Source organism: Rhizobium sp. SG2393 (assembly GCF_042610495.1).
GTDB lineage: Bacteria > Pseudomonadota > Alphaproteobacteria > Rhizobiales > Rhizobiaceae > RU20A.
Map to the genome: position 1 here is coordinate 1 of NZ_JBHGAP010000007.1, position 115,343 is coordinate 115,343.

Annotated in this window: 91 protein-coding genes, 2 pseudogenes and 2 riboswitches (1 of these 95 running past the window's edge); of the genes and pseudogenes, 39 read left to right on the forward strand and 54 right to left on the reverse strand. The window is 64.3% G+C overall.

Translation table 11 applies throughout. The features are described from left to right. Together ACED18_RS14675 and ACED18_RS14680 are read left to right on the forward strand one after the other, a co-directional pair. Nucleotides 1-280: pseudogene (locus ACED18_RS14675) on the forward strand (carbohydrate ABC transporter substrate-binding protein); the annotation flags it as partial. A 173-nt stretch (nt 281-453) separates the two neighbouring features. Continuing rightward, nucleotides 454-1,680, forward strand: a complete 1,227-nt coding sequence (locus tag ACED18_RS14680; RefSeq protein WP_377293507.1) for an NAD(P)/FAD-dependent oxidoreductase — start codon at nt 454-456, stop codon at nt 1,678-1,680. A 9-nt stretch (nt 1,681-1,689) separates the two neighbouring features. Here ACED18_RS14680 and ACED18_RS14685 read toward each other — a convergent pair whose 3' ends face one another. From ACED18_RS14685 to ACED18_RS14695, 3 genes are read right to left on the reverse strand one after another with little or no spacing between them, the layout of a single operon-like run. Continuing rightward, complete coding sequence (locus tag ACED18_RS14685) at nt 1,690-2,814, reverse strand: mandelate racemase/muconate lactonizing enzyme family protein (RefSeq protein WP_377293509.1); 1,125 nt, start codon at nt 2,812-2,814, stop codon at nt 1,690-1,692. An 11-nt stretch (nt 2,815-2,825) separates the two neighbouring features. Beyond that, nucleotides 2,826-4,322: an aldehyde dehydrogenase gene (locus ACED18_RS14690; RefSeq protein ID WP_377293511.1), complete on the reverse strand. Its 1,497-nt coding sequence runs from the start codon at nt 4,320-4,322 to the stop codon at nt 2,826-2,828. A gap of 54 nt (nt 4,323-4,376) precedes the next feature. Continuing rightward, nucleotides 4,377-5,519 carry an iron-containing alcohol dehydrogenase gene (locus tag ACED18_RS14695; protein WP_377293513.1) on the reverse strand — a complete coding sequence of 381 codons (1,143 nt, stop codon included), beginning with the start codon at nt 5,517-5,519 and terminating at the stop codon, nt 4,377-4,379. A gap of 105 nt (nt 5,520-5,624) precedes the next feature. Between ACED18_RS14695 and ACED18_RS14700 the strand changes: the two genes are divergently transcribed. The 4 genes from ACED18_RS14700 (at nt 5,625) to ACED18_RS14715 (ending at nt 8,967) form a co-directional block, all read left to right on the forward strand. After that, nucleotides 5,625-6,554, forward strand: a complete 930-nt coding sequence (locus tag ACED18_RS14700) for a LysR substrate-binding domain-containing protein (RefSeq protein WP_377293515.1) — start codon at nt 5,625-5,627, stop codon at nt 6,552-6,554. A 103-nt stretch (nt 6,555-6,657) separates the two neighbouring features. Beyond that, complete coding sequence (locus ACED18_RS14705; RefSeq protein ID WP_377293517.1) at nt 6,658-6,870, forward strand: hypothetical protein; 213 nt, start codon at nt 6,658-6,660, stop codon at nt 6,868-6,870. 163 nt (nt 6,871-7,033) lie between these two features. Continuing rightward, the gene (locus tag ACED18_RS14710) at nt 7,034-7,897 is read left to right on the forward strand and encodes a DUF6030 family protein (protein WP_377293519.1); all 864 of its coding nucleotides are present in this window, start codon (nt 7,034-7,036) and stop codon (nt 7,895-7,897) included. A gap of 440 nt (nt 7,898-8,337) precedes the next feature. Further along, nucleotides 8,338-8,967, forward strand: a complete 630-nt coding sequence (locus tag ACED18_RS14715; RefSeq protein WP_377293836.1) for a sugar transferase — start codon at nt 8,338-8,340, stop codon at nt 8,965-8,967. A gap of 190 nt (nt 8,968-9,157) precedes the next feature. Here ACED18_RS14715 and ACED18_RS14720 read toward each other — a convergent pair whose 3' ends face one another. Beyond that, the gene (locus ACED18_RS14720) at nt 9,158-9,589 is read right to left on the reverse strand and encodes an Lrp/AsnC family transcriptional regulator (RefSeq protein ID WP_377293521.1); all 432 of its coding nucleotides are present in this window, start codon (nt 9,587-9,589) and stop codon (nt 9,158-9,160) included. 115 nt (nt 9,590-9,704) lie between these two features. Here ACED18_RS14720 and ACED18_RS14725 point away from each other — a divergent pair, with 115 nt between their 5' ends. Continuing rightward, the gene (locus ACED18_RS14725) at nt 9,705-10,808 is read left to right on the forward strand and encodes a saccharopine dehydrogenase C-terminal domain-containing protein (RefSeq protein WP_377293523.1); all 1,104 of its coding nucleotides are present in this window, start codon (nt 9,705-9,707) and stop codon (nt 10,806-10,808) included. Between the two features lie 75 nt (nt 10,809-10,883). Here ACED18_RS14725 and ACED18_RS14730 read toward each other — a convergent pair whose 3' ends face one another. From ACED18_RS14730 to ACED18_RS14750, 5 genes are all read right to left on the reverse strand, one after another. After that, entirely contained in the window at nt 10,884-11,360 is a 477-nt protein-coding gene (locus ACED18_RS14730) for a chemotaxis protein CheW (protein ID WP_149740361.1), read from the reverse strand. A 169-nt stretch (nt 11,361-11,529) separates the two neighbouring features. After that, complete coding sequence (gene rocF / locus ACED18_RS14735) at nt 11,530-12,453, reverse strand: arginase (protein WP_377293526.1); 924 nt, start codon at nt 12,451-12,453, stop codon at nt 11,530-11,532. 148 nt (nt 12,454-12,601) lie between these two features. After that, complete coding sequence (locus ACED18_RS14740) at nt 12,602-16,789, reverse strand: translocation/assembly module TamB domain-containing protein (RefSeq protein WP_377293528.1); 4,188 nt, start codon at nt 16,787-16,789, stop codon at nt 12,602-12,604. Between the two features lie 183 nt (nt 16,790-16,972). Beyond that, on the reverse strand, nt 16,973-18,889 hold the full coding sequence (locus ACED18_RS14745) for an autotransporter assembly complex family protein (protein WP_377293530.1): 1,917 nt from the start codon (nt 18,887-18,889) through the stop codon (nt 16,973-16,975). Nucleotides 18,890-19,148: 259 nt separating this feature from the next. Beyond that, a complete protein-coding gene (locus tag ACED18_RS14750) occupies nt 19,149-19,412 on the reverse strand; it encodes a YMGG-like glycine zipper-containing protein (RefSeq protein WP_149740365.1) in 264 nt (87 codons plus the stop codon). A gap of 436 nt (nt 19,413-19,848) precedes the next feature. Between ACED18_RS14750 and hemA the strand changes: the two genes are divergently transcribed. Next, nucleotides 19,849-21,063 carry a 5-aminolevulinate synthase gene (hemA, locus tag ACED18_RS14755; protein WP_377293533.1) on the forward strand — a complete coding sequence of 405 codons (1,215 nt, stop codon included), beginning with the start codon at nt 19,849-19,851 and terminating at the stop codon, nt 21,061-21,063. 245 nt (nt 21,064-21,308) lie between these two features. Here the strand turns inward: hemA and ACED18_RS14760 are convergent, their stop codons facing one another. Then, a complete protein-coding gene (locus ACED18_RS14760; protein WP_377293535.1) occupies nt 21,309-22,013 on the reverse strand; it encodes an SDR family oxidoreductase in 705 nt (234 codons plus the stop codon). Nucleotides 22,014-22,048: 35 nt separating this feature from the next. Next, nucleotides 22,049-23,209 (reverse strand): 1-deoxy-D-xylulose-5-phosphate reductoisomerase, encoded by a 1,161-nt coding sequence (dxr, locus tag ACED18_RS14765; protein WP_377293838.1) that lies wholly within the window; start codon nt 23,207-23,209, stop codon nt 22,049-22,051. Nucleotides 23,210-23,405: 196 nt separating this feature from the next. Between dxr and ACED18_RS14770 the strand changes: the two genes are divergently transcribed. Together ACED18_RS14770 and ACED18_RS14775 are read left to right on the forward strand one after the other, a co-directional pair. Then, the gene (locus ACED18_RS14770) at nt 23,406-23,714 is read left to right on the forward strand and encodes a 4a-hydroxytetrahydrobiopterin dehydratase (protein WP_377293537.1); all 309 of its coding nucleotides are present in this window, start codon (nt 23,406-23,408) and stop codon (nt 23,712-23,714) included. A gap of 52 nt (nt 23,715-23,766) precedes the next feature. After that, complete coding sequence (locus ACED18_RS14775) at nt 23,767-24,153, forward strand: YkvA family protein (RefSeq protein WP_377293539.1); 387 nt, start codon at nt 23,767-23,769, stop codon at nt 24,151-24,153. Between the two features lie 14 nt (nt 24,154-24,167). Here the strand turns inward: ACED18_RS14775 and ACED18_RS14780 are convergent, their stop codons facing one another. Further along, nucleotides 24,168-24,737 carry a sigma-70 family RNA polymerase sigma factor gene (locus tag ACED18_RS14780; protein ID WP_377293541.1) on the reverse strand — a complete coding sequence of 190 codons (570 nt, stop codon included), beginning with the start codon at nt 24,735-24,737 and terminating at the stop codon, nt 24,168-24,170. Nucleotides 24,738-25,180: 443 nt separating this feature from the next. On the opposite strand from ACED18_RS14780, the gene ACED18_RS14785 reads away from it, so the two are divergent. Together ACED18_RS14785 and rlmN are read left to right on the forward strand one after the other, a co-directional pair. Beyond that, nucleotides 25,181-25,684, forward strand: coding sequence for an invasion associated locus B family protein (locus tag ACED18_RS14785; RefSeq protein WP_377293543.1), 504 nt, complete (start codon nt 25,181-25,183; stop codon nt 25,682-25,684). Nucleotides 25,685-25,872: 188 nt separating this feature from the next. Then, nucleotides 25,873-27,114, forward strand: a complete 1,242-nt coding sequence (rlmN, locus tag ACED18_RS14790) for a 23S rRNA (adenine(2503)-C(2))-methyltransferase RlmN (protein ID WP_377293545.1) — start codon at nt 25,873-25,875, stop codon at nt 27,112-27,114. 1 nt (nt 27,115) lies between these two features. Here the strand turns inward: rlmN and ACED18_RS14795 are convergent, their stop codons facing one another. Next, the gene (locus tag ACED18_RS14795) at nt 27,116-27,757 is read right to left on the reverse strand and encodes a LysE family translocator (RefSeq protein WP_377293547.1); all 642 of its coding nucleotides are present in this window, start codon (nt 27,755-27,757) and stop codon (nt 27,116-27,118) included. A 275-nt stretch (nt 27,758-28,032) separates the two neighbouring features. Between ACED18_RS14795 and ACED18_RS14800 the strand changes: the two genes are divergently transcribed. Continuing rightward, a complete protein-coding gene (locus ACED18_RS14800) occupies nt 28,033-29,256 on the forward strand; it encodes an argininosuccinate synthase (protein WP_377293549.1) in 1,224 nt (407 codons plus the stop codon). A 54-nt stretch (nt 29,257-29,310) separates the two neighbouring features. Here ACED18_RS14800 and ACED18_RS14805 read toward each other — a convergent pair whose 3' ends face one another. From ACED18_RS14805 to ACED18_RS14820, 4 genes are all read right to left on the reverse strand, one after another. Next, nucleotides 29,311-30,723 (reverse strand): ATP-binding protein, encoded by a 1,413-nt coding sequence (locus ACED18_RS14805; protein ID WP_377293551.1) that lies wholly within the window; start codon nt 30,721-30,723, stop codon nt 29,311-29,313. A gap of 169 nt (nt 30,724-30,892) precedes the next feature. Further along, nucleotides 30,893-32,083 (reverse strand): multidrug effflux MFS transporter, encoded by a 1,191-nt coding sequence (locus tag ACED18_RS14810; protein WP_377293553.1) that lies wholly within the window; start codon nt 32,081-32,083, stop codon nt 30,893-30,895. Nucleotides 32,084-32,645: 562 nt separating this feature from the next. Beyond that, a complete protein-coding gene (locus ACED18_RS14815; protein WP_377293555.1) occupies nt 32,646-34,469 on the reverse strand; it encodes an ABC-F family ATP-binding cassette domain-containing protein in 1,824 nt (607 codons plus the stop codon). A gap of 3 nt (nt 34,470-34,472) precedes the next feature. Then, entirely contained in the window at nt 34,473-35,132 is a 660-nt protein-coding gene (locus tag ACED18_RS14820) for a thiamine diphosphokinase (protein ID WP_377293557.1), read from the reverse strand. A gap of 116 nt (nt 35,133-35,248) precedes the next feature. Continuing rightward, nucleotides 35,249-35,370, forward strand: a riboswitch (TPP riboswitch). 45 nt (nt 35,371-35,415) lie between these two features. On the opposite strand from ACED18_RS14820, the gene thiB reads away from it, so the two are divergent. The 5 genes and pseudogenes from thiB to ACED18_RS14845 all read left to right on the forward strand — a co-directional run bounded on the left by thiB (nt 35,416) and on the right by ACED18_RS14845 (nt 39,450). Then, complete coding sequence (gene thiB, locus ACED18_RS14825) at nt 35,416-36,432, forward strand: thiamine ABC transporter substrate binding subunit (RefSeq protein WP_377293559.1); 1,017 nt, start codon at nt 35,416-35,418, stop codon at nt 36,430-36,432. A 7-nt stretch (nt 36,433-36,439) separates the two neighbouring features. Then, entirely contained in the window at nt 36,440-38,068 is a 1,629-nt protein-coding gene (gene thiP / locus ACED18_RS14830) for a thiamine/thiamine pyrophosphate ABC transporter permease (RefSeq protein ID WP_377293561.1), read from the forward strand. A 2-nt stretch (nt 38,069-38,070) separates the two neighbouring features. Next, nucleotides 38,071-38,730: an ATP-binding cassette domain-containing protein gene (locus tag ACED18_RS14835; RefSeq protein ID WP_377293563.1), complete on the forward strand. Its 660-nt coding sequence runs from the start codon at nt 38,071-38,073 to the stop codon at nt 38,728-38,730. 79 nt (nt 38,731-38,809) lie between these two features. Then, nucleotides 38,810-38,995, forward strand: a pseudogene (locus ACED18_RS14840) (plasmid stabilization protein); the annotation flags it as partial. A 95-nt stretch (nt 38,996-39,090) separates the two neighbouring features. After that, complete coding sequence (locus tag ACED18_RS14845; protein WP_377293565.1) at nt 39,091-39,450, forward strand: hypothetical protein; 360 nt, start codon at nt 39,091-39,093, stop codon at nt 39,448-39,450. 78 nt (nt 39,451-39,528) lie between these two features. Here the strand turns inward: ACED18_RS14845 and ACED18_RS14850 are convergent, their stop codons facing one another. Continuing rightward, nucleotides 39,529-39,744, reverse strand: a complete 216-nt coding sequence (locus ACED18_RS14850) for a hypothetical protein (protein ID WP_377293567.1) — start codon at nt 39,742-39,744, stop codon at nt 39,529-39,531. 84 nt (nt 39,745-39,828) lie between these two features. Beyond that, the gene (locus tag ACED18_RS14855; RefSeq protein WP_377293569.1) at nt 39,829-40,152 is read right to left on the reverse strand and encodes a DUF2934 domain-containing protein; all 324 of its coding nucleotides are present in this window, start codon (nt 40,150-40,152) and stop codon (nt 39,829-39,831) included. Between the two features lie 441 nt (nt 40,153-40,593). Between ACED18_RS14855 and ACED18_RS14860 the strand changes: the two genes are divergently transcribed. The 5 genes from ACED18_RS14860 to ACED18_RS14880 all read left to right on the forward strand — a co-directional run bounded on the left by ACED18_RS14860 (nt 40,594) and on the right by ACED18_RS14880 (nt 46,397). Continuing rightward, nucleotides 40,594-42,114: a M48 family metalloprotease gene (locus ACED18_RS14860; protein ID WP_377293571.1), complete on the forward strand. Its 1,521-nt coding sequence runs from the start codon at nt 40,594-40,596 to the stop codon at nt 42,112-42,114. 29 nt (nt 42,115-42,143) lie between these two features. After that, the gene (locus ACED18_RS14865; RefSeq protein WP_377293573.1) at nt 42,144-42,983 is read left to right on the forward strand and encodes an AAA family ATPase; all 840 of its coding nucleotides are present in this window, start codon (nt 42,144-42,146) and stop codon (nt 42,981-42,983) included. Nucleotides 42,984-43,024: 41 nt separating this feature from the next. Beyond that, nucleotides 43,025-43,101: riboswitch (SAM riboswitch) on the forward strand. Nucleotides 43,102-43,158: 57 nt separating this feature from the next. Further along, the gene (gene metA / locus ACED18_RS14870; RefSeq protein ID WP_377293575.1) at nt 43,159-44,079 is read left to right on the forward strand and encodes a homoserine O-succinyltransferase; all 921 of its coding nucleotides are present in this window, start codon (nt 43,159-43,161) and stop codon (nt 44,077-44,079) included. A gap of 24 nt (nt 44,080-44,103) precedes the next feature. Further along, the gene (locus ACED18_RS14875) at nt 44,104-45,288 is read left to right on the forward strand and encodes a VWA domain-containing protein (RefSeq protein ID WP_377293577.1); all 1,185 of its coding nucleotides are present in this window, start codon (nt 44,104-44,106) and stop codon (nt 45,286-45,288) included. 95 nt (nt 45,289-45,383) lie between these two features. Continuing rightward, nucleotides 45,384-46,397: an aldose epimerase family protein gene (locus tag ACED18_RS14880; protein ID WP_377293579.1), complete on the forward strand. Its 1,014-nt coding sequence runs from the start codon at nt 45,384-45,386 to the stop codon at nt 46,395-46,397. A 73-nt stretch (nt 46,398-46,470) separates the two neighbouring features. Here ACED18_RS14880 and ACED18_RS14885 read toward each other — a convergent pair whose 3' ends face one another. The 7 genes from ACED18_RS14885 to ACED18_RS14915 all read right to left on the reverse strand — a co-directional run bounded on the left by ACED18_RS14885 (nt 46,471) and on the right by ACED18_RS14915 (nt 55,631). Then, nucleotides 46,471-47,337: an RNA polymerase factor sigma-32 gene (locus ACED18_RS14885; RefSeq protein ID WP_377293581.1), complete on the reverse strand. Its 867-nt coding sequence runs from the start codon at nt 47,335-47,337 to the stop codon at nt 46,471-46,473. Between the two features lie 523 nt (nt 47,338-47,860). Then, entirely contained in the window at nt 47,861-48,430 is a 570-nt protein-coding gene (locus ACED18_RS14890) for a CarD family transcriptional regulator (RefSeq protein WP_377293583.1), read from the reverse strand. 386 nt (nt 48,431-48,816) lie between these two features. Further along, a complete protein-coding gene (gene fdxA, locus ACED18_RS14895; RefSeq protein ID WP_377293586.1) occupies nt 48,817-49,155 on the reverse strand; it encodes a ferredoxin FdxA in 339 nt (112 codons plus the stop codon). A 248-nt stretch (nt 49,156-49,403) separates the two neighbouring features. Further along, complete coding sequence (locus tag ACED18_RS14900) at nt 49,404-49,802, reverse strand: RNA-binding S4 domain-containing protein (RefSeq protein ID WP_377293588.1); 399 nt, start codon at nt 49,800-49,802, stop codon at nt 49,404-49,406. A gap of 3 nt (nt 49,803-49,805) precedes the next feature. Continuing rightward, the gene (locus ACED18_RS14905; RefSeq protein ID WP_377293840.1) at nt 49,806-52,973 is read right to left on the reverse strand and encodes a helicase-related protein; all 3,168 of its coding nucleotides are present in this window, start codon (nt 52,971-52,973) and stop codon (nt 49,806-49,808) included. A 622-nt stretch (nt 52,974-53,595) separates the two neighbouring features. Beyond that, complete coding sequence (locus ACED18_RS14910) at nt 53,596-54,321, reverse strand: beta-ketoacyl-ACP reductase (protein WP_377293590.1); 726 nt, start codon at nt 54,319-54,321, stop codon at nt 53,596-53,598. Nucleotides 54,322-54,449: 128 nt separating this feature from the next. Continuing rightward, on the reverse strand, nt 54,450-55,631 hold the full coding sequence (locus ACED18_RS14915; RefSeq protein WP_377293592.1) for an acetyl-CoA C-acetyltransferase: 1,182 nt from the start codon (nt 55,629-55,631) through the stop codon (nt 54,450-54,452). A gap of 212 nt (nt 55,632-55,843) precedes the next feature. On the opposite strand from ACED18_RS14915, the gene phaR reads away from it, so the two are divergent. Next, a complete protein-coding gene (phaR, locus tag ACED18_RS14920) occupies nt 55,844-56,425 on the forward strand; it encodes a polyhydroxyalkanoate synthesis repressor PhaR (protein ID WP_377293594.1) in 582 nt (193 codons plus the stop codon). Nucleotides 56,426-56,471: 46 nt separating this feature from the next. Here phaR and ACED18_RS14925 read toward each other — a convergent pair whose 3' ends face one another. The 4 genes from ACED18_RS14925 to mtgA all read right to left on the reverse strand — a co-directional run bounded on the left by ACED18_RS14925 (nt 56,472) and on the right by mtgA (nt 58,790). Continuing rightward, a complete protein-coding gene (locus ACED18_RS14925) occupies nt 56,472-56,876 on the reverse strand; it encodes a hypothetical protein (protein ID WP_377293596.1) in 405 nt (134 codons plus the stop codon). 166 nt (nt 56,877-57,042) lie between these two features. Continuing rightward, entirely contained in the window at nt 57,043-57,228 is a 186-nt protein-coding gene (rpmF, locus tag ACED18_RS14930) for a 50S ribosomal protein L32 (protein WP_012067326.1), read from the reverse strand. Nucleotides 57,229-57,387: 159 nt separating this feature from the next. Continuing rightward, the gene (locus ACED18_RS14935) at nt 57,388-58,035 is read right to left on the reverse strand and encodes a glutathione S-transferase family protein (protein ID WP_377293600.1); all 648 of its coding nucleotides are present in this window, start codon (nt 58,033-58,035) and stop codon (nt 57,388-57,390) included. 74 nt (nt 58,036-58,109) lie between these two features. Next, nucleotides 58,110-58,790: a monofunctional biosynthetic peptidoglycan transglycosylase gene (mtgA, locus tag ACED18_RS14940; protein ID WP_377293842.1), complete on the reverse strand. Its 681-nt coding sequence runs from the start codon at nt 58,788-58,790 to the stop codon at nt 58,110-58,112. A gap of 328 nt (nt 58,791-59,118) precedes the next feature. On the opposite strand from mtgA, the gene ACED18_RS14945 reads away from it, so the two are divergent. Beyond that, nucleotides 59,119-60,033 (forward strand): polyprenyl synthetase family protein, encoded by a 915-nt coding sequence (locus ACED18_RS14945; protein WP_377293602.1) that lies wholly within the window; start codon nt 59,119-59,121, stop codon nt 60,031-60,033. A 178-nt stretch (nt 60,034-60,211) separates the two neighbouring features. Here ACED18_RS14945 and ispG read toward each other — a convergent pair whose 3' ends face one another. From ispG to pyc, 4 genes are all read right to left on the reverse strand, one after another. Then, nucleotides 60,212-61,468: a flavodoxin-dependent (E)-4-hydroxy-3-methylbut-2-enyl-diphosphate synthase gene (ispG, locus tag ACED18_RS14950; protein ID WP_377293844.1), complete on the reverse strand. Its 1,257-nt coding sequence runs from the start codon at nt 61,466-61,468 to the stop codon at nt 60,212-60,214. Nucleotides 61,469-61,580: 112 nt separating this feature from the next. Beyond that, nucleotides 61,581-62,765 (reverse strand): MFS transporter, encoded by a 1,185-nt coding sequence (locus ACED18_RS14955; protein WP_377293604.1) that lies wholly within the window; start codon nt 62,763-62,765, stop codon nt 61,581-61,583. A gap of 4 nt (nt 62,766-62,769) precedes the next feature. Next, the gene (locus ACED18_RS14960; RefSeq protein ID WP_377293606.1) at nt 62,770-63,582 is read right to left on the reverse strand and encodes a DeoR/GlpR family DNA-binding transcription regulator; all 813 of its coding nucleotides are present in this window, start codon (nt 63,580-63,582) and stop codon (nt 62,770-62,772) included. Between the two features lie 134 nt (nt 63,583-63,716). After that, the gene (gene pyc / locus ACED18_RS14965) at nt 63,717-67,172 is read right to left on the reverse strand and encodes a pyruvate carboxylase (RefSeq protein WP_377293608.1); all 3,456 of its coding nucleotides are present in this window, start codon (nt 67,170-67,172) and stop codon (nt 63,717-63,719) included. On the opposite strand from pyc, the gene ACED18_RS14970 reads away from it, so the two are divergent. Further along, complete coding sequence (locus ACED18_RS14970; protein ID WP_377293611.1) at nt 67,165-67,326, forward strand: hypothetical protein; 162 nt, start codon at nt 67,165-67,167, stop codon at nt 67,324-67,326. The genes pyc and ACED18_RS14970 overlap by 8 nt on opposite strands. Here the strand turns inward: ACED18_RS14970 and ACED18_RS14975 are convergent. Beyond that, a complete protein-coding gene (locus ACED18_RS14975; RefSeq protein ID WP_377293613.1) occupies nt 67,323-68,213 on the reverse strand; it encodes an autoinducer binding domain-containing protein in 891 nt (296 codons plus the stop codon). The genes ACED18_RS14970 and ACED18_RS14975 overlap by 4 nt on opposite strands. 95 nt (nt 68,214-68,308) lie before the next feature. Here ACED18_RS14975 and ACED18_RS14980 point away from each other — a divergent pair, with 95 nt between their 5' ends. After that, on the forward strand, nt 68,309-70,066 hold the full coding sequence (locus tag ACED18_RS14980) for a glucan ABC transporter ATP-binding protein/ permease (protein WP_377293615.1): 1,758 nt from the start codon (nt 68,309-68,311) through the stop codon (nt 70,064-70,066). Nucleotides 70,067-70,214: 148 nt separating this feature from the next. Next, a complete protein-coding gene (locus ACED18_RS14985; protein ID WP_377293617.1) occupies nt 70,215-70,412 on the forward strand; it encodes a hypothetical protein in 198 nt (65 codons plus the stop codon). 120 nt (nt 70,413-70,532) lie between these two features. Here the strand turns inward: ACED18_RS14985 and katG are convergent, their stop codons facing one another. After that, nucleotides 70,533-72,710 (reverse strand): catalase/peroxidase HPI, encoded by a 2,178-nt coding sequence (katG, locus tag ACED18_RS14990; protein ID WP_377293619.1) that lies wholly within the window; start codon nt 72,708-72,710, stop codon nt 70,533-70,535. Nucleotides 72,711-72,883: 173 nt separating this feature from the next. Between katG and ACED18_RS14995 the strand changes: the two genes are divergently transcribed. Further along, nucleotides 72,884-73,804, forward strand: a complete 921-nt coding sequence (locus ACED18_RS14995) for a hydrogen peroxide-inducible genes activator (RefSeq protein WP_377293621.1) — start codon at nt 72,884-72,886, stop codon at nt 73,802-73,804. Nucleotides 73,805-73,810: 6 nt separating this feature from the next. Here the strand turns inward: ACED18_RS14995 and ACED18_RS15000 are convergent, their stop codons facing one another. The 3 genes from ACED18_RS15000 to ACED18_RS15010 form a co-directional block, all read right to left on the reverse strand. Next, nucleotides 73,811-75,010 (reverse strand): OpgC family protein, encoded by a 1,200-nt coding sequence (locus ACED18_RS15000; protein ID WP_377293623.1) that lies wholly within the window; start codon nt 75,008-75,010, stop codon nt 73,811-73,813. A gap of 266 nt (nt 75,011-75,276) precedes the next feature. Further along, nucleotides 75,277-83,769, reverse strand: coding sequence for a GH36-type glycosyl hydrolase domain-containing protein (locus ACED18_RS15005; RefSeq protein ID WP_377293625.1), 8,493 nt, complete (start codon nt 83,767-83,769; stop codon nt 75,277-75,279). Between the two features lie 228 nt (nt 83,770-83,997). Further along, a complete protein-coding gene (locus ACED18_RS15010; RefSeq protein WP_377293627.1) occupies nt 83,998-84,927 on the reverse strand; it encodes a LysR family transcriptional regulator in 930 nt (309 codons plus the stop codon). A 212-nt stretch (nt 84,928-85,139) separates the two neighbouring features. Between ACED18_RS15010 and ACED18_RS15015 the strand changes: the two genes are divergently transcribed. The 3 genes from ACED18_RS15015 to ACED18_RS15025 all read left to right on the forward strand — a co-directional run bounded on the left by ACED18_RS15015 (nt 85,140) and on the right by ACED18_RS15025 (nt 89,250). After that, nucleotides 85,140-86,675 carry an aldehyde dehydrogenase family protein gene (locus tag ACED18_RS15015; protein ID WP_377293629.1) on the forward strand — a complete coding sequence of 512 codons (1,536 nt, stop codon included), beginning with the start codon at nt 85,140-85,142 and terminating at the stop codon, nt 86,673-86,675. 147 nt (nt 86,676-86,822) lie between these two features. Further along, the gene (locus ACED18_RS15020) at nt 86,823-88,256 is read left to right on the forward strand and encodes a cytochrome P450 (protein WP_377293631.1); all 1,434 of its coding nucleotides are present in this window, start codon (nt 86,823-86,825) and stop codon (nt 88,254-88,256) included. Nucleotides 88,257-88,275: 19 nt separating this feature from the next. Continuing rightward, nucleotides 88,276-89,250, forward strand: coding sequence for a lysophospholipid acyltransferase family protein (locus tag ACED18_RS15025; protein WP_377293633.1), 975 nt, complete (start codon nt 88,276-88,278; stop codon nt 89,248-89,250). A gap of 15 nt (nt 89,251-89,265) precedes the next feature. Here the strand turns inward: ACED18_RS15025 and ACED18_RS15030 are convergent, their stop codons facing one another. The 9 genes from ACED18_RS15030 to ACED18_RS15070 all read right to left on the reverse strand — a co-directional run bounded on the left by ACED18_RS15030 (nt 89,266) and on the right by ACED18_RS15070 (nt 102,141). Next, nucleotides 89,266-90,378, reverse strand: coding sequence for a glycerol dehydrogenase (locus tag ACED18_RS15030; protein WP_377293635.1), 1,113 nt, complete (start codon nt 90,376-90,378; stop codon nt 89,266-89,268). A gap of 196 nt (nt 90,379-90,574) precedes the next feature. Then, entirely contained in the window at nt 90,575-91,369 is a 795-nt protein-coding gene (locus ACED18_RS15035) for an ABC transporter permease (RefSeq protein WP_377293637.1), read from the reverse strand. Beyond that, entirely contained in the window at nt 91,366-92,223 is an 858-nt protein-coding gene (locus tag ACED18_RS15040) for an ABC transporter permease (RefSeq protein WP_377293639.1), read from the reverse strand. The genes ACED18_RS15035 and ACED18_RS15040 overlap by 4 nt, the downstream gene beginning before the upstream one ends. Before the next feature lie 63 nt (nt 92,224-92,286). Beyond that, nucleotides 92,287-93,456 (reverse strand): PotD/PotF family extracellular solute-binding protein, encoded by a 1,170-nt coding sequence (locus tag ACED18_RS15045; RefSeq protein WP_377293641.1) that lies wholly within the window; start codon nt 93,454-93,456, stop codon nt 92,287-92,289. Nucleotides 93,457-93,485: 29 nt separating this feature from the next. After that, nucleotides 93,486-94,574, reverse strand: coding sequence for an ABC transporter ATP-binding protein (locus tag ACED18_RS15050; protein WP_377293643.1), 1,089 nt, complete (start codon nt 94,572-94,574; stop codon nt 93,486-93,488). Between the two features lies 1 nt (nt 94,575). Beyond that, the gene (locus ACED18_RS15055; protein WP_377293645.1) at nt 94,576-96,651 is read right to left on the reverse strand and encodes a hydantoinase/oxoprolinase family protein; all 2,076 of its coding nucleotides are present in this window, start codon (nt 96,649-96,651) and stop codon (nt 94,576-94,578) included. Further along, entirely contained in the window at nt 96,648-98,336 is a 1,689-nt protein-coding gene (locus ACED18_RS15060; RefSeq protein WP_377293647.1) for a hydantoinase B/oxoprolinase family protein, read from the reverse strand. The genes ACED18_RS15055 and ACED18_RS15060 overlap by 4 nt, the downstream gene beginning before the upstream one ends. A 120-nt stretch (nt 98,337-98,456) precedes the next feature. Then, nucleotides 98,457-101,144 carry a LuxR C-terminal-related transcriptional regulator gene (locus ACED18_RS15065; protein ID WP_377293649.1) on the reverse strand — a complete coding sequence of 896 codons (2,688 nt, stop codon included), beginning with the start codon at nt 101,142-101,144 and terminating at the stop codon, nt 98,457-98,459. Between the two features lie 142 nt (nt 101,145-101,286). Further along, nucleotides 101,287-102,141 (reverse strand): MurR/RpiR family transcriptional regulator, encoded by an 855-nt coding sequence (locus tag ACED18_RS15070; RefSeq protein ID WP_377293651.1) that lies wholly within the window; start codon nt 102,139-102,141, stop codon nt 101,287-101,289. 283 nt (nt 102,142-102,424) lie between these two features. On the opposite strand from ACED18_RS15070, the gene ACED18_RS15075 reads away from it, so the two are divergent. From ACED18_RS15075 to ACED18_RS15105, 7 genes are all read left to right on the forward strand, one after another. Continuing rightward, a complete protein-coding gene (locus tag ACED18_RS15075; RefSeq protein WP_377293653.1) occupies nt 102,425-103,996 on the forward strand; it encodes an ABC transporter substrate-binding protein in 1,572 nt (523 codons plus the stop codon). Nucleotides 103,997-104,118: 122 nt separating this feature from the next. Further along, nucleotides 104,119-105,135, forward strand: a complete 1,017-nt coding sequence (locus ACED18_RS15080; RefSeq protein WP_377293655.1) for an ABC transporter permease — start codon at nt 104,119-104,121, stop codon at nt 105,133-105,135. Further along, complete coding sequence (gene ddpC, locus ACED18_RS15085) at nt 105,135-106,034, forward strand: D,D-dipeptide ABC transporter permease (RefSeq protein WP_377293657.1); 900 nt, start codon at nt 105,135-105,137, stop codon at nt 106,032-106,034. Before ACED18_RS15080 ends, ddpC begins: the two co-directional genes overlap by 1 nt. Nucleotides 106,035-106,036: 2 nt before the next feature. Continuing rightward, complete coding sequence (locus ACED18_RS15090; protein WP_377293659.1) at nt 106,037-107,017, forward strand: ABC transporter ATP-binding protein; 981 nt, start codon at nt 106,037-106,039, stop codon at nt 107,015-107,017. Further along, the gene (locus ACED18_RS15095; protein ID WP_377293661.1) at nt 107,014-107,964 is read left to right on the forward strand and encodes an oligopeptide/dipeptide ABC transporter ATP-binding protein; all 951 of its coding nucleotides are present in this window, start codon (nt 107,014-107,016) and stop codon (nt 107,962-107,964) included. Before ACED18_RS15090 ends, ACED18_RS15095 begins: the two co-directional genes overlap by 4 nt. 29 nt (nt 107,965-107,993) lie before the next feature. After that, the gene (gene ddpX, locus ACED18_RS15100; RefSeq protein WP_377293846.1) at nt 107,994-108,542 is read left to right on the forward strand and encodes a D-alanyl-D-alanine dipeptidase; all 549 of its coding nucleotides are present in this window, start codon (nt 107,994-107,996) and stop codon (nt 108,540-108,542) included. A 79-nt stretch (nt 108,543-108,621) separates the two neighbouring features. Beyond that, nucleotides 108,622-109,872: a D-amino acid dehydrogenase gene (locus tag ACED18_RS15105; protein ID WP_377293663.1), complete on the forward strand. Its 1,251-nt coding sequence runs from the start codon at nt 108,622-108,624 to the stop codon at nt 109,870-109,872. A 153-nt stretch (nt 109,873-110,025) separates the two neighbouring features. Here ACED18_RS15105 and ACED18_RS15110 read toward each other — a convergent pair whose 3' ends face one another. The 6 genes in view from ACED18_RS15110 to ACED18_RS15135 are tightly spaced (at most 8 nt apart) and all read right to left on the reverse strand, a layout consistent with a single transcriptional unit that may run on beyond the window. Beyond that, the gene (locus ACED18_RS15110) at nt 110,026-110,907 is read right to left on the reverse strand and encodes a phosphocholine cytidylyltransferase family protein (RefSeq protein WP_377293665.1); all 882 of its coding nucleotides are present in this window, start codon (nt 110,905-110,907) and stop codon (nt 110,026-110,028) included. Beyond that, entirely contained in the window at nt 110,828-111,457 is a 630-nt protein-coding gene (locus ACED18_RS15115; protein WP_377293667.1) for a gamma-glutamyl-gamma-aminobutyrate hydrolase family protein, read from the reverse strand. Before ACED18_RS15115 ends, ACED18_RS15110 begins: the two co-directional genes overlap by 80 nt. After that, complete coding sequence (locus ACED18_RS15120; RefSeq protein ID WP_377293669.1) at nt 111,454-113,772, reverse strand: PEP-utilizing enzyme; 2,319 nt, start codon at nt 113,770-113,772, stop codon at nt 111,454-111,456. The genes ACED18_RS15115 and ACED18_RS15120 overlap by 4 nt, the downstream gene beginning before the upstream one ends. 8 nt (nt 113,773-113,780) lie before the next feature. Continuing rightward, entirely contained in the window at nt 113,781-114,533 is a 753-nt protein-coding gene (locus ACED18_RS15125; RefSeq protein ID WP_377293671.1) for a class I SAM-dependent methyltransferase, read from the reverse strand. Beyond that, a complete protein-coding gene (locus ACED18_RS15130) occupies nt 114,530-115,069 on the reverse strand; it encodes an adenylyl-sulfate kinase (RefSeq protein ID WP_377293673.1) in 540 nt (179 codons plus the stop codon). The genes ACED18_RS15125 and ACED18_RS15130 overlap by 4 nt, the downstream gene beginning before the upstream one ends. Next, nucleotides 115,066-115,343 carry the 3' end of a hypothetical protein gene (locus tag ACED18_RS15135; protein WP_377293675.1) on the reverse strand. The gene runs 958 nt beyond the window's last position, so only the last 278 of its 1,236 coding nucleotides appear in the window; its start codon lies beyond the right edge, outside the window; its stop codon occupies nt 115,066-115,068. Before ACED18_RS15135 ends, ACED18_RS15130 begins: the two co-directional genes overlap by 4 nt.

Consider the following 115,343-nt stretch of genomic DNA (forward strand, 5'->3'; position numbering starts at 1 on the left):
CTGGTGGCAGGCGATCGGCGACGCGGCGTCGGGCGAAAAGACCGCCCAGGAAGCGATGGATAGCCTCTGCGCCGAACAGGAAAAGGTCCTCGGCCGCCTCGAACGCGCCGGCATCCTCGGCGACATCGGACCCAAGCTCGCCGAAGAGCACGACCTCGAATACTGGAACAAGGACGCCGTCTCCAAGGGCAACCTCGCACCCCAGCTCAAGGTCGAAAACGAAAAGGAAAAGCCCATCACCGTCAACTACGACGAACTCGTCAAGTCCTGGAAGAAGTAAGCCACGCGACAACAACGACGACAACGATGAGCAACACAGGGCCGGCGCCAAAAGCGCCGGCCTTGGCCGTTTAGAGGGTGTGTTTTTCTTTCTGACGATATTCAGGAACTGCTGCGTCGCCGCTGCGTTTCCCATTGTCCGTGCGCGTGCGCGGGACGGATCGAGGGGCAAAGATGGACGAGATTACCAAACACCGGACGCTCAGGGCGCAACAGCCGCTTTGGGCGGAGACGCCGCGCATCACGCTGCGCAGCCGGGCCAAGCCCTCGGCTTCCACCTATCACACGATCGTCGTCGGTGCGGGGATCAGCGGTGCGCTGGTTGCGCAGGCGCTGGCGAGCCCGGAGCGGCCTGTGCTTGTGATCGATCGGCGCAAGCCGCTCGCCGGATCGACCATGGCGAGTACCGCGATGATCCAGCACGAGATCGACATTCCCCTGACGGAGCTTTCCGGGATGATCGGTGCCCAGAAGGCCGCGCGGGCGTGGCAGCGCTCGGCCGGGGCAGTGATGCGGCTCGAACGGCTGGTGCGCGACCTCGATATCGCCTGCAGCTTCGAGCGCCGCGACACCTTGCTGCTGGCGGGAACGGAGATGGATGGCGCGGCTCTTCGCAAGGAAGCCATGGCGCGGGAGAAGGCGGGGCTTGCGGCCGACCATCTCGATGCCGAGAGCCTTCAGGCGCGCTTCGGGCTTCAGCGCGACGGCGGTATCGTCAGCCATGTCTCGGCGGCTGCCAATCCCGCACAACTGGCGGCCGGCCTGTTGCGATCGGCGGCGCGACAAGGGGCGGAGATCGTTTCGGACGTCGAGATTACGGATGTGCGGTCGCTGGATGACCGGGTGGTTGTCGCGACATCGGCGGGCGTTCTTCTCGAGGCTTCGCATGTGGTGTTCTGCACGGGCTACGAATTCCTCAAGCCGCTGGAGAGCCGGCGGCATGCCATCGTCTCGACCTGGGCCTTTGCAAGCCGGCCGAAACTCTCCCTGCCGGAGTGGCTCAAGGACACGATCGTGTGGGAAGCCTCCGACCCCTATCTCTACTTCCGGACGGGACCGGAGGGACGGCTGATCATCGGGGGCGAGGATGAAGAGAGTGCGGACGCCTATCTCGACCAGACCCGCATGGCCAAGAAGGCTGTCCGAATCCGCGAGAAGTTCGCGGCGCTGACGGGCATCGACATGGGGCAGCCGGACCATGCCTGGTCGGCGGCTTTCGGCACGACCGATACGGGCCTGCCCTTCATCGATACGCTGTCGGGCACCACGAATGTGCATGCGGTGATGGGCTTCGGCGGCAACGGCATCACCTTCAGCCAGATCGCCTCGGAGATCATTGCGGCCCGCATCGACGGGCATGAAGACCCCGATGCGGACCTGTTTCGTTTTCCCGTCCGATGACCCCGGCGTTCAGCCGATCCGCGTGGCAGCCAGCCGATCCTCGTCGAGCACGATGCCGAGGCCGGGGGCTTCGCCAAGGTCGAGCCAGCCCTTCTCGTGCTTCAGCGGGCTTGCCATCGGATAGTCGCGGCGCGCCTCGCTCCACTCCGGATTGTCGTAGGGATATTCGAGGAAGGGCGCGTCGCCGATGCCGGCCGTCAGATGGGCGTTGGCGAGAACGCCGATGCCATTCGTCCAGGAATGCGGCGTGAAGAGGATACCCGCCTCGCGGGCCTGACAGACGAGGCGGCGGCAGCCGGTGATGCCGCCGACGAGTGCCACGTCGGGCTGGATGACATCGAAGGCGCGGCGTTCGATGATGTCGCGGAATTCGTAGAGTTCGCGGGTCATCTCGCCACCGGCGATGCGGATGCCGGTCGCATCTGCAAGGCGGCGCATGCCTTCGCGGTCGGAGCGGAAGAGCGGCTCCTCCATCCAGTAGACGCCGAGCGGCTCCAGCGCCCGGGCCACGGCGAGTGCATCCTTGTAGGTCCAGGGGTGGCTCGTATCCCAGGGCATGCGCCAGCCCTGATTGCAGTCCACCATCAGTTCGAGCCGATCGCCGACGCGGGCGCGGATCGCTTCCAGCGCCTTGACGTCGTCCTTCCAGCTGCCCCGGCCGCCGGCCGAGGAGGTGAAGCGCACCTTCATGGCCGGAAAGCCCTCGGCCACATAGCGCTCCGCCTGTTCGGCCATGGCGGCGGGTTCGCGCAGCACGCCGGAGGAGGCGTAGAGGCGCACCTTCGAGGCGCGGCCGCCCAGCATGCGCCAGACGGGTTCGCCGGTGACCTTTCCGGCGAGATCCCAGAGCGCGAGATCCATCGGCCAGCAGCGGCCATAGTGGAAGTTGATGTGGGAGAGCACTTCGTAGTGGCGTTCCAGATGGCGCGGATCCTCGCCGATGAAGAGATCTTCATGGCCTTCGAAACCCTTCATCAGGTCGCCGGAGCCGATGCCCACCCGCCCCTCGTCATCGGTGACGCGCACGATGGTGGCATCGAAATGCCGCCGCGCCCGTCCGTCCCAGCTCGCCTTGAAGGGCGGATCAAGGGGCAGGCGATGGTGGCTGATGGCGACCGAGACGATACGGCTCATGGACGGTCTCCTCAGAACTGCTGCCAGATGGTCTTGTAGTCGCAATATTTGTCGATGGCGTGGACAGAGCGATCGCGGCCGAAGCCGGACTGCTTGAAGCCGCCGAAGGGCGTCGAGAAATTCGACATGTCGTAGGTGTTGATCCAGACCGTGCCGGCGTGGATGGCCTCCGACATGCGGTGCGCGCGGCCCATGTCGCGGGTGAAGACGGCGCCGGCCAGGCCGTAGATCGTGTCGTTGGCCAGGGCGAGGGCTTCCTCTTCCGTGTCGAAGGGGATGGCGGCGAGCACGGGGCCGAAGATTTCCTGGCGGGCCAGCGACATATCGTTGGTGGTATCGACGAAGACGCCGGGCGAGACGTAGAAGCCGCCGGTTTCGCTCAGTACGCGCTCGGCACCGAAGGCGCGGCGGGCGCCTTCCTTCTCGCCGGCGGCGATCATGGACAGCACCTTCTCCATGTGGGCCTCCTCGATCAGCGCGCCGATCTGGGCGCCCGGCTCGAAGGGATGGGCGAGCGTGATGTCGCTTGCGGTGACGGCGCGGATCTTTTCGATCAGGGCATCCTGCACGGAGCGGTGCACGAGGAGGCGGGTCGAGGCGTGGCAGGTCTCGCCGGAGTTGTAGAAGCAGCCCCAGGCGGCGGCCGACGCTGCGGCATCGAGATCGGCATCCTCGAAGACGACCAGCGGCGACTTGCCGCCGAGCTCCAGTGCCACGCGCTTGATGTTGGACTGGGCGGCATAACCCATGATCAGCTTGCCGACCTCGGTCGAGCCGGTAAAGGCGATCATATCGACGTCCATGTGGAGCGCCAGCGGCTTGCCGGTCTCCTCGCCATAGCCGGTCACGACATTGAAGACGCCGGTCGGGATACCCGCTTCGACGGCGAGTTCGGCAAGGCGGATCGCGGTGAGGGAGGACTGTTCGGCGGGCTTCAGGACGACGGAGTTGCCGGCCGCGATCGCTGGCCCGAGCTTCCAGGCGTCGATGATCATCGGATAGTTCCAGGGCGTGATGGCGCCGATGACGCCGAGCGGCACCTTGCGGACCAGCGCGCGGGCGTTGGGGCCGGTCGGCGCGATCTCGTCATAGAGCTTGTCGATCATCTCCGCATAGAACTGGATGCCATCGGCGCAAAGCCGGACATCGACGGTGAGCGAGGCCATGACCGGCTTGCCGACGTCGAGGGTTTCGAGCAGGGCCAGTTCCTCGCCGTGGGCGCGGATCAGCTCTGCCCATTTCAGCATGATCTTCTTCTTTTCGAGCGGCTCCCGATGCCGCCAGATGCCGGATTCGAAAGCCTTCCGCGCGCTTTTCACGGCGCGGTCGATGTCGGCGGCGTTGCCACGCGCCAGGACGGCACCCGGCTTGCCATCCATGGGGCGGATGCGGGTGAAGGTTTCGCCGCTTGCGGCATCCTCAGCCTTGCCGTCGATGAAGAGGCGGCCGTTCGGGACAAGCGTCGACAGGCGGTCTTCCCAGTGGGCGCGGGTGTAGTGGGTCGTCATGGTCGGCAATCCCTTGCGTTGGAGCGGGGCGTTGGAACTGGGCGCTGGAGGCGATCAGGCCGCAGGGGCGAGGCTGATCATCCGCGCGGCGAAATGGTCGATGTCGGCGTCGGTGACGTCGCGGATGGTGGAGCGGCGCATGGGCTGGTTTTCAGGTGCGCGCATCTCGGTGGCAAGCCGTGCCGCATCGAAGGCGGCGAAAGCCGGTGGCAGGGCGCGAACGAGGCCGCTTGCGTCCATCAGGCGGGTGACGAAGGCCGGCAGTTCGGCTGCGCTCCCGAGGCCGAGTGCCCGGGCGACGGCGGCAAGATGCGGCGTGTCGGCCTCGACCAGCCAGCCGAGCGTCGCTTCGAAGGCAAGGGCGGTGGCAAGGCCGTGGTGAACGGGGGCGAGGCCTGCCAGCGCATGGCTGATATTGTGGGCGATCGCCGTACCGCAATTGTCGATGGCGATGCCGGCATAGCAGGAGCCGAGCAGCAGGCGGCCGCGCGCATCGAGATCGCCGGGATTGGCGATGGCGGCGGGTAGCGCATCGGCAATAAGGCGCATGGCCTCATGGGCGTAGAGGAAAACGCCCGGATGTGCATTGCGGTTCGTGGCCGCTTCGAAGGCATGCACGAAGGCATCGAGGCCGCACCAGGCGGTGAGATCGGCAGGCAGGCTGACGGTGAGTGCGGGATCGAGCAGCACGAGGTCGGCCTTGGTTTCGGCCCCCCAGATCCAGAGCTTCTTGCCTTCCGGGCCGGCGAAGATGTTGGTGGCCGAGGTTTCCGAGCCCGTGCCGGCGGTGGTCGGGATCATGATCTTCTTCAGCGGCCGCGAAGGAAGCGGATTGGCGGCCAGCGCGTAATGCATGGGGTCTTCGCCCGATGCCGCCGTGCAGGCGACGATCTTGGCGATATCGAGCGCCGAGCCGCCGCCGATGCCGATGACGAGGTCGCACGCCGCGGCCGCTGCGGCGGCGGCGCGCAGGTGGGCGATCTTCGGCTCGCCGGAAAAATCCGAGAAGAGGGCTGCCGTGATTCCCGCTTCCGCCAGCGCATCGGCGAGGCGTACGCCAAGGCCGGAGCCGGCGAGAAAGCCGTCCATGACAACAAGCGCCCGGGTTGCCCCGAGACTGCGCGCAGCCTCCGGAAGGCTATCGACAAGGCCTTCGCCGAAGCGGATTTCAGGGATGGCGGAAAGGGTGAAGGACACGACGCAGGCTCCCGGCATTCAAGGTGTGCTGTACCCTGCATCACAATCTGATATTTTCAAATCCATCGAGTTTTCGGGATTTTTGATGATCTGAGGTTATGAACGATGCTGGAGCGCATTCCTCTCGAAGCTTTCCGCGTGTTTGACGCGGCCTGTCGCCACATGAACTTCTCCCGCGCCGGCCGCGAGCTGGCGATCACCCAGGCCGCCGTCAGCCGTCGCATCAAGACGCTGGAGGATCATCTGGGGGCACCCCTCTTCACGCGGAGGGGAAAGAACCTCGAACTGACGGCGGCGGGCGAGAGGCTGTTTCGGCGTGTGCGGGCCTCGCTCGACTATCTCGAAGAGAGCCTGGAGCCGTTTCGCGCCACGGGCACGCAGACGGTGTCGATCGCCGCGAGCGGGGCCGTCTCGCATCTGTGGCTCGGCCGCAGGCTCAGGGATTTCGGCAAGGCGCATCCCGGCATTTCGCTTCGGCTTCTGACCTCCGATGCGCCCGCCGATCTCGCGGCCGAGAGCAATGATCTCGTCATCCTTTACGCTGCAGGCGAGCATCCGCGCTGGAACCTGACACCATTGATGCCGGAGGTGCTGGTTCCCGTGGCCGCGCCGGAATACATCGCGGCGAGGGGCATCAATGTCGATACCGTGGGTATCGACGAGATCGCAGGGCTCGATCTCATCGACTACGATCGATTCAACGCGCATTGGGTGTCGTTTCGCCAATGGTTCCAGCAGGTGGCGGATGATCGCCGCCGGCCGCGTTTCGCGCCGCGCTACACGTTCTCCACCTATGTGATGGCGATGGATGCCGCGCTCAAAGGGGACGGGGTCACGCTGGGAAGCCTTGGCCTGATCGAGGAGGATCTGGCGGAGGGGCGGCTGGTTCCCGTGGGGCCCAGACGCCTGACGACCGGCTACGGCTACTACCTCGGCACGCCACGCCACCGCACCCTCAGCAACGAGGCAACGAGCCTCTATCTCGCGCTGTCCGGCGACCGCATGCCGCAGACCTACGGTCCTCTTCCAGCCTGAAACAAGATTGCTGGCCTAAACAGGCCCATCGCTGCAATCCACCCCTGCTTTGGTCCGGCTTCGAATCGTGACATGGTGCGGGTCTCGGGGACCTTTGGGGAACATGGTGACCTTCACGACGGTGGGGCTTCTCGCCTACGGCATCATCGCGCTGTTGTTTCTGGAAAACACCTTCCAGGAAGGCCATGTACGCACGCGCACCTGGGACGTCGGTCGCGTGCTGGGACTTCTTCTGTGCCTCGTCTGGCCTTTGACCCTTGTCGGCGTCGTGCTTGTGGCCTTCTGGCAGAGACAACGGTTGCGCATTTCGAGATAGCACCGGCAGCCGGACATTTGATACTCAGGGCTGTGATCTCGGGGAAGCAAATGTCCAAATCGTGCCATGCAGGGCAGGCTGACAGAACGTATGCCGTCATCGGTGCCCGGGCGAACGGCGCCCACGCCTTGCGCTTGCCGCAAAAGCGCGCGACATCGCGCTGATGAGCCTGAAGTCGCCACAGTTCTTCTTCTTTGCCTTGCTGACGGTGATCAGCATAGCGATCGGGGCTACGTTTCTTCTCGCCAACGACATGCGCAACCTGCGGCAATTGCTGCTGCGTTTCGACCTCGAACTGCCGCGAACGGAGACGCCCGTGCCCGTCGTGAAGGAGCAGGCCGAGGCGCCCCGGGAGGTGGCAAACCGGCCCGACGGTATCAAGGTGCCGGAAAGGCTGTTTGCCGACTTCGGCGTTCCAGAGCAGACATTTGCGCGAACGATCCTCACCCGTCCCGAAGCGATCTGCGACCGCCTGCGCGATGCAGGCTTTTCGGGCATGGAGCGACGGCAGGCGCTGAGCCGCGAGGGGTGGGAGTGCTCCGTGCTGAAGACCGTGGGCGGCGGCGATGCGGCCGAGGGCACGGCTTCCTCCATTTTCGTTTTCATCCGGGTGGACGGGCGAGAGGACCGGGTCGAATCCTTCCGCGTCAAGATCAACATCGAGCGACCTGACGAGCGCAACGAAACGCTCGCCCTTGCCGTGCGCGCCGCCGATGTCTTCCTCCGCTTCGTGCGCTGGGATGCCAGTGGCGAAATCACCCAGCGCATCGCCGCACTCGATACGTTCGACGTGACCCGCTTTGGCAGCCGCATTCGCCTCATGCGGGAGATGGGGGACGTGCCGCGCTACAACTTCTTCGCGGCCGAACTGCCGAAGCCAAAACCCAAACGTCCATTCGATGCCTTCTTCGATCGCGATCGCTGGTTGCCGGTATCGGACGACGCGATCCGGCTGCCGGCGGGCTTCAGTGCGGGCGTGCCGACCAGCATGCCGCTGCCGCGCGCCGCCCTGCCCGGCCAGCCCTGATGGGCAATCCGCTGTATTGCCCCAAAAATGGCACGATCAAACTTGATGCCGATTAACTATGCAGGTCTGATATGCGTCGATGACACTTGTCAAAGATTGGTATCTTTAATAAAGCATTAAACAGAGTTTGTGAGGGGAAGACCGCTACGTTGTGGCTCAAGAATTCCCTTCGATTACCTTAATTCTTGTGAATGATTTTTAGGGCTTCGGCCTAGAGACAAAAAAGCGATTTCGGAATTCATTTCTGCGGCGCTGACGCCGCTCTTCAAGATGTTAAAGCAGCCCGCGTAGGGAGTTTCTGTCACATGAGCGATAATTTGGTGCTTCAGAACACGGCAGTGCTCTCCGCTGACGGCGCTAAGATGAACACAGCTGTTCAGTCCGGTGCGCTGCGTCTTCCCGACCTGGATGCCCGTCCGCCGGTTCGCAGCTTCCGGATCATGCCCGTCGCGGCGCCGCAAAAGCCTTTGCAACTGGCCTTGAAGCGGATGATCGACATTTGCGGCGCGTTCTTCGGTCTGCTGGTGCTGTCGCCGATCCTTCTCACCATCTGCGCACTCATCAAGCTTGAGAGCCGTGGCCCGATCTTCTTCCGCCAGCTGCGCACAGGCCGCAACGAGGCGCCGTTCGAGATCTTCAAGTTCCGGTCGATGTATACCGATCTGTGCGACAACAGTGGCGTTCGCCAGACCGTCAGCAACGATCCCCGCATTACCCGTGTCGGTCGCGTTCTGCGCAAGACCAATCTCGACGAGCTGCCGCAGCTGTGGAACGTGCTCATCGGCGATATGTCGCTCGTCGGCCCTCGTCCGCATGTTCCGGACATGCTGGCTGCCGGCGTGAACTATGCCGAGCTGGTCGAGGGCTACGAGTACCGTCACCTGATGCGTCCGGGCCTGACTGGCCTCGCTCAGGCGCGCGGCCTGCGCGGCCCGACCGATCATCGCCTGACGGCCGTGCGCCGTGTGTTCTGCGACGTCGAATATGTCCGCAACTTCTCGGTCCTGCTCGACATCAAGATCATGTTCCGCACGCTGATCAACGAGCTGCGTGGCGGTACGGGCTTCTGACACTGTCAGATCTGTTAGATGCTTTCGAACGGCCGGGCTTGTCCCGGCCGTTTTGCATTCGAGGTGATCGTGCTGCAGCAGGGCGCGCGGGGAGGTTCGCGTTCCCATTGGCCTTGTCGGCCTTGCCAAAGGGGGCGGGCTTTGCGAGCGCTGCCCGGTCGCCTGAGGCTGACCGCAATGAGCTCGCTGGTTACCGGTCGATGCGGGTCGAGAGGATGATGGAGGACTGGGTTTTCTCGACGCCGTCAAGGGCGCCGATCGTGTCGATGATGCCGTCGAGCTCCTGCACGGACGGCGCCTCGACAATGGCGATCAGGTCGTAATGGCCGCTGACGGAATGCAGCGTGCGCACCTCATGAAAGGCCGAGAGGGCCTTGACGGCAAGGCTGAGTGCCCGCGGCGCGATGGTGATAAGCACATGGGCGCGGACCATGCCGGCGCTATAGGCGTCGGAAAGGCGTACGCCGTAGCCGGTGATGATGCCTTCGCGCTCCAGTCGCTCCAGCCGCGTCTGAACCGTCGTACGCGACAGGCCGAGCCGGCGGGCAAGCGTGGCCGTCGGCATGCGCGCATTGTCCTGCAGCAAGGCCAGAAGCTCGCGGTCTTTATCCGTCACGGGCATTTTGTCCAAATCCTACGGCGAAAGTTCAAAAGGGCATATCCATAATGAACATTCCGGCGCTGTGAATCAACGGCGGGCGTCGCCATCATGCGCCTCCAACCATGGGGGATCGCATATGAAGACCATCGTCGTCATCGGGGCCGGGAAGATCGGCTATACCATCGCACGCATTCTGGCCGGTTCGGGAGATTACCGTGTCGTGGTTCTGGATCGCAGCGCTGACCAGATCGCCGCCTTCGCCGCCCATCCCGCCATCGAGGCACGCGTGGTCGATATCGCCGATGCCGGCAAGCTGGTGGCAGCACTCTCGGGGGCCTTTGCGGTGCTGAGCGCCGCGCCCTTCCATCTGACGGTGGCGATTGCCGAGGCGGCTGCGCGCGCCGGTGTTCACTATCTCGACCTCACCGAAGATGTCGCTGCCACGCGGCGCATTCGCGAGATCGCCGAGGGCGCCAAGACCAGCTTCATTCCGCAGTGCGGGCTTGCGCCAGGCTTCATCTCGATCGTCGCGCATGATCTCGCCAGGCGTTTCGACCGGGTGGACAGTCTGCGCCTGCGCGTCGGTGCCCTGCCGCAATATCCGTCCAATGCGCTCAACTACAATCTGACCTGGAGCACGGATGGCGTCATCAACGAGTATATCGAGCCCTGCGAGGCGATCGTCGATGGCCATCTGACCGAGGTGGCAGCGCTCGAAGGGCGCGAGGAATTCGCCCTCGACGGTGTCACCTACGAGGCGTTCAACACGTCCGGCGGTCTCGGCACGCTGTGCGAAACGCTGGCCGGCAAGGTGCGCACGCTCAATTATCGCACGATCCGCTACCCCGGCCACGCGGCCATCATGCATGCGCTGCTGCATGATCTCGGGCTCAAGAACCGTCGTGAGGTTCTGAAGGACATTCTCGAGAATGCGCTGCCGGCAACCATCCAGGATGTGGTGATTATCTTCGTGACGGCGTCGGGCTTCCGCGACGGCCGCCTGATGCAGGAGACCTACGCGCACAAGATCTATGGTGATGTGCTCGGCGGCGAGATGACCAGCGCCATCCAGATCACCACCGCCTCCAGCATTGCAGCGGTGCTGGACATGCTGGCCAAGGGCGAGATCAGCCATACCGGCTTCGTGCGCCAAGAGGAAATCAGCCTCGACCATTTCCTCGCCAACCGCTTCGGCCGCTGCTATGCGCGCCCGGCGGATAGGCTGCGGCTTGCCGGCTGAGCATCTCCAGTCATCGAAAGCAGAAAGGCCCCGGCGGTTGCGCCGGGGCCTTTCTGTTTGGAATGGATGGAAGGATCAGGCGGCGAGATCGTCGATCTCGCGTTCCTTGAACATGCGCGACAGGTTCAGGAAGCAGATCATGCCGTGCTCGTTGGCGATGATGCCTTCGGCGAAGCTCTTGTCGAAGGAGGCCGTGACTTCCGGTACCGGCTGCACTTCAGAGGCGCGGACAGTCAGGATGTCGGAGACGCGATCGACCACGAGGCCGATGACCATGTTGTGCACTTCGGCGACGACGATGGCGCTGCGCTCGTTGGCGACCGTGCTCGTCATGCCGAGTTTGTGGGCGAGATCGATGATCGGGATGACCGTGCCGCGCAGATTCATCACGCCGATCACTTCCGGCGGAGAATGGGGGATCGGCGTCGAGGGTGCCCAGCCGCGGATTTCGCGGATGGTGGTCGTCTTCACGCAGAATTCCTGATCGTGCAGGCGGAAGGCGATGATTTCCAGCGTCTCCCGATCGAAACCAGCGGTCTTGTTCGTCGTCATCTGTTCCCTTCCCGTGTCTCTGCCGTGGGTTTTGCGCTCACTGGCTGGCCCACCGACGGTCATGTGATGAAGAGGATGACTCCATTTCGTTAATTTCCTTCAAACGCCGCCCTCCATAAGCTTGGCATCATGAAAGAAAAACGCTGGTCACGTGGAGGTTGGATGTCTCTCAGGCGCCGCGGGTCGGGCGATCGAGAATGCGGCGACCGAAAAGGCTTGCCGTCAGCTCCACCATGATGCGTGCGCTCTTGCCGCGATCATCAAGAAAAGGGTTCAGTTCCACCACATCCACCGAGGAAACGAGACCGCTGTCGCAGAGCATCTCCATGGCCAGATGCGCCTCGCGGAAGGTCGCGCCGCCGGGAACGGTGGTGCCGACGCCGGGGGCGACATCCGGGTCGAGGAAGTCGACGTCGAGGCTGACATGCAGGAGACCGCCGGCAGCCTGCACTTCTTCGATGATGCCGCGCATGATGAATGCCATGCCGTTCTCATCGATGGCGCGCATGTCGAAGACGCGCACGCCGTGTTCGGCGATCAGCTTGCGCTCGACCGCATCGACGGAGCGGATACCGATCTGGAAGACGCGGGTCGGGTCGACCAGAGGACGATCGGCCGGGAGAACCGGGCCGAGGTCCGCCTTGCCGCAGTAAAAGGCGACAGGCATGCCGTGCACATTGCCGGAGGGTGAGGTTTCCGGCGTGTTGAAATCGGCATGGGCATCGAGCCAGAGTACGAAAAGCGGCTTGCCGACGGCGGCCGCATAGCGGGCCATGCCGCTGACACTGCCCATGGCAAGGCTATGGTCGCCGCCCAGCAGGATCGGAATGCTGCCGGAGGAGGCTGCTACATAGGTTGCCGTCTCCAGCGCGCGGGTGAAGCCGGCGATGACGTCAAGGCGCTTGGCCGTGTCCGTGGCCGCGATATCGGTCGCAGCCTCGCGCGGCAGGTCGCCGGCGTCATGGACGCTGAAGCCCAGCTCTTCCAGCACCACATCCATGCCGGCAATGCGCAGGGCGGCCGGGCCCATCGCGCAGCCACGCCGACCGGAGCCTTCCTCTATCGGAACGCCAATCAGGGTAATGTCTGCCACGCTTGCCTCCATGAAATGCGGTGTTGCGCCCATTATCGCGAGGCGATCCGCTTGAAAAAAGATGAAACTCTGCCGATTCCGGCAGAAAATCAGGCAAGTGTGACAGTCGTTTTGCGCAGATTGTAGAACGGGCCTGATCTGGCCTCCGTCAATATTCCTTTTCGTAGAAGATACCGGCCGCACCAGAACCATCACTGCCGGCTTCGCCTCGCAGCTTCACGCCGCGGCCGACATCGAGGTTGATGGTGGCCTTGCTGGATTTGGCGCCGGAGCCTTGTTGCAGCTCGATGTAGGTGCGGTCGTTGAGGTACTTTCCGGCGCGCACGGAGGCGCCGCCGCTCTCATCCGTGGTGACGTCGAGATCATCGACGCCAAGCTTGTTGCGCAAGCCGTCGAGAAGGGAGGTCGATCCGCCGCCGGCAAGCTGGCTGACGGCTGCGGCGAGCTGGGCGATCTGCAGGGCGGAGAGGTTCGAAAGCGAGCGGTTGAAAATCAACTGTGCCAGCACCTCGTCCTGGGGCAGGGCCGGGGAGGAGGCAAAGGTGACCGTCGGATTGTTGGCCATGCCGGCGACATTGACGGTGACGGTCGTGGCGCCGGCCGTCGAGGTCGCCTTGAGGTCGATGGTCGGCACCAGGTCGCCGCCGAAGCCGATGCGGCCCTCGCTGAAGGTCAGGCGTTTGCCGAGGATTTCCAGGCGCCCACGGCGCAGGTCGAAGCCGCCGGACACATTGGGCGCCAGCGCCGTGCCGCGAATGGTCAAGGATCCGCCAAGCTCCGCATCGATGCCGCGACCGCGCACGAAGAACTGGCCGGGTGCGTTGACGGTGAGATCGAAGGCAATCGTACCCGTGCTACCGGCGCCGGCGCCGTCGCGATCCCTGTTGAGATCGTTCGCCATCTGGCGCACCTCTGCGGGCGCGTTCTTGTGCTTGATGTCGATCTGGGACAGGGAGGCAGGCAGCTTTTCGGGAACGCTGATCGCGGCCTTGCGGATGGTCACCGCGCCGCCGAGCGTCGGGGTTGCTGTCAGTGGGCCTTTCAGCGTCATGTCGCCGTCGAGCGTCGCGTTGAAGAGCGTGCCATCGACATATTTGGCATTCTGCAGGCGAATGGCGATATCGGCCGGCAGACCGGAGCCGCCGGCAATGCCGATCGTGCCGGTCACCGTCACGCTGCCGCCACTGCCCAGCGACCCCGTCAGGCGCTCGATGCGTGCCTGCGTTCCGTCCAGCGCCACGCGGCCGGCGATGTCGTTGAGGGCGAGGTTGCGGCGCACATCCACGAGCCTTGCGCCCGAGGTTTCGATCGACCCGGTGATCTGAGGCGATGCCGTGGTGCCGGCGATGCGGATGTCGGCACGGCCGGAGCCGGAAATGTCGAAGCCGCGGGCAGCCAGCATGTCGTTCAGAAGGGAAAAGGGAATATCGCCCTGGAAGGAGAGGGCGAGCGGCCTGTTGCCGGTGGTGGTGACGCTGCCGCCGCCGTTCAGCGTCAGGCCATTGCCGGAGATGGCCGTTTTCAGGTCCACCTTCCCGCCGGCAAAGGTGCCGTCCGCCTTGATGCCGAGCGCGCCGAGGCCGGCGTCGCGCGTGGCCGCCACCCGGGCGCCGTCCCAGGTCAGGCCATAGCCGACACGCGGATCGGCCGGGCTTCCCTTAACGGTAACGGTGCCGCTGATCGTGCCTTCGGCGCCCAGGCCTGCCGCGAAGACATCGGCAAGGTTGGCGGGTACCGAGCGGAGGGCCAGCGCCAGATCCAGCGATGTGCCGGCGCGGCCATTGACGGTGACGGTGCCGCCCGAGGCGGAAATTGTCGCGTCATCGAAGATCGCGGTGCCGTTGACGATCCGGATGGTCGTCGGCGCTGCGAGCTTGAGCGGGATGCGACGCGGGCTGGCCGTCAGGCTGTCGAGGGCGATGGACAGACCATCGGCGCCGGGGACGATGCGGGCCTTCGTCGCCAGCGGTGCACCGTCATAGGTTCCGGTCAGATCCAGGCCGGTGCCGCCGTCTTGCTGCGTGAAGGCGAGCTTGAGGTTGGCAAGACGGTTTTCGCCCTGCGTCAGCCGTTCGGCCGTAACGGTGCCGGAGGCCTGGAGCGCTGCGAGATCGGTTGCCGTCACATTGATCTGCGGTCGCTCGATGACGAGATCATCGCGTGCGATGCGCGTGCCGGCCGCCTTCAGGTCAAGCCCGATACGGCCACCACTGCTCGCGATCCGTGCGGAGCCAGCGAGATCGCCGCTGGCCTTCTGGCCGGCGAGGGCGGCGATAAGGCCGATGTCCGGCAGGTTGAAGGTCACGTCGCCGCTTGGCAGGAAGTCGGGCGTGAAGGTGAAGCTGCCGGTCGCCTTGTTGTCGCCGATGGTGAGGTCCAGCTTCGGGATGCGCGGCGTGCCATTGTCGGAGACGAGGGTTGCGGCGATATCGATCGCCTGCCCATCGATGGCGCCGGTCATGGTCACGTCGGCAGCCGGATTGCTGGTGCTGAGCGTGGTCTTTGCCTTGGCGTTGAAGTCGCTCAGCGTGCGGCCGGCGAGGGTGACGCCGCTGGCCGTCACATTGGCGTCCACGGTGAGGCCGCTGACGGGGCCGGACGCGGAGGCCGTGAAATTGGCCGCACCAGTCGCGTCGGCGATAAAGGCCTTCAACTCCTTCACGGTGCCGGAGATCGTGGCATCAAGCGCGTTGTCCACCAGGCTCGCGCTGCCGCTTGCCTCGATCGGGCCGGAGGCGAGCGCGATATCCTTCAGGTCGATCCGGCCATCGCTGGTGCTGACGCCGGCGGCCAGCGCGATGGTCGTATCGAATTTCGACGCCAGTGCCGGCGGCAGCACGGAGGGAACGGCGAAAAGGCTGACGGTGGAGGTGACGTTGCCTGTGGCGCGATCGAGCGCGCCATTGATCGTGCCGCCGATGGAAGCGCTTTCGATGGTGAGCGGTTCGGCCGTGATCGTGTCCGCGGTGATCGCAAGTTTCGCCGTTGCCTTCAGGGGCGCCTGCACCAGCCGCGCGACGTTCGGATCGGCAAAGGCGGCGCCGCCAATCTGCAGCGTCAGCTGTGCCGGGCCCGACTGGCTGGCGAGGTTGAAGCCGTCACTGAAGGCCTGCAGCTTGACCTCGGCGAGGTTGGCCTGCGGGTGGTTGAGGGCGGCGAGATCGGCGGCGATATCGAGGATCGCGGCGTCGGCATCGCCGGTGAGCGAGAGGTTGGCGGAACGGGCCAACAGCCGCAGTTCGCCGGAAGAAAGCGGCAGGCGCAGATCGACGGGCGCGCCCTTGCCGGCGAGCGAAAGGCGCAGGTCGTTGCTGCCGCTGGTTGACGCGCTGCCACCGGCGGTCAGCGTCAGCGCGTCGTTGTCTATGGTGCCGGTGGTGATATCGATGCTGCCGGCGGGATCGATGGTCGCGGCCAGGTCGATGGCCGTCTGGCCGGCAAAGAGCGGCCGCAGGCTCGGTGGCATCAGGCGGTCGAGCGCGCCATTGCCCTTCAGCGTCACAGCGTGGCGACTTGTGTCGGTCAGCTTGTGGGTGGCGTCGAGGCCGACGATGTCGGTTCCGTCGAGCGCACCGGTGATGCGACCGGCCCAGTTGGACAGCGGCCCATCGCCGGTCACGGAAAGGCGAACGGCGGGGCCGCCGGGAAGATCGAGCAGGCCGGCGAGAACGCCGTCCTTCGGTTCATCGACGGAGGCCTCGATCTTCAGCGCGTTGGCGTCGGGATCATAGACGAAATCGGCGGCCGCGCGGGCTTCGGGGCGCGCTTTTTCGGCAAGGTCCAGCTTGGCGGCAATGCGGGCCTGCGTGGCTTCCAGTCGTCCGGCCAGCGACAGCACCTGCTCGCGCCGTGCCACGGCTTCGCCGATGGTCAGCGTGCCGACGGAGAGATCATCGATCGCGATCTCGACAGGCAAGCCGGTGGAGCTGCCGTCATCCTGCGTGTCGGCTGCCGGTTGCGGCAGGCGGCTCAGGGTAACGCTTTCTGCGGCGACGCGATCGGCATCAAAGCGCATGCCGATAAGGGCGGAGGGCGACCAGTCGATGGCGAGATTGCGGATGTCGGCATAGACGCCGTTGCGGTCCGCAAGCGTCACGGCGCCGATCGTGGTCTTGCCAGTCAGGAGCGCCGAGGGGTTCTCGATGGTCAGCGTCATATCTTCGCTGGAAACCAGAGACTGGACGTAGCCGGCCACAAGACGGGCGCCGGGTGCGGTAAAACCGATGAAGCCGAGAAGGGGAACAAGCAGGACCAGAAGTCCGATCAGCACATAGGTCGCGTAGCGCAGGCCGCGCGCGATCCATCCCCAAACTCGCCCGCCCGTCGTTGCCGCCATTCCCGCTTCCTGTCTTTTCGCTGCCGAATCAATCGGCGCCCAGCTTGCCGTTCAAGGCGGTTTTTCCATGAAACGGCCAGTGGCTCCACCCCTGTCCCGGTCGAGCTTCGCGTTCGTCCGACAGGACGAAACGCGTTGGCGCGTGTTTCTGTTCCTGCTTTAGGAAGGAAGGACCGGTGCAGGTCAGAAGGACTGGCCGATGCCGGCATAGATGCCGTAACTGGTGCCGCCCGGATAGGGATTGAGCGGCACGGCCACGTCGAGGCGGATGGGGCCGAATGGCGTGTTGTAGCGAAGGCCGATGCCTGCACCGGCACGAATATCGGAGAAGTCCGGCGTCGAACCCGCCCCGACTGCGCCGAAGTCCGCGAAGGGGACCACGCCGATCGTGTCGGTTACCGCGATACGGCCCTCGACCGTGCCGCTGACATAGGATCGCCCACCGGTGATCGCCCCATCGGCGCGGCGTGGGCTGATTTCCTGGTAGGCGTAGCCGCGTACGGAGCCGCCGCCACCAAGATAGAAGCGCCGGTCGGCCGGGATATCTGCCAGGCCGGAGCCGCCGATAATCGTGCCGGCAGCGACCTTTCCGGCCAGAACGAACCTGTTTTCGGCATCGAGGCTGTAATAGCCGGCGGCGCTCGTCTCGAAAGAGGAGAAGATGGTGCCGGCCTCGATCTCGTAGCTCGGGCGCGCGCCGACCGACAGGCGGTAGCCATCCGTGGCGTTCAGCTTGTCGGTGCGCGTGTCGCGCACATATTCGAGCGGCACGCTGGCCGTCAGGTAGTTGCGGTTGCCGAAGGCGTCGGTGATCTTGGCATAGGTGAGATCGACACCGCCGGAGGCCGTGTCGCGGGGGCTGAGCTCGAAGGTGGCACCTGCCGCGCCGCTGACGATCGCCGCCTTGTAGGCGTCGGGATCAAGCAGCGAAGCCTTGACGCTTGCGGTAAAGGTGGATGCCGGGCCAAAAGCGCCGGGTTTCGAGAACAGGATCGCGGTGGAATAATCGAGCTTGTCGAGTTCCTGCGTCTCGCCGATGCGGTTGACCGAACCTTCGATGCGCAGCGATTCGGCCCGGCCGAACAGGTTGCGGTGGCCCCAGTAGCCCTGCAGGCCGAGACCGTCGGTGGTCGATACCTGCGCGCCGACACCGAAATAGCGCATCTTGCCTTCCGAGACCTGGATCGTCATCGGGATCGTGCCGTCGGGCGACAGCTTCGTCGCTTCCTTGATCGTGACGCTCGAGAAGACTCCGAGCTGGCGCAGGCGCTCGGAGGCGCGGCGGATGTCTTCCGGCGAATAGGGTTTGCCGGCATTGAGGCGCGAATAGTCGGCGACAAAGCCGGGATCGACGGTCTTCGTGCCATCGACGCTGACGGCACCGACATCGGCCACCGGGCCGCCCTTTGCGACGATCGTGACATCGACCGTGTTGGTATCGTGGTTGGCGACCACGCTCCGCTCGGTGATCTCGGCGAGCGGGCGACCCTCTTCCTTGAGGTCGGCCAGCAGGCGTTCGGCAGCCTTGAGGATGACGGCCGATCCGGCCTCTCCGCCCTGCGGCAGGCCATAGGTGGCGGGATCGCGGTTGGCGATATCGCCCTCGAAGCGCACCGTTCCCAGACGAAAGGCGGGACCCGCCGTCACGCGAATGGCAACCGGCACGGCCACGCCATCCGCAAAGACCGGATCGGGCGCGAGGCTGTCGAGGTTGGTTCCGGCGATGGTGATCTCGACGGTCCCGCCATAGCGGGCATTTTCGTAGAGCGCGGCGAGGATACGATCGCGGTCGTCGCGTGCAGTGACGGCAAGGCCAAGGTCCCCCGAAACAGGCTCGTCCTTGCCCTGATACAGGCGGGCGGCGTTTTCGATGGCGCTCTTGAGGTCCGCATCGCCGCCGTCAACGGTCAGCGACAGGGTGAAGCGGACGGGGTCGATCACCTCCGCCGGCTTGTCATCATCGCCGAAAATGCTCATGCCGAAGAGCTTGAAGGCATGGGCTTGCCCGGCGGGCAGCAGGAGGCTTCCGGTAAATGCCACCGTCCCCAGCAGGAATGCCGCCCGATACGCGAGACGTGATGTCGGCAGTAAGTGTCTCATACCAATCCCGGTCGACCGGACTTCACGCACAACGTTCCGGTCTTATCCTCGCGCCGAGTTTCGCACGCCTGAACTTGCATTTCGTTAACGATAGTCGGCTGCACCCTAACGTGGAACGGCCAAATGCAGAAGCGGAATGTTTCCGGCGGCTGACACAGGCGCGGCCAGCCCTTGAAACGAAACCGGCCGAACCATCACGGTCCGGCCGGTATCTAAGGGCGATCGTCTGTCGGTCAAGCGGTGGTCAGCCGCCCGATCCTCAGTAGCCGCGCGGGCAATCGTCGATGTAGCGGCGGCCGTAACGGTCGCGGTAGTAGCACTGGCCCGGCTGCTGGCTGACGTTGCCGATGACGGCACCCGATACGCCACCGATGGCGGCACCAACGGCTGCGCCGCGGACGTTGCCGGTGACGGCGCCGCCGATGATGGCGCCCGAAACGGCGCCGATCGACGCGCCACGCTCGGTCTGCGAGCAGCTTGCGGCCGCCAGTGCGACCAGAATCAGGGCAATTGTCTTTTTCATAGCGGTTCTCCTTGGTCGGACGCTGGCTTGGGCGCGCCCGAACTTCCCCGAAAGAAAGGCGCTTTAGCCCCTTCTCCTTCACGCATGCAGAATATGCGGTGGCACCACATTGTCCATGGCGCCACCGGGCATTTCCGGATGTGTACTTAATTGGATGATTGCTGAACGCAGGATGAAGGCACAGCCATCGGGACGAAGTCCCCGCAAATGTGCGCTTCCGGCCACTCGGGATGGCCCTGTCCGGCGGCGCGCCCACCATTGGCTTGCGCGAGAGACTTGACCCAAATCAAGGTAGCAGGCAGGGATATTCGTTAACGGGAGTCTGGAACTATTCAAAACTATAGGCCAATTGCCGCAGCGTGGCCGGGCACGAGCTTTCGCCATTGACGTCTCAGGATGTTGGGGGAAAAAGGAACGGCCAATTCTGGAGATGACGATGGATTTCGAGAGCTTCTTCCAACGCGAGCTGGACAGCCTTCACACCGAAGGCCGCTACCGCGTGTTTGCCGATCTTGAGCGCAAGGCCGGCGCCTTTCCTCGTGCCATTCGTCATACGGAAAACGGTCCGCAGGAAGTCACCGTCTGGTGTTCGAACGACTATCTCGGCATGGGCCAGCATCCGAAGGTGACGGCTGCCATGAAGGAAGCGATCGACGCCTGCGGCGCGGGTGCGGGCGGCACGCGCAACATCTCCGGCACCAACCACTATCACGTGCTTCTGGAGCAGGAACTGGCCGATCTGCACGGCAAGGAAGCCGCGCTTCTGTTCAATTCCGGCTACATGTCCAACTGGACGACGCTATCCACGCTCTGTTCGCGGATTCCCGGCGCCATCGTGTTCTCCGATGCCGGGAATCATGCTTCGATGATCGAGGGCATCCGTCACGCCAAGTGCGAGCGCGTTATCTTCAAGCACAACGATCTGGACGATCTGCGCCGGCACCTGGAAGCCGCCGATCCCAAGGCGCCGAAGATCATCGCCTTCGAGTCGGTCTATTCGATGGATGGCGATATCGCCCCGATCAAGGACATCTGCGACATCGCAGACGAATTCGGCGCGCTGACCTATCTCGACGAAGTGCATGCTGTCGGCCTCTACGGCCCGCGCGGTGGCGGCATTGCCGAGCGCGAGGGACAGATGCACCGCCTGTCGGTCATCGAAGGCACGCTTGGCAAGGCCTTCGGCGTCATGGGCGGCTACATCACCGGCTCGGCCGCGCTGGTCGATTACATCCGCTCCTTTGCCTCGGGTTTCATCTTCACGACGTCCCTGCCGCCGGCGCTGGCTGCCGGTGCGCTGGCCTCGATCCGCCACCTGAAGATCAGCCCCTTCGAGCGCGCCCGGCATCAGGACCGCGTGCGCAAGCTGCGCGCGTCGCTTGATGCAGCCGGCATCCCGCACCTGTCCAACCCCAGCCACATCGTTCCGGTGATGGTGAAGGACGCTGCCAAGTGCAAGTGGATCTCGGACCTGCTGCTCGACAATTACGGCATCTACGTCCAGCCGATCAATTATCCGACCGTTCCGAAGAAGACCGAGCGTCTGCGCATTACGCCCGCTCCCTACCACACGGACGGCGACATCGAGCATCTGGTCGGCGCGCTGCATCAGCTCTGGTCGCGCTGCGCGCTGGCCCGCTCCGTCGCCTGACGATCGGGGTCGTCGCGCCAGTCGGCGGACGCCGGTCTTACGACATGCGGCCGCCTCGCTCGCTACAGGTGAGCGGTGTCGTGGCGGTGGCGACCAAGTGCGCTGTCATTCTCGGCCTTGAGCCGAGGATCCATACCATGCGCATAGCGGTTGCCGTATGGATGGTCGGGTTAAGCCCGACCATGACGCCCAAGAGAGATGCCCTGCTTAACAAGGCTGAGCTTTTCAATCCGTTGCGCCGCGCCTCACACCGAGCGCATCAGGCCGCCATCCACCTTCAGGTTCTGCCCCGTAATGTAGCCGGCGCCTTCGGATGCGAGGAAGGCGACGGTGGCGGCGATTTCCTCGCTCGTGCCGTAGCGGGCCATGGGCACGCTCTGGCGGCGCTCCTCGGTCGCCGGCAGGCTGTCGATCCAGCCGGGCAGCACGTTGTTCATGCGGACATTGTCGGCCGCATAGGTGTCGGCGAAGAGCTTGGTATAGGCCGCAAGACCGGCGCGGAACACGGCCGATGTCGGGAACATCGGGCTCGGCTCGAAGGTCCAGGCGGTGGAGATGTTGACGATGGCGCCGGACTTCTGGGCAACCATGATCGGCGCCACAAGGCGTACCGCCCGCACGACGTTCATGAGATAGACATCCATGCCGGTGTGCCACTGCTCGTCGGTGATCTCCAGAAGCTGGGCGCGCGGGCCGTGGCCGGCGCTGTTGACGAGAACGTCGATGCGGCCGAAACGGGCCATGGTCTCGTGCACGAGGCGCTTCAGATCGTCGTTCGACTGGTTGGATCCGGTGATGCCCAAGCCGCCGAGTTCTGTCGCCAATGCCTCGCCCTTGCCGGAGGAGGAGAGGATGGAAACGGCATAGCCATCGGCTGCGAGGCGCCGGGCCGAGGCCGCGCCCATGCCGCTGCCGCCGGCGGTGATGATGGCAACCTTCTTGTCCTGCATGCTGCTGTCTCCTTGTTGTCTCTTTGTGGAAACCGTCAGCCGATGCGCTGGCGCGCGAGACGGCGCGCTTCCTCGTCGGCGGCGAAGACGTCCTGGGTGACGCGCGCGGCCGGCCAGCCGGTCATGTCTTCCATGACGGCTTCGGCAATGTCGGCCATCTCCAGAAAGCCGATGCGGCCGGCGACGAAGGCTTCGAAGGCGGTTTCCTCCGCTGCATTCATCACCGCACCCTGCACGCCGCCGCGCGCGAGCGCCGTGCGGGCAAGCCTGAGAGCCGGAAAGCGTGTCTCGTCGGGGGCCTCAAAGTCGAGACGGGCGATGCGGGCGAAATCCAGCCGCTCGACATCGAGCTTCGGACGGGCCGGATAGGTCAGCGCGTAGCCGATGGCGGTGCGCATGTCCGGCGCGCCGAGCTGGGCCAGCACCGAGCCATCCGTATAGCCGACCATGGAATGGACGATCGACTGGGGATGCACCAGCACCTCGATCTGCTCCGGCGTGACGTTGAAGAGATGCTTCGCCTCGATCATTTCCAGCGCCTTGTTGAACATGGAGGCGCTGCCGATGGAGATCTTGAGGCCCATCGACCAGTTGGGATGGGCACGCGCGATATCGGCCGTGACACCGGCCATCTGCTCGCGCGTCCAGGTGCGGAAGGGGCCGCCGGAGGCGGTGAGGATGATACGTTCCAGCGCGTGGCGCTGGTCGTCTTCCAGCGCCTGGAAGATGGCGCTGTGCTCGCTGTCGACGGGCAGCAGGCGTCCGCCGCCTGCCGCGACGGCATCCACGAAGAGGTCACCGGCCGAGACAAGACATTCCTTGTTGGCGAGCGCGATATCTGCACCGCGCCGCGCGGCAGCAAGGGTGGGCGCAAGGCCGGCGGTGCCGACGATGGCGGCCATCACCCAGCCGGCATCGCGCTCGGCCGCCTCGGCAAGGCCGCTGCGGCCAGCGGCCACTTCGATGCCCGTGCCGGCGAGCGCATCCTTGAGGTCCTGATAGCGCGCCTCGTCCGCCGTCACGGCGAGGTCTGCCCGGAAGGTCTTCGCCTGGCGCGCCAGAAGATCGATGTTGCCGTTGCCGGTCAGTGCCACAATGTCAAAGGCATCCGGGCCGCCGAGCTGGCTCAGCACATCCAGCGTGTTCACGCCGATGGACCCCGTGGCGCCGAGGACGGTGATCTTGCGGGGAGACATCGTGGCGAAGGCCTCGGCTGGAAACTGCAGGAAGGTGTTCGTCTCTATCATCGGGCAAAGGCGGGCGGCAAGCGTGGCATTGACGCAAGCCGGCCTGGCTGGCCAAATCGCATCCGCCGGACGTATGGGGGAACCGCTTTCGCCTCTCCGCGTTCTGAGCCGTCTGAACCTCATACGAACCCGGAGAGTGTGACCCATGCGACCCCAGAAGCTCGATCCCCAGTCCCTCGCTACCGCTCTCGAGGCACGAACTGGCTGGACGCTCTCCGAAGACAGCAGCGCCATTCGCCGCAGCTTCAAGTTCAAGACCTTCAGCGAGGCTTTCGGCTTCATGACCGAATGCGCGCTTGCGGCCGAAAAGCTCGACCATCACCCGGAATGGTTCAACGTCTACAATCGCGTCGAGGTGACACTGACCACCCATGACGCCGGCGGCGTGACGGAGCTCGATTTCAAGCTCGCTGAACGAATGGACAAGGCGTCTGCCACGCGCGGCTCCCTTTAACAGCCCAGATCCCTTTCCCATATCCTTTGCGATGAACAAGGAAACACCTGCCATGGACGACGTGAAAATCGGCGAAATCCTGCTGCCGGGCGACGAGACCGAGCAGGAACGGCGCGGCAGGCGCGTGAAGCGGCGGTTCTGGCCGACGCTGAAGCGCGCCGTGCGCATCATTCCCTTCAGCCGCGATGTCGTGGCCGCCTATTACTGCGCCTTCGACCCGGAGACACCGCTGCGCACGCGCGGCATCCTGCTCGGTGCGCTTGCTTACTTTGTGCTTCCCTTCGACTTCCTGCCGGATGTGCTGGCAGTCGTCGGCTTCTCCGACGATATCGCCGTGCTGACGGCGGCCTTTGCGGCGGTCAGCGGCCAGATCAAGGAACGCCACTACGAAAAGGCGGATGCCGCCCTGCGCGATGAAGGTATCGCCGACAGCCGGTAGGTTCATCCAGCCGCTCAGGCTTCGGTAATGCCCCTGCTGTCCAGCACCTTGCGCAGCTTGCCGAAGGCGAGCCGGATGCGGGACTTGACGGTTCCGAGCGGCAGCCCGGTTTCCTCGGCGATCTCGGAGTGGGATTGCCCGACGAAGAAGGCGCGGCGCACGAGATCGATCTGCTCCTCCGGCAGCGTCTCGATCGCCTCGCGCACAAGCCTCTCCTTGTCTTCCATATCCAGCATCTCGTCCGCCGCCATCGGCGCGGAGGGGATGAGCAGCGGATCGCGGTGATCGAGGTCCGGGTCGCGCCGCCGCCGCGCAGCGTCGATTCGCCGGTTTCGGGCGATTCGGAACAGCCAGGTGGACAGCGAGGATTTGGTGGGGTCGTAGAGATCGGCCTTCTGCCACAGCACGATCATGACTTCCTGGGCCAGTTCCTCGGCCTCGCCGCCGGGCATGCCCTGGCGCATCAGGAAGGATTTGATACGCGGCGCGAAGAAGTCGAAGAGTTCGACGAAGGCATTCCGGTCGCGTCGCGTGGCGACCGCCACCGCGAGGTCGGCAAAATGCCGGCGCGCATCCATTTCCATGCCGTCCCGTTTCCTCTTCGCCTCCGACGTTTGACGCAAACGTGATCGCGTCACCGTAAGAGTGTCATTTCACTTCTGCCGACTCGTACAACGCTTTCGGCAAAGGTCAAACTCTTGCCAGATTCATTCGCGCATAAAAGTTTGAAAGGACGACGATGTTTGTCGTCTTTCAACCCGCTGGGGCGGGGTGGGGCGAGGTCTTGCCGATATCAGGGATCGCATGGGGTGTTTTGCCCCTGCGGCGTCTTGCCTTCGTGTTGCCGCGCAATGACTGCTGCGGCGCCCGGCACCCCACCCGCACCGTTTCGACACGGCACCGCGGGAAAAGCATCTGATGTTGACGGTTTGGTAACCCCAATTAAGTCAAAATCAATCTAATCGTGATCATGCACGGCCTCGCCACAGTTGCGGGCGACGGCACAGCAGGAAACCGGCAGGACATCATGTTTGCAAGACAGCTCACCACCCTCGTCGCAGTCGTTCTCGCGTCTGCAACCGCCGCCGCCGCGCAGTCGCCGACCCGTATCCAGCAGTTCAATGCCTGGGGTGCCTATTCCTATGCATCCGGCGGCGGCAAGGTCTGCTACGTCCTGTCCGTGCCGAAGGAAAAGGCGCCGCCGAGCGTCGATCATGGCGACATCTTCTTCCTCGTTTCCCAGCGCCCGGGCCAGAACATCAGCTATGAGCCGCAGGCGATGATGGGCTATCCGCTGCAGGAGAACTCCAAGGTCAACGTCATCATCGACGGCAAGACCTTCGTGATGTTCACCAAGGACAAGTCGGCCTGGGTGGAAAACGCTGCCGAAGAGCCGGCTCTCGTCGCCGCCATGCGCTCGGGCAAGGATATGCAGGTCAAGGCCACGTCGCGCCGCGGCACACCGACCAGCTACTCCTATTCGCTCTCGGGCATTTCGGCTGCGCTGAAGCAGATCGAAAGCTGCAAGTAAGGCCGGCATGCCTGCCTTTCCGGCGTTGCAGGTGACGTCCGGCAAAAAGCGTGATATTCAACCGCTCGACAGACCGCGCAGAGCCTTGCGCGGTCGTCTGCGTTTTTAAGTTCCGATGATCATGACGAGATGAGCCCGCCGCTTCGCTGTCCCTGTCGGGGCTGGCAGCGCGCGGTTCGGCGCAGGAGATGAGTGCGATGGTGGCAATCGATATGGCACGACAGGCGGCGCGTCAGGCACCGGCCGCAGCGCTCTCCGGTGAAAAGCCGTCGCTGATCGGTCTTACCCGCGAGATGATGTCGGCGGCCCTTGCCGAGGTCGGCGTCGCCGAGCGCCAGATCAAGATGCGCGTCAGCCAGATCTGGAACTGGCTCTATGTGCGCGGCGTCTCCGATTTCGACGATATGACGAATGTCTCCAAGGACATGCGCGAGACGCTGAAGCGCCACTTCACCATCGCCCGGCCCGAGATCGTCGAGGAGCAGATCTCCAATGACGGGACGCGCAAGTGGCTCTTGCGCTTTCCGCCGCGCGGTGCCGGTCGTCCCGTGGAAATCGAGACCGTCTATATTCCGGAAGAGGGTCGCGGCACGCTGTGCATCTCCAGCCAGGTCGGCTGCACGCTCACCTGTTCCTTCTGCCACACCGGCACGCAGAAGCTCGTGCGCAACCTGACGGCGGAGGAAATCCTCGCCCAGCTCCTGCTCGCCCGCGACCGTCTCGGCGACTTCCCCGGCCGCGACGTGCCGGCCGGCGGTTTCATTCCCTCCAGCGACCGCAAGATCACCAATATCGTGATGATGGGGATGGGCGAGCCGCTCTACAATTTCGAGAATGTGAAGACGGCGCTTCTGATCGCGTCCGATGGTGACGGTCTGTCCCTGTCTAAGCGCCGCATCACGCTTTCGACCTCCGGAATCGTGCCGGAAATCCTGCGCACGGGCGAGGAGATCGGCGTCATGCTCGCCATCTCGCTGCATGCCGTGCGGGACGATCTGCGCGACATCCTCGTGCCGATCAACAAGAAGTACCCTCTGAAGGAGCTGATCGCGGCCTGCCGCGCCTATCCGGGCCTGTCGAATGCGCGGCGCATCACCTTCGAATATGTGATGCTGAAGGACATCAACGACAGTCTGGAGGATGCCAAGCTGCTGATCCAGCTGCTGAAGGGCGTGCCGGCGAAGATCAATCTCATCCCCTTCAACCCGTGGCCGGGCACGAATTACCAGTGTTCGGACTGGGAGCAGATCGAGAAGTTTGCCGACTTCATCAACCAGGCCGGCTATGCCTCGCCGATCCGCACGCCGCGCGGCCGCGACATCCTCGCCGCCTGCGGCCAGCTGAAGTCGGAGTCCGAGCGCATGCGCAAGGTCGATCGCCTCGCCTACGAGGCGATGATGATCGCCGGCCATGGCGAGGATGACGACTGAACTATCGCGCCTGCGTCATCAGGATCTTCACCGCAAACAGCGAGAAGACGCCGGCGATCGTGTAGTCGAGCCCGCGCAGGACCTTGCGGTTGCTGCGCAGCCAGTCCGATAGCGAGTGGGCGGCAAACACGACGGCAAGCCCGACCGGCAATGCCACCGGGATCGACCACAGTCCCAGAAACACCAGCTTGCCGGCGACATGCGGATCGGACGCGCTGACGAACTGCGGGAGGAAAGTCATGAAGAAGATGATGATCTTCGGATTGAGCAGGTTGACCCACAGACCGTTCAGCAGCGCGCCGGAGATCGACACTTTCGGGGCTTTATCACCGGAAATCGAAATGCTGGAGCCGTAGCGCAGGGCGCCATAGGCAAGCCATGCGAGATAGGCCGCACCACCCGTCTTCAGGACGAGGAAGGCTGTCGGCGATGCGACGATCAGCGCCGCAATGCCGAAGGCGACCAGCAGCGTGTGGATCGCGATGCCGAGATTGGTGCCGGCGAGCGTCGCAAGCCCCACCGCCCGACCATCCCGCATGCTCCGCGACAACCACAGCGTCATATCCGGCCCCGGCGTCAGCGCAAGCAGGAGGATAGCGCCCGTATAGGCCAGAAGGGTTGCGGGCGAGGGTATGAATTCCATGGGAGGGGCGTCCTGTTCGGCAGGTCACGGCTATATCGTGTCCATACATGCATCGCCACCGGATTTCGGATGACGGACCGCGAATGGCGACCGGTGCCGCTTCCAGCGTCCGCGCTCAATCAACGGCCGATCGGCTTGCGAAAGGCTGAAAACTCGCTAAGAGTGCCCGCATTTCAGGGGTTCGGCGACCTTGCCGTCCTCCGGCTCGGCGGCAACGCGGGGCCTCTCACGCAGGAAAAGGCGGCAAACGCCGCCGGATCAGGAACGGATCGGACATGGCACTTCCCAAAGACGTAAAGAAGGTCGTTCTCGCCTATTCGGGCGGTCTGGACACCTCCATCATCCTCAAGTGGCTGCAGACGGAACTCGGCGCCGAAGTCGTGACCTTCACCGCCGACCTCGGTCAGGGCGAGGAGCTGGAGCCGGCGCGCAAGAAGGCCGAGATGCTCGGCATCAAGGAAATCTTCATCGAGGACGTGCGCGAGGAATTCGTGCGCGATTTCGTCTTCCCGATGTTTCGCGCCAATGCCGTCTATGAAGGCGTCTATCTGCTCGGCACCTCGATTGCCCGTCCGCTGATCTCCAAGCACCTGATCGAGATCGCGAAGAAGACCGGCGCCGACGCCATCGCCCATGGCGCGACCGGCAAGGGCAACGACCAGGTCCGCTTCGAGCTGTCGGCCTATGCGCTGAACCCCGACATCAAGATCATCGCGCCGTGGCGCGACTGGTCCTTCAAGAGCCGCACCGATCTGCTCGCCTTTGCCGAGCAGCACCAGATCCCCGTCGCCAAGGACAAGAAGGGCGAAGCGCCGTTCTCGGTCGATGCGAACCTGCTGCACTCCTCTTCCGAGGGCAAGGTTCTGGAAGACCCCTCCGTCGAGGCGCCGGAATATGTGCACATGCGCACCATTTCGCCTGAGGCTGCGCCGGATCAGGCCACCATCATCAAGGTCGGCTTCGAAAAGGGTGATGCCGTCTCCATCAACGGCAAGCGTCTTTCGCCGGCTTCGCTTCTGGCCGAGCTCAATACCTATGGCCGCGACAACGGCATCGGCCGCCTCGACCTCGTGGAGAACCGCTTCGTCGGCATGAAGAGCCGCGGCGTCTACGAGACCCCCGGCGGCACGATCCTGCTGGCCGCCCACCGCGCCATCGAGAGCATCACGCTCGACCGCGGTGCCGCCCACCTCAAGGACGAGCTGATGCCGCGTTATGCCGAGCTCATCTATTACGGCTTCTGGTTCTCGCCGGAGCGCGAAATGCTGCAGGCTCTCATCGACAAGAGCCAGGAGCATGTGGAAGGCGAAGTGACGCTGAAGCTCTACAAGGGCAACGTCATGGTCATCGGCCGCGAAAGCGCCAAGTCGCTCTACTCCGACCAGCTCGTCACCTTCGAGGATGACCAGGGCGCCTACGACCAGAAGGACGCCGCCGGCTTCATCAAGCTCAACGCGCTGCGCCTGCGCACGCTGGCGAAGCGGAATCTGAAGGGCTGATCCCCGTCCGCACGGATTTCGAAGGCCCGCCCGGCAGCACCGCGGCGGGCTTTTTCATGGTGATTTGACGGATGCGTCCAAATTCAGTGAGCGTCGAAACTTCGTAGTGTTTCTCGACAACACCAGACAATGGAACGCCGTGGGGATGAAATCCACGGGTACGCCATCCACCGTCAGGCTGCCGCGTTTGGTTTTCGTTGTAACGAGAACATTGGAATTTTCGTAAGCGCGCAGAATATTGAGGTTGTGCCGTTTGGCGAATTTCAAGAGATATTTCAATTCATTGGGTCGGTCATAGAATCGATCCGTCCATTTGATTTCCACGATCCACGCCGGCTCTTCCTGCTGAACCGAGACGATATCGATCTCGCCTTCCTTGTCACGCACATAGCAAAGATACTCGTGCGCCCTTTCGCTGTGAAACCACTGGGCGAAGATTGCCGTTTCCGCCATCGCGCCCATGACATCGTCCTCAGCGTCAATCGGGCCGAAGAGCGCGGTGCGGAGGCTGGGGTTTGTCAGATAGACCTTGAAATTGCGGTTTCGCTGGAAGCGCTCGGCGTTGATGTCGATCCGATCGACAGTCCGCACGAGAAAGGCCGCCTCGAGATAGTCGATATAGCGCTTCAGCGTCGCCTTCGATACGGAGGAGGCCTGTGACAGGCCTTCCAAGGAGACTTCCTGTCCCGTGTTGAAGGCCAGTACCTTGAAAAGGTGCTGCAATTCCTGAACGTCAGCAATTCCGTAAAGGCTGGGGAGGTCGCGCAGGAGAACCTTTTCAACGATGTCCTGCCCGATATAGCGCGCCGGGTTCTGCCGCGCTTGCGGTGAGACGGCGAGCTCGGGATAGCCGCCATAGTTCAGGTAGTCGATGAAGGCGTGGTTCAAGTCTGGCAGACGGGACATGGCGAGGGCTTCATCCGCGACTGCGGCAAGCGGATTGTCGGTCAGCCGGAGATATTCGGAGAAAGTCAGGGGTGGCAGCATGAATTCGGTGAAGCGGCCGGCGCCGGATTCCTTCGACCCGCGTGCCAGAGCGGCTGCGGCGGAACCGGAAACAACGAATTTGATGTCACGATAGCTGTCCACCAGCGACTTCAGGTGAATTTCCCAATCCCTCAGATACTGGATCTCGTCAAAGAAGATCGTCTTCTCACCCGGTTTGCCGCCATAGCTGTCGAGGTAGACCCGCAGAAGCTTCTCCAGCGGTGCACCTGAGAAGAGCGGGGTGTCGAGCGAGATGAACAGGAGGTTCTGCGGATCCGCTTCCGCTGCAACGAGATGCTTGATTGCCTGATGCATCATGATCGTCTTGCCCACACGGCGCGGTCCGAGCAGAACGACGGCGCGGCGGAGCGATCGCTCTTGCACCAGCGTCAGAAAAGAGGCGAAATAATCTCGTTCCGGCAGCGCGGCGATATCTGCCGGCAAGACGCCATCGCCCCACCACGGATTGTCGAAACGCATCCGGTTGACGAGATCGTCTATCGAGATTTCTAGCATGGCGCTCAGCGTTTCTGGTCGGATCGACGCCGACTAAGAGATATCAACTTATCTTAAATGGCATCAACATAGAAAAACGTCAATCGACTTTCCTTATCGAGATGTCCGCATCATTAAGGGCATTAGACGTTCGCTACTTAGCTTTCCGTCTGCATTTCCCCTGCCAGACCCACGCGCCGATCGCGATGACCGCGAGAACCGGTGCGACGATGCCGAAGGCGCGCAGGGGCTCGCCGATGGCGGCGGCGGTGAGGCCGCCGGCGAAGCCTGCGCCCATCTGGATGAAGCCGAGGAGGGCGGAGGAGGAGCCGGCAAAGGCGGGGAAGGGCTGCATGGCATCGGTCGTGACCTGCGGGGAGACGAAGGCGATGCCGAAGGCGTAGACGGCGACGGGGGCCATGACGGTGAGGAAGCCGACCGGCAGCAGGCCATGACCTGTCGCGACCATGCCGAGCGCGCCGATTGCAATGAAGGCCAGGCCGATGGCGACCGCAGCCGCGCCCGTGTGGTGGCGCATGAACTGGCGGAGCGCCAGCGAGCCGAGAAAATAGGAGCCGGATTGCATCAGCATGCTCGCGCCGAACTGCGACGGCGTGAGGCCGGCTTCGTTGATGAGCAGGAAGGGCAGCATGGTGGCCCAGGCATAGAGCGCGCCCACCGAGCCCGCCATGATCAGCGCCCGCGTCAGGAAGCGGCTGTCGATGATCAGCGCCCCGTAGGCGCGGATGACGCCGCCCGGCCTCGTAAGCCCCGGATTGGGAATGGTCGTTTCGCGTAGCGACAGCAGGGTCACGGCAAGCGACACCAGGCCGAAGGCGACCATGAGGGCGAAGACGGACGGCCAGCCGAAGGCGGCGAGCGCGATGGCGCCAAGGCTGGGGCCGAGCGCCGGACCGACGGCGAGCATGATGCCGATGAGGTTCATGATGCCGGCACCCTCGTCGCCGGTATACTGGTCACGCACGATGGCACGGGCGACCGTGATGCCGACAGCCGCGCCGATACCCTGGATCAGGCGGCCGAGAATCAGGAGATCGACCGTCGGTGCGAGCGCCGCCATCAGGCTGCCGACGAGGTAGACGATGAGGAAGCCGATCGTTGCCTTGCGCCGGCCATAGGCGTCCGAGAGCGGCCCGGCGGCAAGCTGGGCAATCGAGAAGCCGGCAAAATAGGCCGAAAGGGTGAGCTTGATCGCCGATTCCGTCGTGCCGAAGGCTGTGACCAGCGTCGGCATGGCGGGCGTGTAGAGCGACATGGAGATGGGGCCGAGGGTGGCCAGCATGGCGCCGATCAGGCTGGTGCGGCGCGTGCTCATCAGGGACATGGGTCTGCTCCCGGCGCATGTCGGCCGACGGCCGTCGGTGGCCGTTTCCGTTGCGCCATCATGAACGATCGTTGGATCAGGTCGCCTCGTCCTGACTGAGACGTCCGGGGGTTTTGTGGTCCTTGCCCCGGTGTGGGGCGGGGTGTGACGAACGGGTCGGCATGGTCCCCCTCATCCGCCTGCCGGCACCTTCTCCCCGTTGGGGAGAAGAGACCAAGCCGATGGCTTCCAAGCCAAACGGGTGCATGGAGATGCGTCCTTCGATAGCGTTCTGCGCCACTTGGCAAGGCGCCAAAGCGTGCCCGACGTCTCTTCTCCCCAACGGGGAGAAGGTGCCGGCAGGCGGATGAGGGGGCTGCGCGGCAGGACCTATGGATCGTGCCCTGCATGTTCGAGTAGCGCCAACATCGTAGTCCTTTAGCTCTGCAAATCACGATGCCCCACGGCTTTCCCGCGCCTGTGCCACGCTGACACGGCATCGGGCGAGATGTCCTGCATTCAACTAGGATCGGCGCCGGGTTTTGACAGATGGCAGCAATCGCTCTTTGCGCGCCGTGCCGTATCAGCCGCCCAGTTCCTCGCGCAGCATTTCCAGCTCCAGCCACTCGTCTTCCATGCGCTGCAGATCGGCGCGCAGCTTTTCGAGTTCGGCCGCAAGCTTGGCGAAGGCGTTGGGGTCGCGCGTGAAGAGGTTCGGGTCGGCCATCTTCTCCTCGCGCTTTGCCATTTCGGCCTGCGCCTTTTCCATCTGGCCCGGCAGGTTTTCCAGCGCGAACTTCTGCTTGAAGGAGAGCTTGCCCTTGGCCTTGCTGGCTTCCGGCGCCGGTGCTGTGTCCGCGGCCTTCGCCTTTTCGGCCTTCTGCTCGCGGCGGCGCTCTTCCTCCGCGCCCTTGCGCTGGGCGAGCATGTCGGAATAGCCGCCGGCATATTCGATCCAGCGGCCATCCGGCGCGTCCGGCTGGGCCGGTGCGATGGTCGAGGTCACGGTGCGGTCGAGGAAGTCGCGGTCGTGCGAGACGAGGATGACGGTGCCGGCAAAGCCTGCGACGATTTCCTGCAGCAGGTCCAGAGTCTCGATATCGAGGTCGTTGGTGGGCTCGTCGAGGATCAGGAGGTTGGTCGGCCGGGCCAGGATGCGGGCGAGCATCAGGCGGGCGCGCTCGCCGCCCGACAGGCTGCGGATCGGTGTGCGGGCCTGCTCCGGCTGGAAGAGGAATTCCTTCATGTAGCCGGTCACGTGGCGCTGCACGCCGTTGACGATCAGGTTCTCGCCGCGCCCGTCGGTGAGGTAGTTGGCGAGCGAGTCGTCCAGATCGAGGTTTTCGCGGCGCTGGTCGAGGGTGGCGATCTCCAGATTGGTGCCGAGCTTGATCGTGCCGGTGTCCGGCTCCAGCTGTCCCGTCAGCATCTTCAGAAGCGTCGTCTTGCCCGCGCCGTTCGGGCCGACGAGGCCGATGCGGTCGCCGCGATGCACGCGCATGGAGAAGGGCTGCACGATGGGGCGATCGCCATAGGTCTTGGTGATCTTTTCCGCCTCGATCACCAGCTTGCCGGATTCCTGCGCGTCGGAGACGGTGGCCTGCACGCTGCCCTGCGGGCCCTTGTGGCCGCGGTAGCGCCCGCGCATGTCCTGAAGTTCGCCGAGACGGCGCATGTTGCGCTTGCGTCGTGCGGTGACGCCGTAGCGCAGCCAATGTTCCTCGCGCTCGATGGCCTTGCCGAGCTTGTGTTGTTCGAGTTCCTCGGCCTCCAGCACCTCGTCGCGCCAGGCTTCGAAATGGGCAAAGCCGCGGTCGAGCCGGCGGGCTGTGCCGCGGTCGAGCCAGACGGTGGCGGTGGAGACTTTTTCGAGGAAGCGGCGGTCGTGGGAAATGACGACGAGGGCGGAGCGGCTCTTCACCAGTTCGCCTTCCAGCCATTCGATGGTCGGCAGGTCGAGATGGTTGGTCGGCTCGTCGAGCAGCAGGATATCCGGTTCCGGCGCCATGACGCGGGCAAGGGCCGCGCGGCGGGCTTCACCGCCGGAGAGGTCGGCCGGATTTTCCTGGCCGGTGAGGCCGAGATGCTCGAGCAGATAGGTGACCTGGTAGGGATCGTCGCCCGGCCCGAGGCCGGACTCGGCATAGGCTGCCACCGTCTCGAAACCGTCGAAATCAGGCGCCTGATGCAGGTAGCGGATGGTGGAGGCCGGGTGGCGGAAGACTTCGCCCGATTGCGCCTCGACCATGCCGGCGGCGATCTTCATCAGGGTGGACTTGCCCGAGCCGTTGCGGCCGACGAGGCAGATGCGGTCGCCGGGCTCCACCTGCAGGCCGGCGCCGGCCAGAAGCGGCGCGCCGCCGAAGCTCAGGAAAATGTCGTCGAGTTTCAGAATGGGAGGTGCCACGGATCAGGCTCCGGAAAAGTCTTGCGGGCGGGCGAGCAGAACGGCCCGGCCGGCATGAAGGGTGATCGTCACCGTGCCTTCGGCGACGTTGGAAATGGTGCGCGACGAGCCGAAGGGCAGGTGGAAATCGTCCAGCGGGTAGCGCGCGCCGGCAATGGAGAGGCCGTCGAGCGCGGTCAGTCCGAGGATGGAGAACAGCGCACCCTCCGGCAGATCGATCGAGGTCCGGCCCGTGAGGATCGGATAGGCCTCTTCCTCGCCGGAGGTCATGGTGATGTCGAGGCCCTGCTCGGCGAGGCGGACGGCCAAGAGCAGGTGCATGAAGGCGTGGTCGCTGCGCTCGCCGCCGAGCGCGCCGGGCATGACGATGGAGCGGGCGCCGCGCGACAGCGCTTCGGCAATGGCGATCTCGCCATCCGTCTCGTTCTTGGCGGCCGGATAGGGCATGCGCGGCACATCCGGAAAGGCGGCCAGCAGATCGGCGGGCGTGGAGTCGAAATCGCCGACCCACAGTTCGGGCGTCAGGCCGAGGGCGGCGGCGTGACGCATGCCGCCGTCGGCCGCGATCGTCCTGCGGCCGGCGACCATGGCGGTCAGGCGCCCGGTCGGCGTCAGCGTACCGCCCATGAGGATGGCGAAAGCCGTTTGGTCCAGATGATCCATGGGAGAAGCCCTTAACGCAGTCGCCGGCAAAACTGAACGCCTTCCTGCCAAGAAATCGACAGGGCCATGCCTGTCATATTTCCCTTGAAAGCCGTTCGCCGGCCAAGTACCGTCTCGGCGCTCTAACGGGGTGCCGAAACCTTCTCATCATCGAGAAGGACGGCTGAGAGGCTGAGAACGCCAACCCGAAGAACCTGATCCGGTTAGCACCGGCGGAGGGATTAGACGGCACATCCAGCGCCCTATTCCCGTTCAATACGATCAAGAGGAGGCGCGGATGCGCATGAAATCGATTCTGTCCTGTGGTTTTGCAAGCCTTGTCGCGGCGCTGGCCGCCGGTCTTTCGCCGGCCGTTGCCGAAGACAGGGTGCTGACGGTCTACACCTATGAGAGCTTCACCAGCGAGTGGGGGCCGGGCGCCAAGGTGGCGGAGGCCTTCGAAAAGACCTGCGCCTGCAAGGTGAACTATGTCGCGGTGGCCGATGGCGTGGAGCTTCTGACGCGCCTCAAGCTCGAAGGTGCTGCTGGCAAGGCCGACGTGGTGCTCGGGCTCGACACCAACCTCGTTGCCGAGGCCAAGGCTACCGGCCTGTTCGCGCCGCATGAGACCGATACGTCGGCCGTCACCGTGCCCGGCGATTTCAAGGACGATGTCTTCGTACCCTATGACTATGGCCACTTCGCCGTCGTTTATGACACCGAGACGCTGAAGACGCCGCCGAAGAGCCTGAAAGAGCTGGTCGAGGGGGATCCGTCGCAGAAGATCGTGATCGAGGATCCCCGCACCTCTACGCCGGGGCTCGGCCTCGTTCTCTGGATGAAGTCGGTCTATGGCGACAAGGCGGGCGAGGCCTGGGCCAAGCTCAAGGGGCGTGTGCTAACGGTGACGCCCGGCTGGTCGGAGGCCTACGGGCTCTTCACCAAGGGCGAGGCGCCGATGGTGTTTTCCTACACGACCTCGCCGGCCTATCACATGGTGGCCGAGAACACGGAGCGCTACCAGGCCGCTTCCTTCTCCGAGGGGCATTATATCCAGATCGAGGTGGCGGGCGTGACGAAGGCCGCGCATGATCCGGCCCTTGCCCGTCAGTTCCTGTCCTTCATGACTGGGCCGGAATTCCAGACCATCATTCCCACCACCAACTGGATGATGCCGGTCGGCAAGACCAGCGAACCGCTGCCGGAGGCCTTCGGCAAGCTGGTCCGGCCGGAAAAGACCTTCCTGATGTCGCCGGAAGAGGTTGCCGCCAACCGCAAGGCGTGGATCGACGAGTGGTTGGCCGCGATGAGCGTGAACTGAGGCTGACGTGTTCGCACCGGCGGATCGACGGCGCATCATCGGCGGGGGCGCGGCGGGACTGGCCGTGCTCCTTGCCTTCGTCTCAGCGGCGGCCATCGCTTTGTGGCAGGCCGCCCCGCCGTCGAGCGGGGCGGATGGTCAAGGCTTCGATGCCTATGTGCTTGGCGTCGCCCGCTTCACGCTGGTGCAGGCAAGCCTTTCCACGATCCTGTCCGTGCTGCTCGCCATCCCCGTCGCACGCGCGCTTGCGCGGCGCGGCGCCTTTCCGGGGCGGATCTGGATCGTGCGGCTGATGGCGCTGCCGCTCGGGCTGCCGGCGCTGGTGGCGGCCCTCGGCATTCTCGAAATCTGGGGGCGGCAGGGTCTCGTCAATGCCGGCCTCGGTTTGCTGGGGCTGGCGCAGCCCTTCAGCATCTATGGCCTGACGGGCATCCTGATCGCCCATGTTTTCTTCAACCTGCCGCTCGCGACACGGCTGATGCTCGCCGAACTGGAGCGCCTGCCGGCGGAAAGCTGGCGTCTGGCCGCCAATCTCGGCATGGGGCCCGCAAGCCTCTTCCGTTTCGTGGAGTGGCCGGCGATCCGCAGCGTGCTGCCGGGGGCGGCGGGGCTGATCTTCATCCTTTGCGCCACGAGTTTCACACTGGTGCTGACGCTCGGCGGCGGGCCGGGGGCATCCACGCTGGAGGTGGCGATCTATCAGGCGCTGCGCTTCGATTTCGATCCGCGCCGGGCGATGCTGATGTCGGCGCTGCAGATCCTGTTCACGCTCATGGTTCTGGCGGCGCTGCGGCTGATCGGCCCGATCGCGGAGAGCGGCGCGACCGCCGGCGGACGGGTGCGGCGCTTCGACGGGAGGACGGCCGCATCGAAGGCCGGCGACGGGGTGGTGATCGCGCTGGCGGTCGGGTTCGTGGCGGCGCCGCTGTTGGCGGTCGTTGCCTCCGGCCTTGCATCCGATCTCGGCCGGCTCGTGCGGGATCCGCTGGTGCATCAGGCGCTGGTCACCAGCCTCTTGATTGCGGCCTCGGCGGCGCTGCTGTCGCTGGCGATCGCGGTGCCGATGCTGCGGGCGCGGCAGGCGATTGCGGCGGGGCGGCGGGCCCCAGTGCCGCTGGCCGTGCTGGCCGGCGTGCTCCGGGATGCGCCGTCGGTGGCGTTGCTGGTGCCGCCGGTCGTTCTGGGGGCGGGCTGGTTTCTTCTGCTGCGTGGCTTTGGCGACGTTCAGCAGTTTGCGGGGCCGGTCGTCATCGTCGTCAATGCGCTGATGGCGCTGCCCTTCGTCTGCCGCGTGCTGGAGCCGGCGCTTGCCGCCTATCAGGCACGCACCGCACGGCTGGTCGCCTCGCTCGGCATGGGCGGCGTTTCCGCGCTCAGGCTTGTCGTCCTGCCGGTTCTGGCGCGGCCGCTGGCGGCGGCCCTTTCCTTTGCCATGGCGCTGTCTCTGGGGGATCTCGGTGCCGTGGCGCTGTTCGGCTCCCAGGATTTCGTAACGCTGCCCTGGCTGCTCTTCAGCCGGATGGGCGCCTATCGCAGTGCGGATGCGGCGGGGCTGGCGCTGTTTCTCGCGATCATCTGCCTTCTTCTGACCATCGCCGGCAGTCCGCGTCAGGCAGATCAGGAGGCTGGAGGATAAGCATGGCGGAGGAAGCAATCCGGCTGGAGGCGGTGCAACTGCGCTTTGGCGCGGTCACCATGGATTTCGACATCGGCTTCACCGCAGGCCGCATCACCGGCATTGTCGGTCCCTCCGGCTCGGGAAAATCGACGCTGCTCAACCTGATTGCCGGCTTCGAGATGCCGGACAGCGGCGCAATCCGTATTCTCGGAACGGACATGACGGCGCTCGGGCCCTCCGCGCGGCCTGTGTCCGTCATCTTCCAGGACAACAATCTCTTCGCGCATCTCGATGTCGCGACCAATGTCGGGCTCGGGATCGATCCCGCGCTGAGGCTGGATGCGGCAGGCCGCGCAGCCGTCAGCGAGGCCTTGGCGAAGGTGGGGCTCGCCGGTTTCGAACGGCGCCGGCCGCCGACACTGTCCGGCGGGGAGCGGCAGCGGGTGGCGCTGGCGCGCGCGCTGGTCAGGCGTCGGCCGATCCTGCTGCTGGACGAACCTTTCGCCGCGCTCGACCCTGTCCGGCGGGCGGAGATGGGCGACCTCATCGTCGGGCTGAAGCGCGAGACGGGCGTGACCGTGCTGCTCGTAACCCACCAGCCGGACGATGTGGCGCGGCTGTGTGATGCCGCGGTGGAGATCGAGGCTGGCCGTGTACGGGCGGTGCGATCCCTGCGCTGACGTCTGTGGCTGTTTGGCGGGAACTTCCGCGGCGCTCCTGCCGTTCGGGTGGAAACCCCCAGGCCAAGAGGAGAGTACCATGCCCCAGGGCGACAAATCCGCCTACACCGACAAGCAGAAGCGCAAGGCCAGCCACATCGCCGAAAGCTACGAGGACCGCGGCGTCTCCAAGGACGAGGCGGAAGCCCGCGCCTGGGCGACGGTCAACAAGCAGGATGGCGGCGGCAAGAAATCCGGCTCCGGGCGCAAGAAGCCCGCGCATCATTGAAGCGACAGGTTTCACACGCCCGACGCGGAACCAATGGTCCCCAAGGCGCATTTGGTTGCGAGATTTGACCCGAACACATGAGGAGCAGACCCATGGCAGCCAAGGATATCCGTATCCTTTCCGAGGGCGATCAGCAGATCGTCGAGTTCGTCGGTGAAGATCGGGAGGTCGTTTCCGTGCGGCTTTCCCGGCGCGCTGACAATGACGACGATGCAATCCGCGATGCCACCAGCCTTCTTGTTCGCATGAGTAGCGCGCCGCAGGCCGCAAACGACCATGACGCCAAGGGCGGCTCACCGCGCGAGAGCCTTGAGGCCGAGCAGCGCCGGCAAGCGACCAGCAACGAGAATGCCGATCTCGACAAGGCGCTGAAAGACACGTTTCCTGCAAGCGACCCCGTTGCCGCCACCTCCGGCGCTGTCGGCGTGGACCATCGCCGTCCCTCGAACTGATCCTATGCACGAGACCGAAGACGCGCTCCGGGCCAACCGGAGCGCGTCTTTTCATGCCGATATTCCCGGCGCTGACGTTTAGAAGCGCCCGTGCATCAGGCTCATGCCGTTGATCATCGCCGGTACTGCCAGGCGTCCGCCAATGTTGTGCGGATGGTGGAGGTCGACCTGATGGGGAGCCGACACTGCCGTGACGGTATCATTGCGCGGAGCGCGAAGATCGGTTGCGTGGGTACGCGATGCCCTCGCCATTGCCAGGCGTTTGCCGCGCACGGGTTTGCGTCGAAGGATCATGCTGCTCTTCCCTTTCGGTTTATGCCGAAAACAAGAACAGATGGCGGGCCGGATCGTTCCATCCCGCCCGCGTTTCGGGGCGACTTAAGCCTCAACGGGCTTTCTGGCTTTCGCCCGACCGGTCGCCGCGGGCTTGGTCGAACCCGCTTCGGAAGGCTTCACCTTCGCGCTTGCCGCGCCCGTTGCCTTTGTCGCGGCGGACTTGGACGGCGCGGTGACGGGTTTTTCCTTCTGCGTGGCCGATGCTTTTCTGGTCCCGCTGCGGGCGGCCTTCGGCGCCGGTTCTGCCGAAACGAGTTCGCGGCGAGCCATCTCCCAGTGGCGCAGGTCTTCGCCGTGCGGGTGGCCTTCGGCCTCCCAGATCGCGTAGGCGCGGTCGCGGATACGGCTTTCGAGGGTCAAGTCCATCTATCGTCTCCCATGCTCAATCAGGCCGGACGGCAATATCCGGGTGGAGGCCCGGCGAACGATCGGCGGTGGGACGAGAAACGGACCGGATCGAATCGCGCGATCATCGGGCGTCACTTACCGTAAACAACTTTTGACGGACCGGCCACCCCCTCGACCTCGTGCGCTGAACGAGCCGGGGTCTTGGCCACAATTTGACCGTGCCGGCATGGGAGGCGGTCTGAGGCTCGGGCATACGCACTTTGCGGGCGTTGCGACAAAACCACGCCAATCGATAAGTTTGGCAAACTGCTAGAAAACGGCCCGCGAAATCGTATAGACCGAAATCATTGGCGCATCGGGGTTTTCGCCCTATCTAGGGTGGCGTGTTGCCTGCCCTTGATGCGGTTGGCGCCGCTGACGTGATGGATGACCGCGGCATGCGGTCGGTCGGATTGACGGATGGAAAAGGGTCGGCTCGGGGTTGAGGGATCGAAACGGAACGGAGCGGCCGCAGGATGGCGACGCACCGGGCTGGCGCTTGCGCTGTCGACGGCGACAGTCCTGTCCGGCTGCCAGTCGATCCTCGAGCAGTCCTACGAGCCGAGCGTTCAGCCGTCGTCTAATCCACAGATCGTTGAGGAAGTGCAGAAGAACGACCCGCGCGCCGCGCTTGGCGCCCGTGAGCATCCGCGCATCGTTGCGAGCTATGGCGGTGAGTACAAGGATGCCAAAACCGAGCGTCTGGTCGCGCGTATTGCCGGCGCGCTGACGGCGGTCTCGGAAAATCCGCTGCAATCCTACCGGATCACCATTCTCAATTCTCCGGCCATCAACGCCTTCGCCCTGCCGGGCGGCTATCTCTACGTGACCCGTGGTCTTCTGGCGCTGGCAAATGATGCATCGGAAGTCGCTGCGGTCCTCTCGCACGAGATGGGACACGTCACCGCCAATCACGGCATTGAACGCCAGCAGCGCGAAGAGGCCGAAATGATTGCGAGCCGCGTCGTTTCCGAGGTGCTGTCGAGCGATCTTGCGGGCAAGCAGGCCCTGGCCCGTGGCAAACTGCGCCTGGCGGCGTTCTCGCGCCAGCAAGAGCTTCAGGCCGACGTGATCGGCGTGCGCATGCTGGGCGAAGCGGGCTACGACCCGTACGCAGCGGCACGCTTCCTTGATTCCATGGCCGCCTACAGCCGCTTCACGGCGGTTGACCCTGAATCGGACCAGAGCCTCGACTTCCTCTCCAGCCATCCGAATGCGCCGCAGCGCGTGGAACTGGCGCGTCGCCATGCGCGCGCCTTCGGGCAGGAGGGGCAGGTGGGCGATCGCGGCCGTGACTACTATCTCGACGGCATCGACGGCCTGCTCTACGGCGACAGCCCCGAAGAGGGCTATGTGCGCGGCCAGACTTTCCTGCATTCGCGCCTCGGCATTCGCTTCGACGTACCGGAAGGCTTCCGCATCGACAACAAGGCGGAAGCCGTTCTCGCGACCGGGCCGAACGATGTGGCCATCCGCTTCGATGGCGTCCCGGATACGCAGGGCCAGTCGCTTGCGGCCTACATTGCCAGCGGGTGGGTGACGGGACTTCAGCCGGAGACGATCCGTCCCATCCGCGTCAACGGCCTCGAAGCGGCGACGGCACGCGCCAGCGCCGACCGCTGGGACTTCGACGTGACCGTGGTGCGGCTGGGGCAGCGCATCTACCGCTTCCTCACCGCCGTGCCGAAGGGATCGCCTGCCTTGCAGCCAACGGCGGAGGCGCTCCGTCTTTCCTTCCGGCAGATGACGCCGGCGGAGGCCGCGTCCGTCAAGCCGCTCAGGGTTCGCGTGCTCACGGCAGGGCCGGGCGATACGATCGCAACGCTCGCCGGGCGCATGATGGGCACGGACCGGAAGCTCGATCTCTTCCGCCTCATCAATGCGATGACGCTGACCTCAACCGTCAAGCCGGGCGACCGGGTGAAGATCATCGCCGAATAATCCGCCGCCAGTCATTGCGGGAGTGCTCCATGCCGTTTTCCGGAACAGACGCCTATATCGCGGAGAAAGACCTGCTGGTTGCCGTCAATGCCGCGATCAGGCTTGAACGTCCGCTTCTGGTCAAGGGTGAGCCCGGTACCGGCAAGACTGAACTCGCCCGGCAGGTGGCGGCAGAGCTTGGCGCGCCCTTCATCGAATGGAGCGTGAAATCTACCACCAAGGCGCAGCAGGGCCTCTATGATTACGATGCCGTGTCCCGCCTGCGCGACAGCCAGCTGGGCGACGCACGTGTCAACGACATCGCCCACTACATCCGCCGCGGCAAGCTCTGGCAGGCCTTCGAGACCGATCGCCGCGCGGTGCTCCTGATCGACGAGATCGACAAGGCCGATATCGAATTTCCCAACGATCTCTTGCAGGAACTCGACCGCATGGAGTTCCATGTCTACGAGACCGGCGAGACGATCCGCGCCAAACACCGGCCGATCGTCATCATCACCTCGAACAATGAAAAGGAACTGCCGGACGCCTTTCTGCGTCGCTGCTTTTTCCACTTCATCCGGTTTCCCGATGCGGAAACGCTGGCGCGGATCGTGGAGGTGCATTTCCCCGGCATCCGCCGTACGCTCCTGTCGGCCGCGCTGACGACGTTCTTCGATATCCGCAACGTGCAGGGGCTCAAGAAGAAGCCCTCGACGTCGGAGGCGCTCGACTGGATCCGGCTTCTTGTTGCCGACGATGTCGATCCGGCCGATCTGCGTGCCGACCCCAAGACCATGCTGCCAAAGCTGCATGGCGCCCTGTTGAAGAACGAGCAGGATGTCCATCTCTTCGAACGCCTCGCTTTCATGAGCCGGCGGGATAGCTGACCGCCGCGTTCACATTGATTCCGGCCGCGACAGAGCGTATGACAGGCGCTCGTGGTGATTTGCCGGCCGGCTTGCAGCCACGTTAAACAAGTTGCTAAAGGGCCGCGGGGAGCAGGACTTCCGTGGGCCGATGGCGATTTGATGCAGCCGGCTTTCGTTTGTCGAAGTGAGCCCCATGCCGATCAAGATCCCCGATGCACTGCCCGCCTTCCAGACCCTCGTTTCCGAGGGCGTGCGGGTGATGACGGAAACCGTGGCTATCCGGCAGGATATCCGCCCGCTGCAGATCGGCCTGCTCAATCTCATGCCGAACAAGATCAAGACCGAGATCCAGATGGCGCGCCTCGTCGGCGCCTCGCCGCTGCAGGTCGAGTTCTCGCTGATCCGCGTCGGCGGCCACCGCGCCAAGAATACGTCGGAAGAGCATCTGCTGGCCTTCTACGACACGTGGGAGGAGATCCGGCACCGCAAGTTCGACGGTTTCATCATCACCGGTGCGCCGGTGGAAACGCTCGATTACGAGGACGTGACCTACTGGGACGAGATGAAGCAGATCTTCGACTGGACGGAGACGAACGTCCATTCGACGCTCAACATCTGCTGGGGCGCCATGGCGGCGATCTATCACTTCCACAAGGTGCCGAAATACACGCTGAAGGAAAAGGCCTTCGGGGTGTTCCGCCACCATAATCGCAAGCCGTCCTCGGTCTTCCTCAACGGCTTTTCCGATGACTTCCAGATCCCGGTGTCACGCTGGACGGAGGTGCGGGCAGCCGATATCGCCAAAGTCGCCGATCTCGACATCCTTATGGAGTCTGACGAGACGGGTGTCTGCTATGTGGAGGAGAAGGGCGGCAAGCGGCTCTACGTGTTCAACCACGTCGAATATGATTCCACCTCGCTGGCGGACGAATATTTCCGCGACGTGAATGCGGGTGTTCCCATCCGCCTGCCGAAGAACTATTTCCCCCATAACGACCCGTCGATCCCGCCGCAGAACCGCTGGCGCAGCCATGCGCATCTCCTGTTCGGCAACTGGATCAACGAGATGTACCAGACGACGCCCTACGATCTGGACGCGATCGGGAAGGGCTGAGATCCGATTGAGGAGGCGCCGCCGATGCTCATCCCGTTCTTCCTGATGCTTCGGGCAGAGCGGGTGCCGGTGACGCTGCGCGAGTTGCTGGCGCTGCTGGAAGGCATGCAGGCGGGGCTTGCCGACTTCGACGTCGAGGCCTTCTACTTCCTGGCGCGGGCGGCGCTTATCAAGGACGAGCGGCATATCGACCGTTTCGACCGGGTGTTTGCGCAGTGTTTCCGGGGGCTTGAGCGCGTGTCCGGTGCAGAGGGCGAAGGGCCGCGGCCATTGCCGGAGGAGTGGCTTCGCAAGCTCGCCGAGCGGCACCTGACGGAGGAGGAGAAGGCACTCATCGAGAGCCTTGGCGGCTTCGATGCCTTGATGGAAACGCTGCGCCAGCGGCTGGCAGAGCAGCAGGAGCGCCATCAGGGCGGGTCGAAGTGGATCGGCACGGCCGGAACGTCGCCCTTCGGCGCCTATGGCTACAATCCCGAGGGCGTGCGGATCGGGCAGCCGGAATCACGCCATCGGCGGGCGGTCAAGGTGTGGGACCGGCGCGATTTCCGCGACTATGACGACGAGGTCGAGTTCGGCACGCGCAACATCAAGGTGGCGCTGCGGCGTCTCCGGCGCTTCGTGCGCGAGGGGGCGGCGGATGAGCTGGATCTGCCGGCAACGATCCGTGCCACCGCCGAGCAGGGTTATATCGATGTCGTGACGCGGCCGGAGCGGCGCAATGCGGTGCGCATGCTGATGTTTCTGGATGTCGGCGGATCCATGGACGGGCATGTGCGGGATGTGGAGATGCTGTTTTCGGCGGCGCGCTCGGAGTTCCGGCATCTGGAGCACTTCTATTTCCACAACTGCGTCTATGAAGGCGTGTGGAAGACCAACAGCCGCCGGCACGTCGATCGGATTCCGACAGAAGAGGTGCTGCGCACCTACGGGTCCGGCTACAAGCTCTGCTTTGTCGGCGATGCCGCGATGAGCCCCTACGAACTGACCCATGCCGGCGGCTCCGTGGAGCACTGGAACAGCGAAGCGGGTGCGGTGTGGCTGGAGCGGCTGGCCGCGCAGTTTCCCGGCCATGTCTGGCTCAACCCGGTCAAGGCGGATTACTGGGGCTATACGGCCTCGATCGGGCTGGTGCAGCGGCTCATGGGCGGGCGGATGTTTCCGCTGACACTCTCGGGCCTGACGGACGCGATGCGGGCCCTGCTGCGCTGATCTTCAATTGTATGATTTATGAGTTGCGGCGGCGTGGAAATTGCAGCAGTTTCGCCGCGCCTGCCGTGAGGAGCGGGCTAAGCGGGGAGGATTGCATGGTGCGCGAGCATTTCGGCGTTTTGCCGACGGGTGAAGTGGTGGAACGGGTGACGCTGTCCGGCGGCGGACTGACGGCGAAGGTGTTGACCTATGGCGCGGTCATACAGGATCTCCGGCTCGAAGGACATCAACCGGCACTCGTCCTCGGTTTCGAGACGCTTCAGCCTTATCTCGACCACTCGCCCTATTTCGGCGCGACGCCCGGCCGCTGCTCCAACCGCATCGGCGACGGCCGCTTCACGATTGACGGTGTGCCGCACCAGCTGGAGCGCAATGAGCGAGGCGTCACCCACCTGCATGGCGGCAGCGACGGGCTGGCGGTGCGCAACTGGGAGATCGTCGATCTCGGCGCGGACTTCGTGGTCCTTAGGATCACCGATCCGGCGGGCCGCGCCGGCTATCCCGGCACGTGCCGCGTGACGGTGCGCTACAGCCTTTCGCATAGTGGGCGGCTGAACGTGATCTATGAATCAACGACCGATGCGGCAACACTCTGCAACATCTGCCAGCACAGCTATTTCAACCTCGATGGTCGCGACGATGCCCTGGACCATGTGATTTCCATCGCAGCCGATCATTATCTTCCGGTCGACTCCCGCCTGATCCCGACGGGTGAAATCCGCCCGGTGGATGGCACCGTCTTCGACCTGCGCCAGCCGACGCCGATGCATGTGCAGAAGAGCGGCGAAAAGATCGCCTACGATCATAATTTCTGCCTGTCGTCGGAGCGCACGGGCCTGCGCAGCGTGGCGCGCGTCGCAAGCGCGCATTCCGGCATTTCGCTTGAGGTCAGAACGACGGAGCCGGGCGTGCAGTTCTATTCCGGTGTGATGATCGCGCCGATGCCCGTGGCGGGGCTGGATGGCCGCATCTACGGGCCGTTCTCGGGCTTCTGCCTGGAGACGCAGGTCTGGCCGGATGCCATCAACCATGCCGGTTTCCCGAATGCGGTGCTGCGGCCGGGCGAGGTGCTACGACAGGAAACCGACTACGTCTTTTCGCGCGGATAAGCACGACAAGGTCTACGAAAAAAGGCCGGCGTGGAGATCCGCGCCAGCCCTTCATCGAACGTTGCAGCAGTGCTCAGGCCATGCCGGTGGCAAGCACCGGCGCACGGGCGACGAGGGCGCTGCGCAGCTTTTCGAGCGCGCGGGTCTCGATCTGGCGGACGCGCTCCTTGGAAATGCCGAGGTCGGCGCCGAGCTCTTCAAGCGTCGCGCCCATCTCCGAGAGGCGACGCGCCTTGATGATCTTCATTTCGCGTTCGTTGAGTGCCGTCAGCGCATCCTTCAGCCATTCGCGGCGACGCTCGCCATCGATGAGATCGCCGACCTGCTCGTCCGGCAGGGGCTCGTCGCTGGCGAGGAAGTCCATGCGCTCTGCACCATCGGGCTCACCGGATGAAACGGGCGCCTGAAGCGACGTGTCGCTGCCGGAAAGACGGGCATCCATGGTCTGCACGTCGCGCACGCTGACGCCGAGTGCCGTGGCAATCTGCTCGTGCATGGCCTGCGCGGTCAGCTGCTGGTCACCCTGGGCGAGGCGGGCGCGCAGACGGCGGAGGTTGAAAAAGAGCGCCTTCTGGGCGGAACTGGTGCCGCCACGGACGATCGACCAGTTGCGCAGGACGTAATCCTGCATGGAAGCGCGGATCCACCAGGTCGCGTAGGTGGAAAAGCGGACCTCACGGCCGGGCTCGAAACGGGCGGCCGCTTCTAGCAGGCCCACATAGCCTTCCTGCACGAGGTCACCCATGGGCAGGCCGAAGTGGCGGAATTTGGTGGCCATGGACACGACGAGGCGCATATGGGCCATGGCGATGCGGTTGCGTGCTTCCTGGTCGTCGTTCTCCCGCCAGGCAATGGCGAGGTCCTGTTCCTCCTGGCGCTCCAGATAGGGGGCAGCCATTGCAATCTTGATCAGGCGTCTTTCAGCACTCGGGTTCTTCATCGGAAAGCTCCGTCAGATCGCGCTTGGCGCGTCACGAGTTCGACCAGCATCCAGCAGAAGGAAGGAGCCATCAGGATTGAAGTCACAGACACAACTGGCCGACTTGACTTGAATCCGGGTGTTTCTATCTCTCCACTCACACATGAAAAACAGGCGGGGCACGATGAGGGGTTTCATGGACCGGCTGCCGCCGTGCGGAGCCATGTCCGTCGGCGTCTGGAAAACGCCGCATCTTGAAAAAAGTTCCGGTCGCCCTTGAAAATTTTGCGCGCCGACGCGTCTTTTCTTTTTTGCCTGTCGCGTTAGGTGCGCGGGCCCTGCCGTTGGCGACATGCCGCCCGATAAGTATCTGTTAATGATCAGAAATTCTCGAGCGCATCTCGACGGCCGCCGGCCCGGCCCTGGCTCGAGGCGGAAGCTGGCTGAGCATTTCCGGCAATCAGATTATCAGCGCGCACAAAAAAACCCGGGTGTGAGCCCGGGCTTTTTGTGGATGCCTGTGTCGATGCCGTCGCGGCCTTGATCAGGCAGCTTCGTCCTGGCTGTCGTCTTCCTCGACGGTCTTGCCGCGCTTCGGACCCTTGTTCAGGTGGGTCTCGACGAGGCGAACCGCTTCGGTTTCCGACATCTTGTTGACGGCTGCGATTTCGCGGGCCATGCGGTCGAGGGCTGCTTCATAGAGCTGGCGCTCGGAGTAGGACTGTTCCGGCTGGTTTTCGGCGCGGTAGAGGTCGCGAACGACTTCGGCAATCGCGATCAGGTCGCCGGAATTGATCTTGGCATCGTATTCCTGCGCACGACGCGACCACATGGTCCGCTTCACGCGAGCCTTGCCCTGAACGACCTTGAGGGCACGCTCGACGAAATCGGTCTCGGAGAGCTTGCGCATGCCGATGCTCACGGCCTTGGCGACCGGAACCTTCAGACGCATCTTGTCCTTTTCGAAGTCGATGACAAAAAGCTCGAGCTTCATGCCAGCCACTTCCTGCTCTTCGATAGCGACGATTTGGCCCACGCCATGGGCGGGATAGACGATGGATTCACCGGTCTTGAAGCCGTGGCGGTTCGAAGATTTCTTCTGCTGGGTCGTCATTCGTTTCAAAAACTCCCTGTTACGCTCCCGGCTTGGGGGCCGGGGCCGGGTCAACAAGGCCCGGGATCGGCGGAAACCGCCGGATGACACCTGCTGGTCCGCCCACAGTGACAAACGCAAAGACGACACGTCCACCAACGGCAACTTGCGTTGCGAGTTAAAATGTGGGCGGTCGAGGGGATCGTTTGCTTTCGTGATGGTTTCGGGCGCGCGCAAGCGTCCCGAGTTGGATCAGTTTTGAGACCCTATCACAAAAAACTGTCGAAATCAATAATTTGCTTTGACAGGACGTCAAAGATCGGGGGTCTCGGGCGCCGCTGCTTCGCGGGCCGCCCGGACCGTCATGCCGCCAGCGGGCGCGTTCTGGCGCCCCGCCGGTGCTATGGTCAGTTGCCTTCGCCGGGCTCGGGGGAGAAGAACTTCTCGAACTTGCCCTCGACGCCATCCATTTCCTTGGCTTCCGGCAGCGCGTCGCGCTTGACCGTGATGTTCGGCCATTTCACGGCATATTCAGCGTTGATTTTCAGCCACTTGTCGAGCCCGGACTCGGTATCCGGCTTGATGGCGCCCGCCGGGCATTCCGGCTCACAGACGCCGCAATCGATGCACTCGTCGGGATGGATGACGAGGAAGTTCTCGCCTTCATAGAAACAATCGACAGGGCAGACCTCGACGCAATCGGTATATTTGCAGCGAATGCAGTTGTCGGTCACGACATAGGTCATGCGGAGCTCCAGCCACGTCACATTTGGTCGCAGGCGGCAAGGAAGTGTGAAGGCCGCCCGTCTCGGGATTGCCGGTCCTTGCAGGCCCGCGAAGCAGGGGGCGCATGGTCACCGGCAGCCGTTCACGTAAAGATTTTGGCCCCGCTTTGCAAGGCCAAAAGCCTGTCGCAAAAGGCGGTTCGCGGAGACGAATTTTCTCTTTTACAGGTCAGTTGACGTGGAGGCTCGGATCAGCGCGGAACGCGATGTCAGTCCTCATCCCGAAAGAGCCGATCTATGGCGCGGCGCTCCCGCTTGGTCGGACGTCCGGCACCCGGCTCGCGTGCAGCGAAGACGGGTGCGGTGTCTTCCGGTGTCGGCGCGGGCGTCAGGTCCTCGTATAGAAGCCGGGCTTCCGGTGCCGGACCCCGGCGCTCGCCCGCAGCCAGCACCTTTATCGTCATGTCGCGATGGTCGAGATCAAGGACCAGCGTATCGCCGATCCGCAGTTGTGCGGAAGACTGGGTGGTGCGCGTGCCGTTGATCCGCACGCGCCCGTCCTCGATCAGCTTCTGGGCCAGCGAGCGGGATTTGACCAGCCGCGTGAAGAACAGCCACTTGTCCAGTCGCTGCCTTGCCTCACCCGGTTGCCCGCCTGCTGACGCCATGCCTTACTTCTTCATCTGCTCCTTGAGCGCTGCGAGCTTTGCGAAGGGCGAATCGGGATCAACCGGCTTTTCCTTGCGCGGCGGCTTGGCCTCGAAGGTCTGGGGCTGGTTGCGGTTCGGACGGTTGTCCGGCCGGTCCTTGCGCTCGCCGCCGCGGCGTTCGTCGCGCTCGGGCCGGCCGCCATTGCCGCCGGGCTGGCGGTTGCGGTCGCCGCCCTTGCCATGACGGTTCTCGGCGTTGCGGTTGTCGCCCTGGCGGCCTTCGCCACGGTTGTCGCTGCGCGGCTGGCCACGGCCTTCGCCGCTGCGCTCGCCACCGCGTTCACCGCGGCCACCACTGCGGCGCTGCTCGCCGTCGCCCTGGTTGCGGCCACCCGGACGGCGGTCGCCCTGCGGGCGTGCATTGCGCTGGTTGTCGTTGCGGCCACCCGGACGCCACAGCAGGACCGGCTTCGGTTCTGCGGGTTCTTCCGTATTGGCGGATGCAGCGGCCTCTGCGGTCGCTTCGGATTCGCTTGCGGCGGCTGCGTCTGCCGGTGTTGCGGCTTCCGCGCTTTCGCTCTGGACTGTCTCGACCGCAGCGGCCTCAGCGGCAACGGGTGCGTCGGCGGTGGCTTCGGCTTCCGGCTCGGAGGCGTCGGCATCGTCGCCCGCTGCGGGCTCGCCCTCAGTGGTGACTTCCGCTGCAGCAGTCGGCGCTGCCTTGGCGTCCTGGCTGGCGAGGTGCGCGGCCGCCTGCTCGGCGGTCACGCTTTCGGCGCGGTAGCCGAGACCCTTCAGGATTTCTTCCATGTCGTCGGCGGTGGCGCCGAGAATGGAGAGCATCGCGGTCGTCGTCACGAAGCGGCGGCCGTCATAGGCACCGTCCGGACGCGGTGTTGCGCCCGGCTGCCACTGCAGCAGCGGACGGATGAGGTCGGCCAGGCGCTCCAGAATATCGACGCGCACGGCACGCTTGCCGAGGAAGCGGAAGCCGGCGAGCTTGTAGAAGGTGCGCTCGAAGCTCGGGTCGGTGACGACGGAGGTGCGGCCGGCGGCCAGAACCGGGATGAGGTCGCCGTAGCCGGGCTTGTCGAGGCCATCGTTCTTCAGCGCCCAGAGCAGCGTGATGAGTTCGGCCGGTGCCGGCTTCAGGAGAGCGGGCATGAAGACATGGTAGGCGCCGAAGCGGATGCCGTGGCGGCGCATGGAGGCGCGGGCCTCCTGGTCGAGCGCCTTGACGTCGTCGGCGACATCGCGGCGGAAGAGCACGCCGAGATTTTCGACGAGCTGGAAGGCGAGGCCCTTGGCCATGCCCTGCAGGTCTTCGGCGCGGGAGAGATCGTCCAGCGGCTTCAGCACGGTTGCGATGTGGTGATTGACGAAGCGCTCGATGCGGGCGGCGACGTGATCGCGCGCCGCACCCTGCAGCTGTTCGTCGGCCAGAAGGATCACGCGGGGGTGCATGATGTGATCGCCGGCTGCGAGCTTCGCGACGGGATCGCCGAGCCAGCGCACCGTGCCGTCCGAGGACAGCGCGAGGTCGCCGTTCGCGGCCGCATGCATGCGTGCCGCCCGCGCTTCGAATTCGAGCGCCAGCGCCTTGTGGGCCGCACCCTGAACCGCGCGCGCGTCCGGTCCCTCCGCACCTGATGCCAGCGTGAACCGGAACCCGGTCAACTGTCCGACATGATGGCCGGCAACAAAGACGTCGCCATTCACACTGATTTCCGCTTCCAGCATCGCATTCTCTCTCAGCCGCTTCATGAGCACAGATGTCCTGCGATCAACAAAGCGTTTCGTCAACCGTTCATGTAGCGCGTCGGACAAACGGTCCTCGATTTCGCGCGTCTTTTCCCGCCAGTGTGTCGGATCAGCCAGCCAGCCGGGGCGGTTCGACACATAGGTCCATGTCCTGATTTGCGCAATCCGTGCCGAGAGCGTATCGATCTCGCCATCGGTTCGATCGGCGCGATGGACCTGCTCGGCCATGAAATCCTCGTTCACGACACCCTTGCGCACCAGATCCGCATAAAGCGTCGAAATGAGGTCGGCGTGCTGGGCGGGCGTGATGCGACGGTAATCGGGAAGCGCGCAGGCCTCCCACAATTTCTCCACACGGGCGGACGTCGTGGCGAGATCCTGGATTTCCGGGTAGCGGGACAAATGCTCCAGCGCCTGCTGATCCACGGCCGGCAGGGCGCGAGTCAGTCCCTGGACGCCGGGGGCCTGTTCGAGGCTCTTGCGCAGGGCTGTGAGCGACGAGAAGTCGAAATTCTTGGTGCGCCATTGCAGCACGCGCACGGGATCGAACTGATGCGTCTCGATGCGCTCGACCAGTTCGTTGTCGAAGGGCTCCACCCGGCTCGTCACACCGAAGGTGCCGTCGCGCACATGGCGGCCGGCGCGGCCGGCGATCTGGGCGAGTTCGGACGGGTTCAGGTTTCGGAACTGGTAGCCGTCGAACTTGCGGTCCTGGGCGAAGGCGACATGATCGACATCGAGGTTCAGACCCATGCCGATCGCGTCGGTGGCGACAAGATACTCCACATCGCCTTCCTGATAGAGTGCAACCTGGGCATTGCGGGTGCGGGGGCTGAGCGCGCCGAGCACCACGGCCGCACCGCCGCGCTGGCGACGGATCAGCTCGGCGATCGCATAGACCTCGTCGGCCGAGAAGGCGACGATGGCCGATCGGGCCGGCAGGCGGGTGATCTTCTTTGAGCCGGCGTAGAGAAGCTGCGACAGGCGCGGGCGTTCCACCACCGTGATGCCGGGGAGAAGCCGTTCCAGCAGGCCGCGCATGGTGGAGGCGCCGAGCAGCAGCGTTTCGTGCCGGCCACGTAGGTGCAGCAGACGGTCGGTGAAGATGTGGCCGCGCTCGAGGTCGCTCGCCAACTGGATCTCGTCGATCGCCACGAATTCCGCCGTGGTCTCGCGCGGCATGGCCTCCACGGTGCAGACGGAAAAGCGCGCCATGTGCGGCGTGATCTTCTCCTCGCCGGTGATCAGCGCGACATTGTGTTCGCCCACCTTTTCGACGACGCGTGTGTAGACTTCGCGGGCAAGCAGACGCAGCGGCAGGCCGATCACGCCGGACTGGTGCGCCACCATGCGTTCGATGGCGTAGTGCGTCTTGCCCGTGTTGGTCGGGCCGAGCACCGCGGTGACGCCGCGGCCGCTGAGGATCATCGGTTGGATGGACACCGAAACGCCATGCCTTTCTGGATCGGACCGCTGCATCCGCCTCTCGGCGCCGGCAACGGGGTGGGCAAGACATGCCCATCGCGGAGCCCGATGGCAAGAGCGCGGCGCCGCTTTCTGTCTGTTTCGGCCGTCAGCGTTAAGACTCGGAACAGTGGTGGAACGAATCAGAGACGAATCACTGACTCCGCAAGGTTGCCGGTTTGTTCACCTCTAGATCTGGATGCTGCGGCGCGGTATCGGTCCACATCGTGAATCCACTTGAGGGCCTGGCGGGGCGGTCTGCGTGCCAAAAGTTAACGGCAGAACTGGAGGTGGCGGTTCACGAAACTGTCATGCAACCGTATGAAATGCTTTCCAAATCGTTAACGTGGCGTGTTCGTCTGTGCCGCATTAAGGAATCGATCAAAGCCGGAACGAATCAGCGACGAATCGCTGACTCCGACGCTTTCTCCTTTTGTTCGCCACTACATCTTGTGCGATTCGGCATCGCATCGCGCAAGGCGGGGCAGACTCGCGCGGGTTGCAGCGCTTTCCATGTCCGCAAACGTTAACGGGGGCGACCCGGCAGGGCGCCCCCGTTGAAAAGATGCCTGACTTTCCGTCTGCGTCAGACGACGAACTGGCCGCCATTGGCCGAAATCGTCGATCCCGTGATGAAGCCGGCATCGTCGGAGGCGAGGAAGACCACGATCCGGGCGATTTCCTCCGGCTCGCCGAGACGGCCGACGGGGATCTGCGGGATGATGCGCTCGTTCAGCACCTTCTCCGGGATGGCGCGGACCATTTCCGTGCCGATGTAGCCGGGGCAGATGGCGTTGACGGTGATGCCCTTTGCGGCGCCTTCCTGGGCGAGTGCCTTGGTGAAGCCGAGATCGCCGGCCTTGGCGGCGGAATAGTTCGCCTGGCCCATCTGGCCCTTCTGGCCGTTGATCGAGGAAATGTTGATGACGCGGCCGAAGCTGCGGTCGCGCATGCCCGACCAGATTGGGTGCGTCATGTTGAAAAGACCGTTGAGGTTGGTGCCGATGACGGCATTCCACTGGTCCGGCGTCATCTTGTGGAACATGCCGTCGCGGGTGATGCCGGCATTGTTGACCAGAATTTCGACCGGACCGAGATCGGCTTCCACCTTGGCGATGCCGGCTGCGCAGGCTTCGTAGCTCGACACATCCCACTTGTAGACGGGGATGCCCGTCTCGGCACTGAAAGCGTTGGCCGCTTCGTCATTGCCGGCATAGTTGGCGGCAACCGTGTAGCCGGCATTCTTGAGAGCGATGGAAATGGCTGCGCCGATGCCGCGCGACCCCCCAGTGACAAGCGCTACCCTGCTCATGACATTCCTCCAGCTGCTTTTTGGCCACCGCGGTGGCGTTCCCCATCAAGATGCCCGGTCACGCCGGGCCTTGAGCCGGCTCGCGGGAGCCGGCCCAATTCGTTTCGATCGCTGTCCGGCGGGAAGGATCAGAGGCTTTCGACGCACATGGCAACGCCCATGCCGCCGCCGATGCAGAGCGTGGCAAGGCCCTTCTTCGCGCCGCGGCGCTTCATCTCGAACAGCAGCGTGTTGAGCACGCGTGCGCCGGATGCGCCGATCGGGTGGCCGATGGCAATGGCGCCGCCGTTGACGTTGACGATCGAGGGATCCCAGCCGAGGTCTTTGTTGACGGCGCAGGCCTGGGCGGCAAAGGCTTCGTTGGCCTCGACGAGGTCGAGGTCGCCGATCGACCAGCCGGCCTTTTCAAGTGCCTTGCGCGAGGCCGGGATCGGGCCAGTGCCCATGATCTGCGGATCGACGCCTGCCGTTGCCCAGGAGACGATGCGGGCGAGCGGCTGGATGCCGCGACGGCCGGCTTCGGTTTCCGTCATCAGAAGCGTTGCGGCGGCGCCGTCGTTGAGGCCGGAGGCGTTGCCGGCGGTAACGGTGCCTTCCTTGTCGAAGGCCGGGCGCAGCTTCGTCATGGAATCGAGCGTTGCGCCGTGACGGATGTACTCGTCCTGATCGACGATCGTGTCGCCTTTGCGGGTCTTGACGGTGAAGGGCACGATTTCATCGGCGAACTTGCCAGCCTTCTGCGCGGCTTCGGCCTTGTTCTGCGAGGAGAGCGCGAAGGCGTCCTGGTCGTCGCGCGACAGCTGCCACTGACGGGCCACGTTCTCGGCGGTAATGCCCATGTGGTAGCCGTAGAAAGCGTCCGTCAGGCCGTCCTTGATCATGGTGTCGATGAGCTTGAAGTCGCCCATCTTGGTGCCGCCGCGTAGATGGCCGCAGTGGGGTGCGAGCGACATGGATTCCATGCCCCCGGCAACGATGATGTCCGCATCGCCGGAAACGATCTGCTGCATGCCGAGGGCGACGGCGCGCAGGCCGGAGCCGCAAAGCTGGTTCATGCCCCAGGCGGTGCGGGTGTTGGGAATGCCGGCCTTGATGGCAGCCTGGCGTGCCGGGTTCTGGCCTTCGCCGGCCTGGAGAACCTGGCCGAGGATCACCTCGTCCACGTCGGCGGCCTCGACGCCGGCGCGCTCGAGCACGGCCTTGATGACGGCTGCGCCAAGCTCGTGGGCGGGGGTGTTGGCAAAGGCGCCGTTGAAGGAGCCGACGGCGGTACGGGCCGCGCTGGCGATGACGATCGAGGGTGTGCTCATGGTGTCTCCTCACGGGGGTCGGTAACGACTTCTGGGGGGACAGTGGCAAAGGTCCGGGCGCAAGTCAAACCCGCTTAAAGTCGATTTCCGGTTGTCTCAAGAAAGGTTTGTCGGATGCTTCGCCGCATTGCACAAAGAGATTGTCAGCGTCGTCATTTTGCGGCTACGATTGAAATTACAAGAAGAACGGATCATGGGAAGAGGAGGCCCCGATGCCGAAACACGATGGTCAGATCGTCATCAAGAAATATGCGAACCGGCGCCTCTACAACACGGGAACGAGCACCTATGTGACGCTCGACGATCTCGCCGTGATGGTCAAGAAGGGCGAGGATTTCGTGGTTCAGGATGCGAAATCCGGCGACGATATCACCCATTCCGTTCTCACCCAGATCATTTTCGAGCAGGAATCAAAGACCGGCAACACGCTTCTGCCGATCTCGTTCCTGCGCCAGCTGATCTCCTACTACGGCGACCAGATGCAGATGGTGGTGCCGAGCTATCTCGAGCATTCCATGCAGGCCTTTGCCGAGCAGCAGTCGCAGATGCGCGAGCAGATCAACAAGGCCTTCGGCGATACGCCGCTCGGCAAGAACCTGCAGGTGCCGCTGCAACTGGTCGAGGAGCAGGTGCGGCGTAACACCGAAATGTTCCATCAGGCGATGCAGATGTTCTCGCCCTTCATGGCCGCGCCGCCGGCCGTCAAGGAAACCCGCAAGGCGGATGCCAAGGACCTGGACGAGCTCAAGGAGCAGTTGCGCGCGCTCCAGACCAAGCTTGACACGCTGAGCTGATGATCCGGCGGGCCATGGCCCGCCTTCCCACCGCACTCATGTCTGATCAGAGCCCGATGGACACGTCGCGGGTTGCCGTGCGCATGGACACGGCGAAGCCTGCGATGACATCGATGAAGGCGATCGTCATGAGGATGAAGAAGACGCGGCTTGCGGCCGGCGTCACCAGCAGGAATTCCACCAGGAAGGCCAGGAAGACCACGAGCGATAGCATATGATCGACAAGGGCTTTCGAGCCGATGTGGGTGGCTTTCAGGATTTCCACGAAGAGCAGGATAAGGGCTACGACGATCAGCAGGTCGCCGAAGGTGAGGCCCCAGCGGGCGCCTGATACCATGGTGAAAGTGATCATCTCGGCATCGAAGATGGCCGGTGCCGCACCGAACAGGCCGATCATGGCGAGATTGTAGAGCGCAAGCGGCACGAGCATCAGCGGAACGGCGGCAATCATCGGCAAGTCTCCCGTTGCCCGTCTTTTCAGGGGCGCGCGCATTGAAGCCGGTGCCGGTGGCAATGGCAAGGCGGATGACGCGCATGCCCGCAGTGCACGACACAGCGCCCAAAGAAAAAGGGCCGGCAAGCCGACCCTTTTCAACCATCGTCCGTCCCGGAAAGGCTTATGCGCTTTCCTTGGGGGTCAGAACCTGGCGACCGCGGTACATGCCGGTCTTCAGGTCGATGTGGTGCGGACGGCGCAGTTCGCCCGAGTTCTTGTCTTCGATGTAGGTCGGAGCCTTCAGCGCGTCGGCAGAACGGCGCATGCCGCGCTTGGACGGGCTCGTTTTTCTTTTCGGTACAGCCATTTCTTCACTCCACTTGCGGGCAAAACATGCTCGTCAGCCAACCCAATGGCCGAAAAAGACATGCATCTATCTCGGAAATTTGGCGGGCTTATACATCGCAAAACCCCGCTTGACCAGTCCTTGCCCGCACTTTTTCGATTCCGGCTTTCCGCTGCGCCCTCAGGCTTCGTCTTCCGGCACGATCCAGGTTTCTGCGAGTGCGGCCGCTTGCCAGGCCTTCCAGGCGGGATGCGCGTTCATCGTCTGCATGTAGCTGAGGCTTCCGGCGTCCGTCGTCAACTCGTAGATTGCGAAACGGTTGACGACCGGGGCGAACATGGCGTCGGCCGCCGAAACCTTGCCGAACAGGAAGGGGCCGCCGGAGCGCGCCAGGCAATCGCGCCAGATGGCCTCGATGCGTGCCACATCGTCCATGACGCCGTCGGGGAGTGCGATCGGCGCATGCGGCCGACGGATGTTCATGGGGCAGGCGTTGCGCAGCGCGCGGAAGCCGGAGAGCATTTCCATCGAGATCGAGCGGGCCATTGCGCGGTCGGCGCGCGCCTCGGGCCAGATGCCGGCTTCGGGGAAGATGTCTGCGACATATTCGATGATCGCCAGCGATTCCCACACTCTCACGTCGCCGTGATGCAGGACTGGCACGCGACCGACGGGCGAGAGCTTGAAGAATTCCGGATTTCCGGCCGGGAAATCGAAGGGAATGACGACATGCCGGAACGCAATGCCGGCGGCTGTCATGGCAAACCAGGGTCTGAAGGACCAAGAGGAATAGTTCTGGTTGCCGATGTAAAGGGTGAGGTCGGACATGAGGGCGCCTTTCGGGTCTTGATAGCGCGAACCTAGGCGGTCGCGTGCCTCACGACCAACGAAAAGCTTTGATATCAGTCATAAAGACATCTGACGTAATCGCCCGAGCCGGCGGCACGGCGCTCGATGACGCGGGCAAGTCGCTGCAGGCCGCGGCCCGGCTTGCTCGCCACGCGGTCGATCGGATTGGGCAGGGATACGGCAAGCAGCGCCGCCTGACGGCGCGAGAGCTTTGCCGCGGGCACATTGAAGTGGTAGCGGGCCGCCGCCTCGATACCGTAGATGCCCGGACCCCATTCGGCGATGTTCAGGTAGATTTCCATCACCCGGCGTTTCGACCACACGAAGTCGGCGGCAAGCGCCAGCGGCAGTTCCAGCCCCTTGCGGATGAAGGAGCGGCCATTCCACAAAAAGAGGTTCTTTGCCGTCTGCATGGGGATGGTGCTGGCCCCACGGGTGGGTTCGCCTTCCAGCGCATCATCCACCACGCCGCGCATCTGCACCCAGTCCACACCGTCGTGGAAACAGAACTGGCCGTCTTCCGACATCATCACGGACTGGACGAGGACGGGCGCGATATCGTCAAAATCGACCCACTGGCGGTCATAGCCGCGAAGAAGCGCCAGATCTGCCACCATCAGCGTCGAGACGGGATGCACGAAGGGCAGGAGATAGACGAGGATCAGCAGGTAGGGCGCGAGCACAAGGGCCGCGAGCGTCAGCACCGCACGGCGCAGCCACAGGCGGTACGGCATCGTCGCCGGTGCCGGTGCCGGCGCGGCTTCGGGCGAAGCCATGGCAGGCTCTTCCTGCGGGGCGTCCTTCGCCTCGTCGCGTGTGTCCGGCGTTACCTCCACCCGGTCGCTCCGCTCTTGCCGTTCATGGATCCGTGGCCACCTCTTGCTCCTCGCCGGGCCCCGCGCAGCCGTGCGGGACGGTGATGCGGCAGAGGCAAGGCACTCTTACCCGATGCGCGGGCGAATCGAAAACGGTTTTGGGCCGCCATCCAAGATGTGGTGAATCCCGTCGCGCCGCGGTGGCCCCGCTTGCGTGGCCCTGCCGGCCATGCAAAACACATCGACCATGAGCACGATATCCCTTTCCGTTCCCGATCGCATGCGCCAGACGGCAGAGGCCGTGGAGGCGCGCCTGACGGTGCTTCTCGCCGAGACGCCGGGAGTGGACGAGATTGCGCGTCCGGAGCGGCTGCTGGCGGCCATGCGCCATGCGGTGCTGAACGGCGGAAAGCGGTTCCGTCCCTTCCTCGTCATGGAAAGCGCGGCCCTCTTCGACGGCAACCGCGATGCGGCCCTGACGGTGGGTGCGGCGCTTGAATGCCTGCACTGCTACTCGCTGGTGCATGATGATCTGCCGGCCATGGACGATGACGATCTGCGCCGGGGAAAGCCCACGGTGCATATCGCCTATGACGAAGCGACGGCCATTCTCGCCGGCGACAGTCTGCAGACGCTCGCCTTCGACATCATCTCCGATCCCGCCCTGCCGATCGAGCCTATCCGTCAGGTGGCGCTGGTGCGGGCGCTGGCGCGGGCGGCCGGCATCGGCGGCATGGCCGGTGGGCAGGCGCTCGATCTTGCTGCCGAGCTTCAGGCGCCCGATGAGGCCGGTATCCGCGAATTGCAGGCGATGAAGACGGGTGCGCTGATCCGCTTTGCCTGCGAGGCCGGAGCGATTCTGGCGGGCGCATCCGATTCCGACCGGGCGACGCTCAGGCGTTTCGGCGAGGTGATCGGGCTGGCCTTCCAGCTTGCCGACGACGTGCTCGACATCACCGCGGATGCGGCCGTCATGGGCAAGGCGACGGGCAAGGATGCGGGCCGGGGCAAGGGCACGCTGGTCGGTCTCCACGGTCTGGACTGGGCACGGCAAAGGCTCGACGGTCTTGTTGAGGAGGCGCGCGCGCTACTGCTGCCCTATGGCGCACGCGGAAGCGTGCTGGCAGAGGCGGCGCACTTCGTCGCCGTCCGGGAGAGCTGACCCTGGAGCGCTGTTCTTGAAAGCATAATCCTGCCGATCCCAGTTTCACTCCGGTCGGATTATGCTCCAGAGCGCGTCGCGATCTTGCAGATTCGCGCCTGACGCTTTCACTTTTTGTCTTATCGCATGTCGTTATCGCAAAACCGCTGCACACTTTTGCGCGACATGCTTAAGCCGGCTACTCCGCAGCCGAGGAGCTGGCGAGGCCGAAGCGCTTCTCGATATAGTCGTTGACGAGGGCTTCGAAGTCACCGGCAATGTTGGTGCCGCGCAGCGTCAGGGCCTTCTTTCCGTCGATATAGACGGGGGCGGCCGGCAGTTCGCCGGTGCCGGGCAGCGAGATGCCGATATCGGCATGCTTGCTTTCGCCGGGGCCGTTGACGATGCAGCCCATGACGGCGACCTTCAGGCTCTCGACGCCGGGATATTTCTCGCGCCAGACCGGCATGTTGCGGCGAATATCGTCCTGGATCTTCTGGGCGAGTTCCTGGAAGACCGTCGAGGTGGTGCGCCCGCAGCCCGGACAGGCCGCGACGACGGGGATGAACTGGCGAAAGCCCATGACCTGCAACAGTTCCTGTGCCACCTGCACTTCGCGGGTGCGGTCGCCGCCGGGCTCAGGCGTCAGCGAAATACGGATCGTGTCGCCGATGCCCTGCTGCATGAGAATGCCGAGCGAGGCAGACGAGGCGACGATGCCCTTGGTACCCATGCCGGCTTCCGTGAGGCCGAGGTGCAGGGCGTGGTCGGAGCGTGTGGCGAGCATGGCGTAGACGGCGATCAGATCCTGCACGGCGCTGACCTTGGCCGACAGGATGATCTTGTCGCGGGGAAGGCCGATTTCCTCGGCGAGTTCGGCCGACAGCAGGGCAGACTGGCAGATCGCTTCGCGCATCACCTGCTGGGCCGTCAGCGGAAAGCCCTGCGCCTGGTTTTCGTCCATCAGCCGGGTCAGGAGTTCCTGGTCCAGCGAGCCCCAGTTGACGCCGATGCGCACCGGCTTGTCGTGGCGGATGGCGGTTTCGACGATTGCCGCAAACTGCCGGTCCTTCTTGTCCTTGAAGCCGACATTGCCGGGATTGATGCGGTATTTGGCGAGTGCTTCGGCGCAGGCCGGGTGATCGGCCAGCAGCTTGTGGCCGATATAGTGGAAGTCGCCGACGAGCGGCACGTCGAGACCGAGGCGTTCCAGCCGCTCGCGGATCTTCGGCACGGCGGCAGCGCTTTCGTCGCGATCGACTGTGATGCGCACGATTTCCGAGCCGGCCTGGTAGAGCGCGGCCACCTGCGCGACGGTCGCGTCGATGTCGGCGGTGTCGGTATTGGTCATGGACTGCACGACGACGGGCGCGCCGCCCCCGACCATCACGCCCCCCACATCCACGCCGACGGAGGAGCGGCGGGGTTTCGGTTCGAATTCGAAGGCGGGAGCAATGAGCCGCGACGACATGGCAACCTCGGGGATCCGGTTTTCGCTTGCCCTCAGGTGGAGGACGGGCGGGCGCTTGTCAACGGTGTCGATGGACCGCCGGTGCGCCGCAGCCGTCTCAGTGCTTCCGGTCGGCGTGGGCGGCGTGGTGCGAGAGGAGCAGAACGACGATGAAGAGCACGGGAAGCGAGGCATAGACCACGCCGAAGCCGATGTGCTCGGCCACGAAGCCGATCACGGACGGGGCGACGAGGATGCCTGAATAGCCCATGAAGGTGACGACCGAAAGCCCGATGCCCGGCTGGAGCCCCGGCATGTTGCCGGCTGCCGAAAAGGCGATCGGCACCATGTTGGCAATGCCGATGCCGGCCACGGCGAAGCCCAGAATGGCAAGCCATGCCGTCCCGGCGAAGCCGGCCGTGAGCATGCCGACGAGGGCGAAGGCGGCGCTGACCCGCAAGGTGCGCACCGCGCCCAGCCGATCGCGCACGAGGTCGCCGGCAAAGCGCATGATGCACATGGTGGCGGAGAAAGCGGCGAAGGCGAAGCCCGAGAAGGCGACGGAGGCGCCAAGCTCGTTGCGCAGGTAGAGTGCGCTCCAGTCCAGCACGGCGCCTTCGGGCACCATGGAGAACAGCGCCATGATCCCGACCAGCCAGGGCAGGAGTGTCTTCGGCAGGCTCAGCTTTTCCTTCTTGGTTTCCGGGTGCGGTGCGTCGCGCAGCGTGATCGGCCAGGCGATTGCCAGCATGAGCGCCGCAATGATGGTGACGATGACGGCATGGGCGGTGATGCCGAGCGAGCCCATGGTGATGCCGCCGACGCCCGCGCCCAGCACGCCCCCAAGACTCCAGAAGGCGTGGCAAGAGGACATGATCGCCCGGCGCATCGATTTTTCAACCTCGATCGCATTGGCGTTCATCGCCACGTCCATGGCGCCGAGAAAGGCGCCGAGGGCGACCATGCCGAGGAAACCCGTCCAGAGATTGGGGACGAAGGTCATGACCAGCAGCATGGGCGTGAGGAAAACGCCCGATACCAGCGTCACCTGCCGCGAGCCGAGCTTTGCCGACAGCGCGCCCGCCACCGGCATCAGCAGCAGCGAGCCGATGCCGAAAGCGAGAACGAGCAGGCCGAGCACGCCTTCGGAGACGCCGAGCCGGTCCTTGAATTCCGGGATCTTCGGAACCCAGCTGCCCATGACGAAGCCGTTCATCAGGAAGAGAAGGGAGACGGCGATGCGGGTCTTCGGCGCGAAGCCGGCCGCAGCAGGGCTGGCGGGGTGCATGGTGCTCATCGGCATGTCCTCAAGGCGTGGCAGACTTTAGAAGGGCGTTTGTGTCCGCGGGCCCGGCGCGGAGGATGGTGGCGCCGCCGGCGGCAATGCCGGCCACAAGGGCCGCATCGGCATCGGCCTCCACCACAAGGGTCAGGCTGGAGCTGAGCGGCATGACCTGGAAGGCCGCGGCATGGGTCAGCTTCTCGTTGGTGGCGGCGGCGAGCGTGCGGCGGGCGGCCGCCGCGGCCATGCGCTTGAAGACGGCATCCTCGTAGACATCAGCGGCAAGCCCATGATCCGCGGTGATGCCGCAGGCGCCGATCAGGCAGAGATCCGGGCGGATCTGGTCGAGCTGGCGCAGCGCCGTCGCATCGATGGCGGCGCCGACGGCCGGGTCTATCTTGCCGCCGATGAGGATGAGCTGCGTTGACGGCCGCGTGACCAGCTCGGCGGCAATGGCCGGCGTGTTGGTGACGGCGGTGATGTGCATGTCTGCCGGCAGGTTGCGCACCACGGCGAGATTGGTGGAGCCGGCATCGAAGAAGACGACCATGCCCTCCTCGATCAGCGTGGCGGCGGCGGCGCCGAGCAGCGCCTTGCGGTCCGGTGCTTCGGCGATGCGTTCGACAAGCGGCCGCGTGCTGCCGCGCGGCAGGAGCGCGCCGCCATAGACCCGCTCGCATTCGCCGCGGGCCGCCATTTCCCTGAGGTCGCGCCGCACCGTGTCTTCGGACACGGCAAAGTCCCGCGCCAGCTTCTGTGCAAGAACACGGCCTTTGGCGTGCAATTCGGAAAGAATGAGCGCCTGCCGTTCGCTGACGAGGTGATCGATCGCTGTCATCAGTCTTTATCCGGTATGAATCGGTAAAAACGTGCATAAAACATGCGGCATGATCGTGCAAGAACGAAAATGCCCGGCGCGCCGGCCGGGCATTCATGGAATCCATTTCTCGGGACTGGAGACTGGAACGATCGTCAGCCGAAGACGATCAGCAGGTCCTTGGTGTCGATCTGGTCGCCGGCCTTGACGAGGACTTCGGCGATCGTGCCGTCCTTGTCGGCATGCAGCGCCGTTTCCATCTTCATGGCTTCAATCGACAGCAGCACATCGCCGGCCTTGACGGTCTGTCCGGCGGAGACGGCGACCGTGGAGATGACGCCCGGCATGGGTGCGCCGAGATGGCCGGCATTGCCGGCATCGGCCTTGCGGCGCAGCATGGTGGTGGCGGCGCGGTTGCGGTCGGGGATCTTGATCAGGCGCGGCTGGCCGTTCAGTTCGAAGAAGACCTTCACCATGGCCTGCTCGTCCGGCTCGCTCTTGGCCTGATGCAGGATGACGAGCGACTTGCCGCGCTCGATTTCCGGCGAAAGTTCTTCCCCGGCCGACAGGCCGTAGAAATAGGCCGGCGTCGGCAGGATGCTGACGGGGCCGTAAATCTCGGCAGCGAGCGCGTAGTCGGTGAAGACCTTCGGATACATCAGGTAGGAGGCGAACTCCTGGTCGGTGACGGCACGCTCGAGCTTGTCCTCGATCGCCTTGCGCTCGGCATCGAGATCGGCGGGCGGCAGGAGGGAGCCCGGAACGGCGGTATAGGGTTCGTCACCCTTCAGCGCCTTCTTCTGCAGCGCTTGCGGCCAGCCGCCCGGGGGCTGGCCGAGATCGCCCTTCAGCATGGAAACGACGGAGTCGGGGAAGGCGATGTCCTTGGCGGGGCTCTCGACATCGGCGACCGTCAGATCCTGGCTGACCATCATCAGCGCCATGTCGCCGACCACCTTGGAGGACGGCGTCACCTTGACGATGTCGCCGAACATCTGGTTGGCGTCGGCATAGGCCTGGGCGACCTGATGCCAGCGAGTTTCGAGGCCGAGCGAGCGGGCCTGTTCCTTGAGGTTGGTGAACTGGCCGCCCGGCATTTCGTGCAGATAGACTTCCGATGCCGGACCCTTTAGGTCGCTTTCGAAGGCGGCGTACTGGTGGCGCACCGCTTCCCAGTAGAAGGAGATGCGGCGGATCCATTCCGTGTCGAGGCCGGGATCGCGTTCGGTGCCCTTCAGCGCCTCGGCGATCGAGCCGATGCAGGGCTGCGAGGTATTGCCCGACAGCGCATCCATCGCGGCATCCACGACATCGACGCCGGATTCGACGGCGGCCAGCACGGTCGCGGCCGAGATGCCCGACGTATCGTGCGTGTGGAAATGGATCGGCAGATCGGTCGCCTCGCGCAGCGCCTTGAAGAGAACGCGGGCGGCCGCCGGCTTCAGCAGGCCGGCCATGTCCTTGACGGCGATCATGTGGGCGCCGGCCTTTTCCAGCTCCACGGCGAGATTGGTGTAGTATTTCAGGTCATACTTCGGACGGGCGGCATTCAGCAGGTCGCCGGTGTAGCAGATCGCGGCCTCGACGATCTTGTTCTCTTCCGCCACGGCATCCATGGAGACGCGCATGTTATCGACCCAGTTCAGGCAGTCGAAGACACGGAAGACGTCGATGCCGCCGCGCGCGGCCTCGCGCACGAAGTACTTCACGACATTGTCGGGATAGTTCTTGTAGCCCACGCCGTTGGCGCCGCGCAGAAGCATCTGCAGCAGGAGGTTCGGGGCGTCCTCGCGGATGCGGGCAAGGCGGTCCCACGGGTCTTCCGTCAGGAAGCGCATGGACACGTCAAAGGTCGCGCCGCCCCAGCATTCGAGCGAGAAGAGCTGCGGCAGGGCCCTGGCATAGGTGCCGGCGATGCGGGCGATGTCATAGGTGCGCATGCGGGTGGCGAGCAGCGACTGGTGGCCGTCACGCATGGTGGTGTCGGTCATCAGCACCTGCTTTTGCGCACGAACCCATTCCGCGAATTTCTTCGGGCCGAGTTCGTCGAGCTTCTGCTTGGTGCCGGGCGCGATGTCCTTCTCGATATAGGGCACGACGGGCTTGGCGGCGTCGGCTGCGGGGCGGGGACGGCCCTTGGCTTCCGGGTGGCCGTTGACGGTCACGTCGGCGAGGTAGGTCAGCAGCTTGGTGGCGCGGTCCTGGCGCTTCACCTGCTGGAAGAGTTCCGGCGTCGTGTCGATGAAGCGGGTCGTGTAGGTGTTGTCGCGGAACTTCTCGTGCGTGATGATCGCTTCGAGGAAGGTCAGGTTGGTCGCCACGCCGCGGATGCGGAATTCGCGCAGCGCGCGGTGCATGCGCGTGATGGCCTCGGCCGGCTGCGGCGCCCAGGCGGTGACCTTGACCAGCAGCGGATCATAGAAGCGGGTGATGACGGCGCCCGGATAGGCGGTGCCGCCATCAAGACGGATGCCGAAGCCCGACGCCGAACGGTAGCCGGTGATGCGGCCGTAGTCGGGGATGAAGTTCTGTTCCGGGTCTTCCGTGGTGATGCGGCACTGCAGGGCATGGCCGTTGAGGCGGATGTCCTCCTGCGCGGGAACGCCCGATTCCGGCGTGCCGATGGCGTGGCCGTCCAGGATGTGGATCTGCGCCTTGACGATGTCGATGCCGGTGACGACTTCCGTCACGGTGTGCTCGACCTGGATGCGCGGATTGACCTCGATGAAGTAGAACTTCCCGGTGTCGGCATCCATGAGGTACTCGACGGTGCCGGCGCCGATATAGTTGGTAGCTTCGCCGATCTTTTTGGAGTAGGCGGCAAGCTCCTCGCGCTGGGCCGCGGAGAGATAGGGGGCCGGCGCGCGCTCGACGACCTTCTGGTTGCGGCGCTGGATCGAGCAGTCGCGCTCGAAGAGATGCACGACATTGCCGTGGGTATCGCCGAGGATCTGGCTTTCGACGTGGCGGGCGCGCTCGACCAGCTTTTCGAGGTAGACTTCGTCCTTGCCGAAGGCGGCCTTGGCTTCGCGCTTGGCTTCCGTCACCTCGCGAAGCAGGTCCTTCGGATCGCGGATGGCGCGCATGCCGCGTCCACCGCCGCCCCAGGAGGCCTTCAGCATGACGGGATAGCCGATCTCTTCGGCAAGACGGTGGATTTCGGCGGCGTCATCCGGCAGCGGGTCGGTGGCGGGAACGACGGGGACGCCGACGGAAATGGCGAGGTTGCGTGCGGCAACTTTATTGCCCAGCTGGCGCATCGTGTCCGGGCGCGGGCCGATGAAGATGACGCCGGCCGCATCGCAGGCATCCACGAACTCGGGGCTTTCGGAGAGGAGGCCGTAGCCGGGGTGAATGGCATCGGCGCCGGAGAGCTTCGCCACGCGGATGATCTCGTCGATCGACAGATAGCTTTCGATCGGACCCAGATCGCGCGCCAGGTGCGGGCCGCGGCCGATCTGGTAACTTTCGTCGGCCTTGAAGCGGTGCAGCGCCAACTTGTCTTCCTCGGCCCAGACCGCGACCGTTTTCAGGCCGAGTTCATTGGCGGCACGGAAGACGCGGATGGCAATTTCGGAGCGGTTTGCGACCAGGATCTTGGAAATGGACAAGTCGGACTCCTCAGTAGACTTGAAGGGAGAATGCTGCACTGCACAGCAAATTAATAGCGCCTTTTTAGAGAAGCGCAATTTGAGAAATGGCCGCTGCCTGCAAACCGAAGCAATTGCCCTCAGGCGCGACAACCAGCAGCTTGAATCGATTTAGGAAACCAGTCCCATTCGAAATGCAACAGCGACGGCGTGATGGCGGTTCCGGGCCTGCAGCTTGTCCTGAAGAGCGCTCATGTACCAATCGACCGTGTGCCGGGAGAGCCCGAGTTCGGCCGAAATCTCATTCGACGTCATGCCTTCTGCGAGATGCTGGAGAACTTCGAGTTCACGCCGGGTCACCTGAACATCCGCGACGGCATCGCAGCGTGCGTCCTGCGGGCCGGCCAGGTCGGACAGCTTCAGAAAGATCTTTTTGGCGAGGCCTTCGAACAGGGTCATTTCCATCGATGTGAGGCTGACCTGCTGTCCGCCGATCGAAAGGAAGCCGAGAAGCCCGGTGCGCCCGTGGACAGGGAAGATATAGCCGTCCTTCAGGCCAAAAATGCGGGCTTCCACCATCATGCGGTCCATGCGTTTGCGGTGCGGGTCGCCGGCAAAGGCGGCAAGCGCCTCCTGCCAGCGGAAGCCGTGGCGGGAGCGGCCCAGATAGCGCACGGTCGGATCAATCAGCACATACTTGCGCTCGACATAGGTTTCTCCCCAGCCCGCCGGCCAGCGGGCGCTGAGCACCGGATGCGTCATTTCGCCCGCGCTGCGATGGCGGCGAAACACGCCATGGAAATCGAAGCCACAGCGTTGCAGGACAGTCTCGAATTCGGCTGTGACCTCCGCGGGTCGGCGCAACTCGTCGATGGCGGGAAGGAATTGAAGCAGCAGGCTCGCGGTCATCAAAAAATGTCCTGTGAAACATCCTGAGCCCGACCCGGTTCGGAAGCATCCCGATGTGTGCGGCGCACCATTCAGGACAGGTTCATCTAACGGGGCGGATAATGCTGAAATGAAATTTGCAATCGTATCGGTTGTAAAAATAGCGACCCTCACGTCGCGATGTAAAGGTCTGGTCGCAAAAGCGGCCGAGGGTGCTCCCAGCCCGGTCCGGCCGCCGCCCGTGAGACGCTGAGAAAGGGTAAGTAATCGTGACGTTGTTCCAAGTTTATGCGCGGGCCCTGCGATACCTTTCGACCAACCGGCTCCGCGTCGGATCCGTCGTGGCGGCAAACGTCGTCCTGGCGGTCATTACCATCGTCGAGCCCATCCTGTTCGGTCGCATCATCGATGCGATCTCGAAGCAGACCGATGTGGCAACCATGCTCCTGATGTGGGCAGGCTTCGGCGTTTTCAACACCATTGCCTTCGTCCTGGTCGCCCGTGAGGCAGACCGGCTGGCGCATGGGCGGCGCGCAAGCCTGATCACCGAAGCTTTCGGCCGGATCATTTCCATGCCGCTCTCCTGGCACAGCCAGCGCGGTACCTCAAACGCGCTGCATACGCTGCTGCGGGCCTGCGAGACGCTGTTTGCCCTCTGGCTCGAATTCATGCGCACGCATCTGGCCACCGCCGTCGCGCTGGTGCTGCTGGTGCCGACCGCCTTTGCGATGGACTTCCGTCTTTCGATCGTGCTGGTCGTGCTCGGCATCTCCTATGTCATCGTCGGCAAGGTGGTGATGGACAAGACGCGTGATGGCCAGGCGGCTGTCGAGAGCCATTACCACACCGTCTTCTCGCACGTGTCGGACTCCATCAGCAACGTGTCGGTCGTGCACAGCTACAACCGTATCGAGGCTGAGACCCGCGAGTTGAAGAAGTTTACGGAGCGGCTGATTTCGGCTCAGTTTCCGGTTCTCGACTGGTGGGCGCTGGCCTCCGCGCTCAACCGCATCGCATCCACCATCTCGATGATGACCATTCTCATCATCGGCACGTTCCTCGTGCAGCGTGGCGAGATCGGTGTGGGCGAGGTCATCGCGTTCATCGGCTTTGCCAACCTGCTGATCGGTCGCCTCGACCAGATGAAGGCCTTCGTGACGCAGATTTTCGAAGCCCGGGCGAAGCTCGAGGACTTCTTCGAACTGGAAGATTCCGTCCGCGACCGCGAAGAGCCGGCCAATGCCATCGACCTGAAGGATGTTCGTGGCGAGGTGGTGTTCAACGACGTGTCGTTCGACTTCGCCAATGCCACGCAGGGCATGCGCAACGTGTCCTTCTCGGTGAAGGCCGGCCAGACGGTTGCGATCGTCGGTCCGACTGGCGCCGGCAAGACCACGCTGGTCAACCTCCTGCAGCGCGTTCATGAGCCGAAGTCCGGTTCGATCACCATCGACGGTGTCGATATCTCGACGGTGACGCGCAAGTCGCTGCGCCGCTCCATCGCCACGGTGTTCCAGGATGCCGGCCTGCTCAACCGCTCGATCCGTGACAATATCCGTCTCGGCCGCGAGACGGCGACGGCGGAAGACATCCAGAAGGCTGCCGATGCGGCCGCCGCGCATGAGTTCATCGAAAGCCGCCTGAACGGCTACGACACCCATGTCGGCGAGCGTGGCAACCGTCTGTCGGGCGGCGAGCGCCAGCGCATCGCAATCGCGCGCGCCATCCTGAAGAACGCGCCGATCCTGGTGCTGGACGAGGCGACCAGTGCGCTGGACGTGGAAACGGAAGAGCGGGTCAAGACGGCGATCGACAATCTGCGCCGCGACCGCACGACCTTCATCATCGCGCACCGCCTGTCGACGGTTCGCGAGGCCGACCTGGTGATCTTCATGGATCGCGGCCAGGTGGTCGAGATGGGCGGGTTCCACGAACTCAGCCACAGCAACGGCCGCTTCGCCGCCCTGCTGCGCGCCAGCGGTATCCTGACGGACGACGAGGTGCGCAAGACGCTGACGGCGGCCTGATCCGACCCTCCTGTCTTTATCCGTTCCGTGCGGCCGCTCTCCTTCCGGGGGCGGCCGTTTCGTTTTGCGCAGCCTTCATGTTCCTGCGGCCGGAACCATTGGGCATCTGCCGGCTTTCCCTGTCACCCTCAACCGATGGAGACGGACAATGCGTGATATCGAGCACAAGCAGGACAAGGCCGCTGCCAAGCGCAGCGAGGAAACGAAAAAAAGCGGTGTGATCACCGCAGGGCCGAAGGCGCATGCCAATGAAGGCAAGCCCGACGATGTCGCGCCGCCCGCCAAGAGCGTGCCGAAGAAGGCCTCCGCCAAGGTTGGCGCCGGCAAGCACGCAACGCACCACTGAACCGTCACGAGGATGTCGGCATGGGGCCGCAGGGCCTTGCGCCGGCTCCGTGCCGCCTCAACAAAACGGCCTCCCGAGACGTGCTCGGGAGGCCGTTTGTTTGTCGATGGTCCGCTTGCCTTACGCGGTAACGTCGAAGCGATCGGCGTTCATGACCTTGGTCCAGGCAGCGACGAAGTCCTTGACGAACTTCTCCTTGTTGTCGTCCTGGGCATAGACTTCTGCATAGGCGCGCAGGATCGAGTTGGAGCCGACGACCAGATCGACACGGCTTGCCGTGTACTTGGTGGCGCCGGTCTTGCGATCGCGGATGTCGTAGCTGTTCTTGCCGGTCGGCACCCAGCTATAGGCCATGTCCGTCAGCGTCGTGAAGAAGTCGGTCGTGAGTGCCCCGACCTTGTCGGTGAAGACGCCGTGCGCCGTGCCGCCATGGTTGGTGCCGATGACGCGCAGGCCGCCGATCAGGACGGTAAGTTCCGGCGCGGTCAGGCCCAGAAGCTGGGCACGGTCGAGCAGCATTTCTTCAGGCGTGACGACATAGTCCTTCTTCTGGAAATTCCGGAAGCCATCGGCGGCCGGTTCCAGATAGGCGAAGCTTTCGGCATCCGTCTGCTCGGCGGTTGCATCGCCACGGCCGGCGGTGAAGGGCACGGCAATGTCGAAGCCGGCAGCCTTGGCGGCCTGCTCGACGCCGTAATTGCCGGCGAGAACGATCACGTCGGCGATGCTGGCACCGGTTTCAGCGGCGATCGGCTCGAGGGCGGCGAGAACCTTGGCAAGGCGTGCCGGCTCGTTGGCTTCCCAGTCCTTCTGCGGGGCGAGGCGGATGCGGGCACCGTTCGCGCCGCCGCGGAAGTCGGACTGGCGGAAGGTGCGGGCGCTGTCCCAGGCGGTGGCAACGAGATCGGCAACCGGCAGGCCGGCGGCAGCGATCTTCGCCTTGACGGCGGCAACGTCATAGTCGGTGCGGCCGGCCGGGATCGGATCCTGCCAGATCAGGTCTTCCTGCGGCACGTCGGGGCCGAAGTAGCGGGCCTTGGGGCCCATGTCGCGGTGGGTCAGCTTGAACCAGGCGCGGGCGAAGACGTCGGAGAAGTAATCCTGGTCGTCTTTGAACTTCAGCGAGATTTCCTTGTAGATGGGATCGACGCGCAGTGCCATGTCGGCGTCGGTCATCATCGGCATGACGCGGATGGACGGATCCTCCACATCGACCGGCTTGTCTTCTTCCGCGATGGAGATCGGCTCCCACTGGGTGGCACCGGCCGGTGTCTTCACGTGGTGCCATTCGTGGCCGAAGAGCATCTTGAAGTAGCCGTTGTCCCACTTGGTGGGCTCGCTCGTCCAGGCGCCCTCGAGGCCCGAGACGACCGTGTCACGGCCGATGCCGCGACCCTTGGTGTTGACCCAGCCGAGACCCTGGAACTCGGGACCTGCGGTTTCCGGGTCCGCGCTCAAATCGGCGGCGCTGCCATTGCCATGGCACTTGCCGATCGTGTGACCGCCGGCGGTCAGCGCAACGGTTTCCTCGTCGTTCATGCCCATGCGGGCGAAGGTCTCGCGCATCTGGGCGGCGGTGGCGAGCGGATCGGACTTGCCGTTCACGCCTTCCGGGTTGACGTAGATGAGGCCCATCTGCACGGCGGCCAGCGGGTTTTCCAGCGTGGCGGGCTTCGTCACGTCGCCGTAGCGGCCGTCGCTCGGCGCCAGCCATTCCTTTTCGTCACCCCAGTAGGTGTCCTTTTCCGGATGCCAGATGTCTTCACGGCCGAAGGCAAAACCGAAGGTCTTCAGGCCGGCGGCCTCGTAGGCGATGGTGCCGGCAAGCGCGATGAGGTCGGCCCAGGAGATCTTGTTGCCGTACTTCTTCTTGATCGGCCACAGAAGGCGACGGCCCTTGTCGGTGTTGACGTTGTCCGGCCAGGAGTTCAGCGGTGCGAAGCGCTGGTTGCCGGTGTTGGCGCCGCCGCGGCCATCGGTGGCGCGGTAGGAGCCGGCGGCGTGCCAGGTGACGCGGGCCATCATGCCGACATAGGTGCCCCAGTCGGCCGGCCACCAATCCTGGCTTTCGAACATCAGCTTGTGGAGGTCGGCCTTGAGCGCGGCGACGTCGAGCTTCTTCAGTTCTTCACGGTAGTCGAAGGCCGGGCCCATCGGGTTGGTCTTCGCATCGTGCTGGTGCAGGATGTCGAGGTTCAGGGCGTTCGGCCAGAATTCGGTGACGGATTTGCCCTGGGCGGTATTGCCGCCATGCATGACCGGACATTTGCCGGCCAGATCCTTGTTGTGTGCGTCCATCTTGCTCTCCATGGGTCTCAAGGGATTGCGGTCCGATCAGTGCCGGAAGAATGCGGTGCGGTCAGGGCATCGAGGCCCGTCACCCTTCTCCTCCGATACCGGTGTCAGTGGGCTACCAGAGCCCTCTCATAAATTCCAATTGTATATTCTAAAGACACCGATATAAAAATCTTATGACAAACCTGTCGATGAAACATCTGCGCTACTTCGACGCCCTGGCGCGCATCGGCCATTTCGGCCGGGCGGCGGATGATTGCGCCGTGTCGCAGCCAGCGCTGTCGATCCAGATCCGGGAGCTTGAGGAGCTGATCGGCGCGAAGCTCGTGGAGCGCGGTGGACGGCGGGCGGCACTGACGGTGCTGGGCGAGCAGTTTGCCGAGCGGGCACGGGCGATCCTTCAGTCGGTCGATGAACTCGAGGGGCTGGCACGGGCGGCGCGGGGGTCATTCTCGGGCCAACTGCGGCTCGGCGTCATCCCGACCGTGGCGCCCTATCTTCTACCCGGTCTCATCAAGGCGCTCGCGGCAACCTATCCCGATCTCGATCCTCGCCCACGCGAGGCGGTGACGCGCAAGCTGATCCGCGATCTCGCGGAAGGGCGGCTCGATGCTGCCGTCGTGGCGCTTCCGGTCTCCGAGCCGCTTCTGGAGGAGGTCTCGCTGTTTCGCGAGGAGTTCGTGCTGGTGCGGGCCGTGGAGGATGCGGAAAAGCCGGTGCCGAGTTCCGAACGTCTGACCGAGATGCGGCTGCTGCTTCTGGAGGAGGGACATTGCTTCCGGGAGCAGGCTCTCTCCTTCTGCAGCGTCAGCACGGCCTCGCCGCGCGATCTCATGGAGGGAAGCTCGCTCTCGACGCTGGTGCAGATGGTCAGCGCCGGCATCGGCGTGACGCTCATCCCGCAAATGGCGGTGGAGACGGAGACGCGTTCGGCCACCGTTTCCATCGCGCGCCTGCGCGAGCCAAGGCCATCGCGGACGATCGGCATGGTGTGGCGCAAGACCAATCCGCTCTCGGTCCAGCTCAACCTGGTGGCGGAGATCGTTCGCGAGGTCGGGCTAAGGAAAGTCGGACTGACGGCCGATCCCCTGGATTGAAGCGCCTCAGGACGCCACGGCGACCGGTCTCTGCGCCTTCTTCAGCCAGGTCAGGTAACGGGCATAGGCGAAGTGCAGGAAAATGCCGAAGGCGACATAGAGCGTGCCGATCACCATGTTGCGATCGACCACGAAGAGCAGCACCTGCCCGCCCATCGCGAGGATCGTGCCGAAGATGAAGATCGGCAGGGAATGGCGGCCGACGAGCACCAGCGGATGACCTTCCGGCAGGCGCAGGCGGTTGTTGATGGCGGGCACGGTGACGATGACATAGGCGAGCGCCAGCGCATGCAGCAGGCGCGAGACCGACAGAAAGGTCTTGTCGAAGCCTGTCAGCACCGGTGGCAGGCCGAAGGAGCGCTCGAGGTTCCACCAGGAAAAGACCACCCACAGGCAGGAGAGGGCCACATAGGCTCCGGCCACGACGGTCAGTGCCGGGAGTCTCGGCAGTTCGCCGCGTTCGCGCGCCACCGTCATGGCGACGATGCCGATGACGAAAATGAACTGCCAGGAGAACGGATTGAGGAACCAGTAGCCCTCGTCGAGAAAATTGGGGGGCACGATCTTGAAGACGCCGGCGGCCAGCCAGACAGAGGCTGACGACAGGAGCAGCAGCGTCTTGCTTTTTGACTGCAGCCACAGGATGCCGGGCACCATCAGAAACAGGGCGGCATAGAGCGACAGGATGTTGTTGTAGCCAAGCTGATGGCCGAGCAGCACCATGGCGACGATGCCCTGCTCGGTGTTTTCGACGATCGGGCGAATATTGATCTCGCCGATCAGATCCTGCCGGCCGAAATAGAGCGCGCCGGCGGCGAAGATCGCCAGCGTCATGATACTGGTCATGATATGCGCGACATAGAGCGTGAAAGCACGGCGAAGTGCCTTCAGCGTGACGAACAATCGCTGCGAGGGCACGAATTTGCGGCCGTAGGCAAGTGCCACGGACAGGCCTGAAATCAGCACGAAGGCCTCTGCCGAATCGGAAAAGCCGAAGTTCTTCGTCGTGAGATATTCCAGATACTGGCCGGGGACGTGGTTGATGAAGATCATCAGCAGGCAGAGTGCCCGGCAGACGTCAAGGCGCGTGTCGCGGCCACTCGGGGACAGCACGCTTTCCGTTGCGAGGTTGCGTGACGATACAAGCGAGCCCGAGGGCAGGGGGGAAGCCTGCGGCGGCGGAGGAGAACTCGGTCTGTCCAGCATGGGGGATCCTGCGGGGCTCCTTGGTTCAACTCTTGGAGCGCAGTTCGATGGGACGGCATGAAACCGGCGCTCTAAGTTCTTTCGTCTGAAGCATCATCGTGTCGATCTTCGGTCCGCACCGCCCGGATCATGCTCCAGGCAATTTTCGGCTTGCGATCTGCTCCGTCTCGGCGGCGTTTTTGGGGCCGAAAAGAAGAAGCCCGCCCCGGCCGGAATTCCTTCGAAGTCGGGCGGAGCGGGCCATCAGATGACGCGTAGTCCAAAAATCAGATCCGGATCCCTTCGTGCCTCGCGTCGATGACAGAATTATTACAAGTCACTGTGTAAGTGCCGGCTTCACGGTTGATTGACAGATCAAGTCGCTTGCCTTCGATCGTGAGGCTGACCGACACACTGTTCCAGTCCGGCGGCAGGCAGGGCTCGACGAAGAGCCGGTCGCCCCTGCGGCGGATGCCGAGCAGGCCTTCGACGGCCACACGGTAGAGCCAGCCGGCCGAGCCCGTATACCAGGTCCAGCCGCCCCGGCCGGCGAGATCGCCTTCCGAATAGACGTCGGCGGCGATCACATAGGGCTCGACGCGATAGCGTTCCGCTGCGTTCTGATCGGTCGCTTTCAGGATCGGGTTGAGGAGCTGAAAGGCATCCCAGGCCTGCTGCTCGCGGCCGAGACGGGCCAGCGCCAGCACGCTCCACGTGGCGGCATGGGTATACTGGCCGCCATTTTCGCGCACACCCGGCGGATAGCCGGCGATGTAGCCCGGATCCTGCGGACCATCGGCGAAGGGCGGGGTGAAGAGGCGGATCAGGCGATTGTCGTGATCCACCAGCTCGGAGAGCACCGAATCCATGGCCTTTGCCGCGCGGTCGGCGTCAGCGACGCCGGAGAGCACGCTCCAGGACTGGGCGATGGAGTCGATCTGGCACTGCGGCTCGAAGGCGCTGCCGAGCGGCGTGCCGTCGTCGAAATAGCCGCGGCGATACCAGTTGCCATCCCAGCCGGCGGTTTCAAGCGCCGCCTTGAGGCTCTGCAGGTGTGCTTCCCAGCGCGTGACACGCGCCTGATCGCCCCTGTTGCGGGCATGCGTCAGGAAGGCGGTCAGCGTGGCCGCGAGGAACCAGCCGAGCCAGACGCTGGTGCCGCGCCCCTCGATACCCACACGGTTCATGCCGTCGTTCCAGTCGCCGCCCAGAATCAGCGGCAGGCCGTTCGTGCCGGTGCGCTGGATGGCGAGGTCGAGCGCCAGCGCGCAATGCTCGTAAAGCGGTGCCGTGGTCTGCGAGACGGTCGGGCGGAAGAAGTTATCGTGCTGGCCTTCGGCAAGGGCAGGGCCCTCGATGAAGGCAACCTGCTCGTCCAGGAGGTCGGTGCGGCCGGTGACACTGCAATAGTGTTCGGCGGCATGGGCGAGCCAGACAACGTCGTCCGAGATGAGCGTGCGGACGCCTTCGCCGGTTCCCGGCAGCCACCAGTGCAGCACGTCGCCCTCCGCAAACTGGCGGGCGGCGGCGTTGAGGATCTGCTTGCGGGCAAGCTCCGGACGCGTGGCGAGGAAGGCAAGGGTATCCTGCAACTGGTCACGGAAGCCGAAGGCGCCGCTGGCCTGATAGAAGGCCGAGCGTGCCGTGACGCGGCAGGCAAGGCTCTGATAGGGCAGCCAGGTGTTGACGAGGAGATCGAAGGCCGGATCGCCGGTCGAGACGTTCACGTCCGAGGTCATCGCCTGCCACTTGGACTGCGAGGCCGCCAGCACGGCGTCGAAGTCCATGGCGAGCGCATGCCGCAGCAGCGCGGATGCGGCGTCCTGCCCGTCGGCGTCACCCATCACGAGCACCACCGAGCGGCTTTCGCCGGCGGCGAGCGTGATGTCCATGGCGAGCGCCGCGCAGGGGTCGCCATCGGTGCCGGTTGCACCTGACAGGGCCACACCGTCGAACACTGCCGTCGGACGCTGGATGCTGCCGGCCGTACCGAGGAATTCGCGGCGGCTGGCGGTCAGTGTCGCGTCCTTTTCGCTCGTTGCGAAGAAGGCCACGCGGCTGCCGTAGCCGACGCTGTAGGGGTTGGTCGCGAAGATCGCTGCGGCCTGTGCATCACGCTGCGTCAACACGAAGGGAGCGGTGCGGGCGCGGTTGTTGCCGAGCACCCATTCCGCATAGCCGTACAGGCGCAGGCGGCGGGCATTGCCGGAGCGGTTTTCCAGCGTGACCTTCGTCAGCTTGACGGCATCTTCCGTATGGACGGTCTGGACCGCAGTGATCGCGAGATCATCACCACCGGATGTGAAGGCCGAATAGCCGAGGCCGTGGCGGACTTCAAAGCGGCGCGTCGTGTCGCGCGAGAGGCCGGCATAGGGTGTCAGCACGTCGCCATTGTCGAGATCGCGGATGAAGACGGCTTCGCCGGGACGGTTGATGACGGGATCGTTGGTCCAGGGGGTCAGCTGGTAGTCGCGCGAATTGCGGCTCCAGGTGTAGGCAGAGCCTTCTGCCGAGACGTGGAAGCCGAAGTTTTCGTTGGCGATCACGTTCAGCCACGGATGCGGCGTCGCGCCGCCGCCGGAAAGGCGGATGATATATTCGCCGGTCGGCAGGTCGAAGCCGCCGTAACCGTTCCAGTATGCGAGATCGCTGCCGTCGATGGCGGCGGCGGCACCCGGATAGGCCTTGGTCATCGGCAGGGCGGCAAGTGGCAGGGCCGGGCCCTCATCCTTGGCGGTCGGCAGATAGAGCGAGACGTTGCGGGCGATCTGGTCGGAGAGCTTGCCGTTGCGTGCGTGGAAGACTGCGCGGGCCGTGGCGAGCAGGGCCGCCCAGGTCTCCGGGGCCATCAGATCCTTGCGCACCGTGAAGACGTGCTGGCGGGCGCCATCCGACTGGCTGCGCAGGCGCAGGTTCTCGCACATGGCTTCCAGCGCGTGGTGCATGTCCTGCGCATAGGAGGAGGCACGCTCGTTGAGGATGACGAGATCGACGGTGACGCCGCGCGAGCGCAGGTATTCCTGCGCCCTCAGCGCCTCGCGCGCGATGCCGAGATCGCTGTCATCGTCGATGCGCAGGCAGAAGATCGGGAAGTCGCCCGAAATCGCCAGCGGCCAGAGCGAGGCCTGGGACGCAAGGCCGGCCTTCACGCTTGCCGCATCCCGGCGCAGCTGCATGTCGGGGTAGACGAGGTAGCGGCCGAGCACCTGGAAGCTTGCCGCTTCCTGCGAGGTGATGCCGACGTGGCGCATCTGCACCTGGCTTCGCGTCCAGGCGTGGATGAGCTCGTGGTTGAAGCTGTCCGGGTGGCGGTAGCGGTCGATGGCGCGGTCCAGTTCCTCGCGGCTCGGGGCGGCGATGGTCCAGAACACGATGGCAACCTTCTTGCCGGCGGGAACACGGATCGTGCGGCGCAGCGACACGATCGGGTCCAGCGTATAGCCATCGGTGTTGGAGAGAACCGCACCGGGATCGAAGGCCGCAGCCTCTGCCAGCGTGCGGCCCCGGCCGATGAAGCGGCGGCGATCCGTCTCGATCTCGGTCGGGCGGGTGGTGCCGGCGAGATCGGAGACGAGGTGGGCGACTGTGACATCGGGATCGCTCGGCGTGCGGCGGTTGCGCCAGACACGGATGACGTCGCCCTTGCGGCCGATCTCGGTGCGCACGAACATCTTCGAGAACAGCGGATGGGCGCTGTCGGTGTCATCGGTCGTCAGCACCGGCTCGGCATAGGAGGTCACTTCGATGAAGCGGTCTTCCTGCCCGGTGTTGATCAGCGTCAGGCGGCGGCCTTCCGCATCATGTTCGGTGGCGACGATGCATTCGACTTCCGACTGCAGCGTACCGACGGTCTTGACGTATTCGGCCTTGTCGTCGCCGAAGCGCGTCAGGGTCTTCTCGCCGGTTGCGCGGCGCGGCTCGGCGGTGGCCGACCACCACTCGCCCGTCGTCGTGTCGCGCAGGAAGAGGAACGTACCCGAGCGGTCCTCGACCGGATCCGGCGTCCAGCGGGTGACGGAAAGGCCGTTCCAGCGGGAGTAGCCGGAGCCGGTCGCCGTCAGCATGACGCCGTAATGGCCGTTGGAGAGGAAGACCGTCGAGCGATCCTCGGCGATCGGGTTTTCCACGACGCGGATTTCCGGACGCAGCAGGTCTGCCTGGCCGCCACCGACGGATTCCGGCTCGCGCTTGGCATTCATGATCGGGATGTCGCGCGGCGCCTTTTCCTGCAGCAGCAGCTCAGCCGCCTCGATGACCGGGTCGGCGTGGAACCACTCGCGCAACTGGCCGTTGAAGCAGACATTGGCGATGGCCGCGATCGACATGCCGTGGTGGTGGGCATAGTAGTTGCGCACAACAGCGCAGGTCTGTCCGTCCGGCACGCGGGTCGGCGTGAAGTCAACCGCATCGTGGAAGCCGTAGCGGCCGAGCGCGCCGACGGCGGTCAGGCGCTTGAGATTCTCAAGCGCGGTTTCCGGGGCGTACATGGCGGCGAGGATCGACGCGTAGGGCGCGATGACGGCGTTCTGGCCAAGACCGCGCTTCAGGCCGAGTGTGGGTACGCCGAAGTTGGTGTACTGGTAGGACATCTCGTGGTCGCGCGCATTGAACGCGGCTTCCGAAATGCCCCAGGGCGTGCCGAGGCGACGGCCGTGATTGATCTGTTCCTGGACGATCAGATTGTTGGTCTGGTTCAGGATACCGCCCTGACGCTCCTGCATGACGAGCGGCGGCATGAGGTATTCGAACATCGAGCCCGACCAGGAGACGAGCGCACCGCGCGCGCCGATCGGCACGACCGGACGGCCGAGCTTGTACCAGTGCTCGGTCGGCAGATCGCCCTTGGCGATTGCGAAAAGGCTGGTGAGGCGGGCTTCGGACGCCAGGAGGTCGTAGCAGGCTTCGTCCAGTTCGCTCGTCGCGACACGGTAGCCGATCGAAAGAAGGCGTCGCTCCGGACGGAAGAGGAAGCGGAAATCCATCGAAAACGCGATGTTGCGGGCGCGGTCGCGAAGTACGGCGAGGCGCTTGCGCATGTCCTCGATGGCGTTGAGATCGAAGACACCGTCGGCGATGTGGGACTCGCACACGCGCACCGTCGCATCCGCCCAGAGCACGACTTCCGCGCTGGTCGGCGTGCCGACTTCGTGGTCGAGGTTGACCGTCAGCTTATGGATGTCGCGCGCAAGGACCGCCAGATTGATCACGCGGATGGAGGCGAATTCCGGCTCGCGCTTCACGGCCTTCAGGGCATTGTGGAAGCCTTCGATGCGCTCGGAGATCAGTTTTCGCAGCGGACGGACCGTCTTGCGGTCATCCGGCAGCTTCGCGAGCGTTTCAGCCAGGATATCCGCCACATCGCCGATGCCATCGAGGCTGCCCTGGATGTGGGCGGAGGGAGCCTCGGCCCATTCGGCGCACATGGAGGACACAGCGATCAGATGGCCGGCGAGGTTGCCGCTGTCGACGGCGGAGACGTATTTCGGCTCCATCGTTTCCAGCGTGTCGGTCTTGTACCAGTTGAAGAGATGGCCGCGATATTTGGGCATCGCATCGACGGTGGCGATGGTCTGCTCCATGCGGCGGATGGTTTCTTCGAAGCCGATCCAGCCAAACTGCCGGGCCGACATGACGGAGAGGAGGTAGACGCCGATATTGGTCGGCGAGGTGCGCTCGGCGAGAACCGGCTGCGGCGTCTCCTGGAAATTGTCCGGCGGCAGGAAGTGCTGCTTCTCGTTGACGAAATCCTCGTAGTAGCGCCAGGTGCGGCGCGCGATGCGGCGGAATTCGGCGACGACGGGCTCGGCAACGACCAGTTGGTCTTCCGTCTCGGCTGACTGGCTGACGAACCAGGCGATGGCCGGTGACATCATCCAGATCAGGGCGAAGGGGATGCCGATGAAGGGCAGGCCGGTATCGGAGATTGCGGCAAGGGCCAGCGACGCGACCGCCAGTGCCGGTGCCGTCCACATGCTGCGGTAATAGTCCTTGACCGAGCCCTGGCCGGCGCTCTGAACCTGGGCGGCGGTGCGCCACTCCAGCATGAGCTTGCGGCTGACGAACGTGCGGTAGACGGAGCGCACGATGGCATCCGCCATCATCGCCGCATTGTGGGCGATGAAGACGATGCGGAGCGCGACCTGCGCGTTGGCAGCGCGGATTTCCGAAAGCACGGCGTGCAGATGGGCCCGGGCCACGATGTCGCTGCGCCGCGGCATAAGGCTGGATACGAGCGAGAGCGTGGGCGCGACGAAGAGCGAGAAGATCAGCAGGACCTGCCAGATCAGCGCCTCGTTCGGCTCCATATAGTACCAGCCCATGACGGAGGCGATCAGCCAGGCGCAGGGGATCAGCGAGCGGCGCAGGTTGTCGTACATCTTCCAGCGGCCGAGCCAGGAGAGGCCGTTGGCGGTGTCAAAGAGGAAGGGCAGCAGCTGCCAGTCGCCGCGGGCCCAGCGATGCTGACGCGACATTTCGACTTCGTAGCGGGTCGGGAAGTCCTCGACCAACTCGACATCGGTGATGAGCGCGCAACGCGACAGCGAGCCTTCGAGAAGATCGTGGCTGAGGACGGCGTTTTCGTCGATCTTGCCTTTCAGCGCGGTCTCGAAGGCGTCCACATGGTAAAGGCCCTTGCCGGTAAACGTGCCTTCGCCACAGATGTCCTGGTAAACGTCTGAGACCGTGAAGACATACGGATCGATGCCGCGATTGGCAGAGAAGATGCGCTGGAAGGCCGAGGCATCGCTGCCGGTCGTCAGCGACGGCGTGACGCGTGGCTGCAGGATCGAATAGCCGGCCGTGACGGTCTGGGTCTTCGCGTCGATAACCGGACGGTTGATCGGGTGGTAGAGCTTGCCGACGAGCTTCGTCACCGCGTCGCGCATCAGGCGCGTATCGGCATCGAGCGTCATCACATACTGCACGTTTTCCGGCACCATGTTGGCGCCGGGCAGGAAGGTGGTATCGCGATCGCCGCGCAGCAGCAGGTTCAGCTCGTGCAGCTTGCCGCGCTTGCGCTCCCAGCCCATCCATGCGCCCTCCGCTTCGTTGAAGAGGCGGCGGCGGTGCAGGAGGTAGAAGCGGGTGCGGCCATCGAAGGCATAGCGGGCCGAGAGGGTCGCGATTTCCTTCTTGGCGTAGTCAAGCACGTCGAGGTCGGTGGCCGTTTCCTCGAACTTGCTGTCGGCCCAGTCGCTGACCAGGGCGAAGTACACCTCGCCCTTCGGGTTGGCGAGATAGTGGACCTCGATATTGCGGATGAGTTCGTCGACGTGGTCACGCTTGGAAATCAGGCAGGGGACGACGACCAGCGTGCGGGCATCCTCGGGGATGCCGTCGAGGAATTCGTAGCCGACGAGGCGTGTCGGCTGCACGAAGAAAGTCACCAGCGTGTTGAAAAGGCCGCTTGCGCCTTCCGATGCGGGAAGGGCGAACAGCAGCATGATGATGAGCTTCGCACCGCTCGGGATCGCCATCGGGCTGACGAAGGCATAGACGAGAACGAGGGCCAGAATGGTCAGCGCGATGTTCGGCAGCGCGATCGCCATCCAGTCGAGCTTGCGGCAGGCGCGCACGACGGTCTGAACGACGGTCGGGCGGTAGCCGATGCGCTCTTCCAGAACGCGGCGCTGCTTGCCGGCGAGATAGGCGCCGACATTCGGTTCCCGGTCGGCATCGGCGCGCGCACCCTGCTGCTCGGCCTCGACCATGTCGAGGGCGAGCTGGCAGATTTCCACCTCCGTCTTCTCGGACCGGCGCGCCAGCTTTTCGATCGTGTTGCGGTACTTGTCACGCGAGCCGAAATCGAGAGAGGCGTAATCGGATTTTTCGCGCAGCAGGCTGTCGATCTTGCTGACGCTTTCGTACCAGACCGGCCATTCCGTATCGTCGATCTCTCGCAGGCTGCGGATGATGCTGCCCATCGTGGCATTGCCGGAGGACAGGCGGTTCTGCTCGGCGACGAGAACGTTTTCGAGGTCGGTGCCGCGCCGTGCGAGGCGTTCCTCCAGCCAGTTGATGACAACACCTGATGTCCGCGAGCCGTCGCGCAGGCGATAGAGAAGCTGCGCGACGAAGGTGTTGTCGGCGGACAGATCCTCGTACTGCGACAGCAGCGAGGGGCAGCGCTCGGGATCATTGAGGCGCAGGATCTGGTCGGCGACGTCGTTGGCCTTGGTGCGCATGTCGCGCGAGCGCTCGACGCGCAGCGCCACGCGGCGGAGGTTTTCGATCAGGACGAAGCGCAGAAGGGACGGCAGGGCCCAGAGCTCGCCGATCTTCAGCGTGTCGTGGCGCTGGAACCCCTCGACCAGTGCCGTCAGGCTCTCGCGGGAGACGGTGCTGTGGGTGTGGGCCACGTAGAGCCAGGCCAGCGCAAGGGTGCGGGGAAGCACCTGGCCGTTGTTGACCGGCATGGTGATCAGCTGGCGGTAGAACTTGTTGGGGAAGTCGCGGCGGACTTCCTGGATCGCCTCTTCGACGACGAAATGGTTGTCGAGCAGCCACTCGGCAGCCGGCGTGATGGAGGCGCCGGCTTCCACATCGCGCGCGGTCTCGCGGTAGACGCGGAAGATTTCCTTCTCGTTTTCCTTGTGCCGCGGCTTGAACTCGAAGGGCAGGAAGGCCGGCAGCGTGGCCCGGCCTTCGCGCGCGAGCTGCGCGCCGCACTCGGCAAGATCCTCGTTCGCAAGATAGGTCGCGCGAATGGAATCGTTGTAGTCGATCTGCTTGGTGTCGAGATCGCGCGGCTGTGCTGTCTGGGAAGTGGCTGGAGGCATGAGGGCTGTCTGGGTCCAGTTCTTGGGAATGCGAGGAATGCTTCAAGCGAATGATGCGGGCCGCCAACGTATCAGGAGGCCCTTAAGTTCCACCGGCTTCGCAGCCTGTGGTCTGCAGGCGGCGGCCGACCGATCCGGCTACGTTCCGCTGCCTGCGGCCGCTGCCTTCACAATCTGGTGATCGCAAGGGCGGGTGATTGATAAACGTGGCATTTTTTAGCCGCAGTCTCAGTCCCTTGCAAGGATCGTAGCTACCTGGGACGGGGCGTTGACCTCTCCTGCGATCCAGCTGCGGAAGGCGATGCTGACAGGGTTCTCCTGCTTGCCGTTCGGCACCACGACATAATAGTTGTTTTCCGTCCTGAAAGGCTTGTCGAACACGACCCTGAGCCTGTCGGCCGCAAGATCCTGGCCGATGAGATAGAGCGGTACCAGTGCGAATCCCAGCCCTGCGAGTGCGGCTTCGATGACGGTCGAAAACTGGTCGAAGCGGTGACCGCGATAGGCGGCCTTGGGATCGACGCCCGCATCGCCGAACCAGAGCGCCCAGAGCTTCGGACGGGTGGCCATGTGCAGAAGCGGCGCCCCGTCCAGGTCTGCGTAGGTCTTGGGGCCGAAGGCCTCGATCAGCGCCGGGCTTGCGACGGGCACGATGGTCTCGCTGCACAGATAGGTGCAGGTGGCATGCGCCCAGACGGGCTGGCCGTAGTGGATGGCGAGATCGAAGGTCTGTTCCTCGAAATCGAAGGGCTGCGAGCGCGAGGCGATGTTGACGATCGTGTCCGGATGACGCGCCAGGAAGTCCGGCAGGCGGGGCATCAGCCAGCGGCTACCGAAGGTGGGCAGGCAGGCGAGCGACAGCGACTGGTCGGCCCGGGCCGCCGCCATGGTGCGCACCATCAGCTCTTCCGCCTGCGCCAGCAGCCGGCGAACCTCCGGAAGGAAGCGGCGGCCGGCCTCGGACAGCACGACGCGCTGGCGGATGCGCTCGAAGAGCAGAACGCCGAGCTGCAGTTCCAGATCCTTGATCTGGCGGCTCACGGCGCTCTGGGTCAGGTTGAGTTCCGTCGCCGCCTGCGTGAAGCTGCCATGGCGCGCCGCGCATTCGAATGCCTGCAAGGTGATGACATCAGGCGCCAGCCGTCTGCTCAACTTCATTCCAGCCCCGCATGACCATAGATCAAATTCTTCGAACATCTTCGCCTCGGTCTGGTCTATGGTCCAGCCCGGCGACCTCCTTCCTTAATGCGGGCTGGCCGCGAGCGGAAGGGGCGCGTGTTCCCGCGCTCGCCGGCGACCGGGGGAGGGGAACCCAGCGCAGGGGCGAAAGAACGCCCGGCGTGACGCTCACGGATTTTCAGGAGACGACAATGGATAGCAACATGCAGACGGGCGGCGTTGCTGCCGAAGCCGCCACCATCCTGGCACGGCTCGGCGTCGATGCCGGCCTTTACACCGGCGGCGCCATGGCCTCCTTCACGCCGGTGACCGGCGAACAACTCGGTCAGCTGGTGAAGACCACGCCGGAAGGTGCCGCTTCCGCCATCGAAGCCGCGCATGAAGCTTTCAAGGCCTGGCGCCTCGTACCGGCGCCGCGGCGCGGCGAGCTCATCCGACTGCTCGGCGAAGAGCTTCGCGCCGCCAAGGCCGATCTCGGCCGTCTCGTTTCCATCGAGGCCGGCAAGATCACCTCCGAAGGTCTCGGCGAAGTGCAGGAAATGATCGACATCTGCGATTTCGCCGTCGGTCTCTCCCGCCAGCTCTACGGCCTCACGATCGCCACCGAGCGCTCCGGCCACCGCATGATGGAAACCTGGCATCCGCTCGGTGTGGTCGGCATCATCTCCGCCTTCAATTTCCCCGTCGCCGTCTGGTCGTGGAATGCGGCCCTGGCGCTGGTCTGCGGCAATGCCGTTGTCTGGAAGCCGTCGGAAAAGACGTCGCTGACGGCGCTTGCCAGCCAGGCGATCCTCGAGCGCGCCATCGCCCGCTTCGGGTCGGATGCGCCCGCCGGCCTCTCCACGGTTCTCATCGGCGAGCGTGACCTCGGCGAAGTGCTCGTCGATCATCCGAAGGTGCCGCTCGTTTCGGCCACCGGCTCGACCCGCATGGGCCGGCAGGTCGGTCCGCGCCTTGCCAAGCGCTTCGCGCGCGCCATCCTCGAACTCGGCGGCAACAATGCCGGCATCGTCTGCCCGTCTGCCGATCTCGACATGGCGCTGCGCGCCATCGCCTTCGGCGCCATGGGCACGGCCGGCCAGCGCTGCACGACGCTGCGCCGTCTCTTTGTTCATGACAGCGTCTACGACCAGCTCGTGCCGCGCCTGAAGAAGGCCTACCAGAGCGTCACCATCGGCAATCCGCTGACCTCGTCGGCCCTCGTCGGTCCGCTGATCGACAAGGCCGCCTTCGACGCCATGCAGCACGCACTTCAGGCCGCCAGGGCCGAGGGCGGCGCGGTCACCGGCGGCGAGCGGGTCAGCGAGGGTGCCGACACCGCCTATTATGTGCGCCCGGCGATCGTCGAAATGCCGTCGCAGTGCGGCCCGGTTCTGGAAGAGACCTTTGCGCCGATCCTCTACGTGATGCGCTACAGCGATTTCGACGCAGCGCTTGCCGACCACAATGCGGTGGCGGCCGGTCTCTCCTCGTCCATCTTCACGCTGGACCTGCGCGAAGCCGAGCGTTTCCTGTCGCCGGACGGTTCCGACTGCGGCATCGCCAACGTCAATATCGGCACGTCAGGCGCCGAAATCGGCGGCGCCTTCGGCGGCGAGAAGGAAACGGGCGGCGGGCGCGAATCGGGGTCGGATGCCTGGCGCGCCTACATGCGCCGGGCCACCAACACCATCAATTACTCGCGGGCCCTGCCGCTGGCGCAAGGCGTGTCCTTCGACATTGCATAAGCCTGCCTCAGATTGTACGGGCCGGGCCGGATCGCCGCATCCGGCCCGGCCTTTTCGTGTCCGGTCAGGGTGTTGGACCGGGCGGCGTTTGCTGCTATCGAGTGCAGAGGCGGCCGGGGGCGGCCCTATTCGAGAGGACATGCGCGGATGTTTTCGGCGCTCGCTTCGGCGCTCAAGCCACGGGTCGATATCGTTGAAAAGCGCGAGGCCGGGCGCTTCGAGCCGGCGCGCTCCGACTACTATCGCGGTACGCCCGGCAAGCCGCTGCAGCTCATCCTGCAGGCCCGGCACGATTTTCTCTCCATCTGGCGCGAGACGGATTTTGCCGACCGCGTGCAGCAGCAGCGCATTCTCGGCCGGCAGCTCGTCGTCGTCAATTCGCCGGATGCGATCAAATATGTGGTGGCGACGCGGCACGACAATTTCGAGCGCAAGTCGCCGCAGATGCGCCGGGCGCTCGAATTCCTGCTGGGCGACGGCCTGTTCATCTCCGATGGCCAGACCTGGAAGCAGCGCCGGCCGCTGGTGACCGACATCGTCCACAAAAGCCGCGTGCCGAGCTTCGGCCCGGTGATGGAACAGACGACGGCCGAACTGGTGACGCGCTGGGAGACCCTGCCCGAGGGGACGGTGGTCAATGCGCTGCACGAAATGGCCGGGCTGACGGCGGAGATCATTTCGCGCAGCGTCTTCGGCAATGATCTCGGCAAGGAGGCTGCCGATTCGGTCACGGACGGCTTTACCAGCTACCAGTCGCTGATCGATTCCATCAATCTCGGCTATTTTCTCGGCTTCGACGAGGGACTGCCCGTGCTGCGGACGCCGCGGCTCAGCCGCTCCGTGAAGAAGATCCACCGTATCATCGACAAGGTGGTCGAGGACCATCTGGCCGGCAAGGGCGACGACAAGTCGATGGTGGAACTTCTGGTGCGCCGCCAGCAGAAGAACCCGGAACTCGGCCTCGACCTCATCGCGCTGCGCAACGAGGCCGCCACCATCTTCATGGCCGGGCACGAGACGACGGCGGCCACGCTGACCTGGGCCTGGTATCTGCTGTCGCGCGCGCCGTGGGTGGAAAAGGCGGTTCACGAGGAGATCGAGGCGGTTTGCGGCGGTCGCCAGCCAACCATCGACGATGTGCCGAAGTTCGACTGGTGCCGCGCCGTCATCGAGGAGACGCTGAGGCTTTATCCGCCCGTGCCGATCCTGGCGCGGCAGACGCGCGCGGCCGATCGTGTCGCCGGCATCGATGTCGATCCGGCCTCGCTGATCCTCATCGTGCCATGGCTGCTGCATCGCACCGAGGCCTTCTTCGAGGAGCCGCATCGCTTCAAGCCTGAGCGGTTTCTCGAGGGCCGGCGGCCGATCCCCTACAGCTACATTCCCTTCGCGGCGGGCCCGCGCATCTGCCCCGGCCTGCAATTCGGCCTGACGGAATCGATCCTGTGCCTTGCCATCCTCGCCCAGCGGTTTCGCGTGGAAGTCCCGGAAACGGTGGCCGTCGAGCCGCTCTGCCGGCTGACGCTTCGCCCGCGCGGTGGTCTGCCGGTGCGCATCCTGCCGCGTCGTCGCGGCCATTGAAGACGGGGAGCGGCGCATCGTGAGCACGAAGCCCGGCAAGGCCATCTATGTCTACAAGCCGCCCGCAGCGCCGACATTTGCCGATCTCAGGGCTGGCGGCGAGCGGCGCAAGGCATTCCTGCGCTACCACATCACCGACAATCTCAACAATCTCGTCGATCTTTCCGTCCATTTCGGGTTGAAGCTCCTGCCGGCCGGTCTCTGCTCGGCGGCGGGCGCAAAGATCGGCCTGTTCGCCATGCCGCGCTTCCACAAGCTGGCGGTGCGCCGCGCTCGCGAAAACCTGAAGGTGCTGATGCCTTCTGCCAGCGAGGCCGAGCGCGAGGCGGTGCTGCGCAGGAACTGGGAAAACCAGGGCCGGCTGATGACGGAATTCTCGATCATCCGCCGCGTGGCGCTGACGCCCGGACGGGTCAAGGATCTCGATGTCGACTGGGCGGTGGACCTTGCCGCCGGAGGGCCTCTGGTCCTTGTCGGCATGCATCTCGGCAACTGGGAAATGATGGCCGCGCCGCTGAGCCAGGCGGGCCTTCGCCTGCATGCCAATTATGTGCCGCCGGGCGGGCGGGCGCGGGCCTGGATCGCCCAGAAGGTGCGCCTCGACAATGGCGTCGTGCTGATGCCGCCCGGACGCGACGGCGTGAAGCCGGCGCTGAAGGTGCTGAAGGAAGGCGGCATCGTTAGCATGTTCTGCGACGAGGGCTTTCGCGGCTGGATCCGCGGGCCCTTCTTCGGCCGCCCGCCGCATCTCGACGGCAATCTGGCTCTGGCGGTGAAGCTTGCACGGCGCAGCGGGGCGCGCATCGTTCCCTGGTACATGCTGCGCGACGAGGGGGTGAACTTCACCTTCAACCGCCTGCCGGTCATCACCCTGCCGCCGGAGGAGAGCCCCGGCGCACGGCTGATGGACGATGTGCTGCTCCTCAACGGCGTGATCGAGCCCGTGATCCGCGCCCATCTCGACCAGTGGTATTTTCTCGACAGCGCGCTCTGAGCGCGGGCCGGCGGTTCAGCCCCGCTTCTTCTTCCGGTTCTCGGCCAGCGCGCTCGCGGTCCAGATGCAGTCGGCAATCAGCCGGGCGCTGAGCTCGACTGGAACCGAGTGGATGACATTGCTGGGCTGCATGGCGATCTCGCCGACACGCAACAGGTCCTCAGGCGTCACGTCCGCCAGGTGGAGGTCGGATAGCGTGGTGGGCAGGCCGAGGTCGATGCAGAAATCGAGCGCTTCCTCGATCTCTTCCGGCGCCTGGTTTTCCAGAACCAGCAGGCAGATGACGCCGAAGGCGACCTTTTCGCCATGGAAGAAGTGGTGCGTCGGCTCCAGCACGGTGAGCGCGTCATGCACGCCATGGGCGGCCGAGACGCCGCAGTTCTCAAAGCCGAGGCCGCTCAGCAGCGTGTTGGCCTCGATGATGTTTTCCACTGCCGGTGTCAGGCGTCCGCCCTTTGCCGCCTCGAAGGCCTTGCGGCCGTCGCGCATCAGGACCAGATGGCAGGAGCGCGCGATCTCGGCGCCGGCGATCGTCGCCGCATAGCCGTCGCCGATATAGTTGCGGCGGCGCGATTCGAGATTGGAACGGGCCTCGTACCAGGTGGAGAGCGCATCCCCCATGCCGGCGACAAGGAAGCGCACCGGTGCCTTGACGATCAGGGCGCTGTCGACCAGCACGACATCTGGATTGCGTCCGCAGCGCACCACACGGTCATAGACGCCCTCTTCGGAATAGATCACGCCGATCGAACTGGTCGGGGAATCGGTGGAGGCGATGGTCGGCACGGTGACAATGCGTGCGCCCAGCTTGGAGGCGGTGATCTTGGCCGTATCCAGCGCCTTGCCGCCGCCAACGCCAATGACGACGCCGGCTTCGATCGCGCGGCCTTCGATTGCGCAACGCTCGACCTCCTTGTCGGTCGACTCGCCACCGAAACGAACGAAGCGGCTCGCGACTCCATGCCTGGACAGGCTTTCCTCCAGCTCCGGCCGCAGGCTCTCCCAGAAGAAACTGTCGATGACCACCAGCGCCGAACGAGACAGCGGTTCGACATAGCGCCCGAGATCCCCGATGACACCCGGTCCCTGCACGTAGCGCAGCGGTCCGCCATAGCCTCGTTGGGTCATGCTGTTCTCCTCCCCCGACCGTCGGCGTCATCCACACGGCATGCGCGTGGGTTGCCGAACTCATATATCTTTCCTCACCGATTTTATTATAGGACGGCTTCTTGAGCGCCTTCAAGCTGAATTTCTCTGAATCAAATATATCAGTTTCGCCTTGGCATCGCCGCAAGTCCGTCGCAAGCGGCGGCCTTGCCTTGCTTCAGCGCGCCCTGGCGCGTCCCGCCATCTGCATGGCGCCCGCGACGACGAGGATGGAGAGAAGGAGGATCGCGCCGGAGATGGCATAGATGACCGGCGAGGCGCCGGAATTCATCTTTCCGAAGAGAACGACGGGCAGCGTGTTCTGGCGACCCGCGAGGTAGAAGGCGCGGGTGAATTCGTTCAGCGAAAGCAGGAAGGCGAAGATGAAGCCGCTGATCAGGCCCGGTCGGATAAGCGGCAGGGTGATGTCGCGGAACTGCCGCCAGCGGCTTGCGCCGAGATCGTCGGCCGCCATCAGGTAGGACGGCTTCACGGCCGAGAAGCTCGTCAGGATGACGATAAAGGCAAAGGGCATGGCCCAGAGCAGATGGCCCGCGATCACCGTGATCGCCGAACTCTTGATGCCGGACTGGGTGAAGATGGCAGAGAGCGCGAGGCCTGCGATCACGCCCGGAACGAACATCGGCAGGACCATGGCGAGAAACCACAGGCTGCGTGCCCGCTTCAGCTCGAAATAGGCGAGTGTTGCCAGAAGAGAGAGCAGCGTCGCGGCCGTTGCGGTCACGCCGGCTATGAGCAGCGATTGCCACAGGGCGCTCATCAGCGCCGTTTCCTTCGGCAGCGCCGCGTACCAGCGCAACGAGAGATCCGAAAGCCCCGGCAGGCCTGGTTGCAGCGACGCGTTGAAGGAAATCGCCACGAGATAGATCGGCGGCGCATAGATCACCGCAAGAGCAAGGATCGACAGCGTCCAGAGAAAGACGCGATTGAACAGGCCTTCGTTGACAGTCATTCCGCATCCTCCCCGAAGAGACCAGAGAGCTTGAACACCGCATTGCCGATCAGGACCATTCCGAAGATCGTCATGAGCATCACGACCGAGATGGCGAAGGCGAGCGGATAGTTGGCGACGCGCATGACGTCGTTGATCATCACCGAAACGATGGAGGCACCGGCACCGCCCAGCATCTGCACTTCGGTCGACGACCCCGCCACCATGACGAAGACGAAGAGGAAGCCGGCGAAAAGGCCGGGATAGGTCAACGGGGCAAGGATGGTGAAGAAGGCGCGCCAGAAGCCGGCGCCCAGATCGCGCGCTGCTGCCATGAGTTCCGGCGGCACACGCCGCATGGACAGAAGCAGCGGAAAGACCGCGAAGGGCAGGTAGGAGGCAATAAAGCCGACCATGACGGCGAAATTGCTGAAGAGCAGCCAGTCCAGCGGTGCGCTGGTGATGTGAAGCGCCTGCAGCGTTTCGTTCACCGCGCCGGTGCGCCCCAGCACCAGCCGCCAGGCAAAGGAGCGGATCAGATACGAGGTAAAGAAGGGAATGGTCATCAGCGCCAGGAGCAGCATCTGCATGCGCGGGCCGGACATGATGTGGATGGCATAGGCCAGGGGATAGGCGAGAAACGTGCAGATGATCGCCGCTGCGAAGGATTTGGCAATGGTCGACAGGATGACCGTCCAGCGACCGGCGTCCAGAATGGCTCCGTAGCCGGCAAAACTGAGTTCCGGCTTGATCCAGTAGGTGGCGGGATCCCAGGTCCAGAAACTCCAGATGACGACGAGCGCCAGCGGCAGCACGCCAAGAAGCATGACGACGGCGAGCGGCGGGGCAATCAGAAGGGTTCGTCTGGCGGACATGGTGCGTCGTCCTTTGCAGGGCGGAGGGAAACGGGCGGCAGAACATGCCGCCCGCAGGACCTGTCAGGCGTTGCGCAGCTTCTGCCACCATTCTTCGTAGAGCTGGAAGTTGTCCGGCCGGGTGTTCTGCCAGTAGACCTTTCCGGCGAACTTGGCCTGTACGTGCTTGCCGAGCTTTTCCACCTCATCGGCCTTGTACGCGTCCGGATGGGCCTTGGCATATTCGAGGTTCTTGTCGGTCGGGACCATGTAGCCGCGCGTGGCGCCGAGTTCGCAACCGTAGAAACCGCCGAGAAGCCCGTTGACGAAAGCGTGGGCGGCATCTGCCGTGCCACGATCGACCGCGCCCTTCAGCAGCACCGTATTGTTGCCCCAGCCCTCATAGCCTTCGACAGGGGCGGCATATTCCACCTGAAGCCCGCGCTTGCGGCCCTCATAGACGATCGGCTCCCAGCCGGTCATGGCATCGACTTCCTCGTTGGCAACAAGCTGCACGCCCTGCTCCCAGCCGTTCCAGAAGGTGCGGAACTGGCCGTCCGTCTTGTGCTTGATGAGGAATTCCATGACGAGACCCAGTTCGGATTCGCTGAGATTGCCCGGGTCGTTGATGGGCTTGTTTTCGGCTTCCTTCAGATACATGGCCGTGAAGATCGCGCTGTTGATCCAGGCGTCCTCCATGGCGACGCGACCCTTGAGCTTTGGATCGAAAATGACGCCGTAGCTGTCGACCTTGCCGAGCTTGTCGGGGCGGTAGATGATCGAGTCGGCGTTGACCACGGTCGGAATGCCGATCTGCTGGCCGTCCAGCTTCAGATAGGGAATGTCCTTGGCCCATTGCCAGACGCTGGCGTAATTCGGAATCTTCGAAAGGTCCCAGGGCACGATATGGCCCTGCTTGGCCAGTTCTTTTTCCGCGCCGCCCTGGAAGCCGCCGACATCGAAGAGATCGTTGGCATTTCCAGCAGCGAGACGAGCGACCACCGGGCCGATATCGTTGCCATTGTCGGTGAACTGCGGCGCGACGCCGGTCAGTTCCGTGAAGGTCTGCCATTTGTCGGCGATGTCGAGGGTCGCCGTGGCCCAGAAGGCGACGGACATTTCCTCAGCCACGGACCGGCCGCCGAAGCCGAGGCTTCCGAGGCCGAGGGCGGCACCGCCAAGACCCATGAGCTTGAGCATGTCGCGGCGGCTTGCATTGCTGGAAAGCGGGTTCGATATCTGCTGTCGTTGCATGGTTTCATTCCCCTTTTTTATCCGCCGGGTTATGCGACCGCGGTCGGTATCGTCGAGTTTCGAATAGCCATCGCCGCGCCTTTTGCCACGGCAAGCGAGACGGTGCTGCCGACCGTCAGCCCGGCAGCGGATCCATCGCTCGGGACGGCCAGAAGCACCTCCTGTCCATCGGCGAAGGAGAGCCTCAGATCGGTGGTCAGGCCCCGGAAGATCCGATCCCGGAGGGTCACGGCGAGGTCGCCTGCGGTGTCGGGATCGCAGACGGTGAGCCGGTCGGGGCGCAGCGCTACAACCAGATCCCCGCCTCCGGGCGGAGGAGGGCTTGCGAGCGGCACGGACTGGCCTGCGATGATGGCCACGGCACCTGACCCCGTCGTGTCGATGCGCTCGGGTTTCAACAGGGTCTCGATGCCGATGAAGCGGGCGACGAAGGCATTGGCGGGACGCTCGAAAAAGCGGGCGGGCTCATCGACCTGTTCGATCCGCCCGCGATGCATCACGGCCATGCGGTCGGAGAGGCTGAGGGCCTCGTCCTGATTGTGGGTCACGAGGATGAAGGTCGCGCCGGTGCGCTTGTGCAGACGCCCGAACTCGTCCCGCATCTGCTGGCGCAGCCTTTCGTCGAGACCGGTCAGGGGTTCATCAAGGAGCAGAATGCCAGGCTCCATGACCAGCGCGCGGGCGAGCGCCACGCGCTGGCGCTGGCCGCCGGACATCATGCCGATCTTGCGCGCACCGAAGCCGCCGAGTTCGACCAGTTCGAGCGCGTCATCGACCTTTTTTGCCAGCGTGGCTCCCGCCAGTCCGCGCAGCTTCAGCCCGTAGCCGATGTTCTCCGCGACTGACATATGCGGGAAAAGGGCTAGGTTCTGGAAGACCGTATTGACCGGTCGGCGGTTGGCGGGCACGTCGAGCACGCTCTTCCCGTCGAACGCGATGTCCCCTGTTGTCGGGCGATCGAACCCGCCGATGAGCTTCAGCAAGGTGCTCTTCCCGCATCCCGATGAGCCGAGCAGCGTGAAGAATTCCCCGGCCGCAATCGAGAGATCGATGCCCCCAAGGCCTGCGACCGGGCCGAACATGCGCGTGACGCCCTTGATGTCGATGGCGATCGCCATGTCAGCGCCCCTCCTCTATGACCGGCGTGGCGGTGTCGCGCAGGACCATGATGCCTTGTGACGTGACGGTCATCGTCTGGCCGATCTGAACAAGGCTGGTCGTGGTCGGTTCCTCGACCAGCGCGGGGCCGGCGATCTCTTTTTCGAGCGGCAGGAGATCCCGCTCATAGACGGGGCAGTCGTGCCAGCCGATGTCGGCGCCGAAATAGACGGCACGCTGGCCCTTGCGTGCCGCATCCAGCGACCGACCGTGCTCGGCGAGCGCCGGCAAGGTGATGACCGGTCCGTCGAGAACGGCTTCGAGGTGCAGCGTGGTGATCTCGATGGCCGCCGAAGGCAGGCGGAATGTGTAGGCCTTTTCATGGGCGGTGTGGAACCGTTCCGAGAAGGCTTCGACGGTATCGGCGGCATCGAAATCGGCAACGACCCCATGCTCCTGGCCGCGATACCGGGCTTCCAGGCGATAGGTCAGGCGGATGGGCGCATCCGCGCCCTTGCCGAAATAGACGACTGCCTGCCGTTCCAGTGCCGAAAAGCGGCGCAAGACCTCCGGAAGGGCGCTGTCGGCCAGCGCAGAGAACCAGGTGGCACGGAAGTCGGCGCGTGGCTCGGCGGCAAGCATGCCCCAGGCGGAGAAGATGCCCGAATGCGGCGGGACGATCGTTGCCTTGACCGACAGTTCCCGTCCCAACCGGGCGGCCAGGGCCGGGCCGGCTCCGCCGCTGATGACGAAGACGGCGTCGCGCGGATCGTGGCCACGCTGGACGGTGACGAGTTTCAGCGCGTTGATCATGCTCGCATGGGCGATTTCGACGATGGCGAGGGCCGCATCCTCAAGGGACATGCCGAGTTTGTCGCCAACGGTGCGGATGGCGGCGGCCGCCTTGTCCTTGTCGAGCTGCATCGAGCCGCCGGCAAAGCTCTTCGGATCGAAGATGCCAAGGGTCAGCAGGGCATCGGTAATGGTCGGCTCCGTGCCCCCGCGACCGTAGCATGCGGGGCCGGGTGTCGAGCCGGCGCTTTGCGGGCCGACGCGCAGGGCGCCACGTTCGTCAAGCCAGGCGATCGAGCCGCCGCCGGAGCCAATCTCCACGATATCGACCACCGGTACCTGTACCGGATAGCCGGGTGCAATGCGCGAATGCTCGAGCTTGTATTCAACATTCAGCGTCGGTCGCCCGTCGTGGATCAGCGAACATTTCGCCGTGGTGCCGCCGACATCGAGATGCAGCACCTCGCCTTCGCCCAAGGCCTGCCCGATGCGCGCTGCTCCTGCCACGCCACCGGCGGGGCCGGATTCCACCAGCGTCAGCGGGCTGGCGGTGGCCTGATCGAAGGTCGAGATGCCGCCATTCGACTGCATGGCGTAATAGGGGCAGGTCAGATCGCGTCGCGTCAGCGCCGCTTCGAGCCGCTCGAAATAGCGGCGGATGATCGGCTGCACATAGGCGTTCAGCACCACGGTGTTGGAGCGTTCATATTCGCGCCATTGCCGGGAAACTTCGTGGCTGGCGCAGACGGTTGCTTCAGGAAGGGCGTCTGCGACCAGACGGGCGCAGCGTTCCTCGTGCGCCGGATTTGCGTAGGCGTGCAGAAAAAGGATGGCCACGGCCTCGATCTTCTCGGCCCTGCAGGCCGCGACGATGGCGGCGACGTCTTCCTCATGGAGCGGGGTGACGACCTCGCCGGCCGCGTTCATCCGCTCGCGGACCTCGAAGCGCAGCCGGCGCGGAACGAAGGGTTCGGGGCTGTGGAACTGCAGATTGTAGAGATCCGGCCGGTTGCCGCGGCCGATCTCCAGCACGTCGCGGAAGCCGGCTGTCGTGATGAGTGCCGTGCGAACGCCCTTGCGCTCGGTGATCGCATTGATGACGGTCGTGCCGCCGTGGGCAAAGAAGGTGACGTTGCGCGTGACCAGGCCGTCGGCGGTTTCAGACGCGGCAATCGCGTTCAGGACGCCCTCGGACTGGTCATGGACGGTCGTCAGGCTCTTGGCGGTGAAGAGTGCGCCGTTTCGTTCGTCATAGCCGACGAGATCGGTGAAGGTGCCGCCGACATCGGTTGCGAGCCTGATCATGCGGCGTCTCCTGTCTTGCCATAAAGTGCCTGGGCTTCGGCCTCGGTCAGGAAGCCGTTGCGGATATCCTCTGCAATCAGCGCCGGCTCGCGCAGGGCAGGATCGCCCCAGCCGCCGCCGCCGCCGCTGATGATGCGCACGACGTCGCCGCTGTCGAGATCAAGATGGGCGATGCGACCATGGCGTTCGACCTCACCCTGATTGCGGGCGATTTCCAGCACATTGACCGAACCGGCCGCTCCGCCGTCCATTCCCCAGGGGGCGATCTTCGTGCGGCCGAAGCTGCCATAGGCTGTCGTGTCCTGCCCGAGGATCTGATATTCGCGCACGACGCCGTAACCGCCACGCCGCCGGCCGGCCCCGACGCCGCCTTCGACGTTGAAGCCGTAGCGGCGCACGCGCAGCGGGAAGCGTGCTTCAATCACCTCGATCGAATAATTGTAGGTGTCGCCGTCGGTGAGGGCGATGATCGCACCTGCTCCATCCTGCGTCGGTGTCGCGCCCCAGCCGCCATGTTGCGGCTCGATATGGATGAAGGGCTCTCCATGGGCATCCTTGCCGGCAATATAGACGACGCAGAGGCTCGAATACGATCCGGCCGAGAAGCGCTCCGGCTTCAGCGGAGCAAGCGCCTTCCACATCAGCTCCGAGGCGTGGACCGAGCCTTCGTAATACCAGCCGGTGGGCGAGGGCTTTTCGGCGGTGAAGATGGTGCCCGGCGGACAGATGACGGTCAGCGGCCGGAACCAGCCCTCGTTGGACGGGGCCTGCGGACCGACGAGCGCCTTGACGATTGTCTTGACGGCCGATTGCAGGGCGCCGCGCGCGCAGTTGATCGGGCCGGTGACGGCCGGGGGGCAGCCGGTGAAGTCGGCAATCATTCGCTCGCCGGCAATGGTGATTGCGACCTTGATGGCGATCGGCTCGTCGCTCACCCCGTCGCCGTCAATGATGTCGGTCGCTTCATAGCGTCCGTCTGGCAGGGCGGCGATGGCTGCCTTCGCCTGCCTTTCGCTGGCGTCGAGGAGGTTTGCGAAGGCTGCGAGAACCGTTTCGACCCCGTACTTCTCCGCAAGCTCGCCGACGCGCCGGTCGGCGACGCGCACGGTGGCGATCTGCGCATTGAGGTCGCCGAGGGCGATGTCGGGCATGCGCACGTTTTCGGCGACGATGTGCAGGACGTCCTCGTCAAAGGCCCCGGCCCTGACAACCCGGACGCCGGCAAGCCGCAAGCCTTCCTGGAAGACGGAGGTTGCGTTCGGCGCCAGGCTCCCTGGAACGGAACCCCCGACATCGATGTAATGCGCGACGTTGATGGCGTAGGCCACGATCCTGCCTTCAACGAAGAGCGGCTTGACGATGGCGAAGTCACAGGAGTGCGTGCCGCCTGCATAGGGGTCGTTCGACAGAAGAATGTCGCCGTCTACGAGGCGGGAGCCGAAGCGATCGATGAGCGCGCGGACCTGGAAGCCGAAGGTTCCCGTGAACAGCGTGATGCCGTTCATCTGGGCGACGAGTTCGCCATCCGCAGTCAGAAGCCCACAGGCGAAGTCGAGGATTTCATAGATGACCGGGCTCATGCTGGTGCGCGCCATGACAAGACCCATCTCATCGACGGTCGCCATCAGCTTGCCTTCGATGATCTCCTGCGTGACGGGATCGACGGTGCGGAAACCGGACAGCATGATTTACCCCTCTTTTCTTATGGGGGCACTATGCGGTCGGATCGGCAGGGCGTGAAGCTGGCCAGATGGGCGGGGCGGGGTTGATGGTGACCCTACCCGATCGGGTAGGTTGGCCGTCCGTCAATCCAGCATTCCGGATTGCCGCGCAGCGCTGACGGCTGCGGTGCGGGTCGTCACGTTCAGCTTTGTGAACGTATTGCGCAGGTGGAACTTCACCGTGTTGTCGCTCAGGGACAGACGCCGGCCGATCTCCTTGTTGCCGAGCCCTTCGCTGACGAGCCGCATGACCGCCCGTTCGCGCTCCGTCAGCGTGTTGAGAGGTGCGGCAGGGGCGGGGACGTCTTCGTCCGTGCCTGCGTCTGCGGCAAGGACGGTTTCGAGGCGCCGGCGGATCAGTTCCGGCAAACGCGCTTCCTGTGTCAGCGCAGTCAGTGCCTTGCAGAACTGGTTGCCTTCCAACAGGAGCAGCAGGCGGTAGTCGGCCAGCGGCTGGGTCAGCAGGAGGTCGGACAGGCTCTCTGCCGCCGCCGCGTTGCGTTGCTCTGCAAGCGAGAGACGGATGTCGATGAGCGCGAGCTCGATGGCGCGCACCACATGCGGTTTTTGCTTCTGCTGCATGAGCAGCCGCGAGAGCAGCGTCCGCGCCTGCGGCAGATCGCCGGTCTGCAAGTGAATGCGTGTCCAGAAAAGCGCCGGGACACCACCGCGCAGACGGACCGACAAGTCGTTGGCCGGGCCATCTCCCGCAAGTCTTTCGCCAAGACCATTGGTTTCGGCGAAGCGAATTGCCTCGTCTATGTCGCCTGTCCCGAGAAGCAGGCCGGCGCGCTCGGAGTCGATGAGCCGGGTCAGACGGTCGAAGCCGCGGCGGCGCGCCACGGCGCGTGCGCGGTCCATGGCGCCATGTGCCGCGATGATGTCGCCCTTCAGCCGCAGGATACGCTGCTGTGCGGTAAAGCCCGCCGCCAGAAGATCATGCCAGGCGTCGTGCCGCTCCACATGCGGCAAAGCCCAGGCGATTCGCTCTTCGGCGGCCCCGATGTCTCCCCGCGCCGTCAGCACTTCGGCTTTCAGCACATTGCCCATCGCATCCAGATCGCTGCCGCGCCCCATGAGACGCACGGCCTCGACGGTCAGGTTGTCGTAGCACTCCTCTGCTGTCGCGACATCGCCATCGAAATAGGCGGCCTGACCGGTATGCAGATACAGGTGGATTGCTCCGAACTCAGCGCCCCCATCCCGGAATGTCTGCATGGCCAGCCGACCATAATGCTGGGCACGCTCAAGGTCGGAGCGGATCAGGAAATTATAGGAGAGCATGTTGAGCGAGAGGCCGCGATGCACGAGCGTCAGCCCACCCTCGCGCATCAGATCGGCCTCCAGTGCGGCGAGTTCGGCAGCGCTGACCCAGCGATCCGTATAGAGGGCAAGAAGAGCGCCGATAACGCGCAGCGCCTGTGCGACGCCTTCCTTGCCGACCGCCTGCGTCTTGCGGGCCAGCGTCATGTAGTGGTCTGCGGCATCGAGCTGGCCGGTCTTGGCGCTGACGACGGCAAGACCGAGCGTCGTCAGGGGATAGCTGGGAAGATCGACCTCGTCGGCCATGTCCGTCAGCCGGCGAAACAGGCCGGGGCCGCCGCGCTTGGTCATGTAGACGCGCTGCCAGCCACCGCCCGCCTCGATGATTTCAGCCGCCAGCGATGCGGAGCCCGACAGAAAGGCATGATCGACGGCGGAAAGAAGATCGCCTTCCTTTTCGAACCAGCGTGCCGCCTTCACGAGGCGGTCGCGCGCGGGGCTTCCTGTTTCGTCGGCCGCCTCGCGCAGGTAGGCATTGAAGACCGGATGGCAGCGCATCCAGCGGCCATCGCGGTCAAGGACGGCGAAGGGCAGCGCGTAGTCGCGCAACATCCCGAAGGCCGCGGTCGTATCCCAATCGCAAACGGCGGCAACGAGTTCGCGGCTGATGGCGGGCAGGCAGGCCGTCTCCATCAGAAGCCGGCGCAAGGCTTCCGGCAAGCCGGAGAAGGCCTGCTCGGCGAGATAGCGGCCCATATCTTCGTTGTGGCCATTGAAGGCCTCCAGAATGGTCCGGCTGTCGGCGGCATCATCGTCAACCAGCAGCCTGACCATCTGCAGCGCCACTGCCCAGCCCTCGGCCCGGCGGTTGAGCTCGATCAGTTCGTCGGCATTCAGCCGCGTCTCGCTGCCTGCAAAGAGCGCCTGCGCTTCGGCATCGGAAAAGGCGAGGTCGGCGACGCCGATCTGCCGGAACTCGTCGGCAAGCCGCAGTGCGGAACGCGGAATGTGGGGCGCGCTGCGCGAGACGATGACAAATTTGACATGCGCAAGCTCCGGACGGGCCAGAAGCCGCGCCACGGCGCTCTCGTTCGCATCGGTCTGCGCGAGATGATAATCATCGATGAACAAGGCGACCGGGCCCGGAAGACGTTCGAGCCGGGTCACCAAGACGGCAAACATCGTGGCGGGCGACAGAGATCCGCGATCGGAGTCCGTCGCTGCGTCTGTTGCCACCGTGTCCAGCATTTCGATCAGTGCCAGGAGAAAGCCGGTCTGGTCATTGTCATCGGGGTCGAGTGATACCCACAGCACGGTGACGCCGGTCCGGGCCAGGTGCGCGTGCCACTGTGCCGCAAGCGACGTCTTACCATAGCCTGCCGGCGCGACGATCAGGTTCAGTCGGCGCAACCGCGTTTGCGACAGGCTTTCCAGCAGGGCACGCCGCGCGATCTTTCCTTCGTCGAGCGGCGGCCTGAACCGGATTTGCCTACGGTGCGAATTGTGCATGCGGTTGTCTTAAAGCATTTGCACGGATGGTCCAGAGGATGCGGCAATGGCGGATCGGCGCGATTGAGACGCCGGCGCGGTGCGGAAATCGTTTCGCCTCCCTGCCATTGCAGTCCCCTATTCAAGACCTGCGAAGGGTGCCTCACTCTTCGATGAAGGTGCTGAAGAGATCCTGCGAGACGGACATTTTGTCGATATGCGCCTTGGCGCGATTGCCGAGGGCGGCGATGACATCCTGCAGGAGGATGTTCAGGCCGAAGTTGATGCCCACGGGCAGGCCGAGGAAATAATAGGACTCGCTTGGAAAGACGAGGACCTTGTCGGTGATGTCGTTCGCCCACTCGCAGAACTCGTCACAGAAGACGATGACCTCCGCCCCGCGGTCGCGCGCCGCTTTTGCCAGGCGCGGCCCGTTGGCGCCGTAGCGGAAGGTGTCGATGATGATCAGCGTCTTTGTCGCGGCGTCGCTGGAAAAGAACTCGCCGTAGACGCCATCCGATCCATCGAGCGCGACCACATTGGTGCGAACGTAGCGCAGCCTGAGGCTCAGCCCCACTGCCAGGTAATGCATGGTCTGGAAGCCGACCGCGAAGACGCCGTCGGCTTCCGCCACGGCCCGCACCACCTCTTTCCAGCGCGCCGTCTCGCGGTGCTTGAGCGCATGGGTGATGCCTGCCATGGCGACCTGATGGTCGCTGGAAAAATTCCGGGTATGGCGTGTGGTGGTGAAGTCATCGAAGCGATGCCCGATGCGGCTGGCGCTCGGCCCGTACAGTTCGACCTTGATCTGTGACCGGGCGTCCGACGAGCTTTCATAGCCAAGCTTCTTGAAGAAGCGGCTGACGGTCATCGGACTGACATCCAGCTTCTTGGCGATTTCCGCGCTCGATTCGATCGCGACGGCTTCGGGTCGCGTCAGGATGTAGCTGGCAATGCGCTGCTCGAGCTTGGTGAGGGACTTTTCAGCGGATGCGATGGCCTGGGCGAGTTCTGTCACTGCTGTCGCATCCTTCAAAAGCGCGCCTGTCCTGTGACACTATCAATGTTATGTTGCGGGTATCAATGGCAATCCTGTTTGGCGCGTAACATTTTGGTCATCGGAAAATACCATGGAAAACAATTTTCTGGATGATTTCCCACATTTCGGGCCCGGATGTCGGCGGATAAATATGGTACAAAGCAATCTAATTTTGTTGACTGATATGTTGGTATCATATTAGGTGGGTGTTGCAAAGCGATCCCGAGGTCGCGCCAACAGCCGAAAAGGCAGGGGAACAGACATGAAGACTTTTCACATGACACGCCGTGCCATGCTCTTGAGCGCGGGCGCTTTTCTTTTCGCGGCCCAGACCTTCGGCGTGGCGCCGGCCCGTGCGGACCAGACCTTCGTCATCGCCAAGGCTGCCGATCCGCAGACGCTCGATCCGGCCCAGACCATCGACAACAATGACTGGACGATCACCTATCCGATCTATCAGCGCCTGATGAAGTACGAGGTCTCGGCAGACGGCAAGGGCCTGACGAGCGTGACGGGCGATCTCGCCAAGAGCTGGAAGGCGTCTGCCGATGGCCTGACCTGGGTCTTCGATCTCGCCGAGGGCAATGCTTTCAGCGATGGCGCGCCGGTCGATGCCAAGGCGGTCGAATATTCCTTCCGGCGGCTGTTTGCCATGGGGCAGGGCCCGTCGGAGGCGTTCCCGAAGGGCATCACGGTGGAGGCGACCGGCCCCCTGCAGGTCACCTTCAAGCTGCCGGAACCCTTTGCCCCGTTCCTCTACACCCTTGCCAACAATGGCGCGAGCATCGTTTCGCCGGCCGTTGAAACCAAGGGCGGCCCGCAGGGTAACACCTGGCTTTCGGGTCACTCCGACGGTTCCGGTCCGTTCATGCTGGAAAGCTGGGAAAAGGGGCAGTCGCTTGTCCTGAAGCCCAATCCGCATTACGGCGGCAAGGCGCCTTCGCTTTCGAGCGTGCGTGTCGATATCATTCCCGAGGCCTCGGCGCGGCGCCTGAAGCTTGAGGCCGGCGACGTGCAGATCGCCGAAGGGCTGCCCAACGACCAGCTCGATGCGCTGGCCCAGTCCCCGACCGTTGCCGTCAAGGATTTCCCGAGCCTGCTCGTTACCTACCTCTACCTCAACAATCAGAAGGCGCCGCTCAACGATGTAGCGGTGCGCCAGGCGCTCTCCTATTCCATCGACTACGGTGCGATCATCGAGGGTGTCGTCGGCGGCAATGCCAAGCAGATGCGCGGCCCGATCCCCGATGGCATGTGGGGTGCAAAGCCGGATGTGCTCCAGTACAGCATGGATCTCGACAAGGCGAAGTCGCTGCTGGCCTCGGCGCCCGCCATCTCGCAGCCGCTGACCCTGCTTTATTCGGACCGCGATCCGAACTGGGAGCCGATCGCTATCGCGACGCAGGCCTTCCTCGGTCAGGCCGGCATCAACGTGACGCTCGAAAAGCTTGCCAATGCCACGATGCGCGAGCGCATCGACAAGGGTGATTTCGATATTGCGATCGGCAACTGGAGCCCGGATTTCGCCGATCCCTACATGTTCACCAACTACTGGTTCGACAGCAGCCGGAAGGGGCTTGCGGGCAATCGCAGCTTCTACAGCAATCCGAAGGTCGATGACCTCCTGAACAAGGCCGCGCGCAGCACCGACCAGGCCGAGCGTACCGCGCTTTACGGCGAGGTGCAGGACATCGTGACGAACGAGGCGGCCTATGCCTACCTGTTCCAGAAGGATTACCGGATCGCCATGTCCAAGGCGGTGACGGGCTTTGTCTTCAACCCGATGCTGCAGGACATCTACAACATCGGCGACATCACGCTGACGGCCCAGTAAGGGCGGGACGCCCCGCTGCGGGACGCCTTTGCGTGTCCCGCACGCCTTCTGCCTCCGCCGCTGCCTGCTTTGGCATGCGGCGGGCGCGGCGCCGTCACGTCTCAAGCTCAAAGGGCGGACCGATGTCTTTCCTGAATGTCATTCGCAAACGCCTGCTCTTCATGGTGTTTGTCGTCATCGGCGTATCGATCGTCACCTTCGTCATTTCCAATCTCATCCCGGGTGATCCGGCCCGCGCCATTGCGGGCGATCGCGCCACGCCGGAGATCATCGCCGGTATCCGGGAAAAGCTCGGTCTGGACCTGCCGCTCTACCAGCAGTACCTCATCTACCTGAAGGGCGTGCTGCACGGGGATCTCGGAACCTCCATCCGCACGAGCCGGCCGGTTCTCGACGATCTCAAGACCTTCTTCCCGGCAACGCTGGAACTTGCGCTTGCCGCCCTCTTCGTCGCAACGGCGCTCGGCATCCCGCTCGGCGTTGCCTCTGCCGTCTGGAAGAACAAGCCGGTCGATCATCTCGTCCGGGTCATCGCCGTCACCGGCATTTCCACGCCGGCCTTCTGGCTCGGCCTGCTCGTCATCCTGCTCTTCTACGGCAAGGCCGGCTGGCTGCCGGGCAGCGGGCGCATCTCGCCCGACATCGCACTGCCGCCTTCGGTCACGGGCTTTCTCCTCATCGACAGCCTGATTGCCGGCGACATGACGGCCTTCGGCAGCGCCATCCGGCACCTGATCCTGCCGGCCTTCACGCTCGGCTTCGTCCATCTCGGCGTGGTGGCGCGGCAGGTCCGCTCGGCCATGCTGGAGGAACTGACCCAGGACTATATCCGCACCGCCACCGCAAACGGGCTGGGGCGCTGGCGCGTGGTGTTTTCCGAGGCGCTGCCCAACGCGCTCATTCCCTCCATCACTGTTCTCGGCCTGGCGCTCGGCGACCTGCTCTATGGTGCCGTCTTGACCGAGACCGTCTTCGCATGGCCCGGCATGGGGGCCTATGTCGTCAACTCGATCCAGGCGCTGGATTTTCCGGCCGTGATGGGCTTCACGCTCGTCGTGTCGCTTGCCTATGTCGTCGTCAACCTCCTGGTCGATCTCATCTACATGTTTGTCGATCCGCGCATCCGGGAGCTTTCGTGATGAGCACCACGCCCCACACATCCGCTGGCGCGACGGCGCCCCGGCCGGCACGCGATCCCTCGCGTCTCGACGTCATGGTCTCGCAGATCCTGCGCAGCCCCCTGACGCTCGCCGGTCTCGTCATCGTGGCGATCATTCTCGTTCTCGTCATCCTCGCCCCTGTCTTCGCGACGCACAATCCGGATGCGATCGACCTGCGCGCCCGCCTTGCGGCCCCATCCCTCACGCATTTCTTCGGCACGGACGAAGTGGGCCGCGACCTTTACTCGCGTGTCATCTATGGCGGCCGGCAGTCGATTGCGGTCGGCTTCTTCGTCGTCTTCGTCGCGGGCTCCATCGGCGCGCTGCTCGGGGCCTTTTCAGGCCTGGCGGGGGGCAAGGTGGATACGGTCATCATGCGGTTCATGGATGTGATCCTGTCCATTCCCTCGCTCGTGCTCATCATGGCGCTGGCTGCGGCGCTGGGGCCGAGCCTCGTCAATGCGGCGCTCGCCATCGCGCTGGTGCGCATCCCCTCCTATGTGCGCCTGGCACGGGGGCAGACCCTGCTGGTGCGCGAAATGCCCTATCTCATGGCGGCGCGCATCTATCGCGCCTCGACCTGGCATCAGCTGCGCTGGCACGTGCTGCCCAATATCATGTCGCCGATCACCGTGCAGCTGACGCTCGATCTCGGCAACACCATCCTGCTTGCGTCCGCACTGTCCTTCATCGGGCTCGGCGCGCAGCAGCCCACCGCCGAATGGGGCGCGATGGTGGCCACGGGGCGCAACTACATTCTCGATCAATGGTGGTACTCGGCCTTTCCGGGCCTTGCCATCCTCGTGACGGCGACCGCCTTCAATCTCGTCGGCGACGGCCTTCGCGATTTCCTCGATCCCAAGCAGAAGGCGCGCTGACCATGGGCGAAACCGTTCTGGACATCGAAAACCTGCATGTCGAATTTCCGGTGTTCTCCGGAAGCATCCATGCCGTCAACGGCGTGTCCCTGCGCATCGCAAAGGGCGAGATCGTCGGCATTGTCGGCGAGAGCGGCTCGGCCAAGTCCGTCACGGCCATGACGGCGCTCAGACTTTTGCCGAAGGGCGCCTACCGGATGCCGCAGGGCTCGATCAGGCTTCTCGGCCATGACGTGGCCGCGCTCGGCGACCGGGAGCTTGACCGGCTGCGCGGCCGCGATGTGGCGATGATCTTTCAGGAGCCGCAGACCGCGCTCAACCCGACCAAGAAGATCGGCGCCCAGATGACGGCGCTCCTGCGGTTGCACACCGATCTTTCCGGGCGGCAGATCCGGGAGCGGGCGCTTTCGCTGCTCAGGGACATGCGCATCAACGACGCCGAAGCGATTCTCGAGCGCTACCCGTTCGAGCTGTCGGGCGGCATGCGCCAGCGCATTCTGATCGCCATGGCCTTTGCCTGTTCGCCGAAGCTTCTGATCGCCGACGAGCCGACGACGGCGCTCGATGTCACCGTGCAGCGCCAGGTGCTGCAGCTCATGCAGGCCAAGGCGCGCGACACGGGGGCCGCGGTTCTCTTCATCTCCCATGACCTTGCCGTCGTCAGCCAGTTCTGCGACCGGATCTATGTCATGTATGCCGGGCATCTGGTCGAAACCGGCCCGACCAAGGAGGTGTTGCGCGCGCCGGCCCATCCCTACACGCAGGCGCTGATCCGGGCGCTGCCGGAATCCGTTGCGGTCGGCGAGACGCTGGCCTCGATCCCCGGCACCGTGCCAAGCCTGATCAACCCCATCGCGGGCTGCTGTTTCAAGGACCGTTGCGAGAAGCGTTTCGGGGCCTGCGAACAGAAACCTGCCTTGCGTCCAACCGATGATCCCGGCCGCAGCGTTGCCTGCTGGCTGACCGAGGAGGCTCGCCCATGACCCCGTCTCTTTCCGGCGAGCCGGTGCTGGCGCTCAGCGATGTCCACCTGCACTTTCCCTATGGCGCGGACTGGCGCGGCCGGCCGAAGGGTGTCGTGCATGCCCTCAACGGCATCAGCCTCTCCATCCGTCGCGGCGAGACGCTGGGCATCGTCGGGGAATCCGGCTGCGGCAAGAGCAGCCTCGCACAGATCCTGCTCGGCATTCGCCGCCCCACCACGGGCTCGCTCGACCTGCGCGGTCTCGGGGAGGGCGGTCTGCAGATCGTGTTTCAGGATCCGCAGTCGTCGCTCAACCCGCGTATGCGGGTCTGGGAACTGATCGTTGAGCCCGTTTTCGCCCGCAAGCGGTTGGCGAAGGCCGCGCTGAGGCAGCTGGCGCAGGCGCTTGCGGAGAAGGTGGGCCTGCGGCCCGAAACGCTGAACCGCTATCCGCACGAGTTTTCCGGCGGCCAGCGCCAGCGCATCGCCATCGCCCGGGCCCTGTCATCGGACCCGGACCTGATCGTGCTCGACGAGCCGACATCGGCCCTTGATATCTCCGTGCAGGCGCAGATCATCAATCTTCTGAAGGATCTTCAGGCGGAGCGTGGCCTGTCCTACGTGTTCATCTCCCATGACATGTCTGTCATCCGGCACATGTGCGACCGGATCGCCGTCATGTATCTCGGACAGGTGGTCGAGATCGGCGCGACGGCCGAGGTTCTGGCGCGGCCGTCGCATCCCTACACCCGGCTTCTCATGGAAAGCGTTCCGAGCATGTTTTCGGACGACGGGCTTGGCGCGCCGCTGACGGAAACCGAGCTTCCCTCCAATCGCAGGCTGCCGTCCGGCTGCTTCTTCCGCAACCGCTGCGCGGCGGCACGCGAAGGCTGCGACCTGCCGCAGGCGCTGGCGCCAATGGCCGGCGACGCAGAGCATGCGATCCGCTGCCATGTGTTTCGATGATGCCGATGACCGGATGTGATGTGAAGACCATGCCCCAGCAGACGATGACCGAGACCAGGGACGTTCTGGTCGAGATCGCCCATGCCAATATCGATGTCGATCTCCTCTATGCGACGGAGGCGAACTTTACCGGGCGGGTGCTTTATCCCGACAGCCGGGTCTGGCTGCACAGGGATGCCGCGCGTGCCCTCTACAGGGTCGCCGAGCATGCGGCGGCGGCCTGCCTCAGGCTGCGGCTGCTCGATGCCTTCCGGCCGGCGGCCGTGCAGCGCATGCTCTGGGCCATCCGGCCCGATCCGGAATTCGTCGCCGATCCCGAGATTGGCTCCGACCATACGCGCGGCATCGCCGTCGATCTGACGTTGACGGATCGGGACGGCCGGTTGCTGGACATGGGCACCGAATTCGATGCCGCCCTGACCGAGTCCCATCACGGCCCGGTCTGCATTTCCGAGGAAGCGCACCGCAACCGTCTGCTTCTGGCAGGGCTGATGAGTGTTGGCGGTTTTGCCATCAATCCCTTCGAATGGTGGCATTATGCGCTTCCGAATGCCGGTGGTTACGCGCTGCTGGATTGACTGCCGCTGATTTTCCGGGTGCATCTGGCGGGGCCCATGTGTTCGCGATGCGCCTGTTCCTGCAAGAGGGGATGACAAGATGAAAGTGATCGTTCTCGGCGCCGGCATCGTCGGCGTCACATCGGCCTACGAGCTGGCAAAGGCCGGCCATGACGTCACCGTGGTCGATCGGCAGCCGGGCCCGGCGCTGGAGACCAGCTTCGCCAATGCCGGCGAGGTGTCCTTCGGTTATTGCTCGCCCTGGGCGGCGCCCGGCATTCCCATGAAGGCGATGAAGTGGCTGTTCATGCAGCATGCCCCGCTGATCCTGCGCCCGAAGGTGGATGCGGCCATGATCGGCTGGATGATCCGGATGCTCTCCAACTGCACGTCCGGGCGCTATGCGATCAACAAGAGCCGCATGCTGCGGCTGGCGGATTACAGCCGCATCTCGCTCGCCGCGTTGCGGGCCGAGACGGGCATTTCCTACGACGAGCGGATGCAGGGCACGTTGCAGCTCTTCAGAACGCACAAGCAGCTCGATGCGTCCGCCAAGGACGTGCAGGCGCTTGCCGCCGACGGCATTCCCTACGAAGTCCTGGACCCGGAAGGCTGTGTGCGGGCGGAGCCGGCGCTCAGGCACGTGCGCGAAAAGATCGTCGGCGGCCTGCTGACGCCGAAGGACGAGACGGGCGATTGCTTCAAGTTCGCCAATGCGCTTGCCGCAAAGGCCATCGAGAAGGGCGTCGTCTTCCGCTATGGCAGCATCGTGCGCAGCATCGATGTGGAGGGCGGCCGGGTGCGCGGGGTGGTCACGGCCCATGGCCGGATCGACGCGGATGCGGTCGTCGTCGCGCTCGGCAGCTTCTCGCCGCTTCTGGTGCGCCCCCACGGCATTCGCCTGCCGGTCTATCCGGTCAAGGGCTATTCCCTGACGATCCCGATCGTCGATGCCGCGCGCGCACCGGAATCGACCGTGATGGACGAGACCTACAAGATCGCCATCACCCGGCTCGGCGATCGCATCCGCGTCGGCGGCATGGCGGAGATCTCCGGCTATACGAACGATCTGGGCGAGCCCCGCCGGCTGACGCTCGAACATTCCGTCACTGATCTCTTCCCCGGTGGCGATATCACCCGGGCGGCCTTCTGGTCAGGCCTGCGTCCGATGACGCCGGATGGCACGCCCGTCATCGGCCCGACGAAGGTGTCCGGCCTCTTCCTGAACACCGGTCACGGCACGCTGGGCTGGACGATGAGCTCCGGCTCCGCCCGCGTCATTGCCGACCTCGTTTCCGGCCGCGCGCCGGAGATCGATGCGCGGGATCTCGCGGTCGCACGCTACGCCTGAACTGTCCGAGTAAGGCGACCTTCGGCCGGTGCCGGATGGTCGGGCGTGCGCGATCGTCGCCCGTATTCCGGCCCTGATGGTCACTCTGGACATGATGAGTGGCGAAAGGCGCCACGGTCGCGGGCAATCGCGATCTTGCTCTACGCTCTTGCTTCAAAAGAGAGGCCGGGAAGCATCCGCATCCGCCGGTGTTTCATACAGCCGCCAGTCTGCCTCGGAGTCGATCTCTCCCCACGTGCCTTCGTAGGGCAGGGCGCGGACCGGCAGCCGGCCTCTGGCGATGATCTTCCGGAGCAGGCCCGTACAATGAAGGCGGTCGCGCGGCTCCTGATCGAGACCGGCCCTGACATCTTCCGCCTCTGCCCAGGATCCGGGCGTGAACCGCAGCAGACCCATGTATTGACCCTCTATCTCGGATAGGTGGCCGGGTTTGCCGCCGATATCCGCCAGATATCCCTCAGGGTCCAGCCGGAACGTTTCGGCATCGTCGAGCGGATCTGCAAAACGCTGTCGCCACAGGCGCTCCCAATGGGGATCGTAGGTGATTGCGAGATCGCCCGTACAGGCCGAAAGCAAACGGATAGCCGAAGCTTCATAGAAGATATCGGAATAGCTGACGATCACGGGGCCGGTGGCAAGCCACTCGGTGGCACAGGCAAGCGAGGTGACCATGTTCGTCTCTGCCCATCGCGGATTGTGAAATTCCATCAGGCCATAGGGCGAGAGCATATCGCGCCTGTAGCCCGTGACGATGGCGATATCCGCGATGCCGGCCTCGCGGAGGGCGCCGATCTGCCATTCCAGCAGCGGACGACCTTTCAAGGCCACGAGGCACTTCGGCATCTCGCTGGTCATGGATTTCATGCGGCTGCCGCGTCCGGCTGCGAGGATGATGGCTTTCAAAATGCAGGTCTCCAGACGGTGACGGTGATGCTCCGGGATCGGATCTGACGGTTCACGCGGAGGCGCGCCTGGACCGGGACGTGCCTTGCACCGTATGGAGCAACGTGCGTGCGCGCTCAAGGTCCTGCGCATTGAACGTCGGTTCGCGCTCCGGATGCCACATCCAGCCTTCGATCGGCAGGTCGTGATGCCGGATGGCCTCGATATGGCCATCGTCGGCGCGAGCCAGGGCGCGGTAGGCGGCGGGAACGCCAGACAGGGCAAAGGCGTGAAAACTGTTGACCTCCCGTGCGATCTCCCCACGCAGCGCATGGCGGGTCCGCACATGCCCTTCCACCCCTACGAGCTGCGCATCCGCCTGCAGACCTAGAAACTGCATGCCGCGGCACAGGCCGAGAACAGGGCGCCGTCCTTCGATCGCCCATGCGAGCGCGGCCTTCTCGCTGTCGTCCCGGTCGCTCTGCGAGCCGATATCATTGCCACCCGACAGAACGAGGCCGTCGGGGCGAAGGTCATCCAGCCAGGCGCGCAGCGTTCCACAGGCGTGCAGCCCGTTCGGCATGGGCAGCGGCAGCACATCAATACGCGCCAGGAAGGCGACGAGTTGCTGGTCCAGGCCGTCGCGTCGCTCGTCCCTGCCGGCGATATCATCGACGCGCTGGCTGACGGCGATCCGGATCACGCCAGCACCTCAACGCGGCGACCGGCACAGTCGAGATGGAGCCGCCCGGCCTGCGACCAGCGCCGATAAAGGACTTCGCCAGCACCGATCACGGCGGGCAGCCCCAGCTCGCCGGCCCGGATCGCCATGTGGGAGTTCGCTCCGCCCCAGGCGGTCATCAGCCCCGCGATCGGATAGGAAAACAGCCAGTCGAAGCCAGGATCGGCGTTGGGAATGGTCACGATCGCGCCTGCAAGGGCGTCACGTTGCGTGCAATCCACGACGGAGGCGGTCACCTGCTTCTGCGTGATATAGTTTGGTTGGGCCTCCGGCCATTCGAAGGCCCAGACATCATCGGGCGAGGCGATCAGGGGCGGAAGGGAAAGGCGCTCGGTATCGCGGTGTCGCTTCTTGCCCTGCGCAACGGCGACCGCCAGCAGGTCTTCGACATCCACCGCCGCAACATGCATCTCCCGGAAGATCGAGATGTCACAATAGGCGAGATCGTCGGGCGAGACGCCATATCTTGCGCCGACCTCGGCGATGAGGGCCATCGCATCGGAGAGATTACGGGTGAAGTGGAACTTCGCCAGTTCGCGCAGCTCGATGCCCGACTGCATGAAATCCATCAGGCCGACGACATCGGGCTCCAGTCCATGCTCGGACAGGAGGGATGCGATCTGGCGCATCTGCGGCAGCGTGCAGGAAAAGGGTTGGCTGTCATGGGTCATCTGCGGGCGCTTCGACCAGTCGAAATAGAGGTCAGGCGTCTCATCGTAGCGCGGCGAGAGGATATCATAGGTGCCGGGTCTCAGATGGCCGTAGCGGGCGAGGAAGGTTGTCTTGTCGAGCGTTGCCCGGTCGCGCGCCAACTGGCCGCTGACTGTCGATACCGAGCCGATGAAGGCATGATAGTCCGCCTCGCTGAAGACGCCCGTCGTCACCAGCGAGCGCAGCATCTGGATCGCCACGAAGCCGGCACGCGCGAGGCCGGCGAAGGGCAGCGTGCCGTAACGCTTGCCATCTTCCAGCAGCCAGTAAATCCGCTCGAGCGGATCGTTTGCCGATGTCAGCAGCTGTTCGCGACGCGTCTGCAGCGTATCGAGTTTTGCCTTGTCGCTGCGCCAGAGCCCGGAACGGCTGTCGATGATGCGGTTGGTCAGCGTGCGCAGGCTGTCTGCGATACGGGTGCGTTCATCGGGGCTGAAGCCGGCGGTCGAAAGGCGCTCCAGCCGTTGCGGCAGATCGAGCGTGTAGCAGGAGAAGACGATTTCGAATTCGACCTTGTCGTGCAGCGTCGGCTCGGCGAGGAGGCGATCGATGTAATAGTCGGCGAGGCGCCCGGCCAGCCCGTCATCAAGATCCGCCGGGATGAAGGAGTTGAAGGACAGCCGGACATCCACATAGGGCAGGCCGAAGAAGTGCGGCATCAACGGGAAGCTTCGCAGGTTGCGATAGCCGTAGTTGTGTCTCTGGTAGGCCCAGATGGAATCCGTCACGAGCTCCCGGTAGAGCGACAGGGCGAGCGGCTTTGGTCGCACGCCGATGATTTCGGCCGGGTTCCAATCGGGCATGACGCCATAGGCCGTACGCTTGCCGCCGACAAAGGGATGGGGCTGCATTCCACGACGGACCTTGGCTGCGATCTGGCGCAGCCGTCCGGTCTGGTCGGCGCCCGACTGCACCGGATGGCGAAGGACGAGCGGGCGCACTTGCAACAGCCAGAGCTGTTCGATGCCGCCTGGCATCCGGGTGACAGCGAATTCGCAGTCGATCGGACGATCCCCGAAACGCGCCTGCAGTTCCTCGATCAGGGCGATGACCGGAGCGATGGCCGGTGGCGCTGGCACCGGCGACTGGGCTGCACTCTGGTAGGTGCGGCCGCCAAGACCTGCCGTGACGGCTGCTGTATCGTCGCCCTCCGTCCAGTTGATGACCCGGTACGGGGCTGCCGTATTGGGATCGTGGGAGAAAGCCACGCCCGCGCGCACGACGTCTCGCAGCATGGGTTGTATCAGCACCTCATCGGCGGGCTCAGCCTTACCGTAGGATGCCATCACCTGATCGACGGCGGCAGCCAGATCCGCGGGAAGGACATTCGGGACAGACAGGAAGGCGCCGGCGTTCGACTGGTCGAGCCGGTCCTCGCGGGCGCAGCTCGACCGGACGATGAAGGGATGAGAACCGAGCTCCTGGACCGTGCGCAACTGGCAAAGCGCGCGATTGTCCTGCCAGTCCCGGAAGGTGAAGTGAACCAGTGGCAGGATCCGCGCCGACGTCAGGCTGTCGCCGAGCGCCTCGAGAGAACGAGCTTTCGTCGAAAAGGCAACGGTCATAGAACCTCTCAATCGCGGCGTTGTGCGATCCAGATCTGGGTGGTGTAGGGGATTTCGATCGTCGGTTTGCCAAGCGCGAGGAGATAGGCTTCGATGTCGCTGACAATCGCGCCGAAGGCCGGTCCAGCCTGCCGTTCGAGCGTGGCGTGCGAGCGCCAGGCCTCAACGCAATCCTCGACGGATTGCTGGTGAATGACGCGAGAATCGAGATGAACGACCGGACCGAAGAGCCCGCTCGCATCGATGATGTCCGTCTGGTCCTCCCGGCGTGCACCGTAGCTGTAGCCGTCAATGTGGCTGCGGATGATCGCCTCGATGCGCGACTGGATCGGATCCTGCAGGAAGCGATGGTTCCACATGCAGGCAAACCAGCCGCGTGATTTCAGGATGCGGGCCGTTTCCTTGAGGGCTGCAGGCCGGTCGCAGACATTGAACGAACTGCCAAAGGTCACCAGAGAGAAGGCGTGATCCGGCTGGCCGGTGTTCTCGCCCGTGCCCTCGAACCAGCGGACCTGCGGCAGCGAGGCCGTGCGCTTGATGCCATTGGCGCGCATGGCGTCGTTCGGCTCAACGGCCGTCACGTCAAGGCCGCGCGCAGCCAGCATCAGCGTGAGATGCGCGACGCCGGCCCCCACATCGCAGGCTGCCTGGCCAGGTGCGATCTGCGCCACCTTCAGCAGTGCATCGATCGCCGCATCGGCATAGTCTGGCCGCTGGAGATAGGCGTCGGCCAGCGATGTGTAGTCCCATTCCGTCTTCATGTTCTGATCATCTCGCGCTGCAGGTGGTGAAGGATGTCGGCCGCGATGGTCTCGGCGGTGCTTCCGGGAACCCAGTCGAAGACGAGGTCCGCCGCATCGGGCTCATCAATGGAAAAATCGAGGCCGGCCACATTTCGGGTGTCTCCGGCGAGGTGTCGCCGGTAGAGACCCTTGGGATCGCGGCGACGCAACTCCTCGACGGGCACCTTGAGATAGACCTCGACATAACCCGGCAGATTGTTCCGATTCCATTCATGGACTTCCCGGAAGAGCGAGATGGTCGCGATCACGACCGTGAAATTTTGCAGTGCCAGAAGACGGCACAGGCGTGCATAGCGTTGTGCGAGTTCCAGCCTCTGTGCCCGTCCATGGTCTGCCCCGTCCACGGAGGCTGCCGCCATCACCGCCCTCAGGTCGTCTCCGTCCAGGAAGATCGTCTTAGGGTCTGCCCTGAGAAGGTGCGGGCGAAGATGGGCGGAGACCGTGGATTTTCCTGCGCCCGACAGGCCGGTAATCCAGACGACGCGGCCGCTCATTCTGCCGCCTCGGCCGCCTCGCGCCAGATCTGACCGTCGGCGTCAACCACGATGGCATCCGGCGCTGTGACGCGCAGGTCGAGAATATCGCGAAAGTAGCCTTGCTGGGTCTGCTGGCGAAACAGCTCTTCATCGCAATAGGTCTGGTAGAATCTGAAAAGCTCCTCCCTGCCGGCCCGCGTCAGATAGCGAATCTTTGCCTCAATAGCCGCCAGGCTGTGGCACATCAGGACGTGCTTCTCGATGCTCGTCACGAAACTGCGCGTGACGGCGC

Excerpts from the sequence above, each read along its gene's own strand:
- ACED18_RS14720 (WP_377293521.1), bottom strand. The coding sequence starts at position 9,589 with ATGCCCGTGACGGATAAAGACCGCGAGCTTCTGGCCTTGCTGCAGGAC.
- ACED18_RS14705 (WP_377293517.1), top strand. The coding sequence starts at position 6,658 with ATGGTGACCTTCACGACGGTGGGGCTTCTCGCCTACGGCATCATCGCG.
- ACED18_RS14985 (WP_377293617.1), top strand. The coding sequence starts at position 70,215 with ATGCGTGATATCGAGCACAAGCAGGACAAGGCCGCTGCCAAGCGCAGC.
- ACED18_RS15020 (WP_377293631.1), top strand. The coding sequence starts at position 86,823 with ATGTTTTCGGCGCTCGCTTCGGCGCTCAAGCCACGGGTCGATATCGTT.
- ACED18_RS14955 (WP_377293604.1), bottom strand. The coding sequence starts at position 62,765 with ATGCCGATGAGCACCATGCACCCCGCCAGCCCTGCTGCGGCCGGCTTC.
- ddpC (WP_377293657.1), top strand. The coding sequence starts at position 105,135 with ATGAGCACCACGCCCCACACATCCGCTGGCGCGACGGCGCCCCGGCCG.
- ACED18_RS15045 (WP_377293641.1), bottom strand. The coding sequence starts at position 93,456 with ATGCAACGACAGCAGATATCGAACCCGCTTTCCAGCAATGCAAGCCGC.
- ACED18_RS15065 (WP_377293649.1), bottom strand. The coding sequence starts at position 101,144 with ATGCACAATTCGCACCGTAGGCAAATCCGGTTCAGGCCGCCGCTCGAC.
- ACED18_RS14960 (WP_377293606.1), bottom strand. The coding sequence starts at position 63,582 with ATGACAGCGATCGATCACCTCGTCAGCGAACGGCAGGCGCTCATTCTT.
- ACED18_RS14760 (WP_377293535.1), bottom strand. The coding sequence starts at position 22,013 with ATGCAGGACAAGAAGGTTGCCATCATCACCGCCGGCGGCAGCGGCATG.
- ACED18_RS14820 (WP_377293557.1), bottom strand. The coding sequence starts at position 35,132 with ATGGATCATCTGGACCAAACGGCTTTCGCCATCCTCATGGGCGGTACG.
- ACED18_RS14860 (WP_377293571.1), top strand. The coding sequence starts at position 40,594 with ATGGAAAAGGGTCGGCTCGGGGTTGAGGGATCGAAACGGAACGGAGCG.
- ACED18_RS15105 (WP_377293663.1), top strand. The coding sequence starts at position 108,622 with ATGAAAGTGATCGTTCTCGGCGCCGGCATCGTCGGCGTCACATCGGCC.
- ACED18_RS14845 (WP_377293565.1), top strand. The coding sequence starts at position 39,091 with ATGGCAGCCAAGGATATCCGTATCCTTTCCGAGGGCGATCAGCAGATC.
- thiB (WP_377293559.1), top strand. The coding sequence starts at position 35,416 with ATGAAATCGATTCTGTCCTGTGGTTTTGCAAGCCTTGTCGCGGCGCTG.
- ACED18_RS15075 (WP_377293653.1), top strand. The coding sequence starts at position 102,425 with ATGAAGACTTTTCACATGACACGCCGTGCCATGCTCTTGAGCGCGGGC.
- ACED18_RS15015 (WP_377293629.1), top strand. The coding sequence starts at position 85,140 with ATGGATAGCAACATGCAGACGGGCGGCGTTGCTGCCGAAGCCGCCACC.
- ACED18_RS15055 (WP_377293645.1), bottom strand. The coding sequence starts at position 96,651 with ATGATCAGGCTCGCAACCGATGTCGGCGGCACCTTCACCGATCTCGTC.
- ACED18_RS14885 (WP_377293581.1), bottom strand. The coding sequence starts at position 47,337 with ATGAAGAACCCGAGTGCTGAAAGACGCCTGATCAAGATTGCAATGGCT.
- ACED18_RS14905 (WP_377293840.1), bottom strand. The coding sequence starts at position 52,973 with ATGATCCTCAGCGGCCGCGGCGTCACCGCGGTGCTCGGCCCGACCAAC.
- ACED18_RS14945 (WP_377293602.1), top strand. The coding sequence starts at position 59,119 with ATGAGCACGATATCCCTTTCCGTTCCCGATCGCATGCGCCAGACGGCA.
- ACED18_RS14800 (WP_377293549.1), top strand. The coding sequence starts at position 28,033 with ATGGCACTTCCCAAAGACGTAAAGAAGGTCGTTCTCGCCTATTCGGGC.
- ACED18_RS14875 (WP_377293577.1), top strand. The coding sequence starts at position 44,104 with ATGCTCATCCCGTTCTTCCTGATGCTTCGGGCAGAGCGGGTGCCGGTG.
- hemA (WP_377293533.1), top strand. The coding sequence starts at position 19,849 with ATGGATTTCGAGAGCTTCTTCCAACGCGAGCTGGACAGCCTTCACACC.
- ACED18_RS14915 (WP_377293592.1), bottom strand. The coding sequence starts at position 55,631 with ATGAGCACACCCTCGATCGTCATCGCCAGCGCGGCCCGTACCGCCGTC.
- ACED18_RS15040 (WP_377293639.1), bottom strand. The coding sequence starts at position 92,223 with ATGTCCGCCAGACGAACCCTTCTGATTGCCCCGCCGCTCGCCGTCGTC.
- ACED18_RS15125 (WP_377293671.1), bottom strand. The coding sequence starts at position 114,533 with ATGAAGACGGAATGGGACTACACATCGCTGGCCGACGCCTATCTCCAG.
- ACED18_RS14935 (WP_377293600.1), bottom strand. The coding sequence starts at position 58,035 with ATGTCCGACCTCACCCTTTACATCGGCAACCAGAACTATTCCTCTTGG.
- ACED18_RS14810 (WP_377293553.1), bottom strand. The coding sequence starts at position 32,083 with ATGTCCCTGATGAGCACGCGCCGCACCAGCCTGATCGGCGCCATGCTG.
- ACED18_RS14775 (WP_377293539.1), top strand. The coding sequence starts at position 23,767 with ATGGACGACGTGAAAATCGGCGAAATCCTGCTGCCGGGCGACGAGACC.
- ACED18_RS15095 (WP_377293661.1), top strand. The coding sequence starts at position 107,014 with ATGACCCCGTCTCTTTCCGGCGAGCCGGTGCTGGCGCTCAGCGATGTC.
- ACED18_RS14770 (WP_377293537.1), top strand. The coding sequence starts at position 23,406 with ATGCGACCCCAGAAGCTCGATCCCCAGTCCCTCGCTACCGCTCTCGAG.
- ACED18_RS14740 (WP_377293528.1), bottom strand. The coding sequence starts at position 16,789 with ATGGCGGCAACGACGGGCGGGCGAGTTTGGGGATGGATCGCGCGCGGC.
- ACED18_RS14995 (WP_377293621.1), top strand. The coding sequence starts at position 72,884 with ATGACAAACCTGTCGATGAAACATCTGCGCTACTTCGACGCCCTGGCG.
- ACED18_RS15120 (WP_377293669.1), bottom strand. The coding sequence starts at position 113,772 with ATGACCGTTGCCTTTTCGACGAAAGCTCGTTCTCTCGAGGCGCTCGGC.
- ACED18_RS14730 (WP_149740361.1), bottom strand. The coding sequence starts at position 11,360 with ATGACGACGAACAAGACCGCTGGTTTCGATCGGGAGACGCTGGAAATC.
- katG (WP_377293619.1), bottom strand. The coding sequence starts at position 72,710 with ATGGACGCACACAACAAGGATCTGGCCGGCAAATGTCCGGTCATGCAT.
- ACED18_RS14710 (WP_377293519.1), top strand. The coding sequence starts at position 7,034 with ATGAGCCTGAAGTCGCCACAGTTCTTCTTCTTTGCCTTGCTGACGGTG.
- ACED18_RS15005 (WP_377293625.1), bottom strand. The coding sequence starts at position 83,769 with ATGCCTCCAGCCACTTCCCAGACAGCACAGCCGCGCGATCTCGACACC.
- ACED18_RS15000 (WP_377293623.1), bottom strand. The coding sequence starts at position 75,010 with ATGCTGGACAGACCGAGTTCTCCTCCGCCGCCGCAGGCTTCCCCCCTG.
- ACED18_RS14850 (WP_377293567.1), bottom strand. The coding sequence starts at position 39,744 with ATGATCCTTCGACGCAAACCCGTGCGCGGCAAACGCCTGGCAATGGCG.
- ACED18_RS14725 (WP_377293523.1), top strand. The coding sequence starts at position 9,705 with ATGAAGACCATCGTCGTCATCGGGGCCGGGAAGATCGGCTATACCATC.
- ACED18_RS14685 (WP_377293509.1), bottom strand. The coding sequence starts at position 2,814 with ATGAGCCGTATCGTCTCGGTCGCCATCAGCCACCATCGCCTGCCCCTT.
- ACED18_RS14900 (WP_377293588.1), bottom strand. The coding sequence starts at position 49,802 with ATGGCGTCAGCAGGCGGGCAACCGGGTGAGGCAAGGCAGCGACTGGAC.
- ACED18_RS14890 (WP_377293583.1), bottom strand. The coding sequence starts at position 48,430 with ATGACGACCCAGCAGAAGAAATCTTCGAACCGCCACGGCTTCAAGACC.
- ACED18_RS14925 (WP_377293596.1), bottom strand. The coding sequence starts at position 56,876 with ATGATTGCCGCCGTTCCGCTGATGCTCGTGCCGCTTGCGCTCTACAAT.
- ACED18_RS14795 (WP_377293547.1), bottom strand. The coding sequence starts at position 27,757 with ATGGAATTCATACCCTCGCCCGCAACCCTTCTGGCCTATACGGGCGCT.
- ACED18_RS14750 (WP_149740365.1), bottom strand. The coding sequence starts at position 19,412 with ATGAAAAAGACAATTGCCCTGATTCTGGTCGCACTGGCGGCCGCAAGC.
- ACED18_RS14970 (WP_377293611.1), top strand. The coding sequence starts at position 67,165 with ATGGACAAGTCGGACTCCTCAGTAGACTTGAAGGGAGAATGCTGCACT.
- ACED18_RS15090 (WP_377293659.1), top strand. The coding sequence starts at position 106,037 with ATGGGCGAAACCGTTCTGGACATCGAAAACCTGCATGTCGAATTTCCG.
- ACED18_RS14680 (WP_377293507.1), top strand. The coding sequence starts at position 454 with ATGGACGAGATTACCAAACACCGGACGCTCAGGGCGCAACAGCCGCTT.
- ACED18_RS14745 (WP_377293530.1), bottom strand. The coding sequence starts at position 18,889 with ATGAGACACTTACTGCCGACATCACGTCTCGCGTATCGGGCGGCATTC.
- mtgA (WP_377293842.1), bottom strand. The coding sequence starts at position 58,790 with ATGCCGTACCGCCTGTGGCTGCGCCGTGCGGTGCTGACGCTCGCGGCC.
- ACED18_RS15035 (WP_377293637.1), bottom strand. The coding sequence starts at position 91,369 with ATGACTGTCAACGAAGGCCTGTTCAATCGCGTCTTTCTCTGGACGCTG.
- ACED18_RS14805 (WP_377293551.1), bottom strand. The coding sequence starts at position 30,723 with ATGCGTTTCGACAATCCGTGGTGGGGCGATGGCGTCTTGCCGGCAGAT.
- rpmF (WP_012067326.1), bottom strand. The coding sequence starts at position 57,228 with ATGGCTGTACCGAAAAGAAAAACGAGCCCGTCCAAGCGCGGCATGCGC.
- ddpX (WP_377293846.1), top strand. The coding sequence starts at position 107,994 with ATGCCCCAGCAGACGATGACCGAGACCAGGGACGTTCTGGTCGAGATC.
- dxr (WP_377293838.1), bottom strand. The coding sequence starts at position 23,209 with ATGTCTCCCCGCAAGATCACCGTCCTCGGCGCCACGGGGTCCATCGGC.
- ACED18_RS14700 (WP_377293515.1), top strand. The coding sequence starts at position 5,625 with ATGCTGGAGCGCATTCCTCTCGAAGCTTTCCGCGTGTTTGACGCGGCC.
- ACED18_RS15080 (WP_377293655.1), top strand. The coding sequence starts at position 104,119 with ATGTCTTTCCTGAATGTCATTCGCAAACGCCTGCTCTTCATGGTGTTT.
- ACED18_RS15130 (WP_377293673.1), bottom strand. The coding sequence starts at position 115,069 with ATGAGCGGCCGCGTCGTCTGGATTACCGGCCTGTCGGGCGCAGGAAAA.
- ACED18_RS15010 (WP_377293627.1), bottom strand. The coding sequence starts at position 84,927 with ATGAAGTTGAGCAGACGGCTGGCGCCTGATGTCATCACCTTGCAGGCA.
- ACED18_RS14780 (WP_377293541.1), bottom strand. The coding sequence starts at position 24,737 with ATGGAAATGGATGCGCGCCGGCATTTTGCCGACCTCGCGGTGGCGGTC.
- ACED18_RS14785 (WP_377293543.1), top strand. The coding sequence starts at position 25,181 with ATGTTTGCAAGACAGCTCACCACCCTCGTCGCAGTCGTTCTCGCGTCT.
- ACED18_RS14690 (WP_377293511.1), bottom strand. The coding sequence starts at position 4,322 with ATGACGACCCACTACACCCGCGCCCACTGGGAAGACCGCCTGTCGACG.
- ACED18_RS15110 (WP_377293665.1), bottom strand. The coding sequence starts at position 110,907 with ATGCGCAGGACCTTGAGCGCGCACGCACGTTGCTCCATACGGTGCAAG.
- ACED18_RS14715 (WP_377293836.1), top strand. The coding sequence starts at position 8,338 with ATGCCCGTCGCGGCGCCGCAAAAGCCTTTGCAACTGGCCTTGAAGCGG.
- fdxA (WP_377293586.1), bottom strand. The coding sequence starts at position 49,155 with ATGACCTATGTCGTGACCGACAACTGCATTCGCTGCAAATATACCGAT.
- metA (WP_377293575.1), top strand. The coding sequence starts at position 43,159 with ATGCCGATCAAGATCCCCGATGCACTGCCCGCCTTCCAGACCCTCGTT.
- ACED18_RS14865 (WP_377293573.1), top strand. The coding sequence starts at position 42,144 with ATGCCGTTTTCCGGAACAGACGCCTATATCGCGGAGAAAGACCTGCTG.
- rlmN (WP_377293545.1), top strand. The coding sequence starts at position 25,873 with ATGAGTGCGATGGTGGCAATCGATATGGCACGACAGGCGGCGCGTCAG.
- ACED18_RS14835 (WP_377293563.1), top strand. The coding sequence starts at position 38,071 with ATGGCGGAGGAAGCAATCCGGCTGGAGGCGGTGCAACTGCGCTTTGGC.
- ACED18_RS14855 (WP_377293569.1), bottom strand. The coding sequence starts at position 40,152 with ATGGACTTGACCCTCGAAAGCCGTATCCGCGACCGCGCCTACGCGATC.
- ACED18_RS15060 (WP_377293647.1), bottom strand. The coding sequence starts at position 98,336 with ATGCTGTCCGGTTTCCGCACCGTCGATCCCGTCACGCAGGAGATCATC.
- ACED18_RS15050 (WP_377293643.1), bottom strand. The coding sequence starts at position 94,574 with ATGGCGATCGCCATCGACATCAAGGGCGTCACGCGCATGTTCGGCCCG.
- ACED18_RS14880 (WP_377293579.1), top strand. The coding sequence starts at position 45,384 with ATGGTGCGCGAGCATTTCGGCGTTTTGCCGACGGGTGAAGTGGTGGAA.
- ACED18_RS14910 (WP_377293590.1), bottom strand. The coding sequence starts at position 54,321 with ATGAGCAGGGTAGCGCTTGTCACTGGGGGGTCGCGCGGCATCGGCGCA.
- phaR (WP_377293594.1), top strand. The coding sequence starts at position 55,844 with ATGCCGAAACACGATGGTCAGATCGTCATCAAGAAATATGCGAACCGG.
- ACED18_RS15030 (WP_377293635.1), bottom strand. The coding sequence starts at position 90,378 with ATGACCCAACGAGGCTATGGCGGACCGCTGCGCTACGTGCAGGGACCG.